The sequence below is a fragment of the Flavobacterium sp. genome, from assembly GCF_039595935.1.
Taxonomy (GTDB): Bacteria; Bacteroidota; Bacteroidia; order Flavobacteriales; family Flavobacteriaceae; genus Flavobacterium.
In genome coordinates this window covers 1,211,100-1,326,442 of record NZ_JBCNKR010000006.1, presented here as the reverse complement: position 1 = coordinate 1,326,442, position 115,343 = coordinate 1,211,100, and the positions used below count along the sequence as shown (strand labels likewise).

Here is a 115,343-nt window from a genome sequence, read left to right as displayed (position 1 = left end):
ATAACTGCCCAAACCAAAACTATTGCCGTAATACCATTTGTTGTGGCATAAATAGGAGGCAGAAACGAAAGCGGCTCTACATTAACTCCAAAATCTTTCAGTTTAATACCAAAAAGTATGGCTACCACCACTGGTATAATAATCGAAACCGCAACGATATATTTATTGTATTTTTTTTCTAATGAATTGTCTTCCATCTTATTCTCCTAATAATATTTTTATGTCTTCCTGAATGTCTCTAACTCCTTTTTTGTCTAAACCATCGTAGTAAATACTTGGGTTACCAAATTCATCTTTTCGGCAGCGAATGTTTCCATTTTTGTCAATTAAAGCAAATAATCCTGAATGTTCAAAACCTCCGCTTACTTTTGAATTTTCACCTGCATAAAGGTTAAATCCTTTATTTGATAAATCCATTATAGTATTTCTGTCGCCAGTTAAAAAGTTCCAGTTTGATGATTTTACTCCTAATAATTTAGCATGTTCTTTTAAAACCTGAGGCGTATCATGAGTTGGATCAATCGTAATCGATACAATTCCGAAGTTTGGATTTCCAAAAAAAGTTTTTTCAATTTCCAGCATGCTCAAATTCATCTTCGGACAAATTGAAGGACATGTCGTGAAGAAAAACTCTAAAACATACACTTTCCCTTTATAGGTTTCGTTTGAAATCTTAACATTATCCTGATTTGTTAATTCAAATTTCGGAGCTTTTCCAATCGTTAATAATTTCTCGTCTGTTTTAGAATTTTTAGAATCAACATTATCTAAACGATTTCCTTTTACAACATCTCCGTTTTTGATTCTATCAACAATTTTTGGTACTGCGTAAATTCCGAAAATCAAAATGACAAACGAAATCCCTATGTAAGATTTATTTTTGAACATTATAAATAATTTTAAAGTTGTTTTGTGGCATTGTGGTTCTTTTTAAGAGCTGCTCTGTACTCGTATAAAATGATTTTAAAATCATCCAGCATTTCATTGCTCAATTCAGATGGATGAAAAGTATCGTATCCTTCTTTGTACTCTTCTTTCTGATCTTTGTTTCCACCTTTACGGCCTCTTAAATTTCTTTCTTTATCAACAATAAAAACGTTTGATGTTCCGAGTTTATCGTTTAATTTTCCTTTTAAGTGAAGCTGATTATAAAATTTCTGAATTTCTTCCGGAGAAGCAAAAACGAAATTCCAGTTTTTAACGTCTGTAAATGGTTTAAGAGCATCAACAAGTTTTTGAGCTTCATTTTCTGTTCCAAGCGGACATAAAACTACAAATTGAAGATCTTCAAAACCATTATAGCGTTTGTAGATTTTTTCATTAAGATTGAAATAGTTTCCTCTGTTTTCCAGAATATTTGAACCGGAAAAACCAAGAACTGTGATTTTTTTATCAAGAGAAACTTTTTTGCCATTAAGAGATTTCCAATTTCCAAAGTCGGCAATTTTTGGAGTGATTACAGGGAGTTTTGTAAAACTATTTACGCCCGAAGCAAAAAACAAATAGGCAACAATTGGTAAAACAAAAAGCGCAAAAAGAACTATATTTTTTTTCATTGTTTTAACGGAAGATTTTGAGGTACAAAAATAAAAAAAGCTCCGTTAAACGGAGCTTCTTTTCGAATTAATATCATGTTAAAAATTCCATTTAATAGTAGAATCTTTAAAAACCCCATAAATATAGTGTCCTTCTGTTAACAAGATGAACAATAAATATAATACTAGGAAAATAACTGGTGATACAACAGACCATCTAAGGCTGCTTTTTTCACCTTCCATGTGCATGAATGCCCATACAATATAATAAGCTTTGAAAATTGTTAAGATATAGAATATCCAGTTTAACAAGTTCAAACCGATAAAATGTTTAAATTCTAAAAACCCTGGTTTATAAATACCTAAAATAACTTCTACTGTAGTTACTACTGATAGTAATCCAAAAACAAACCAGATTCTTTTTGTATTTGATACGTGCTCGTGTGACATAATAATTAAAATCTAAAATTAAACTAAGTAGAATACTGTAAATACAAATACCCAAACTAAATCTACGAAGTGCCAGTATAAACCAACTTTTTCTACCATTTCGTAGCTTCTTCTCTTTTCATAAGTTCCTAATAACACATTGAAGAAAATGATGATATTGATGATAACTCCTGAAAATACGTGGAAACCGTGGAATCCTGTAATGAAGAAGAAGAAATCAGCGAATAATTTACTACCGTATTCATTTCTAGTTAAGTTTGCTCCTTCTACTACATATTTTGCATCAGCTAAACGAGCTTCAGATTCTGCTCTTGTTAAAACTGTTTTTTTCTTTTCAGCTGTAAGTTTTTCAGTTCTGATTAATACATCAGGATGAGCTTTAAATCCTGCCTGAATTTCAGCAACAGTGTAAGTTGGCTGCGTTTCAGCATCTTCAACAAACCAAGTTCCGTGGCTTCTTGTTAATGCTTCTCTTTGTTCTGGTAATTTTACTGCGAAATCAGCAAGAGCAACTCTTGTTCCGTCAGCTTTAACAAACTGTAATAAACTTCCGCCTTTAGTTTCAACTGCACCATATTCTCCTTTAATGAAGTTTTTCCACTCCCAAGCCTGAGAACCAACGAAAATTAAACCTCCAATAATAGTTAAGAACATGTAAATAGCAACTTTTGTTTTCTTTAATTGGTGACCTGCATCAACAGCTAAAACCATTGTTACAGATGAGAAAATCAAGATAAAAGTCATTAAGGCTACATAATACATAGGAGCCGAAACACCATGCATAAAAGGAAAGTGAGTAAACACCTCGTCAGCCAATGGCCATGTTTCAATAAATTTAAATCTAGAAAAACCATAAGCACCTAAAAATCCAGAGAATGTTAAGGCATCTGATACGATAAAAAACCACATCATCATTTTACCATAACTTGCTCCTAATGGCTGAATATGCTCACCGCCTCCCCAAGTTTTTTCGTCGTTATTTGCAGTAGTAACTGTCGCTTCCATAAAAGATATTCGTTAAAAAGTTCCCAAATTTACGTTTTTTTCTTATTTAAAGAAATATAAAAATAAAAATAATAATACCCACAATAAATCCAAAAAGTGCCAATACATCGCACCTAGTTCTATACCAAGAGTTTGAGTCGGATTGTATTTTTGTTTAAAATGATTATAAATTATAATTAAAAGCGAAATTAATCCGCCTGCTAAGTGCAATAAGTGCATAAGCGCAATCACATAAAGGAAAGTTGTAGTAATTGAGCTACCTTGCCCTGTCATGTAATACCCGCTTTCGATGATTTGCCCGAAACCTCTAAACTGGAAAATCACAAATAGAACTCCTAAAGCAAATGTTCCTAAAAGAAATCCTGTAGTAGCGCTTCTGTTTCCTTTTTCAATTGCTTTTTTAGCCAGATAAAAAGTAACGCTGCAGCCAATAATAATTGCTGTACTAATATAAAATGCAGTCGGTATTTGAAAATTAGTCAACCAGTCTGCTCTTGATTTACTTACCACAAAGGCACTTGTAAGTCCGGCGAACATCATGGTCATACTTACCATTGCGAATAACAAAATCAATTTTGCTGATTTTGATTTTCTTACTTGTTCTTCACTTGCTTGAATTGTCATTTCCATAACTATCTTAAAAATTTATCTACTATAAATACTATCTGCAGTAAGGATATGTACGAAACACTTACCAGCATTAAGGTTCTGGCTGCTTTTGGTGTTCTTAATTTGTACAAACGTACAGCATAAAACAACATCCACAAACCTAATAAAAATACTAAAACTGCAGCGATTGGCGAAATAAACAACTGCCCTGTATATCCTAAAGCCGGCAACAGTGACGCTATTATAAGCCAAATCGTATACAAAATAATCTGCAAAGCGGTTTTTCTATCTTTATTCCCTGTAGGAAGCATAAAGATTCCTGCTTTTGCATAATCATCATATAAAAACCAGCCAATTGCCCAAAAATGCGGGAACTGCCAGAAAAACTGAATTAGAAATAAGGTTCCGGCTTCGATGCCAAACTCTCCTGTAGCTGCTACCCAGCCTAACATAAACGGAATTGCCCCCGGAAAAGCACCAACAAAAACAGACAATGGGGTTACCGTTTTAAGTGGCGTATAAATACTGGTGTATAAAAATATCGAAACCGCTGCAAACATTGCTGATTTTGCATTTATAGTATAAAGCAATGCAATCCCTGTAATTGTAAGCAGACTCGCCACTACTAATGCTGTAATTGGCGACATACGCCCTGAAGGTACGGGACGATTTTTTGTTCGATCCATTAAAGAATCAATATCTTTTTCGATTACCTGATTAAAGGCGTTTGAAGCCCCAACCATGCAATATCCTCCTATTGACAGAATAAGCAAAACACTCCATTTAAAAGGATGTTCATCATTAACACCTAATAAATATCCTGCTATAGAAGAAAACAAAACACTAATAGCCAAACCAGCTTTAGTTATCTCTTTGAAATCCAGAAATATTGATTTTATTGAAATTGTATTTTTAGCAGAGTTCAATACTGTAGTCTTTGTATATTTTTTTTGAGTGCTGCAAATGTACAAATTAGATTATAGAATTTGGAACTTTAAAATTAGATTTTTTTCAATAAAACCTTTACAGAATAAGAACTTACCAATCTTTAACACTATTATTTCGAAAAATCTTATTAAAAATCCTAGTAATCAAAATACCAGTTAAAGATATCAGAGCGCAATCCGATAGTAAACCAGGTTGTACTTTGCTTAAATGTTGTTGCCGTTTCCTGAGTTGGATCGAAATTTCTGTAAATAAAACTTCCAAATAGTTTTAAATTAGTTATCGGATTAACTAAATATCCTCCCTGAATATCGGCTATAAAAACATTGGTTTTATTCCCTTGTCCTACTTTTACTCCGGTATCATACGGACGCTTTTCGTCATAATCTTTATAAATATTTCCTCCGTAATTATAGCTGTTTTCGGCAGTATCAAAGTCTAAACCTCTTTTACCAACTGTAAATTTTGCATCGGCAAAAAGACGTCCTTTATGATAACGCCCAATTGCGATAAATTCATCAAAATTTCCTCCCCATTGATGACCAATACTCTGGTTATTATGCCCGTAATTGGTAATTGGGTCGCTATGAGAATACACATAAGGACGAACGTGATTGTATTCTAACTGCAAAAGCAAATCTTTTACATGAAAAGCGTTGTAATATTTAGCTCCGAATTGGTAACCAAATTTATTTTTCCAGCTTTTATCTCCTGATTTCATATCACCAATCGAAAATTCATCTAGTAAAAACTGAGCGTATAAGTTGACATTATTATTCCATTTATATTTACCTGTAGCTCCTAAAAGCGCATTTCCGCTTCGTGAAGATGAAGCAAATTCTACTGAACGATAAAAAATAATTGGATTCACAAAATTAACATCAAATCCTCTATTGTTAGTATCTGTCCAGACTACCGATTCAAAGAAACCCAAATTCAATTTATTTGAAACATTCCAGCTTAAGTAATGGTTTGCCATGTATTTACTTGCGTATGTTCTGTCAACTGTTACGTCAGGACGAACATCTTTCAGCCACATATAAGTATTGGTATATTTAATTTTCCAGAAGTTGGTATTGATTTTGAAATACGGATACGGACTTGCTCCATCACTTTCAAGCAAAGAGCGATAACCATCTCCTATAAAATTCCTTCCATAACCTAACTGAAAATCAAAAATATGGCTGGGAGCAAAAGTAATATTGGCTTCCGCTAAAGGAAAATCATATGCATCTGTTTTAAATTGTTTTGCAATTCCAATTCCCGGAATAATCGCCGGATTTCCTCCCGAAGGCTTCAATGTTTCTGCATAATCATTATAATAACCTGCAAATCGGCCCTGGCTTTCAAAAATAGTAGTGGTAAAGTTAACCTGTTTTCCCAATCCACCTCTAAAATTAAGCGCACGCGTGTTTACATAAGAATAAGAAGCATCAAGATCTGAAGCTTTTCCCATTTGTAAATCTAAAATTGGGTTTAATGCCAGCCAATAATCTTCTCCCTGAATCTGCACTAAATTTTCGTTCCATAGCTTTCTTCCCCACCAGCCAGAAACTTTTTTCTGGAGTGATTCATTTACCGCTTTTAAATTATAATATTTAGAAACCTCAGCATACGTATACGGTTTTGAAGCGGTGTGATTATTACTTCCAACCTGATTCATTGCTCCGTCAAACTGCGCATAATAACTATGAGAAAAAGGAATATTCAAATGACTTTCAAACTCGGGCATGTTGTATTTTTTATACAAAATACTATCAAGCTCCGTCATTGGTTTTTCAATTGGTTTTAAAATTTCTGATGTCGCCAAAGCTTCTGCAGCAATCTGATCTGCGCTTTTTAGAGGAATATCAATTGAAATGGTATATTTCGAATACGTTGGTTTTCCATTATAAGTAGAAGGTTTTATTTTCGGAAATTTTCCAAAAACGCGTTTTGCTTCTTCACCTAATGACTCATCAGCTGCATTTACATAAAGCACTTTAAATTCCCCATTTGCATCAACTTCAAAAAGTACTTTTACTTCACCTTTGTAATTGTTTTGTTTTAAATTTTCCGGAACATTAAAATTATCATATACAAAATTCTGAACTTCTCTATAAAAGCAGTTTTGTAAATTTTTAGACTGAAGATTTTCACAATGCGGAAAAACAGGAAATTGTTCTGCTGTAAAACCTTGTTTTATATTTGTTTCCTGAGAAAAAACAAACAAAGGAGTTAGTAAAATAACAAGAGATAAAAAAAACTTATTCACGTAGATTGAGGCTTTTATTTTAATATTGATTTGTGGTATTGTTTCCGTCTGCAATTGTTTTTGCCGCCGATGTTCCGATGCGCTTAACACCTAAACGAATCATTTGTATTGCATCTTCATACGATCTTACACCGCCAGCTGCTTTTACAGGCAAAGGTGATGCATTTTCGAGCATCATTATTATAGCAGGAATTGTGGCTCCGTTTGGCAGATTATTTTCTGTTTTATAAAAACCAGTCGATGATTTCACAAATACTGATGCGTAATCGTCTTCTTTAAAATTGGATATAACAACATTTTTTATCAAAGCACTAAGCTGGATAATTTCTTTATCTGTTAAAGCTGCGACTTCAATAATCCATTTTACGGTTTTATTATTGGCAAGACCAATTTGAGTTCCTATTAGGATTTCTTCTTTTATCAGCGAAGTATCGCCGTTTTTAAAAGCTTCATAATTACAAACAAAATCCAAATCATCTGCACCATTTTCGATCGCTTCATTTGCTTCTCTAATTTTAGATTCTAAATTGGAATCTCCTTTCGGAAAGTCAATTACTGTACCTACTAATACATTTGTATTTGACTTTAAAATCATTTCTTTGGCTAAACTAACATATTCAGGACGAATCATGATTAATTTAAAGTTTTCCTGAATCGCTTCTGAAATTGCATTTTTTACTATAACAATATTATCCTCTTCCGAAATTCCGGCTTGAGAAGCAGTTTTTAAATATGTTGAATCTAAGTATTGCTTAACATTCATAATATTGAAGTTAGATCGAATGGGGCAAAAATACACTTAAATTCATAAAAAATACTGTTTTAGGAAGTTTGATTTTAGGGCAATAAAAAACCCACCGAAGTGGGTAATTATATTCTTATATTTTGTCGATTTGTTTCTTAAAAGCAATTGCAGTAAAAATTCCTGCCGTTGCACCTAATGTATTTGCCAAAACATCGGTTACATCTGAAGCTCTTGTTGTGGTTAAAACACTTTGCAGAATTTCGATTGTTATCCCAAAGAAAACTGAAAAAATAAACGAAATCAGGTAAGCTTTATAATCATCCGCTTCTTTTCCTTTCAATTCTTTTTTAAAGAATAAAATCCAGGAAATTGTAAATCCAAAATGAAAGCAAAAATGCACAATCTTGTCTATACTAGGAACATTAACAACCGGAAGATTGCTTGAATTCATTAAACAAAAATAAGCAATGATTCCAGAGCAGATAATGGCCCAGATTAGCAATAATTGTTTAGGCACCGATCAATTGTTTGTAAGCTTCGTCAGACAACAAAGTATCTATTTCAGAAGGATTAGCAATTTTCACTTTAATCATCCATCCAGCTCCGTAAGGATCAGAATTTACTGTTTCAGGTGCGCTTTCTAAATCTTCATTAAAAGCAATAATTTCTCCAGTTAAAGGTAAAAACAAATCCGAAACTGTTTTTACAGCTTCTACTGTTCCAAAAACCTCATCTTTATCAAGTGTCTGATCTAAAGTTTCTACTTCAACATACACGATATCTCCTAACTCCTTTTGTGCGAAATGAGTAATTCCTACAGTTGCAACATCGCCTTCGATGCTAACCCATTCGTGATCTTTTGTGTACTTTAAATTTGCTGGTATGCTCATAATAGTATGTTTGAAAATTGATATTTTAATAATTCTGCAACAAATGTAATAATCTTCTAATAATATCTTGGTTAGAAACCTAAATTTAATTTCCGAAATTATAACGAAGTGTAAACCCTGATCTAATATTGGTTATTGGATATGATGTCGAAATAACCGCCTTTGAAAATGAATGATCGTAATAGAATATTGCCGTCAGGTTTTTACTAAACGCATAATCAGCAGTTAATTTTAATGACCAGATATTTTGCCCGGCTGCCAGCTGATTGTTATCATAATCTAAATAGCGAACCAATGTTTCATTATTTCTAAATGAAAAATCAGCTTTAATATTAATATCACTTTTTATAATTCCTGTTGGGTTGTCTGCCAGTCTTGATGAAAATATTACATCCTTAAAACGATATCCTAAACCAACAACATACTCCACTCCTTTAACTTCTGTTAGTAAATTGTTATCGAAACTCATCGACAATGCACGGTCTTTTTTAATTTCCGACAGTACTCTTAAAGAGCTTTTCAACTCAAAATCCATTCTGATTAATGGGCTGAACTGCTCTACAAGGTTAATGTTAGACATTACAATTGGGTTATAGAAATTGGTGTTAACATCCTGTACTTTTGGCGTATCGTTGTAATCAAAGTTAGATCTAAACTGGTTAATGGTATACGAAGCCCTATAATTATGCTGTAATGAAAAACGCTTGAATTTATCTTTGAAATATTTGTATCGCATTAAACCATTGTATTTAATACTCCAGTTTGGAATTGGGAAACTTCTAAAAATATCTGTCGACGAACTAGAAGCATCACTTCCTGTATATGCCGCTAAGAAAGCAGGCAATAAAACTGCCTGATTACTTTTAGTGTATCCTATTGGATAGCCTTGATTCGCAACATATATAGCATATTTTGGATCTGTTTCTGCCGGAATTGGATTTTGAGCATCTCCATATCTTGGAATCGCAGCTTCAGAACCATAACGCTGTTCTGCCAGACGGTTTGCTATTATTAAACGATTATTTCTAAAATCATCAAATGCCGGCGATTCTGTTTCGTTACTCGTTGAAAAAGCTGTTTTTATCAATACTGTAGAAATAGAGAACATTCCGTAAGTGTAAGGCGATAACGGAATATACTCATGTGTCGTTTGATCTACGCTATATTGCTCTGAAGTATTTTCAGAATACGAACGATCCATTGATAAATCAACTTTTAAATCCGGTAATAAATCAATATTGGCAGTTATTTTCAAAAGTTTGTTTGTAACCTGCGAGTAACTTTGATTGAAATCCTGATAGCTTGTCAGCCATCCATTTTTAGCCGCTTCATAACGCACGTCGTCCTGACTTCCAAAAATAAATCCTAATGTTGGTTTAGATGTACCTAAGAAACCAATACTTGGCGTATAACCCGGTAAAACGGTTCCACTGTTTTTAGTGTAATTAATCTGTACATTTTTTAAACTCGTTAATACACCAATCAAACCATCATAAAACGGACTGCTGCTTACAACAGGTTTTGCTGTGTTTACGATTTTCTCCCCTGGTTTTGGCGGTGCTGTCGGTTTAGGTTTTGCCTGTTTTTTTGCACCAGGCGTCAATCCCAAATACTTATAAAGTGTACCCATATTTAAGGTAGTTGTAAGTGTATTTGAATTTGCGTTTTGAATCGTATTTCCTAAATCATAAATAGTTCCGGTGTCAGGATCTTCATATTGAGAAAATGCTGTTGATGAACGCTGCCAGCTATAATCAGCCGTATACGAATAACTAGCTTTTACGAAACTGAAAATTGGAATTTTGTTAATTGGAATTTCATAATTCAGCACCAATTGCTGTGCATGCTGATTTGGAGTTCCAATATCCCAGTAATCATCCCAAATATTAAAATCTTCTTTTGGCGTATTATCGTCGTTTAAGAAGTTTCTAACAATATTATTTGATGTTGCGCTGTAATTCAGTTTTAAAGATTTGGTTAAATTGAAACCAAAACCATATTGATAATTGAAAGCAAAGTTTCTTCTGTAAAGCGGATCAAGTCCGATACTTCCTTCAGTTAACTCTACTTCTCTAAATTGCTGACGGTTACTTTGTCTTAAAATATTAGTATTAAAAGATATGTTCGAAGGCAGATAATTAAAGTTGATATCGCTAAGTAATTTCCAATATTCACTTTTCTTCATGAATTTTGTTTCCTTAAACGGAACAACTTCTTTCGGCTGAAATGTATAAGCATAGTTTACAGCTGTATTAGACTGCTCGTCTTCATAACTTTCTACCTCATAATCATGACGTTCAACCTGATTGTATGATTGAGAGAATGTAAAGTTTTCTACATCATAAACATGCGGTTTCTGTTCTGGCGCTCTGTCTTTTCTAACTCCAATAAAGTTGATACTTTTTCTTTTTGTGTAATCTACAGCACGAGTTCTGATATTGTCTTTTTCAGCTTCATCCGTAGTTTCTCTAAGCAACTGATCTAGTTTAATATCCTGATTAAATGGATCATATTCCGGCGTAATTACTTCTTCTCCAATTGCATAGTTAAACGGCAGGTTAATTCCCCACTTTTTCGGAAGCAATTTCCCTAAGTTTAAGTTCGTTACGATATTATACTGCTGAACATCTTCACGACTACGTTCGTTTGCACCTTGTTCTAAAGATCCAAAACCAATGGTGCTTTTTCTACCTGTAGCAGAAAGTGTTGCAAAATCGGCCATATTGGTATCCACATTTAATAATGCCGCCATACCGCCTTTGTTTTCCAAATCAGCTAAACGAAGCTCATTGAACCAAACCTCTCCCTTAATATCTTTATGATCTGCCCTGCTCTTAACTCCGACCATTAAGTTTCGAACCATTCCAAAATTCGGATTTCCTTTTATACCTAATGTTAATCTACTATCGCCGTCACCACCCTCAACCTCAGGATCATTATCCGGGTAATAAATTCCATTAACATCCCTTTTTGTGTTATTAGGATCAATTTTCATTCCTAATATTTTCATTTTTGTCAGTAAATCAAGAGCTAAATCAATATTATTTTCTTCCATCCAAACCAAATCTGGACTTATATTACAAGCTCCTCCTGAAGGAGTTACTTTTAAAGGGATTTCGATTTGATAAAAGTTTTGTGTAAAATCATTTCCAAAACGAATAAAACCTACCATTTCATCATTTTCGAGTGTATTTTCTCTCGGTAAAGACTCTGCGTGTAAAAACATTTTCAGTTTTTTATATTGACGCATATCAACACTTACGTTTTTGAAAGCAGCTCTTGAATCCTGATATTGTAACCCCGTACCTCCAATCCTTAAAGCCAATGACTGTTCGTTTTGATTGATAATGGTATTATTATTATACAATTGTTCTCTTCTAACTCCCGGAGGCATTACATAATTTACCGGGCATTTAGTCCCATTTTCCTGAATGTTTACTGCTGCTACATCAAATTCTACAGTAGAATCCTCTGGTTTTGGATGATTTACATCCAATGTTCCGGTATATCTTCTCCATTCACCTCTCACTAAATCTAAAGCTCCAAAACGAACTGTTGTCTGACTGCTAAATCCCGTCATAAACATACGCATGAAACGAATCGATCTAAAATCTGTAATATTTCCAATTGTATGTTGAGGCTGCGAAACTGGTATTTTAAACTGAATCCATCTTGCAGTTGTAGTTCCTCCATTTGGCAATTCTACAGGTGCAACATCTTCTGGCTCACGAATGTCTGTAATATAATTTTCTCCAACCTGCATTCCTGGTCTTATATCAATACTATATTCATAATAAGCATTAATTGTACTCATGGTATTATCACGATTGATATCTTCAACATCCGGAAGTGTTGTCGAACCACGATTAGGGTCGTCTATACTTACCGCAGAGTTTCCTTCAGTACCGTTATAATTTTTATAACGTTCTAAAACACCTCCATCAGTATTTAAGTAATATGTATAATCATCAGCCGCCGGATCCGATTCCCCAGCATAATTTGTATACACTTCTGCTTCTCTAGAACTTGGAAGACCATCTAAACCAACATCCTGATTTTTTCTGTTGTCTGCATTTGTATCAAAAGCATAAATTAAAGATTGTGATGCCGGAACGTCTCCCCAAAGCGGTCTTGGGTTTACCGTTATCTGGTCTGGTCCTAATCCGTTCTCGTATTGTTTTCTTCCATCTTTTAAAACGTCTTCTGATATTTCTCCTAAGTTAAAATAAATTTTACCTGTATTGTTTGCCGGAGATTCGCTATTACCAACATAAGGATCAAGAACCCAAAATTGAATATACTCAACGTTTCCTTGTTCAAAATTTGTTGAATTTAAAGCACGCATAATTCCACCAAAGTTTGTTGAAGGGTTTGATGTTGCAAAGCTTGGATTATTGTTATACGGCCCTCTTTCAGATGGATAATACGTTAAGTCTAATGTATTAACAACCTGAATTTGTCCTTGAGCAATATCCGTATTTGGATATAACTCTCGACTGTAAATTCTTCTTGTTGTGTTTAATGACAAATCATCGTTTGAGATTCCTGATGGTTTCGAAGAATAAAATACCGGGTCAATTGTGTACCAAGATAATTTTGCTCTTTTGTAACCGTAATCTAAGGTATTTGAATTTCCATTAAAAGTATTGTCTGTGTCCGAATTAATAAGCGGTGTTGAAGCCAAACTCCATGCATATGCTGAACGCATATCGATTGTTGACTGCGAACCTTCAAAATCATCTACATAAATCGTTGCTTCTCCTTCAAAATCACTTGCTTTTGGTGCATCTGGTCTTAAAAATGCAACCTCTCCGCGGATAGATAAATTCGAAGGAACATCAGTATCAATGTTTGGAAGCTTATTAGCTAATCTGGTTAAAAACGGAACTTCTGTTGAATAATTTCCATTGAACCCAAAAATAGTATTGTTAACAGATTCTTGTCCATAACTCGATTTTTGAGTAAATGGTCTTTCTGTCATTTTTAAATAAGTACCCCCAATTACAAATTTGTCTGAGAATTTATGTTCGATATTGAATCCCATAAATCTTCTGGTCTGCTGTCCGAAGATTGAATTGTTTTCTAACGAAACTTCGATTGGTGTATTTGATGCCTGAAGCGAAGGATCTAAAATTTGAACTCTTCCTAACTGATAATCGACACTATAATCTATACCTTCTACTAATCTTCTTCCGGCCGCTGTAACTACAACGGAACCTTGAGGCACATTAAATGCTCCAATTGGAATTCCGTTACTTCCTGATGATTTGTATTTTCCTCTTAATAAGAATTTGTTTTTATCACTGTCTTGTAATGCTCCCGATTGTGTATTTCGGTACATGTTTCTAAAAACATATCTCTGCTGGTTGGCATTATATGTTGATGGATCGTCATAATTTTCTCCGGGACTGCTTTGTAATTTCTTAAAGATAAGTTCTCCAAAAGGTTCTTTTCTGGTAAAAATGATTCGGCCATTTTGTACATCAACTGTTATTCCCGGAATATAATCGAAGAAACCATCTCCACCTGCCTGCGGATCATTGTTGTAATTTAAACGGTCTAAGTTGAATACATTTAATAAAGGCGTTTGCTCTACCTTCATATCTGCCGTTGGATTTGGCGGAAAAGTTGATCCCGGAACCGGCGTAATGTAATTTATTGGCGAAGGGTCTGTGTAGAGGATATTTAACCTGAAATCATCTTGTTTAATTTGATATGCCTGCGGAATTTGATAAACGTTTTTCATCATCAGGTTCCAAACCGGATTTTGAACATTTGTCAGGTTACTTTTCAGCATTTTCAAAACTAAACTCTGTGTAATAATGGACTGATTTGCATTATTATTTCCTGTAACAACAGTTCCGTCAACACCATCACTACCAAATTCTCCAACCTGATAGACCTTTCCTCCCATTGTATATTCAAAAGCAACGGCCAGAATTTCGTCATTTGCTAAACGCTGCTGCAAAGAGATATATCCTAATTGCGGATTAAAAGTATACTCCGCTGTTGTTAATTTTCGGGCATTTTCTAAAACAGAATAATCTGTTGCTTCACTGACATTTGTATTATTGAAACCCGATTTTGCAGTTACAATTTGTCTAATATTCGAATTTAAAAACGAACCCGCCTGACCAATTGTTGCAGGATCGTATTTGTTGTTATTATTACTTGTAGGGCTATCAACAGGGTTATTGAAGAATCCCGTAGTTGAGCTGATTACAACAACCTGATTATCTGGCACGCCCGATATTTGCGCCTCTCCTAAATCCTGAAGTGCAATAATATTTCTTAAGTTGTTATTATTTGTGGTTACACGATTTTGTTTATTGGTTACCCAAACTTCCAACCTTGTAATTTGTACACGGCTGTCTATAAATGGGTATTTTTCTAATGACGCATCATATTTGTTTCTAAAATATTGTGATAAGAAAAAGTGACGGTCATTATCGTAATCTAAAGCGTATAAGTCGAAGTTTTGTACTGTTCCTCCATTTTCAGCCACAACACTTTTGGTTTGTGATTTCTGTTCAGAGAAAACCCCGGTAATGGTTGTTCTTCCAAATTGCAGCTGTGTTTTTACACCAAATAAACTCTGTGCACCGCGAATTAACGTACTGTTAAGCGGCATACTTACGTTACCTACCTCTACTTTTTGAATAATATCATCTTCTGAAGGAGTATAGGCAAGTTTAAATAAATTTTGAAAAGCAAAGGTCGATTGTGTGTCGTAGTTAGCATTTACTTCCAGACGCGTTCCTACTTTTCCCATCAAACTCATACTGATACGCTGATCAAAATCGAATGTAAGACTTGATCTGTTTCGGGGTGAAAATGCGGGATTGTCCTGTTTTGTATAACGAAGACCTAAGTCCATTTCGACAGAACCAGTAGGTTTTACATCGATTGTATTACTTCCGAATACGCTTTCAAAAAGACTTGAATTAATGTAGTATCTAGGCAGTAAATCTTTTTTTGCCGCTTCGGCACCGTTTTTCTTTCCATCAATGGCGTCCGCTTTTTTTCTAAAATAATCTCTTCTTGATTCTTTTAGAACTAAATCTTCGTATTCTTTTGGAGTTAAAACCAATGGATAATCAATTGAAAAACCATCAACTGAATTGGTGTAAATATATCGATCTGTTATAGGATCGTATTTATATGCCGAAAGTACGCTTGGAGGATTTTCCAACTCAAGTTTCCCAACAGAGAATTGAGTTTTTGTTGTATCTTGAACCGCCGGATTTACTTGTGATCGTATAACATTACCACAAAATAAAACCAGTAAAAAAATACAAATTTTACGCATACAATTGGTTATAAAAAATTGGTTTTATAAGCTTTTTAAAGCCTTTTTAATGATCGTTTCTACAGTAGCTTCAGGATCTTCTTTAATAATCTTTTCGACTACTTTTTCTGAAGCTTTTCGAACAAATCCCAGAACTTCCAAAGCAGATAACGCTTCATCTCTGTTTGTATTGTTTTGGACTACAGAAACTTCATCCAAATCATACAATTTTAACACTTTTTCCTTCAAATCAAGTATTACTCTTTGTGCCGTTTTATTTCCAATACCTTTTATAGATTGAATTACACCAACATCTCCTGAGGCAATTGCATTAATAATTTGTTTTGGTTCTATTGAAGAAAGCATTGTTCGTGCGATGCCCGCTCCTATTCCTGAAACGGATAATAACATTCTAAATATTTCGCGTTCAGATTTTTCTACAAAACCATATAAAGTATGCGCATCTTCTTTGATTTGAAGATGCGTATACAATTTTATAAAATCAGCATTAGGAATTAATGAAAAAGTATGTAAAGAAATATTTACGTGGTATCCCACTCCACCGCAATCAATTACAACTTCTGTGGGATTTTTTTCAACTAATTTCCCCTGCAAATGTGCTATCATAGTAATATTAATAAGAATCAAATATAGTAAAAATGCAATAAAAATAAGACAATATTATTCGATCCTTATTTTTATTATACTATTGTGCTAATTTGTTCTTTTTTAATTCTTTCTCCTGAGCATCTATAACAGCTATTGCCGCCATATTTACCATTTCTTCAACGCTTGCTCCTAATTGAAAAATGTGGACCGGTTTTCCTAATCCCATCATAATTGGACCAATCGAAGCTGATTTATTCAACTCTTTCATTAACTTATAAGTAATGTTTGCCGACTCTAAGTTAGGGAATATAAGTGTATTAACTTTTTTTCCTGCTAGTTTAGAGAATGGGAATTTTTCCTGTAACATTTCAGAGTTTAATGCAAAATCTGCCTGAATCTCACCATCTACGACCATCTCAGGGTGATTTTTATGCAAATATGCTACTGCATCTCTTACTTTTGAAGCATTTTGGTGAGATGATGATCCGAAGTTTGAGTATGAAACCATTGCAATAACCGGTTCAATTCCGAACATTTTTGCTGTTTTTGCCGTCATTAAAGCAATATTTACTAAATCTTCTGATGATGGATTGATATTTATTGCTGTGTCAGATAAAAACATTGGTCCACGAGATGTCAGCATCATGTTTGCTGTTGCAACAAGTGAAGCTCCGTGTGCTTTTTCTACCAATTGTAACATTGGTTTTACAACGCTTGGATAACTTCTTGAATAACCTGTAACTAAAGCATCTGCTTCACCTTCGTTTACCATCATGGCTGCGAAATAGTTTCTTTCGCGCATGAATTTTTGAGCATCAAGTAATGAAACTCCTCTGCGCTCTCTTGTTTCCCAGTATGAATTTGCAAATCTGTTACGTCTTGCTTCTTCTTCGTTTGTTTTTGGATCAATAATTTCTAACTCGGCATCAAAACCTAATTCTTCTTTTAATTCCAGAATAGTTTCTCGGCTTCCTAATAAAACCGGAATACCAATTCCGTCTTCATGAACAATTTGAGCTGCTTTTAATACATTTAATTGATCTGCCTCTGCAAAAACAACTCTTTTAGGATCTAATTTAGCACGGTTAGTAATTAATCGTACCATTTTATTATCATTACCCATACGTTCGCGAAGCTTATCTTCATAAGCTGCCCAGTCTGTAATAGGATTTTTTGCAATTCCAGAATCCATTGCTGCTTTTGCAACTGCCGGCGCTACAACTGTAATCAATCGTGGATCGAATGGTTTTGGAATGATATATTCTTGTCCGAAACCTAATTTTGTTGCTCCGTACGCTACGTTAACCTGCTCAGGAACTGGTTCTTTTGCTAAAATAGCCAATGCTTTTACAGCAGCCATTTTCATTTCCTCATTAATTTTTGTAGCTCTTACATCTAGTGCTCCTCTAAAAATATATGGGAAACCTAAAACGTTGTTAACCTGATTAGGAAAATCAGAACGGCCTGTAGCCATAATAACATCTTTACGTGTTTCTGTTGCTAAATTATAATCGATTTCCGGATTTGGATTTGCCATTGCAAAAACAATCGGGTTGTCTTTCATCGTTAATAACATTTCAGGAGAAAGAATGTTTCCTGAAGATAATCCGATGAAAACATCAGCTCCTTTTACAGCTTCTGCTAATTCAATTTTAGGACCGTCAACTGCATATTTTAATTGTAATTCTGAAAGTGAAGTATTGTCTTTTGTTAAAAGTCCTTTACTGTTGTACATTAAAATGTTTTCAACTTTTACTCCTAACAAAACATATAAATCTGTACAAGCGATTGCCGCAGAACCTGCTCCGGAAACAACCATTTTTACATCTTCGGCCTTTTTTCCTGCTAATTCAAGTGCGTTGATTAAAGCTGCAGAAGAAATAATTGCTGTTCCGTGCTGATCGTCGTGCATTACCGGAATATCTAATTCTTCGATTAATCGTCTTTCGATTTCGAAAGATTCAGGTGCTTTGATATCTTCAAGGTTAATTCCTCCAAAAGTTGGAGCAATATTTTTTACTGTTTGGATAAACTCTTCGACATTTTTTGTGTCTACTTCGATATCAAAAACATCAATATCAGCAAATATTTTAAATAATAAACCTTTTCCTTCCATTACAGGTTTTCCGGCTTCAGGCCCAATGTCTCCTAAACCTAAAACAGCTGTACCATTTGAAATTACGGCAACTAAATTTCCTTTTGCTGTATATTTATAAACGTCTTCAACGTTTGCTGCGATTTCTAAACATGGTTCTGCAACTCCCGGTGAATAAGCCAGAGATAAGTCTCTTTGGGTTGCATATTTTTTTGTTGGAACTACCTGAATTTTTCCTGGAGTTGGCTCAGCGTGGTACTGTAATGCCTCTCTTTTTTTACTCTCTTTGTTCATTATTTTAGCTTTTATTCTAGCTTACAAAGATAGAAGTCTTAGTTTAAAATGGCGCTCTTTTAGTGCTTTCTTTTGTTAAAATATCAAAACCGAAAGCTCTAAAAAAAATAGCCTGAATTAAATCAGGCTATTTTAAAAAGCATTTTTATAGAAGTGTTTACTGTGATATGTAAGAGTTTAAGTGATGAATTGTGTCTTTTTGAATTTCGATAATAGCCTTTACAACATCGCTAATTGAAATTATTCCTACTACAATTCCGTTTTCTAAAACAGGCAGATGTCTGATTCTTTTTGAACTCATAAGTTCCATACAATCATCAATATTATTTGAAAGCTGAACTGTAAAAACATCGCTTTCCATAATTTCATGCACAAATGTTTCTTTTGAAGATTTGTCTTTTAAAACAATTTTTCGAGCATAATCTCTTTCAGACAAAATTCCTTTTAAATCAGTTCCGTCGATAATAAGTATGGCACCTATATTTTTTTCGCCCATTACTTTTAATGCTTCATAAACTGTTGTGGTTGAACGTACTGAAAAAACATTTTTCCCTTTTGCGTTTAGTATTTGATCTACAGTCATATCTGAAAAATTTTAGTTTTATAAAGTTATAACAAAAACAAATACAATTTGTAGCGAAATCGATTTTTTAAAACACAACTTGTTCATTTTAAACAAAATACATCATTTTTCGAGTTTTTAAAATTATATCTTAATGAAAGAAAACATTTACAGTCATTTTTTGTATAAAATTAGATTTTTTAACGTTTATCGATGGTTTACAATGTTTTGGTATAGTCCCTACGGGACAAAAATACGTGCCGATAAATTCTGAAGCTACCGATATTTAATTTCTACGAAATATCTTTTTCAAATTTTAACCTTTATAAAAACTCCGTTAGGAATTAAATATCAATAAAATCAAATTTTAATTTTTTTTTGAAATGCTCCGTTAGGAGTTACATATCGGTAGAAGAAGAAATTTCCATCCAAATAATATCCCGTAGGGATTATATAATAAGTCAGCGAAATGTTTATTGAAAAAAATCACAATCTCATCACATAACCAAAAAGCCCTTTTCAATCTAGAAAAGGGCTTTTATATATTAGGGATTACATACTCGTAATTATGAATTCACTTCGTCTGTTTTGCTGGTGTTCTTTTTCGGTACATTTTATACCATCGGCACATTTATTTACTAATTGTGTTTCTCCGTAACCTTTTGCTGTTAAGCGGCTTGGATCAATTCCTCTTTGCTCAAGCCAGTTTTTTGAAGACTGGGCTCTTTTATCTGATAAAATCTGATTGCTTTCTGTAGAAGAACGACTGTCGGTATGGGAACGAATATCAATTTTTATGGTTGGATATTGTTTCAGCATATCTACAATTTTTTGCAGTTTAGGTTCAGATTCTTTTTTAATTGTTGCTTTACCTAAATCGAAAAAGTTCATCGGAATGTTTAAAAGTTTTACCAAATCGGTTCCGATTGTAATGTTAACTTTAACTGGTTTGATCGAATTTCCTTTTATAACAACCGGCATTGCTTTTACTATTGGCTTTGGTTTCTTTTCTAAAACTATTGGAAGTGAAACTGAACCTGTTGCTTTTTTTAATGTTATAGAAACTTCTTTAGGCAGATAATCGTCTTTTGAAGTTCTGATAAAATATTTTTTTCCGCATTTTACATTCGGGAAAATATAATTTCCGTTTGAATCTGTTTTTGCTTCAACCGGAGCTTTTACTGCTTCATCGAACAAAATTAATGAAACGTCTGAAAGTACTTCGTTTGTTTCCATGTCGATAACGGCTCCTGACAATTGTTGTTCGCAAATTAACCTGCGATTTTCTGTAAATCTGTAAATATCATCTAGTCCGTGGCCGTTTACTCTGTTTGATGAGAAAAAACCGTTTCTGTTTTTGCTGTTTATCATAAACGCAAAATCATCTTGTTTGCTGTTTATAGGATCTCCCACGTTTTGGACTTCATCAAAAGAACCGTCTTTATTTATTTTTGAAACATAAACGTCTAATCCGCCTAAGCCAGGTCTTCCGTCAGAAGCAAAATAAATTTCATTTTCATCTGAAATAAAAGGGAAAGTTTCTCTTCCTTCTGTATTAATTTCAGGTCCTAAATTTTCTGGTTTTCCAAAAGTTCCGTCATCTGCTATACTTACTTTAAATATATCTGATAAACCATACGTTCCCGGCATGTCTGATGCAAAATATAATGTTTTTTCATCAGGACTTAAAGCCGGATGCGCTACACTATATTCGTCACTATTAAATGGCAGTTCCTGAACTTCTTTCCATTGATCGTCAATTAAAACTGCTTTATAAAGTTTTAAGAATGTAATGTTTTTTTCGTTCTTTCTTCTTTTACCGTTTACAGAGTTGTTTCTGGTAAAATACATCGTTCTTCCGTCTTTTGTAAAAACGGGAGTTGACTGATTGAAATTTACTTTTAAGTTTTGTTTGTGAAACAATATTGTTTTTCCAATGCTTCCATCCTGATTTAACTCTACGGTATATAAAGTTGAAATCGCTTTATTGGTCCATTTAAAGTTTTTCTTAATGATGGCACCAGTATCTCTTGCCGATGTAAATACTAATTTGTTATCTAAAATTGTACTTCCGTAATCTGAATCTTTTGTGTTAACTCCGGCATCAGCAATATCAAATCGGCCTGAATTGAATTTTATATCTTCTAAATAACTTTTGTTTTTTTGAAACAAAACGGCTCTTTTATCTAAAGGCGCCTTCTCGCTGAATTTTTCCAGAACTTTATCGGCTTTACTATAACTCCCTACTGATTTTAAGCATTGTGCATATTTATACAAATATTCAGCTTCCTGATTTTCATTAATGCTGAATAATTCCTGATAATATTGTAATGCTTCTTCTAACTCTCCTATGAAATAGTAGGAATTTCCAAGTCTTTGAAATATTCTTTCTTCTTTAACTCCTTTTTTTACTAATTTTTCATAAGCCTTTATAGCATCTGCATAAGCGTAGCTGTCGTATTTTTGATCTGCATTTTTTATATTGGCCGTTTGTGCATTTGCATTGAAGAAAAAGCAAAAAAACAAAAAGGAATAAACTAAATTTTTCATCTTCATATTTAAGTCAATTAAAAGAATCTTGGTGAAGTAAGTTTGTTGTAGTTATTGAAAAAGTCAAAACGAAGGAAAATTTCATGCGATCCTGAATTGTATTTCTGTAAACGAGTAGTTTCGTGATCGTAACCATATCCTATGTACATTCCTCTTGTAACCTGAAAACCTGCCATAGCACTTACTGAAGCGCTCCAGCGATAAGCAAGTCCCACAACAAATTTGTCATTAAACATAAAATTACCTGAAACGTCAACCTGTAAAGGCGCACCTTCAACCATTTTTGTTAATAAAGCTGGTTTGAATTTTATATACTCTAAACGATCTAAATTGAACACATATCCGGCCATGAAATAGTAGTTGATTTTTTCTTTGAAAATGGCTACATCATTATCATCATATCGGTTTGTTTCGATAAAATTTGGAACCGATAATCCCAAATAAGCACGATCTGAATGCCAGTAAACCCCTGCTCCGATATTTGGCGTAAACTTATTTCTTACATCCTGAAACATTTCATCATCCTGATTTTCATAGCTCAATTTACTTACATCAAGATTAAAAAGATTTGCTGTTGCTTTAATACCGAATGAAAGTTTAAATGATTCTGAAGTTGGAATACTATATGATAAATCTGCAGACAAAGTATTCTCGTTAGTTGGCCCAATTTTATCGTTTACCAACGAAACTCCTAATCCTAAATTACTATTATCTAAAGGTGTATTTACCGAAAAAGTACTTGTTACCGGCGCTCCATCTAATCCAATCCATTGTGTACGATATAACCCAAAAGCGCTCAAAACACCACGAGAACCTGCATATGCGGGGTTGATCTCAATAGTGTTATACATATATTGTGTGAATTGAGAGTCTTGCTGAGCCGAACACACAATTGTAAAAAACATGAAAATTAAGCCTAATTTTTTCATTTATAAGAATTTTAAAAACGGCCTAGCTTAACTAAGCCGTTTGTAATTTTTATTTATTAATATATAAATAACCTGATTTTTCGTGAGGATTAGAAGCGCTGTCTTTGTATTTAAGAATGTAGAAGTAAGTTCCTACCGGCAGTCCTTCTGATTGTTTCATAGTAGTACGTCCTTCTGAATATCCTTTAAATACTCTGTCTTCATTGTTATATCCAGATTTTTCGAATACTAAAACTCCCCAACGGTTGTAGATTTCTACTGTATTGTCCGGGTAACATTCAATTCCCTGAATGTAGAAACGTTCGTTTTTGCCATCACCATTTGGAGAGAAAGCTTTCTTAACGTCAATTATACAACCATTTAGTCCTATTACAGTAGGGTTATCTCCATTGATTCCATCATTATCAGAAAGATCTTCTACTACCACTCCTTTTGCACTGCTTCCTTTAACACTTGCCTGATTCGTAACTTTTCCGTTATTAATATCGGTTTGTGTTATTTTATAAAGTGCTGTGAAATTACTATTATTTGATTCTCCAACTGCTAAGTCAATAGCTTGTCCAGAAACAACCACTCCTGGCAGCGGATCTGTAATTGTAATTCCTTTTAATGGTACGTTTCCTGTATTGGTTACTGTAAACTCGTATGTAATTGTTTCTCCTGGATCAGCATTCTGATTCTTATTATCATCATTGAATACTGCAGTTTTAACAATCGCAATAGCCGGAACTTCAACAAAAACTGATAATGTTGCTGATGCACAATTTGTTGTCGTTGCTGCTTTTTCGCAAATTTGATATGTAATCTGATACGTTCCTCCCGGTGTATTTGGTTTTACATTTACAGTTCCATCAGCATTAAACTCAAAGTTTGTATTGCCAGATGTATTTGTAATTGTAACATCTACAGGGTTAACTGCTAATCCGTCTAATAAATCATTATCTAAAACGTTGATGAATTCAAGAGAACCATTAATTCCGTCGACTGCTATTTCACCGTCATTGTTTGCCACAATTGGTTTAGTTGGTGTTACGGGAATAACCGTATTCAATACATCAACAGTTACAACTGCCTGACTGCAATTAGATGAATTTAAAACATCACATATTTGATATGTCAATTGATAAGTTCCTGTTTGTGTACCAGGTTTTATATCAACAGTACCATCTGCATTTAGAATTAAATTAGCGTTAGCAAGTACTGTACTTAAAGTTACGTTAGCTGGGATAACTGCTGATCCGTTTTGTGTATCGTTTGTGAATACATTTATTCCAGTACTTGTTACTTTCGTTACATCAATTGGTCCCGCAAAATCGTTATTTGCTTTGATAACAAAAGTTGGACTTGCGTTACAACCTGCTGTTGCTGCTGGATAATTTACAATAACACTCACTGTTGGGTTTAATGAAAACTCCATTGTAACTGCAGGTCTTGTATTTTCGAATCCATCTGCACCTTGTGTCCATTGACCATTTGAATTTATCCATCCTGGCCAGTCAACGCCGTTTCCGTTTCCATCAACAACTGCACCTGGCCACAAGATATTACCGCTTAATGGTAAGTTAGTTTGTGTTGCTACCACATTGTTTGCACTATCAATCCATTTAATCGTTAATAGATTATTTGGAGTAAAGTTGTCCGGAACAACATTATAAGATACATAAGGTACATTATTAGAACAGTAGCTGTTTGCTGTTACTGTCATCGTTGGATCATCAACTGTTACTTTAACAGAAGCTGAACTACAATTTGTTGGATTCAGTTTTTCACAAATTTGATAAATCACTTCATATGTTCCTCTTGGCGCATTTGCTCCTAATGTAACTGTTCCGTCAGGATTTACTGTTAAGAATCCTGTTGGGTCTGGTGTAACTACTGAAAGATTCAAGTCGTTTGCAACAACTGGTAATCCGTTGTTTATATCATTATCAAAGATATTTACAATTGTTTGAGGATGATTTACTCCAACTACTGATCCTACTATATCATCAATCGCTTGCAATAAAGCGCCGCTAGTTACTACAACTTTTGAAATTACGGCATCACAGTTTGTTGGGTTGGTCACCTCACAGATTCTGTATTCAACATCGTAAATTCCAGCCGGTGTATTCGCTGCAACCGTTACTGTTCCGTCTGCATTAAGTGTTAATCCTGTTGGAACACTAATCGCCGTTAGAGTTACTTGTCCGGCACTTGTACCTATTACAACCGGATTTCCGTTTAAGGTATCGTTAGCTGTTAAGGCTGCTGTTGTACCGCCTGTGCTACCATTTATCGGAACCGTAGTTTCGGTTACTGCATCAATTACTGGTGTTGGTGCAGTACTATTGTCTACCACAACTTTTGATATCACTGAATCACAATTCGTTGGATTTGTAACCTCACAGATTCTGTATTCTACATCGTAAGTTCCTGCTGGCGTGTTCGCTGCAACGGTTACCGTTCCGTCTGCATTAAGCGTTAATCCTGCTGGAACGCTGATTCCTGTTAGTGTCACTTGTCCTGCTGATGTTCCAATAACTACAGGATTACCATTTAAAGTATCATTTGCTGTTAATGAAGCCGTTGTACCGCCTGTGCTTCCATTTATCGGAGCCGTAGTTTCGGTTACTGCATCAATTACTGGTGTTGGTGAGGTACTATTGTCTACCACAACTTTTGAGATCACTGAGTCACAATTAGTTGGATTTGTAACCTCACAGATTCTGTATTCAACATCGTAAGTTCCTGCTGGCGTGTTCGCTGCAACGGTTACTGTTCCGTCTGCATTAAGTGTTAATCCTGATGGAACACTCACTGCCGTTAATGTTACCTGTCCTGCTGATGTTCCAATAACTACAGGATTACCATTTAAAGTATCATTTGCTGTTAATGAAGCCGTTGTCCCTCCAAGGTTTCCATCGATTGCTGCTGTAGTTTCCGTAACCGCATCAATTATTGGTGTTGGTGTTGTTCCCCCAACCGTTACTGTCACTGTGTTTGAACTGCAGTTTGATGGGTTTAGTTTCTCACAGATCGTGTAAGTTAACTGGTAGCTTCCTGCCGGTGCATTGGCCCCTAATGTTAAGCTTCCGTCCGGGTTTAGAACTAAATATCCTGTCGGATCTGCCGTAGTAGTTGTCAGAGTTACATCTGACGGTACAAGCGCTGTTCCGTTTTTAGTATCGTTATCAAATACATTTACCGGAAGTGTCTGAGGTGTATTTCCTGCTGTTACTGATCCGATTGTGTCCGGGTTAGCAACCAGTACTCCAGCCGTAACCACAACTTTTGAAATCACTGTATCACAGTTCCCTGGATTGGTAACTTCACAGATTCTGTACTGAACATCATAAGTTCCTGCCGGTGTATTAGCCGCAACGGTTACTGTTCCGTTCGCATTCAGTGTTAATCCTGATGGAACGCTTACTGCTGTTAATGTTACCTGTCCTGCTGATGTTCCAATCACAACCGGGTTTCCGTTTAAAGTATCATTTGCTGTTAAAGCTGCTGTGGTACCGCCTGTGCTTCCGTTTACAGATGCTGTCGTTTCGGTTACTGCATCGATTACCGGTACGCCGACTGTTACAGTCACTGTGTTTGAACTGCAGTTTGATGGGTTTAGTTTCTCACAGATTGTGTAAGTTAACGTGTAAGTGCCTGCCGGTGCATTGGCCCCTAATGTTAAACTTCCGTCTGGGTTTAGAACTAAATATCCTGTCGGGTCAGTCGTAGTTGTCAGATTTACATCTGATGGTACAAGGGCTGTTCCGTTTTTAGTATCGTTATCAAATACATTTACAGGCAGTGTCTGAGGTGTATTTCCTGCTGTCACTGATCCGATTGTGTCCTGGTTAGCCACAAGTACTCCTGCTGTTACCACAACTTTTGAGATTACCGTATCACAGTTGCCTGGGTTAGTAACTTCACAGATTGTATATTCTACATCGTAAGTTCCTGCTGGTGTATTTGGTGCAACTGTAACGGTTCCATTAGCATTAAGTGTTAAGCCTGCTGGAACACTCACTGCTGTTAATGTTACCTGTCCTGCTGATGTTCCTATTACAACCGGATTTCCGTTTAAGGTATCATTTGCTGTTAAAGCTGCCGTTGTGCCGCCTGTGTTTCCGTTGATAGATGCTGTAGTTTCGGTTACTGCATCGATTACCGGTACGCCGACTGTTACTGTCACTGTGTTTGAACTGCAGTTTGATGGGTTTAGTTTCTCACAGATCGTGTAAGTTAACTGGTAGCTTCCTGCCGGTGCATTAGCTCCTATTGTTAAACTTCCATCCGGGTTTAGAACTAAATATCCTGTCGGGTCAGCCGTAGTAGTTGTCAGATTTACATCTGATGGTACAAGGGCTGTTCCGTTTTTAGTATCATTATCAAATACATTTACAGGTAATGTCCGAGGCGTGTTTCCTGCTGTTACTGATCCGATTGTGTCCGGATTAGCAACCAGTACTCCCGCTGTAACCACAACTTTTGAGATTACTGTATCACAGTTGCCTGGGTTAGTAACTTCACAGATTCTGTATTCTACATCATATGTTCCTGCCGGCGTGTTTGCCGCTACAGTTACCGTTCCGTCTGCATTTAATGTTAATCCTGATGGAACACTTACTGCCGTTAATGTTACCTGTCCTGCTGATGTGCCGATTACTACCGGGTTTCCGTTTAAAGTATCATTAGCTGTCAGGGCTGCTGTTGTGCCGCCTGTGTTTCCGTTTACTGAAGCTGTAGTTTCAGTTACTGCATCGATTACTGCTGATCCAACCACAACTTTTGAGATTACTGTATCACAGTTCCCTGGATTTGTAACCTCACAGATTGTATATTCTACATCGTAAGTTCCTGCTGGCGTGTTCGCTGCAACGGTTACTGTTCCGTTCGCATTTAATGTTAATCCTGCTGGAACGCTTACTGCTGTTAATGTCACTTGTCCTGCTGATGTTCCAATCACAACCGGGTTTCCGTTTAAAGTATCATTTGCTGTTAAAGCTGCTGTGGTACCGCCTGTGTTTCCGTTTACCGAAGCTGTAGTTTCGGTTACTGCATCGATTACCGGTACGCCGACTGTTACAGTCACTGTGTTTGAACTGCAGTTTGATGGGTTTAGTTTCTCACAGATTGTGTAAGTTAACGTGTAAGTGTCTGCTGGTGCATTAGCTCCTAATGTTAAGCTTCCGTCCGGGTTTAGAACTAAATATCCTGTCGGATCTGCTGTTGTGGTAGTCAGAGTTACATCTGATGGTACAAGGGCTGTTCCGTTTTTAGTATCGTTATCAAATACATTTACAGGCAGTGTCTGAGGTGTGTTTCCTGCTGTTACTGATCCGATTGTATCCGGGTTAGCAACCAGTACTCCTGCTGTAACCACAACTTTTGAGATTACTGTATCACAGTTCCCTGGATTGGTAACTTCACAGATGGTGTATTGAACATCGTAAGTGTCTGCTGGTGTATTTGGTGCAACTGTAACGGTTCCGTCCGCGTTCAATGTCAATCCTGCTGGAACGCTTACTGCCGTTAATGTTACCTGTCCTGCTGATGTTCCTATTACTACCGGGTTTCCGTTTAGGGTATCGTTTGCTGTCAGGGCTGCTGTTGTGCCGCCTGTGTTTCCGTTTACTGATGCCGTTGTTTCAGTTACTGCATCGATTACCGGTACGCCGACTGTTACTGTCACTGTGTTTGAACTGCAGTTTGATGGGTTTAGTTTCTCACAGATTGTGTAAGTTAACTGGTAGCTTCCTGCCGGTGCATTGGCTCCTAATGTTAAGCTTCCGTCCGGGTTTAAAACCAAATATCCTGTCGGATCTGCTGTTGTGGTAGTCAGAGTTACATCTGACGGTACAAGGGCTGTTCCGTTTTTAGTATCGTTATCAAATACATTTACAGGCAGTGTCTGAGGCGTGTTTCCTGCTGTTACTGATCCGATTGTGTCCGGATTAGCAACCAGTACTCCCGCTGTAACCACAACTTTTGAGATTACTGTATCACAGTTGCCTGGGTTAGTAACTTCACAGATTCTGTATTCTACATCATATGTTCCTGCCGGCGTGTTTGCCGCAACAGTTACTGTTGCGTCAGCATTTAATGTTAATCCTGCTGGAACGCTTACTGCTGTCAGGGTTACCTGTCCTGCTGATGTTCCTATTACAACCGGATTTCCGTTTAGGGTATCGTTTGCTGTCAGCGCTGCTGTTGTGCCGCCTGTGTTTCCGTTGACAGATGCTGTAGTTTCGGTTACTGCGTCGATTACCGGTACGCCGACTGTTACTGTCACTGTATTTGAACTGCAGTTTGATGGGTTTAGTTTCTCACAGATCGTGTAAGTTAACGTGTAAGTGCCTGCCGGTGCATTGGCCCCTAATGTTAAACTTCCGTCTGGGTTTAGAACTAAATATCCTGTCGGGTCAGTCGTAGTTGTCAGATTTACATCTGATGGTACAAGGGCTGTTCCGTTTTTAGTATCGTTATCAAATACATTTACAGGCAGTGTCTGAGGTGTATTTCCTGCTGTCACTGATCCGATTGTGTCCTGGTTAGCCACAAGTACTCCTGCTGTTACCACAACTTTTGAGATTACCGTATCACAGTTGCCTGGGTTAGTAACTTCACAGATTGTATATTCTACATCGTAAGTTCCTGCTGGTGTATTTGGTGCAACTGTAACGGTTCCATTAGCATTAAGTGTTAAGCCTGCTGGAACACTCACTGCTGTTAATGTTACCTGTCCTGCTGATGTTCCTATTACAACCGGATTTCCGTTTAAGGTATCATTTGCTGTCAGGGCTGCTGTTGTGCCGCCTGTGTTTCCGTTGATAGATGCTGTCGTTTCGGTTACGGCGTCGATTACTGTTGCTCCAACCACAACTTTTGAGATTACCGTATCACAGTTGCCTGGGTTTGTAACTTCACAGATTCTGTATTCTACATCGTAAGTTCCTGCCGGCGTGTTTGCAGCTACAGTTAATGTTCCGTTAGCATTTAATATTAATCCTGCTGGAACGCTTACTGCTGTCAGGGTTACCTGTCCTGCTGATGTTCCTATTACAACCGGATTTCCGTTTAGGGTATCGTTTGCTGTCAGCGCTGCTGTTGTGCCGCCTGTGTTTCCGTTTACTGATGCTGTCGTTTCAGTTACTGCATCGATTACCGGTACGCCGACTGTTACAGTCACTGTATTTGAACTGCAGTTTGATGGGTTTAGTTTCTCACAGATCGTGTAAGTTAACGTGTAAGTGCCTGCCGGTGCATTAGCTCCTAATGTTAAGCTTCCGTCCGGGTTTAGAACTAAATATCCTGTCGGATCTGCTGTAGTAGTTGTCAGAGTTACATCTGATGGTACAAGGGCTGTTCCGTTTTTAGTATCGTTATCAAATACATTTACCGGAAGTGTCTGAGGAGTGTTTCCTGCTGTTACTGATCCGATTGTGTCTGCATTAGCAACCAGTACTCCCGCTGTTACCACAACTTTTGAAATCACTGTATCACAGTTCCCTGGGTTTGTAACTTCACAGATTGTATATTCTATATCATAAGTTCCTGCTGGTGTGTTTGCCGCAACAGTTACTGTTCCGTTAGCATTTAATGTCAATCCTGCTGGAACGCTTACTGCTGTTAATGTTACCTGTCCTGCTGATGTGCCGATCACAACTGGATTTCCGTTTAGGGTATCGTTTGCTGTTAAGGCTGCTGTTGTACCGCCTGTATTTCCGTTTACTGATGTCGTTGTTTCAGTTACTGCATCGATTACTGCTGATCCAACCACAACTTTTGAAATCACTGTATCACAGTTCCCTGGGTTTGTAACTTCACAGATTGTGTACTGAACATCGTAAGTGCCTGCTGTTGTATTTGGTGCAACAGTTACCGTTCCGTCTGCGTTTAATGTTAAGCCTGTCGGAACACTTACTGCTGTCAGGGTTATTTGTCCTGCTGATGTTCCAATCACAACCGGGTTTCCGTTTAGGGTATCATTTGCTGTTAAAGCTGCCGTTGTGCCGCCTGTGTTTCCGTTGATAGATGCTGTAGTTTCGGTTACTGCATCGATTACCGGTACGCCGACTGTTACTGTCACTGTGTTTGAACTGCAGTTTGATGGGTTTAGTTTCTCACAGATCGTGTAAGTTAACTGGTAGCTTCCTGCCGGTGCATTAGCTCCTATTGTTAAACTTCCATCCGGGTTTAGAACTAAATATCCTGTCGGGTCAGCCGTAGTAGTTGTCAGATTTACATCTGATGGTACAAGGGCTGTTCCGTTTTTAGTATCATTATCAAATACATTTACAGGTAATGTCCGAGGCGTGTTTCCTGCTGTTACTGATCCGATTGTGTCCGGATTAGCAACCAGTACTCCCGCTGTAACCACAACTTTTGAGATTACTGTATCACAGTTGCCTGGGTTAGTAACTTCACAGATTCTGTATTCTACATCATATGTTCCTGCCGGCGTGTTTGCCGCTACAGTTACCGTTCCGTCTGCATTTAATGTTAATCCTGATGGAACACTTACTGCCGTTAATGTTACCTGTCCTGCTGATGTGCCGATTACTACCGGGTTTCCGTTTAAAGTATCATTAGCTGTCAGGGCTGCTGTTGTGCCGCCTGTGTTTCCGTTTACTGAAGCTGTAGTTTCAGTTACTGCATCGATTACTGCTGATCCAACCACAACTTTTGAGATTACTGTATCACAGTTCCCTGGATTTGTAACCTCACAGATTGTATATTCTACATCGTAAGTTCCTGCTGGCGTGTTCGCTGCAACGGTTACTGTTCCGTTCGCATTTAATGTTAATCCTGCTGGAACGCTTACTGCTGTTAATGTCACTTGTCCTGCTGATGTTCCAATCACAACTGGATTTCCGTTTAGGGTATCGTTTGCTGTTAAGGCTGCTGTTGTACCGCCTGTATTTCCGTTTACTGATGTCGTTGTTTCAGTTACTGCATCGATTACTGCTGATCCAACCACAACTTTTGAAATCACTGTATCACAGTTCCCTGGATTTGTAACTTCACAGATTGTATATTCTACATCGTAAGTTCCTGCTGTTGTATTCGCTGCCACTGTTACTGTTCCGTCTGCATTCAATGTTAATCCTGCCGGAACGCTTACTGCTGTTAATGTCACTTGTCCTGCTGATGTTCCAATCACAACCGGGTTTCCGTTTAGGGTATCATTTGCTATTAAAGCTGCCGTTGTGCCGCCTGTGTTTCCGTTGATAGATGCTGTAGTTTCGGTTACTGCATCGATTACTGCTGCTCCAACCACAACTTTTGAAATTACTGTATCACAGTTCCCTGGATTTGTAACTTCACAGATTGTGTACTGAACATCGTAAATTCCTGCTGTTGTATTCGCTGCCACTGTTACTGTTCCGTCTGCATTCAATGTTAATCCTGCCGGAACGCTTACTGCTGTTAATGTCACTTGTCCTGCTGATGTTCCAATCACAACCGGGTTTCCGTTTAGGGTATCATTTGCTATTAAAGCTGCCGTTGTACCGCCTGTGTTTCCGTTGATAGATGCTGTAGTTTCGGTTACTGCATCGATTACTGCTGCTCCAACCACAACTTTTGAAATTACTGTATCACAGTTCCCTGGATTTGTAACTTCACAGATTGTATATTCTACATCGTAAGTTCCTGCTGTTGTATTCGCTGCCACTGTTACTGTTCCGTCTGCATTCAATGTTAATCCTGCCGGAACGCTTACTGCTGTGAGTGTTACCTGTCCTGCTGAAGTTCCAATCACAACCGGGTTTCCGTTTAGGGTATCATTAGCTGTTAAAGCTGCCGTTGTGCCGCCTGTGTTTCCGTTGATAGATGCTGTAGTTTCGGTTACTGCATCGATTACTGCTGCTCCAACCACAACTTTTGAAATTACTGTATCACAGTTCCCTGGATTTGTAACTTCACAGATTGTGTACTGAACATCGTAAATTCCTGCAGGAGTATTCGCTGCCACTGTTACCGTTCCGTCTGCATTTAATGTCAATCCTGTTGGAACGCTTACTGCCGTTAATATTACCTGTCCTGCTGATGTTCCAATCACAACCGGGTTTCCGTTTAGGGTATCATTTGCTGTTAAAGCTGCTGTTGTGCCGCCTGTGTTTCCGTTGATAGATGCTGTAGTTTCAGTTACTGCATCGATTACTGGTGCTGTTATTACAACTGTTACATCAGCTGGATCACAAATACTTGGATTAGTTGATTTACAAATAGTATAAGTAATTACATATGTTCCTGCTGGTGTGTTTGGAGCAACATTTATAGTTCCATTCGAATTAAAAGTAATTCCCGTTGGTAAAGTCGTTGTTGTTAAAGTAACATCCGCTGGTAAAAAAGATGCTCCATTAATTTTATCATTTGCAAAAACTGTTGAAATTGATCCTCCAATCAATCCATTAATTGATGAAGGATTATCATCTTCAGCGCAAATATAATCTGAAACAACCGCTGCAGTTGAAGCTGCAGAAGTACATCCATTTGCTGTAGCCGTTACCGTATAGCTTCCTGCCGGTGCTGTAATGGTGTTTCCTGACTGGGTAACCCCTGCTGACGGGCTTACTGTATAAGTATTCGAAGCACTGTAGTTTGTAATTGTAAAACTTCCCGTTGCTGTTGAACATGTAGGCTGAGTAACAGTACCTAAAGTCGGAACTGCCGGTGTAGCTGGCTGAGAATTAACTACCGCTGCAGTTGAAGCTGCAGAAGTACATCCATTTGCTGTAGCCGTTACCGTATAACTTCCTGCCGGTGCTGTAATGGTATTTCCTGACTGGGTAACCCCTGTTGACGGGCTTACTGTATAGGTATTCGAAGCGCTGTAATTTGTAATTGTAAAACTTCCTGTTGCTGTTGAACATGTAGGTTGAGTAACAGTACCTAAAGTCGGAACTGCTGGTGTAGCTGGCTGAGAATTAACTACCGCTGCAGTTGAAGCTGCAGAAGTACATCCATTTGCTGTAGCCGTTACCGTATAACTTCCTGCCGGAGCTGTAATGGTATTTCCTGACTGGGTAACCCCTGTTGACGGGCTTACTGTATAGGTATTCGAAGCGCTGTAATTTGTAATTGTAAAACTTCCTGTTGCTGTTGAACATGTAGGCTGTGTAACAGTACCTAAAGTCGGAACTGCAGGTGTAGCCGGCTGTGAGTTAACAACCGCTGCTGTTGAAGCTGCAGAAGTACATCCGTTTGCTGTTGCTGTTACTGTATAACTTCCTGCCGGAGCTGTAATGGTGTTCCCTGATTGAGTAACCCCTGCTGATGGGTTTACTGTATAAGTATTCGAAGCACTGTAATTCGTAATTGTAAAACTTCCCGTTGCTGTTGAACATGTAGGCTGTGTAACTGTTCCTAAAGTTGGAACTGCCGGTGTAGCTGGCTGTGAATTAACAACCGCTGCTGTTGAAGCTGCAGAAGTACATCCGTTTGCTGTTGCTGTTACTGTATAACTTCCTGCCGGAGCTGTAATGGTGTTTCCTGATTGAGTAACCCCTGCTGATGGACTTACTGCATAAGTATTCGAAGCACTGTAATTGGTAATTATAAAACTTCCCGTTGCTGTTGAACATGTAGGCTGAGTAACAGTCCCTAAAGTCGGAACTGCCGGTGTAGCTGGCTGTGAATTAACAACCGCTGCTGTTGAAGCCGCCGATGTACATCCGTTAGCTGTAGCCGTTACAGTATAGCTTCCTGCCGGAGCAGTAATAGTGTTTCCTGATTGTGTAACACCTGCTGATGGGCTTACTGTATAAGTATTCGAAGCACTGTAATTGGTAATTGTAAAACTTCCCGTTGCTGTTGAACATGTAGGCTGTGTAACAGTACCTAAAGTTGGAACTGCAGGTGTAGCCGGCTGTGAATTAACAACCGCTGCTGTTGAAGCTGCAGAAGTACATCCGTTAGCTGTAGCTGTTACCGTATAACTTCCTGCCGGAGCTGTAATAGTGTTTCCTGAACGTGTAACTCCTGTTGATGGGCTTACCGTATATGTATTAGAAGCGCTGTAATTGGTAATTGTAAAACTTCCCGTTGCTGTTGAACATGTCGGCTGTGTAACTGTTCCTAAAGTCGGAACTGCCGGTGTAGCTGGCTGTGAATTAACAACCGCTGCTGTTGAAGCTGCAGAAGTACATCCGTTTGCCGTAGCGGTAACCGTATAACTTCCTGCCGGAGCTGTAATGGTGTTTCCTGACTGGGTAACCCCTGTTGAAGGGCTTACTGTATAAGTATTCGAAGCACTGTAGTTAGTAATTGTAAAACTTCCTGTCGCTGTTGAACATGTCGGCTGAGTAACAGTACCTAAAGTCGGAACTGCCGGTGTAGCTGGCTGAGAGTTAACAACCGCCGCTGTTGAAGCTGCAGAAGTACATCCATTTGCTGTAGCCGTTACAGTATAACTTCCTGCCGGAGCTGTAATGGTGTTTCCTGACTGGGTAACCCCTGTTGATGGGCTTACTGTATAAGTATTAGAAGCGCTGTAGTTTGTAATTGTAAAACTTCCCGTTGCTGTTGAACATGTAGGTTGAGTAACAGTACCTAAAGTCGGAACTGCTGGAATTGGATTTGTCGTTACTGATGTAGCTGCAGAAGCTGCACTTAAACATCCTGAAGCATTTCCTATTCTTACACTATAATTTCCTGAAGCTGATACAGTAATTGACTGTGTAGTAGCTCCTGTTGACCATACATAACTATTTCCGCCGCTTGAAGTTAAAGTAACACTTCCTCCTGAGCAAAATGTAGTTGGTCCATCTGCAGTAATGGTTGGCGCAGACGGTGTTGGGTTTACTGTTACTGATACTAATGTTCTTGCACTTTCACAACCACCAACAGTTTGGCTTACATAATAATTCCCAGATGTTAATGTTTCTGTTCCTGTGTAAAGTGTTCCACCAGTACTTGCATTGTACCATTTTAAATTAGTTCCTGTTGCTACTAAATCACTAACTTTTTTATTATCTGCAACACAAAAAGATTGTGAAGATGCTGTAGGAGCTGCTGTATTATTTACCGTAACGGCTACTAAAGTTCTTGTACTTTCGCAGCTGTTTAAAGTTTGGCTTACATAATAATTTCCTGATGTTAGAGTTTCAGTTCCTGTATAAAGTGTTCCGCCTGTACTTGCACTATACCATTTTTTGTTAGTTCCTGTTGCTACTAAATCACTAACTTTTTTAGCATCAATTGCACAGAAAGTTTGTGAAGATGCTGTTGGAGCCGCTGTATTATTTACAGTAACTGATACCGAAGTTCTAGGGCTTTCTCCACAACTATTAGTGCTTTGGCTTACATAATAGGTTCCTGTAACCAAAGTCTCTGTACCCGTATATAAAGTTCCGTTTGTCGATGCGTTGTACCATTTTAAGTTTGTTCCTGTCGCAACCAAGTCGCTTACTTTTTTAGCATCCGTTGCACAAAATGTCTGAGAAGATGCTGTTGGTGCTGCTGGAACTGTATTAATAGTAACCGCTACTAAAGTTCTTGCACTTTCTCCACAACTGTTTGCCGTTTGGCTTACATAATAGTTTCCAGTAGCTAAAACTTGATTTGTTGGAAGTGCTGAACCTCCTGAAGATACATTATACCATTGAAGATTAGTTCCTGTAGCTACTAAATCACTAACTCTTTTATTATCAGCTGCACAAAATGTCTGAGGAGATGATGCAACCGGAGCTGATGAAGTTGTATTTATTGTCACTGCTACCTGAGTTCTTGAACTTTCGCAGCTATTTACTGTCTGGCTAACATAGTAATTACCTGTTGCCAATACTTGAGACGCAGGAAGCGCTGATCCTCCACTTGCTCCGCTGTACCACTTCAAATTAGTTCCTGAGGCAACTAAATCACTAACTTTTTTATTTTCAGAAGAACAAAATGTCTGAGCAGAAGCCGCTGGAGCTGCCGGTGTAAAAGTTACTACTGTTACTGCTGAACTATTACTCGCGCAACCTGAACTATTAATGACTTTAACACTATAACTCCCTTCAGTATTAATTGTAATATTTCTTGTTGTTTCTCCTGTTGACCATAAATAAGTACCTCCTGTACCTGCATTACTTGATCTCAAAACTGTATTTCCGGCAGTTGTACAAGTAGCTGAGCCTGAATTAACGCTAATTGTAGGTGTACTTGGCTGTGCATTGATTGTTACAACAACTGGTTTAATAAACTGACATCCATCAGCAGAAACCGCTTTTATATAATACGTTCCCGAAGCAGTAACAGCACTTGGCGTTGTATAGGCTGTCGTTGCAGCTGCATCTGTCCAATATGAAAGTGTCATATTAGGCGTACTTCCTGCCGTAACTGCCGGAGCCGTTAAATCAATCGTAGCAGGTGCACAAACTGCAGCTGGATTAGTAATAATAAGATTTGATGATTTTGGTGTTACCGCAGCACTAGCTGAATTGTTTGCTGTATTGGTATCTATCGAAGCAGGTAATGATGCTGTATTAGTATAATTTCCTGATGCATTAATCGTTGCAACAATTTTTAATGTTTTAGAAGTTTGAGCATCTACATCTCCAATACTCCAAATACCTGTTGCCGAATCGTAAGCTCCAGCCGCTGTTGTCGAGCTTACAAAAGTATAACCTGAAGGAAGTACATCGTTTACAGAAACTCCTGAAATATTGTTTCCTCCTAAATTACTTACAGTAAGGGTAAATTCAACATTTGATCCAATACATGGTGAAGCATTATCTACTGTTTTAGTAATTCCTAAATCAGTACATAAAGTAACACTAACAGGTTTTGATTGAGTCTGAGCTCCACATGTTAAAGTTGATGCTACAGAATAAGCTCCTGTTTTTGTAGCTGTATAAGTTGCTGAATTAGCTCCTGCAATTGCCGTTCCATTAAAATACCACTGATAAGGTGCAAAACCAGCAGGTGTTGTTAATTCTGCTTTATTGTTAGTACAGCCTCCACCAGAAATATAAGTCATAGTAGGATCTTCTGGCTGAACGGCAAAATTAGAGAAAAATCCTGCCATTGAGAATCCTCCTCCTTGCTGTACAATCGAAACAGTTAATTTTGCAGCACTTGAAATAGAAAGAATATTTGGACTTCCTATTTGTGTATCTTCAAAATTAATGATGTACCAGCCTGTTGTTCCTAATTGATGACGCGCTGTAATACCACTTATCGTTTCAATATTTGTTCCGTTTACCATTACGGGATCAGTAGCACTTCTTAAAAGTATATATCCAAAATAAGGAAGTGAACCTGTACCGTAGTTTCTAAATTTTGCAGTTTCTATAAAGTTAGATCCTCCACATTCTGATACAGGTGCAATTGTCGAAATATCAACCTCACATGATTGAGCTGTCCCAGAGTATACCACAACTTTTTTATCTGCAAAAACACGAGATGCTGTAAAACTCGTGTTAGAAACCCCATTGCGGAAAGTATAAAAGCTTCCTGCTGTTGCTAATGTTACGTTAACTGTTCCTGTTAATGCTCCCGTTGTAGAGTAAGTATCTATTGTTAAAGCTGTATTGTCTTTTGTAGCAACAACTGTAGTCTGTTCTGCAGTATCGTTTCCTTTTCCTCTTTCAATAAAATATTCTGTTCCTAAAACTGCTTCCGGCGGAATCTGGTTAAAAGCTCCATCCCCACAACCATCTGGCGTATCTATAGCTGCTGAAGTATTCATTACAACAGGATTTGAAGATTCTACCAGTGTTCCTATAGCCGCTTTAAACAAATAACTTTGTCCTGAATTTAAAGTCGTTACAGTAGCATTATTAATTTTTACTGTTGTATTATCAGCAGTAGCCATAATGCTGTAAATAGGGCGCTGATCTCCAAAACCGCCAAAATTTCCTAAAGAACCGTCTCTGTAATAACCTACTCTAAATCTAATTCCAATACCGGCGTCTCCAAAACTGGTTAATGCCGCATTTCCTTTTATATCCTGATCACTTCCATCACCTCCTAAAGCATCAGAAGCAACATTTCGCAAGTTAATAGAAACCGGAGCGCTGGCATTAATTATTAATCCCGCTCCGTTTAAAATAGTATTTAAAGCAAAAGCTGGTGTATCTTTTGGCAGACCAGTAAATCTATAAACCGCCGGAGTGCCTTTTACTGCAGTTAAATTCGTTACCAGAGTACCATTACTTTTTGATAAAGTAATATTTACTGTAGTTGTTGAATTTGTAGCAATTACAATTTCATTTGCTTTATTAAAATATTGCCATGGAGCAGGCGCAATATAATGCTTCGTATAAAATTGAGCTGAAGCAGTATTACTGATCAATGAAAAAAGTAAAATAAGAAAACTTGATTTAAAGAATTTAAACCAATTAAAAGTAAAGTTACGCATAGACAGACTCCGTGTTAATTTGAGTAATAGAAATTATAGCGTCTGAATTCCAGATGTTGGTTTTCAGAATATTTAGCAGATACGAAAAATTAAAAAGATTGGATTTCTGATAATTGAAAAAACTTTTTTCAACATCGAAAAAATAGGATGGTGTGCAGACCATAAGTTTTTTAGGTTCAAGACACATAGTCGTCTTTAGATTAAATTAGTAGTTTTGGAGCAGCGAAAATATATAAAGACCTCAATACTAGCTACATTACTCGACCAACTACAAAGAAAAACGTTGAAATACACTTTTCTTTAAAATAACTTAACTTTAACAAGTCAATAAACATAATAATTCAGCAAGATTATTGCAGAAATTTCTTAATTTTTTAATGAAAATTTAATTTTTGAAGATTTTAGTAACAAAAACACAATATTGCCTTACAAATTCATTAAAGAAAAAATGTATTATTTTGTTATTAAAACACTGAAAAACAGATATTTAAAAACAAAACGATTTGGAATAAAAAATTCTTAAAAGTTGTAAGAAAACATTTTTGTCTGGACTTTATTTTAAGAAATTAATATTTCTTTTAAGTCCGTCAAATTTTGTTCTTTTTATAGGAGAATTTTTAAAAACTACTCGAAAAGTTTCTTCAGTAATTTCTGTCCAATCCTTTTTTGAAAAAGAAAGAAGTTCCGGATTGGGATTAAAAAGTGGTTCAGAATGCGGTTTAGAAAACCTATTCCATGGGCAGACATCCTGACATGTATCACAGCCAAACATCCATTCATCGAACTTTCCTTTCATATCATTCGGAATATTTTCTTTGAGTTCGATTGTATAATAAGAAATACATTTGCTGCCATCTACAATATAAGGTGCAAGAATTGCCTGTGTAGGACATGCATCTATACAGGCAGTACAAGAACCGCAATGGTCTGTTACCGCATGATCGTATTCTAAATCAAGGTCTAAAATAAGTTCGGCTATAAAATAAAAAGAGCCAACTTTTTGTGTTATTAAATTACTGTTTTTTCCAATCCAGCCTAAACCGCTTTTTGCAGCCCAGGCTTTGTCTAAAACGGGTGCCGAATCAACAAATGCACGGCCTGATACTTCACCGATATTTTCCTGAATCGAATGAAGAAACTCTTTTAATTTTTCTTTTATAACAAAATGATAATCCTGCCCGTAAGCATATTTAGAAATTTTAAAACTTTCCTCATTTTGAGTTTCAGACGGGTAATAATTAAGCAAAAGAGAGACAACACTTTTAGCATCATCAACTAATAAAGTGGGATCTAAACGCTTATCAAAATGGTTTTCCATATAAGCCATTTGACCGTTATGATTATTCTTTAACCATTTTTCAAGTCGAGGTGCTTCTTGTTCCAGAAAACCTGCTTTAGATATTCCGCAAGAAAGAAAACCTAGTCTTTTGGCTTCGGCTTTTATAAATTTTGAATATGTTTCTTTTGAATTGATACTCATCGTTTAGAAAATGAAACTTCAACATTAACAGGCTTTAAAGTAATTAATGGATTAAACTGGACACTTTCATTATCCGATTTAATAGTGTACTTTTTTACAATTTGTGAGATGGTTAAACACATTTCATAAATAGCAAACCCGGTTCCTATGCACATTCTTGGTCCGGCTCCAAAAGGATAAAAATACTGCATAGATTGCTTCTTTTGTTCTCCAAGAAATCGTTCCGGGATAAATTCATCAGGATTGTTCCAATATTTAGGATTACGATGTAATTCGTAAAAAGAAACTCCGATTAATGTTCCTTTTTTAATTTTAAAATTAACCAATAAATCATCTTCCAGATTTTGTCTGTCAGTAATCCAGGCCGGCGGGTATAAACGCATTGATTCATTCAAAACAGCGTTTATATAAGTCATTTTCTGAAGCTGTTCAATCACATTATCAGTTTGTGATTCAATTTCGACAATCTCATCCAATATCTTTTGCTGCACTTCAGGATTTCTGCCCAAAAGATGCAACGTAAAAGTTAAAGCATTAGCTGTTGTTTCGTGTCCGGCAATAAACAAAACTTTGATTTCATCGATCAACTGTTCCATTGACATACTTTCGCCAGTATCTTCATATCTGGTTTCCAAAAGCATATTCAGTAAATCATTTATTTCTTCTCCCGATGATTTTCTTTCTTCAATAATTTCCTGAATAATTTTATTATTCTCCTCTGCTAATTTAAGATGTTTCTTTACCTGTCCGGTCAATGAAAACCACCATGCTTTATGCGGAAGTCGGATTTCTTTAATTAAAAAATTCTGAACCTCTTCAATAATATATTTTATACGCTGAAATTTATTCTCTGCAGTTGACAATTGAAATAACGATTTTGCAACCACATTAAAAGTCAGATTACTCATGACAGGAAAAAGATCAATCGTCTTTTCTTCTACCAAATTATCTAATTCTAAAGCAATCGTTTTGCTCATATTTTCAACCAGCTGATTCATTTTTTGTTTATGAAATGCCGGCTGAATAAGTCTTCTTTGTTTCAACCAAAAATCACCATCACTGGTCAAAAGACCTTTTCCTAAATATTTAGAAAGATATACAGACTGAAATTTAGATTTGTAATATTTTTTTTGATTCTTAACTAAAATGTATTGTGCAATTTCATTATCTCTCGACAAAATAATGTGCTTAGAAAAACCTATTTTAATAGAAAAAGAATCTCCAAATTTCTCAAAATATCTTTTATGAAAAGGAATCGGATTTCTTCGAACACCTTCGGCGTCTTTCAAAAATCTAATTATCGATAATTTATGAGGGTAAGTATAGTTTATACGATTTAGCATTTTTAATAGAATTAAAACAATCCAATATTAACATTGGTGTTTATTTATTGTGCTGCACAATCCAATCAGTAATATCTTTTATATTCTGAATTTCGGTATCAGGCGTATTCATTCCAACATCATGTCCTTTACCTTCTCTTATTATGAGTTTTGCTTCTACTCCTTTTCTTTTTAATTCAGCATAAAGGTTTTGAGATTGGCTTACATTCACCAAATTATCAGCATTACCATGAATAAGTATTGTTGGTATATTCGAAATGTTATTAAACGGACTTATTTTAATTAATGCAGAATTAGTTCCTTTTGCTTCAATTTTGGCTCCCGATAGTTTTTCAATAATATCCAGATGTCCATTATTTTTCATGAATTCTAATGCTTCAGGAGAATCCAGTCTTGAAGGTGCGCAAAGTGCCGTAATGGACTTCATATTCTTTTTAGTAAATCCGTATAATAATGATAAATGAGCTCCGGCACTAATTCCGACAATATGATATCCATTTTTAGCATATCCATATTTGCCAGAAAGATTAGAAACATAACTAACGGCCTTATCGATATCATCTAATAAATCTTTAGCCGAAATTTTATCTGTTACATAACGATAATCTACATTGGCCACAATAAAGCCTTGATTGCATATATCCTGAGCATGTTTGCTTGTGTATTCAAGTCCGCCCATTGACCATGCACCTCCATGCAGAAGGATAACAACCGGTAAATTTTTTAAATCTTTATTTGGAGTATACAAATCAAGAATTTGCTGCGGTGATTTTCCGTAACTAAAATGAGAAATCTTTTGAGTTTGTCCAAATGCGCTTAAAGAACCAAATAGCAAAAATAAAATGAAATATCTCATGGTATAACTTTAGAATAATCCTCCTTGAATATTGGTATTTATCTTCCCTAAATGCTTATATGCTTTCTCAGTAACTTCACGCCCTCGAGGAGTACGCATGATAAATCCCTCCTGAATTAAAAAAGGCTCATAAACTTCTTCGATAGTTTCGCTGCTCTCAGACACGGCTGTTGCCAAAGTTGAAAGACCAACAGGACCGCCTTTAAATTTATTAATAATAGTCAGCAATATCTTATTATCCATTTCATCTAAACCATGAGCATCCACATTCAATGCTTTTAAGGCATAACGCGAAATTTCAAGATCAATAGTTCCGTTACCTTTAATTTGAGCAAAGTCTCTAACTCTGCGCAATAATGCATTTGCAATACGCGGTGTACCACGACTTCTACCTGCAATTTCAATTGCCGCTTCTAAGTCAATTGGCATTTTTAATATTGAAGCACTTCTTTCAACAATTGTCGTTAAAAGTTCTGTAGAATAATATTGCAAACGTGATGAAATTCCGAAACGAGCACGCATTGGTGCTGTCAATAATCCCGAACGTGTAGTAGCACCAACTAATGTAAACGGATTCAAATTGATTTGTACAGTTCTGGCATTAGGGCCAGATTCTATCATAATATCAATTTTAAAATCTTCCATTGCCGAATATAAATACTCTTCGACAATTGGGCTCAAACGATGAATTTCGTCAATAAACAAAACATCTCTCTCATCAAGATTAGTTAATAATCCGGCAAGATCGCCTGGTTTGTCTAAAACAGGTCCAGAAGTAATTTTAATTCCTACTTGTAATTCATTCGCCAGAATATTAGCCAAGGTTGTTTTACCAAGTCCGGGAGGGCCATGAAATAAAGCATGATCTAAAGCCTCACCTCGCTGATTTGCGGCGGCAACAAAAACTTTTAAATTTTCTAAAACCTGGTCCTGACCGGCAAAATCATCAAATGACAGCGGACGCAATCTTTTTTCAAGATCTAATTCTTCTGAGTTATATCCTTTTGTAGTAGGATCAAGATTTTCATTCATCTTACAAAGATATAGAAAGTAATTAGTTTGATAAAATAGTAAAACTGAAGGATTAAAACTTTAACTAAACAAAAAAGACTGTCATTTCTGACAGTCTTTTTTAATATTTTTTAGTGGTGTAAAACTTCTTCACCTTCTTTCATTGGTACATTTTGAGGAACAAAATCTACATCATGATTTGGGTTACTGTAGTCATACGGCCAACGGTATACATGAGGAATTTCTCCTGGCCAGTTTCCGTGAATATGCTCAACTGGAGTAGTCCACTCTAAAGTTGTAGATTTCCATGGATTTTGAACCGCTTTCTTACCGTAGAAAATACTACTAAAGAAGTTGTATAAGAATACTAACTGGAATGCACCTCCTACAAGAGCGAATGTTGTAATTAAAACATTCACATTTTGTAAATCGTCAAATAATGGGAAGTTAGTATTTGTATAGTAACGTCTTGGTAAACCAGCTAATCCAATAAAGTGCATTGGGAAGAAAACTCCGTAAGCACATACTGCTGTTACCCAGAAGTGAATATAACCTAAGTTTTTGTTTAACATTCTTCCGTACATTTTAGGGAACCAGTGGTAAATACCAGCAAACATTCCGTAAAGTGCAGAGATACCCATTACTAAGTGAAAGTGAGCAATTACGAAGTAAGTATCGTGAACGTTAATATCTAAAGTACTATCTCCTAAAATGATTCCTGTTAAACCTCCAGTAATGAAAGTAGAAACCATTCCAATAGAGAATAACATTGCAGGGTTGAATTGTAAGTTACCTTTCCAAAGAGTCGTAATCCAGTTAAAAGCTTTTACAGCAGATGGAATTGCGATCAATAAAGTAGTAAATGTAAATACAGATCCTAAGAAAGGATTCATACCTGAAATAAACATGTGGTGACCCCAAACGATCGTAGATAAAAATGCAATAGCAAGAACTGACATAATCATCGCTCTATAACCAAAGATTGGTTTACGAGCGTTTGTAGACATAATTTCAGAAACAAGACCCATCGCTGGTAAAATTACGATGTAAACCTCAGGGTGACCTAAGAACCAGAATAAGTGCTCAAATAAAACCGGAGATCCACCTTGATAGTGTAAAACTTCTCCAGCAATATAAATATCAGACAAGAAGAATGAAGTTCCAAAACTTCTATCAAAAATCAATAATAAAGCTGCTGATAATAATACCGGGAATGAAATAACACCAATAATAGCTGTTACGAAAAATGTCCAGATAGTAAGAGGAAGTCTTGTCATAGACATTCCTTTAGTTCTTAAGTTAATAACTGTTACAATGTAGTTTAATGATCCCATTAATGAAGATGCAATAAAGATAGCCATTGAAACTAACCATAAAGTCATACCTGCACCAGAACCTGGAATAGCTTGTGGTAAAGCACTTAATGGAGGGTAAATTGTCCAACCTGCAGAAGCTGGTCCAGCTTCAACAAATAAAGAACATAACATTACTACAGCTGATAAGAAGAACAACCAGTATGAAATCATATTCATAAATCCAGATGCCATATCTCGTGCTCCAATTTGAAGAGGAATAAGTAAGTTACTAAAAGTTCCACTCAAACCTGCCGTCAATACAAAGAATACCATTATGGTTCCGTGAATTGTAACTAAAGCTAGATAAATATCATTAGCCATTACACCATTTGGTGCAAATTTATCTCCTAATAAAACATTAAATATTTTAAAAGACTCTTCTGGCCACGCTAATTGCATTCTGAAAAGCAAGGACATTGCAATACCAATAACTCCCATAACAATACCAGTAATCAAGTATTGTTTAGCAATCATTTTGTGATCAATACTAAAAATATATTTAGTAATGAACGTGTCTTTATGATGATGTTCGTGCTCGTGATCGTGTCCGTGATCGTGACCGTGCGCTTCTGCTGACATATATTTGTACTTTAAATTTTCTTAATTATATTATTTCATAGCAACTTTAGCTACAGCTGCTTTTACAGTATCAATAACCGCTTTTACAGTATCTGTTACTTTAGCAGTTGTATCTGTTGTAGTAGCTTTTGCTTCTTCAGCTGGTTTCTCAGCAGCCGCCGCCGCTTTGATATCTTCAGTTAAAGTTGTTTTTTCACTTAACCATTTTTTATATTCTTCCGGAGTATCAACTACAACTTTCATTTGCATGTTATAATGAGAAGCTCCACAGATTTTATTACATAATAATAAGAAATCAAATGTATAAGGATCTAAAGCCGTACCACCTTTTGCAACTAACTCTACACTTTTTTCTGCTCTAAGTTTGTTGATGTGTGCTACTTTTTCTTTCATAAAATCTAACTCTCTGTACTCAGCAGTAGTGTAAGTTGGAACGAAAGCAAATTCTGTAACCATCCCTGGAACACAGTTCATCTGCGCTCTAAAGTGAGGCATATAAGCTGAGTGTAAAACGTCTTGAGAACGCATTTTGAAGTGAACCTTTTTCCCTTTAGGAATATGTAATTCAGAAACTACAATATCATCTGCAGAATTTGGATCAGACATATCAACACCTAAAGTGTTAACACCTTCAATCAAACGAACGTTAGCTTTACCTAAAGTATTATCAGCTCCACCATATCTTGCAGTCCATTTGAACTGTTGTGCGTATAATTCGATTTCAATTACATCTTCATCTTTATCAACAAACATGATGTTATTCCAAGCATATAATCCATAAAGAATTAAACATGCTAAAACTACAGAAGGAATGATACTCCAAATTGCTTCTAATTTATTACTATCAGCAAAGAATAATGCTTTTTTATCTTTATTCCCTTTATATTTAAAAGAAAACCAGTATAATAAACCTTGAGTAATAACCTGAACTGTAAAAATTAAAACCCAAGTAATATTCATTAAATTATCTACTAAACCACCGTGCTCTGAAGCAGGAGTATGAAGTGCCAAATTACCCCATTTTAGTAAACCATAAATAGTAAATATATAAATGAAAGCTAAAAAGCCAAACATAATATATCCCTGAATGTTATTGTCATTATCTGATGCAACCTGAGAATCGTCCGAAGCAGATCCTACTTGAGTAAGATCAAATATCTTGGTCAATTGCCACAATGCAACTGCTAATAAAACTAAAACTATAATTACCAACAAACTTGTCATCTGTTTACTTCTTTAAATATTAATAATGAAAATGTTTACTTTCTTCAATGAAAGGATTTCTTTTTGCAAGCAAAGGAGATTTAGTTAATGCAGTAAATACAACAAATATAAATAAACCTAAGAAGAAAAGAATAGAAGCAATTTCAGGAACTCCAATAAACCACTTATCTCCAACTGTACCTGGCATAATCATATTAAAGAAATCAACATAGTGACCTAATAATATTACGATACCTGCCATAACAACAACCCAGCTTAGACGTTTGAAATCTGTATTAATTAATATTAATAATGGGAAAACAAAATTCATAACAACAGCACCAAAGAAAGGTAAGTTATATAATTGGATTCTTGTTACAAAGTAAGTTACCTCTTCTGGAATATTAGCATACCAGATCAACATGAATTGAGAGAACCATAAATAAGTCCAAAAAACACTAATACCAAACATGAATTTAGCTAAATCGTGAATGTGGCTTGTATTTACGTACTCTAAATATCCTTTAGATTTTAAGTATAAAGTAACTAATGCAATAGTTGTGATACCGCTTACAAAGAAAGAAGCAAATACATACCATGCGAATAAAGTACTGAACCAGTGTGGATCAAATGACATAATCCAATCCCAAGCCATGATAGACTCAGAAACGATAAAGAATACTAAGAAACCAGCAGATAACTTAAAGTTCTTTTTGTAGTTTAGATCATCGTTAGCTTCATCTTGAGCTAAACAGTTTTTTCTAGAGAAATAACGATATAAATTCCATCCTGCTAAAAAGATAGCAGCTCTTACAATCCAGAAAGGAAAATTTAAATATCCTGATTTTCCAGCAATAATTTCATCATAATTAGGGCTTTTAGGATCTGTAACACCTTCACCTAACCATACAAAAATATGATTAAAGTGCAATCCACATAAAACTAAAATGATAAAAAAGATAATAGAACCTGCAGGTAAATAAGCTGTTATTCCTTGCATAACTCTAAATAAAACCGGAGACCAACCTGCCTGAGCAACTTGTTGAATAGCATAAAAAGCTAAAACTCCCATTGAAAGCAGTAAAAAGAAAATACATGCTACATATAAAGCAGACCAAGGTTTGTTCTGTAATTGGTGTAAAACATGATTTAAATGTTCTGTGTGCTCATCAGCTGCACCAACTTTAGCATGCTCTCCTCCTTTATGTTCTTCATGCGAAGCTTCAGCAGCTTCATGGTGTCCTGCTTCTTTATGAGAAGTCTCTGCAGACTCCGCATGAGCAGCACCATGTTCTCCATGAGCCTCAGCAGCTAGTATTTTTTCAACTTCTTGAATATCTTTAGGTGCACTTAAAAAACCATACCCAATTCCTAATAGTCCCAAAACCATTAAGATGATAGAAAAAGTTTTTAATTTACTTGAAAATGTATACATATCTATTACGATCAGTTTGTTCAACAATTATAATTGGCTTCTTAGTTTTAGAACATAGTCAGCAACTAACCAACGTTCATGGGCACTTAATTGATTTGCATGTGAACCCATTGCATTCAAACCATAAGTTTCAACATGAAATATACTTCCTTCAGTAATATCTCTGTCTTTATAGTTAGGTACTCCAAGAAATTTTTCTCTTTCAACCAATTTACCTTTACCGTTACCAGTTGCACCATGGCAGCTGATACAATAAATTTCGAAAAGTTCTTTACCTTTTCCAGAATTTCTCTCTTCTTCAGTCAAAGGAGATTTTAAATTAGCTTTTGCTAATTCATAACCTGCCGTTGAATTTTCATATTCATAAGGTTCAAAACCTCTATTAATAGTTCCTGCAACAGGAAGTTGTCCTTCTTTCCCTCCTTTAAATATTGCTGCTTCTGTATATGGCTCATAAGCTACAGACTCATACATATTTGGAAAATACTGATAGTTTGGTGCCGAATTATTGTGGCAAGATGAAACTAAAATAGTTATACCAACTAAAAGTGTTATTTTATATATCCTTTTCATAGCTACAATTAATTCTTTTCAATTACTTTAACTTCTACAGCTCCTGTACCTTCGAAAAAAGAAACAAGTTCTGCTTCGTTATTATTTACAGCAACTTCCATTAAGAAATGGTCATCTGTTGTTCTCACATCAGGATTTTCAGCTTCTTTAAATGGCCATAATCTACTTCTCATATAGAAAGTAATTACCATTAAGTGAGCAGCAAAAAATACTGTCATCTCAAACATAATCGGCACAAAAGATGGCATGTTCTGGATGAAACTAAAACTTGGTTTACCTCCAATATCCTGCGGCCAGTCATGAATCATGATGTATCCCATCATTGTTGTTGCAACAGAAATACCAACACATCCATATAGGAAAGCACAAATTGCTAATCTTGTTGGTGCTAAACCCATGGCTTTATCCAATCCGTGAACTGGGAATGGAGTAAAAACCTCTTCAATATGATGATGAGCAGCTCTAGTTTTCTTTACTGCATCCATCAAAATATCATCGTCATTATAAATGGCGTATATTACTTTATTACTCATGATGTGAATCTTTATTTGCTCTTTCTCTAACGTAATTATCTCCTGTTCCTTTCAAAATTGTTTTAACCTCTGCCTGAGCAATTACAGGGAATGTTCTAGAGTATAATAAAAACAATACGAAGAAGAAACCAATTGTTCCAATGAAAATTCCAATATCAACAAATGTTGGTGAGAACATTGTCCAAGAAGATGGAAGGTAATCTCTATGTAAAGAAGTAACAATAATTACGAATCTTTCAAACCACATTCCGATGTTTACTACAATCGAAATAATAAATGAAAACATGATACTTGTTCTTAATTTCTTGAACCACATAAATTGTGGAGAGAAAACGTTACAAGTCATCATTGACCAATATGCCCACCAGTAAGGGCCAGTAGCTCTGTTTAAGAATGCATATTGCTCATATTCTACACCTGAATACCAAGCTACGAATAACTCAGTGATATAAGCCACACCAACGATAGAACCAGTAATCATGATAATGATATTCATTAACTCGATATGCTGTAATGTGATGTATGCTTCAAGGTTAGAAACTTTTCTCATAACGATAAGCAGGGTATTTACCATCGCGAATCCTGAGAATACCGCTCCAGCAACGAAGTATGGAGGAAAAATTGTTGTATGCCATCCTGGAATTACAGAAGTAGCAAAGTCCATAGATACAATTGTATGTACAGAAAGTACAAGAGGCGTTGCTAAACCAGCTAATACTAAAGATACTTCTTCAAAACGCTGCCAGTCTTTTGCTCTACCGCTCCATCCAAAACTTAAGATAGAATAAACTCTTTTATTAAATGGAGTTATAGCTCTATCACGAAGCATTGCAAAGTCAGGCAATAAACCAGTCCACCAGAAAACTAATGATACTGAAAGATACGTTGAAATTGCGAATACGTCCCAAAGTAAAGGTGAGTTAAAGTTTACCCAAAGAGATCCAAATTGGTTTGGAATAGGTAATACCCAGTATGCTAACCATGGACGACCCATGTGAATAATTGGGAATAAACCAGCCTGAACTACCGAGAAGATTGTCATAGCTTCCGCAGAACGGTTAATAGCCATTCTCCAACGTTGACGGAAAAGTAATAATACCGCAGAAATTAATGTTCCGGCGTGACCAATACCTACCCACCAAACGAAGTTAGTGATATCCCAAGCCCAACCTACTGTTTTATTTAATCCCCATGTTCCGATACCGGTAGATACGGTGTAAATTATACAACCTAACCCCCAAAGGAAGGCTACTAATGCGATTGTAAATACAATCCACCATTGTTTATTTGCAGGTCCTTCAACAGGTGCTGCCACATCTACAGTTACATCGTGATATGATTTATCACCTATAACTAAAGGTTTTCTAATGGGTGCTTCGTAATGAGACGACATAATCCTTTATATTGTTTCTTAATTAATAATTTTACTAAGTATTTCTAACTTTAACATGGTAAACCACATTAGGTTTTGTACCTACATGCTCTAATAAGTGGTATGATCTTTCGTCAGCAGCTAATTTAGCAACTTTACTTTCTTTATCATTTACATCACCAAATATCATTGCTCCTGAAGAACAAGCACTAGAACAAGCTGTTTGGAATTCACCATCTCTTACTGGACGGCCTTCGTTTTTAGCTTTTAATTTAGTAGCTTGTGTCATTTGGATACACATAGAACATTTCTCCATAACACCACGAGAACGTACGTTAACGTCTGGATTAAGAACCATACGGCCTAAATCATCGTTCATATGATAATCGAACTCGCTGTTTTTGTTATATAAGAACCAGTTAAAACGACGTACTTTATACGGACAGTTGTTTGCACAGTAACGAGTACCAACACATCTGTTGTAAGCCATATGGTTTTGACCTTCACGACCGTGAGAAGTTGCCGCAACAGGACAAACAGTTTCACAAGGTGCGTGGTTACAGTGCTGACACATTACAGGCTGGAATGCCACTTGTGGGTTATCTCCAGCTTTTTCCATTTCATTAAAAGTAGATAATGAACTAGATAAACCAGCAATATTTTCTTTTCTTTCGTTATCACCTTCAAAAGTGCTTTCAGAAGAATAGTATCTATCGATACGTAACCAGTGCATATCACGGCTTCTTCTTACCTCTGCTTTACCAACAACTGGTACGTTGTTTTCAGCGTGACAAGCAATTACGCAGGCACCACATCCTGTACAAGCATTTAAGTCAATTGAAAGATTAAAATGGTGTCCAGTAGTACGATCAAATGATTCCCATAAATCAACAGTAGTAGCTTTTACTTCCTGGTGATCTAAAGATACCATTGGTTGCGGATTCCAATGTTCAGCATTTTCTTTATTAAATACATCTAGAGTAGTTTCTTTAATAATATCTCCTCTACCCATTAATGTTTTTTGTCCTTGAACACAAGCAAACTCATGCTCTCCATTTGCCGCAGCAATGGTAATAGACTGAACACTATTGAAATTAGTATATAAAGCGTAAGCATTTAAACCTACCTGCATTTCTTCTTTTAGACCTTCTTTACGTCCATAACCTACAGCAAAACCAACTGTACCTACAGCTTGACCTGGCTGAACAATTACCGGAACGTTTTCTATTTTCTTACCGTCAGCAGTAGTAATAGTAGCATAACTACCATTTAAACCTCCGTTTGCTACAATTCTGTTTGATAAATTGTATTTCTGAGCATCTGCATTCGAAACAGTAATATAGTTATCCCAAGAAACTCTTGTGATTGGATCTGGAAACTCTTGTAACCAAGGGTTGTTTGCATGTTGTCCATCTCCCATACCTGTTTTAGTATACAATACTAACTCAAGACCAGAAGCTGGTTTTGATTTTGAAAGTACATTTGCTGCACCAGCAAAGTCAAATGATCCTCCAGCTAAAGCTGTTGAACCGATTACAAAAACACCATCATGTAAAACTTTATTCCATGTAGTACCAGCAATAATAGCGGCTGAATTAGCTTTTAAGTAATCATAGAATTTTCCAGGAATTCCATTTAATGATAATAAAACATCTTGAAATTGTTTTGTATCAAAAATTGGACGAATAGTAGGCTGTGTTAAGCTATAAGTTCCTTTTGTAATTACTACATCTCCCCAAGACTCTAGGTAATGAGGTGCTGCAGCAGCAATATTTGATATAGCAGCAGTTTCATCTTCTCTTAAAGAGAAAGCAACTGATTTTTTAACTTTTTTCAATCCTGATACAAATGAAGCTGAATCAGCTAAAGTGTAAACTGGATTAACTCCACTCATAATTAAAGTATGAACACTTCCTGCATTCATATCTTTTATTAATTGAGCTACAACTGCATTAGATCCTTTTCTAATTTGTCTTGTTCCTGCAGTACTGAAAGCTTCACTAGCTAATGCCTGGTTAATAGCTAAAACTAATAACTGCGCATTTTTATCTTCAATTCCAGATACCAAGATTCCTTTAGAACCTGCAGCTTTTAATTGTTGAGCTGCTTTTACAACTTCTGCTTTAAATTTAGCATCTAAAGAAACAGGAACAGAAGCACCAACAATAATGTTATATATTTGAACTAAAGCTTGTTTTTGATCAGCTGTAGTCATAGGAACACGCTTATCAGCAGCTGCTCCAGATAATGTCATATTTGATTCAAACTGGAAATGACGAGACATTTTTCCATTTTGAGGAATACGTCCTTTTGCATATCCGGCATCATATCCACCACCTTGCCAGTCTCCTAAGAAATCAGCACCAACAGATACAATTAAAGAAGCTTTAGAAAAATCATAATCAGCCAAAACTCTTTCACCATATACAGTTTCAAACGCATCTAATGCATCTGATGAAGAAACTGCATCATATACAACGTGTTTAGCATTTGGGTTTTTAGCAATGAACTCAGCTATTAATCTCTCAGTAGATGGGCTTGCTAATGTATTAGTTAATAATACCACCTGACCACCTTTAGCTTTCGCATCAGCTAAGCTTGATTTAATTTCTAAATCAACAGTTGCCCAGCTAGTTTTTTTACCGTCTTTCAATGGTCCTTTCAAACGGTTACTATCATATAACCCTAAAATAGACGCATGAATTCTTGCATTGGCAGAAAAATTAGCACCAGCAATGGTATTGTTTTCAATTTTAATTGGACGACCCTCACGAGTTTTTACCAAAAGGTTTGCAAAATCAAAACCATCAAAAACAGTAGTTGCATAATAATCTGCAACACCAGGAATGATTTGCTCTGGTTGTAATACATAAGGGATAGACTTGTGCACAGGACCTTCGCAGGCAGCAAGTGTTACCGCTGCAGTACTAAATCCTACGTACTTTAAAAAGTCACGACGTGAAGTTCCAGATGAAGCTAACGCATCTGCATTCCCTAGAAATTCTTCTGTAGGAATCTCTTCAACGAATTCGTTATTTCTAAGCGCCTCAACAATAGAGCTATTTTCTAGCTCCTCAACACTTTTCCAGTATTTTTTGTTTGATGACATTGTATATATATATTAAAATCTTAATAATTCGATTAATAGTGGCATTTACCGCATTCTAAACCTCCCATTTGCGCTGCAGTTAATTTCTCTACACCGTATTTTTTAGAAAGTTCAGCATGAATTTTATCATAGTATGCATTTCCTTCCATCTTAACATCAGTCTTTCTGTGGCAGTCCACACACCATCCCATTGTTAATTTAGAGTATTGCTTCATGATTTCAAATTCTTGCACAGGACCGTGACATGTTTGACACTCAACTCCTGCAACAGAAACGTGTTGAGAGTGGTTGAAGTAAACAAAATCAGGAAGATTATGAATACGAACCCATTTTACCGGTTTTGTTTTTCCAGTATAAGCCTGTTTAGCCTTATCCCATCCAACAGCATCGTATAATTTTTGAATTTCTCCATCGTAAAATGCTTTACTATATTCAGCAGTAGCAGTAGTTTCAGCAACTTCAGAAATATTTTTATGACAGTTCATACAAACATTTAAAGAAGGAATACCAGCTGTTTTACTTACACGTGCAGCAGAGTGACAATATTTACAATTGATTTCGTTGTCACCAGCGTGAATTTTATGAGAGTAATGGATTGGCTGAATTGGCTCATAGTTTTGATCTACACCAACCTGCATTAAGTATCCATACACAAAGTAACCACTAGCTAAAAGTAAAAATATAGCAGTAACTAAAACCAAAAACTGGTTTTTAGCAAAAGCTTTCCAAATTGGAGTTCTGCTTTCTTTCGGAGCAACCTCTATTCCATTATTAGCAGCAACTTTAGTCAATACTTTGTTCACCATGAACAACATAACAACCAAAATAGCCATTACAACAGCAAGAGCCCCTAAAATAACATTATTAGAAATTGCACCATCTTGAACCTGAGTCCCAGGAGGCGTAGCAGCCCCTCCAACAGCAGGAGTTGGTGTCTTTTTCTCTTCAGAAGTGTAAGCGATAATATTATCAATATCTGCTTCAGATAACTGAGGAAAAGAAGTCATAACTGACTTATTATTCTCTTCAAAAAGTTTTACAGCAACAGGATCACCTGATTTAATTACCTCAGAGCTGTTATGAACCCACTTGTAAATCCAAGCCATGTCATGTTTTGCAGCAACTCCTCTAAGAGCCGGACCTGTTGATTTAGCATCTAATTTGTGACATGCAGCACAATTTGCATTAAAAAGTTCTTTCCCTTTTACCGGATCACCACCACCAGATGCAGCAGCAGGCGCCGCAGCAGCTTCAGGTGCCGCAGGAGCTGCAGCAGGATCTTGAGCAAATGAAGTTAGGGAGAAAATTAACGTTAGCGATAAACTAAGTAATAATTTTCTTGAGATCGAATTATGGTTACCCACCTTTTTCATATAGTATAATAATTATCTACTAATTTTTGGTATGATTTTTTCTGTACTAAATCAGACAAAAATTAATACCTTCTTTTAAAACTTGCACAAAAATACGACTTATGAACTATTCTCAAAACCTTAAAATAGTCTTAAATATCAATTTATATCAATTCTAAATAATATTAAAATTTTACTTCCAAACTTTAAATAGTATTTTTGCATAAAAACCATCACATTATGAGAATTTTAACCTCTTCAAAAAACGTTTTCTTAACATTCACAATGTTGACATTAGCATACAATATTCATGCTCAAAGCCAAAATTTAACATTAAATCAGGACCCAAAATTTGAGCAGTTATTAAACGACAAACGCAAATTTAACACAGCAATAAGTACAAACGATTCTTATCGAATTCAAATTTTTAGCGGCAAAAGCGAAGATGCAAAAAAGACGTTGTCTGACTTTAAAAGAGAATACACAAACATAGACGGAACCATCATCTTTAATACCCCAAATTATAAAGTCATAGTTGGAAATTTCAAAACAAGAATTGAAGCTGAAAGAAATTTAGCTGACATTAGAAAAAAATACAAAAGTGTGTTTTTATTAAAACCCGGAAAATAATATCTGAAATACAAATGACAAAAAAAAGCGGGAATATCTTTCCCGCTTTTTTTTGATTAAAATACACTCTCAAACCCTTTTAATCAACTTCTTTTTCTTACAAAAAAAGCTTCAATTTTCATTGAAGCCTTATATTATAATCAAAAACTAATTGACCACTTTAATACCGCCAGCCAAAAAACGTATTTCTTCTTTTGGCGTATTGATTGCATCTATTTCTGCTTTTGTTTTTTTAGCATCTTTAGCATAATGTTTCAGCTCATCAACAGAGGTGATCTTCTTTTCAGCTGTGCCTTCTAAAACCACATTTTTACCTTTCAAAGCTGTCGGAACAAAAAATGCATAATCTTTCATTTTTACAAAGAAAGAAGAACCATTTTCGGTTTTAAGAGTTATCCAGCAGCCTCTTTTTTCACAAACATTTGTCACCTGTCCTTTTACAAGAATCCCTTCTTCTTTTTTCGCATCTTTTAATTTATCCTCCAGCATTTCTACAGAAATCGCTTTGGATACTGAAGCTGACGAAACATCTTCACCATAAAAATCCCCCACTAAACCTTTACCTTCAGGCGGAGCTGGTTTTTCTACTGCCTCCTGAGAGAATGAAAATGTAGAAACACCTATCAATAAAATAACCGAGTACACTATTCGTTTCATAGCAATTAAATTTAATTACATCAAAAATAACATTTAAACTCTAAAAGTTGGTCAAAATTTATTTCAATTCTAAATCAAACCAGGATCAATAAATTTACTAAAATAAAAAAGTCCCAATTTTCATTGGGACTTTAAATATGAATTATTGAATATTATTTCAATTTCTTTTTAATTGCTACTTCGTGGTAAGCTTCAATCACATCATTGATTTCAATGTCATTAAAACCTTTAATCTGAATACCACAGTCATAACCTTTCGTTACTTCTTTAACATCATCTTTGAAACGTTTTAAAGCAACTAGTTCTCCTGTATGGACTACCACTCCATCTCTAATAACTCTAATTTTAGAAGTTCTCAAGATTTTACCATCAGTTACCATACATCCTGCAATTGAACCAACTTTAGAAATTTTGAAGATCTCACGAATCTCAGCAGTTCCTAAAACTTCTTCTTTCATCTCTGGAGCAAGCATTCCTTCCATCGCATCTTTCAAGTCATCGATTGCCGCATAAATGATAGAGTAGTAACGGATATCGATTTCTTCTTTCTCTGCAAGCTGTCTTGCATTTCCTGCCGGACGAACATTAAATCCAATAATGATCGCATCAGATGCAGATGCTAAGTTAACATCGGTTTCAGTAATAGCACCAACTCCTTTATGTATAATGTTGATTTGAACTTCTTCTGTAGAAAGTTTAGAGAACGAATCTGATAATGCTTCAACAGAACCATCCACGTCTCCTTTAAGGATAACGTTTAATTCTTTAAACTGTCCAAGAGCAATACGACGTCCAATCTCATCAAGCGTAATATGTCTTTGAGTACGAACTGACTGTTCACGCATCAATTGAGAACGTTTAGATGCAATTTGTTTTGCCTCTTTTTCATCTTCAAATACGTTAAATTTATCTCCTGCAGTTGGCGCTCCGTCTAAACCTAGAACAGAAACCGGAGTTGAAGGTCCAGCAGTTAAAACTGTATGTCCTCTTTCATCGTGCATTGCTTTAACTTTACCATGATGTTTACCGGCAAGCATATAATCCCCAATTTTCAAAGTACCTTGTTGTACTAAAATTGTAGACACATATCCTTTTCCTTTATCTAGATAAGCCTCAACAACAGTTCCCTGAGCTGCTTTGTTAGGATTTGATTTTAAATCTAAAATCTCAGCTTCTAATAAAACTTTCTCTAATAATTCTTTAACTCCTGTTCCAACTTTTGCAGAAATATCATGTGACTGAATTTTTCCACCCCAATCTTCAACAAGTAAATTCATACCAGCCAAACGCTCTTTGATTTTATCAACATTCGCATTTGGTTTATCAATTTTATTGATTGCAAATATAATTGGCACTCCCGCCGCTTGTGCGTGAGAAATTGCTTCTTTTGTTTGTGGCATGATGTCATCATCCGCCGCTACCACAATAATAGCGATATCGGTAACCTGAGCTCCACGTGCACGCATAGCTGTAAATGCCTCGTGACCCGGAGTATCTAAAAATGCAATTTTTTGTCCGTTATCTAAAGTAACTCCATATGCTCCAATGTGCTGTGTAATACCTCCAGATTCACCAGCGATAACATTTTCTTTACGAATATAATCCAGTAAAGATGTTTTACCGTGGTCAACGTGACCCATTACTGTTACAATTGGCGCTCTTGTTACTAAATCTTCTTCTCTATCTTCAACAACCTCAATTGCTTCTTCGATATCAACAGTGATAAATTCTACATCATAACCAAACTCATCAGCAACAATTGTTAATGTCTCAGCATCTAAACGCTGGTTCATTGTTACCATGATACCAAGTGACATACAAGTTCCAATTACTTTTGTAATCGGCACATCCATCATGATGGCGATTTCGCCTACAGTAACGAATTCTGTAACTTTAATAGTTTTACTTCCTTCATCAAGAGCTCTTTGTTCATCATCAGATTTCTGACGGTGTGTTTCTCTTTTATCTCTTCTATATTTAGCCGCTTTAGATTTTCCTCCTTTACCTTGAAGTTTTTCAAGAGTTTCTCTAATTTGGTTTTTTACTTCTTCTTCGGTAGGCTCAACTTTTGCTACAATCGCCGGACGGTTTCCTTTTACAAAACCTGGTCTTGCGCTTCTGTTAGCATTAAATCCTCCACCTTGATTATTTTGCCCAGGCTTATTAGGATTTTGATTACCTCCTCCTTGAGGATTATTTCCTGTTGCTGGTTTTACTGCACCTGGTGTACCTGGCTTAGGAGCAATTCTTTTACGCTTATTTTTATTAGCGTTATTATTATTTCCTCCTGCTCCCGGAACTCCTGGTTTGTTTTGATTATTTTTAGGATCTTCCTTCTTTTTCTTAGGCTTGTTAAATTGAGACAAGTCAATTGTTTGTCCTGTAAGAGTAGTTCCAGATAATTTTTGATATTGAGTAGTAATAGTTTCTTCTGCAGTTGTAGGATCTGTTGAAATAATAGGTTCCTGTGCTGTTTTAGAATTCTCTGCTTTTACTTCTTTTCTCTCTGTAATAATAGGTTTTTCTATCTTTTTCTCATCAGAAACAACAGGAGCAGACTGCTCAGACTGTACCGTTTCTTTTTGTACAGGTTTTTCTGTTTGAGACGGAGTAACAGATTTAGGTTCTTCCGTTTTAACCGGCTCCTCTGCAGCAGCTGGCTTTTTCGGATTCAAATCAATTTTACCAACTTGAACAGGTCCAGTTACAACAGCTCTCGCTTTGATGATTTCTTGTTGTTTCTGACGCTCTTCTTCTTGTCTGCGTTTGTCCTCAATTTCTTTCTCGCGTTCAACACGCAATGCTTCTTTTTCTTTTCTTTTTTCTTCTCCTACTTCTTTAGAAGCTTCCTTATTCCCCTTATCGCCCGCAAATTGGCTTTGCAGGATATTAAATTCACTGTCAGAAATTTTAGCATTTGGATTTGCATCAATAGCAATTCCCTTATCTTTTAGATAATCAACAGCTCTTTCTAACGAGATATTTAATTCCCTTAAAACCTTGTTTATTCTTATTACTCTCTCTTCAGACATATAACCTTTTTATTATTACCTTTTTCGTTGTGTTGTTAGAGTCAGATATTAGTTATCAAACTCTTCTTTTAGTATCTTAATAACATCAAGAATTGTTTCCTCTTCCAGATCTGTTCTTCTTACTAAATCTTCTACATCTTGTTTTAAAATACTTCTTGCAGTATCTAAACCAATTTTTGCAAACTCTTCGATAACCCAGTCTTCGATTTCATCTGAAAACTCTGTTAATTCAACATCGTCATCGTCTTCGCCGTTTGCAGCGTCGCCTTCTCTAATTACATCTAATTCATATCCTGTTAACTGGCCGGCCAATTTAATATTATGCCCTCCTCTACCAATTGCTTTAGAAACTTCTTCTAATTTCAAGAAAACTTCAGCTCTTTTATTTTCTTCATCAATTTTAATTGACGAAACTTTTGCAGGGCTTAATGCTCTTGTAATGAACAATTGAATATTATTTGTGTAATTGATAACATCAATATTTTCGTTTCCTAATTCACGAACGATTCCGTGAATACGAGATCCTTTCATACCTACACAAGCTCCAACCGGATCAATTCTGTCATCGTAAGAGTCTACAGCAACTTTTGCTTTTTCTCCCGGAATACGAACTACATTTTTAACTGTAATTAAACCATCGAAAACTTCCGGAATTTCCTGCTCAAATAATTTCTCCAAAAACTTCTCAGAAGTTCTGGACATAATAATTTGAGGTTTGTTTCCTTTTAATTCAACGCTTTCAATAATTCCACGTACATTATCTCCTTTACGGAAAAAATCTGATGGAATTTGTTTTTCTTTTGGAAGTACAATTTCGTTTCCTTCATCATCTACTAAGATAACAACTCTTGGGCGAACATGGTGCACTTCGGCAGTATAAATATCACCAATAATATCTTTAAATTGTTTATAAAGATTTGTATTATCGTGTTCGTGAATTTTTGATATTAAGTTTTGGCGTAAAGCTAAAATAGCTCTTCTTCCTAAATCAATCAATTTAACTTCTTCAGAAACTTCTTCTCCAATTTCAAAATCCGCTTCAATTTTTCTAGCTTCAGTCAAAGTAATTTCTTCGTTCTCAAAATCCAGATCTTCGTCAGCAACGATAACTCTTCTTCTCCAAATCTCCATATCTCCTTTATCAGGATTTATAATGATATCGAAATTATCATCAGAACCGTATTTTTTCTTTAATGCATTTCTAAACACGTCCTCCAAAATTGCCATAAGCGTTACACGATCAATAAGTTTATTATCTTTAAACTCTGAGAATGAATCGATTAATGCTAAATTTTCCATGCGAATTCTTTAATTAAAATGTTACTGTAACAACTGCCTCTTTAATTTCTGTATAAGGGATCTGTTGTTCTTTTTGAACTGTTTCTTTTCCTTTTCCTACTTTTTTCGGTTCTCTTGCCTTCCAAGACAAAATTATAAAAACATCGTTAGCTTCTACTAATTCTGCTTCAATTTTTTCATTATTTGTAGTAACAATCAGCGTTCTACCAATATTTTTCTTGTATTGTCTTACCAATTTCAAAGGAGACCCTACTCCAACTGATGCTACTTCAAGCGAAAAATCCTGCTCTTCACGATCCAGATTATTCTCGATTGCACGACTAACATCAATACAATCCTGAAGCATTACTCCATTGTCTCCATCTAAACCAACGCTAATTTTAAAAGAATCCGAAATAGAAAGATCAATCAAAAAGATCGATGGCTTTTCCAGAAGAGCTTCTGTAATTAATTCGTTTACTTTTTCTTTAAATGTCATAATTTTATAAAAAGAGGGGACACTTAGTCCCCTCATTATTTAGATTTTAATAAATAACGGTGCAAATATAGTGATTTTTTTATAAATCAAATAAATAGATTGCCCTAAAAATATTTCTTATCTTTATAGTAGCATTCAAGAAAACAAATATTCTAATAATTTAACTCAAAAATTATGAAACGAATTTTAGTACCTACTGACTTTTCAGAACATGCTGAAGATGCCTTAAAAGTTGCCGCGAAAATAGCCAAAAAAAACGATTCTGAAATCATCATTTTACACATGCTGGAATTGCCTCATCAAACAAATGACGCGATATTTGGAGGCGTAAGCATTCCTGAAACTATGCTTTTTATGAAAAAAGCCAACGAAACCCTGGACAAAGTCTCAAACAGCTCTTTTTTAGATGGAATTCCGATAACCGAAATTGTAAAAATGGACAAACCCATACACGGAATTACTCAGGTTAGCAAGGAATATGATGTTGATTTAATTATAATGGGATCGCACGGATCTTCGGGAATTGAAGAATTATTAATTGGCTCGAATACTGAAAAAGTAGTACGAAATTCAGAAATTCCAGTTCTGGTCATCAAAAAAGAGATTCCAAATTTCAACATCTCAAAGATTGTTTTTGCCTCTGATTTTTCAGAAGAAACCAAAAAACCCTTTGGAAAACTCCTGAATTTCATAAAATTCTTCGACGCAAAAATTCATTTGGTTTCAATTTGTACACCAAACAGCTTTAAACCAACACATGTAGCAGAAAAAGCCATAAAAGAATTTGTTTCAGAATTTAATCTAACCAATTATTCGACACATATTTACAATGACACTAATATCGAAAAAGGTATTATAAATTTCTCAAATAGTATTGACGCAGATATTATTGGTATGTGTACACACGGAAGAACCGGATTTGCTCATTTCTTTAACGGAAGCATTAGTGAAGGATTGGTAAATCATGCTGTTAGACCTGTAATTACACTTAAAATTTAAACAAATAAAGTTTATTAATTAATCTTCACAAAAAAATACTTTTCAACATAAAGTTTTTTTTATACTCAACAACCAACAATTTATTTAAATAAAAAGAAGATGAGAAATACCTTCCTCATCTTCTTTTTTTTTTTATACAATAATCTATTTAAGGGATTTCGATATTATTTCTTCAATCTCCCCCTCCTCCTATCAAATCTATTAATTCTTGCAATGTCAAACCATCGACCACATCACCGAATAGCTCTCTAGCTCTAGCCAGAAGATCTTCATACAAACCTCCACCTCGCACTTGAATCATTTCAGAAGACTCCAGCTCTGTAAAATTCATTTCTTTTAAATTATCCATAACTTCAATGTTTTTAGAATTATTATTATTTAGTTAAAAACAAAAAATATACTGCAGCATTTTTTTACAATTTCAAATTTATGTAAAATACTGATACACAGGTGTTAAAAAATAAGACAATTACTACTTTAAGCAAAAAAAACTGCTTGACAACAAAAAATGAATTAATATAAAAAGGAAGAAAAAAAACTCAACCCACAAAAGAAACACACACTCTCTCGTAAATTTATTCCATAAAAAAAAGCCTCCCATTTCCGAGAGGCTTTTCTGTTGGTCTACTAGGACTCGAACCTAGAAAGACGGCACCAAAAACCGTAGTGTTACCATTACACCATAGACCAGCAGTGCGGTTAAGCGGGTGCAAAATTAGAACTTTATTTTGTTTATGCAAATTTTACAGAAAACTTTTTTGTATAAAAAAAAGCCTCTCATTTCTGAGAGGCTTTTCTGTTGGTCTACTAGGACTCGAACCTAGAAAGACGGCACCAAAAACCGTAGTGTTACCATTACACCATAGACCAGCAGTGCGATTAAGCGAGTGCAAATTTAAGCCTTTATTTAGTTTTTACAAACTTTTTAAACAAAAAAATCATTTTTTTAAGCTTTTTTTATTTCACTCCCAATTCTCATTTTCAAAAACTCCTTATACACAACACATTACTCTTTATGTACAGTTTTATAGAATTTTTTGTTAATGCTCGTTTCTTTACATAAAAAAACATTTTCTTTGTAGAATAGAAAAACATACAAAATTTAACACCTAAATATGGCACAATTCAATTTCAATAAATGGAATACAATTATTGGTTGGTTTGCATTTGCAATCGCTTTAATTACCTATACATTAACAGTCGAACCTACAATGAGCTTTTGGGATTGTGGCGAGTACATTGCTACAGCAGCTAAATTAGAAGTAGGCCACCCGCCGGGAGCTCCTCTTTTCCAAATGATGGGTGCGTTTTTTGCCATGTTTGCTATCGATGCACAGCATGTTGCTTTAATGGTAAATATGATGTCTGTTTTTTCTAGCGCATTTACAATTTTATTTATGTTTTGGTCTTCTTCTATGATTTTAAAGAAAATCGTAGCCCGCTTTGCAGAAATTGACCAAAACAATTCAATTGTTATTTTAGGAAGTTCTTTTGTTGGAGCACTAGCCTATACTTTCTCAGACAGTTTCTGGTTTAATGCTGTCGAAGCAGAAGTGTATGCGATGGCTTCTCTTTTAATTGCATTATTATTTTGGCTGGGATTACGCTGGGAGCAGGATATGGACAAACCAAAAGGAAACAAATGGCTGCTGATTATCTCATTAGTTGTTGGGCTTTCGTTTGGGGTTCACTTCATGGCTTTGTTAACTATACCTTCTATTGGTTTTCTATATTACTTTAAACATTACGAAAAAGTAACTCTTAAAAATTTCATTATTGCCAATGTTGTAGTAATAGGGATTTTATTATTTATTTTCAAGTTACTTTTGCCTTTAACAATGGCTTTCTTTGGTAAAACCGAAATATTCATGGTAAACAGCATGGGATTACCTTTTAATTCGGGAACTATTTTCGTGATTTTACTTTTAATCGCTTTCTTCTATTTCGGATTAAAATTTACAAAACAAAAAGGGTTAATTTTTTATAACACAATCATTCTTTGCATTTTATTTATTTTAATTGGATTTTCAACCTGGTTAATGTTACCAGTACGTGCAAATGCCAACACGGTAATCAACGAAAACAAACCATCTGATGCTGCCGAAGTTTTAGCGTATTACAATCGTGAGCAATACGGTGTAAACCCATTGTTTTACGGACCTCAGTATACCGAAGTTTTTGCTGGTTTAGATGCTAATACTCCCTATTTAGACAAAAAACCTAACTACGAAAGAGATTATAAAACTGGTAAATACATCATTACCAATAATTATAAAAACGCAGAACAAAATACGGATGACAATCAAAAAACGATTCTGCCAAGAATGTGGAGTACCGAAACCGGACACATTCAAAACTATATCAGTTTTACAAATCCGCCAAAATTCCGAATCAATCCAAACTATAATTATGAAGATGATTTAGGAAAATACGGAATTGACCCTAGCCAATTAACAGAAGAAGAATACAATAAAGCCATAGGTCAGCTTCGTAATGAAGTTGAAAAAACGGTTTCTGAATTCAGAAATGCTTATGCTCAAAAACAAATTGACAACGAAGGCTACGTTAAATTCTTAAAAAGTTATGGTGATTATTTAATTATCGAAAAACCAACTACAGCAGACAACTTCAGTTTTATGTTTGAGTACCAATTTGGGTACATGTACTGGAGATATTTGATGTGGAATTTCGTTGGACGTCAAAGTGATGTTCAGGGTAAATATGACAACTTAGACGGCAACTGGATCAGTGGTATTAAGGCTCTTGATTCTATGCATTTAGGTTCTCAGGATAATTTACCTTCTGATGTTTTAAACAACAAAGGAAGAAATGTTTATTATTTCCTTCCATTCATTTTAGGTTTAATTGGTTTGATGTATCACGCCAATAAAGATCTTAAAAGCTTTTATGTTCTTTTAGCTTTATTCCTTTTTACCGGAATTGCTTTAAAAATCTATTTGAACGAAAGACCTTTTGAGCCTCGTGAGAGAGATTATGCACTTGTTGGATCATTCTATGTATTTGCCATCTGGATAGGTTTTGGGGTTTATTCTTTATATGAAACTATCAAGAATTATATAGCACCAAAAATTGCCGGACCCGTTATTATTGCAGCAAGCTTATTAGCTGCGCCGGTTTTAATGGCTTCTCAAAACTGGGATGATCATGACAGATCAAACAGATATACTGCGGTTGCAATGGCAAAAGCATATTTAAGTTCTTGCGATAAAGACGCTATTTTATTTACTATTGGAGATAATGACACATTCCCGCTTTGGTACGCTCAGGAAATTGAGCATTACAGAACCGACGTTAAAATCGTAAATACAAGCTTATTTATGACAGATTGGTATATTGACCAAATGAAAGCTAAAGCATATGAGTCTAATCCTTTACCAATATCTTTCACACACGATCAATATGTTGGGGATAATTTAGATTATGTTGCTCATATTCCTAAAATAGAGACTCGCTGGAACATCAAAGATTTCCTTGATTTCATTAAAAATCCAAAATCAACGGTAGGTTTGCAAAATGGACAGACGATTCATTTTTATCCAACTGATAAAATTAGATTGACGGTTGATAAAAACACCATCATTAAAAACAAAGTTGTAAATCCTAAATACAATGATTCAATTGTTCCGTACATGGATATTGATATTAAAGGAAATGCGCTTTACAAAAACAGGCTGATGATGCTTGACATTTTAGCAAACAACAACTGGAAACGTCCTATTTATTTTAGCGGAGGTGCTTTTGACGATGAAGATTACTTATGGCTGAAAGATTACCTGCAGTTAGATGGTATGGTTTATAAATTAGTTCCTATTAGAAATGTGCCTTCTAAAGACGGCGGACCTATGGATATGGGACAAATTGATGCTGATAAAATGTATGATATCGTTATGAAATGGGATTGGGGTAACAGCGAAAGTGAAAAAATTTATCACGATCCTGAAACCAGAAGAAATAGTATTACATATCGTACCAACTTATCTCGTTTAATGAACGAACTTATTGCCGAAGGTAAAATTGATAAAGCTAAAAACGTAATCAATTTAGCCATGACAAAAATGCCTTTGGATAAATTTGGTTATTATTCTTTAGTTGAGCCTTTTGCTGATGGATATTACAAAGTTGAAGAAACTGCCAAAGCACATGATTTATTAGACAAACTGGTTAATAAATACAGAGAAAATCTGGATTACTACAAAACATTAAGTTCTTCTGATCAAACAGATCTGGCAATGGATATTATTACGGATATTGAACGCTACAGAAGCTTATTGCATGTAATGAAAGGAAATAAAGACAAAGCTTTTTATGACAACCACAAAAAAGTATTCAATACGTATGTAAATATTTTTGAACGTTTTGGACGTGAAAAAGAATAATATACGAAAAATATATTGATTAAAAAAATGCAGTGCTTCTTGATAAAAAGCGCTGCATTTTTTATTTTTACTTGTATAAAATAAACTTAGAAATGAGCTTCTATTGGGTAAAAACTAATTCATTTATTAAAAAGGTATTTTCAAAATATTGCTGGGATATTCCAAACAATGAAAAGAAAATATACTTAACCTTTGATGACGGCCCTACTCCAGAAATAACCGACTGGGTTTTATCTGAATTAAAGAAGTTTGACGCAAAAGCTACCTTTTTCTGTATTGGAAAAAACATTAAAGCCAATTTGGCTTTATTCGAAAAATTAATCAAAGATGGTCACTCTATTGGAAACCATACAATGAATCATGTAAATGGATGGAAAATCCATACTGATGATTATATCGAAAATGTAAACAACTGCGCTAAGGTTTTAGAAGAAGAAATAAAACCTAATAATCTAATCTTTCGTCCGCCTTACGGAAAAATTAAAAAAGCACAATCTAAAATCCTTCGCAAGCTTGGCTACAAAATAATAATGTGGGATGTGTTAAGTGCAGATTTTGATCAAAGTATAACACCTCAAAAATGTCTTGAAAATGTTACGAAAAATGTAAAATCAGGAAGCGTAATTGTATTTCATGACAGCATAAAAGCATCGCCAAATTTAAAATTTGCCCTGCCTAAAACACTACATTTTTTAAAAGAGAATGGATATAAATTTGATATTATTCATTAAGAATTTTTAAATAATATCTTTTCGGAAGTTTTTTATACGTCGAATTGATCCTGCACAATTCCGATAAGTGTATTTGCATCAAGTTCTCCAGATTGTCTCCAGATCATTTGTCCTTCCTTGTATATCATTAAAGTCGGAAGTCCTTTAATTCTTAATGCTTCAGCCAGTTCCTGATTTTTATCAACATCAATTTTAATCACCTTCGCTTTGTCTCCAAGCGCAGCCGCAACATCCTTAATTACCGGATGCATCAATACTGATGATTCGTTCCAGTCTGTGTAAAAATCAATTAACACCGGAACCTGAGCATTTATTAGTTCTCCAAATTTTGACATAAAACCAAAAATTTAATTCTTTTAATCTATTAAAAAGAGATAATTAATACAAATGTAGCATTTTTAACGAATTAAGCCACATTATTGCCCTTTTTTAGTTCAATAACCGTTATTTCAGGCATAATACCAACTCTTCCCGGATAAGCATGAAAACCAAATCCTCTGTTAACATATACATATTTTCCGGCCTCTTCATAAAGCCCTGCCCATTGTTTATAAATGTATTGCGCCAGACTCCATTTAAAATACCCCGGAATTTCAATTCCGAACTGCATTCCGTGTGTATGGCCGGCTAACGTAAGATGAAAGTTTTTAGGATGGCCTTTAATTTGAGCATCCCAATGACTTGGATCATGACTCATCAAAACCTTAAAATCCTCCTTTTGAAGATTCTCTGATGCTTTATTCAAATCACCCACTTTTTTAAAATTTACACCCCAGTTTTCAACTCCAACCAAAGCAATTTTATCAGCTCCTTTTTGAATATATCGGTTTTCATTTAATAAAAGGTCAAAACCTATTTTACCGTAAAGTCCTTTAATTTCAGAAAAGTTTTCCTCTTTTTCTTTTTCAGAAGGCCAGGTTACATATTCTCCATAATCATGATTCCCTAAAACAGCAAATTTTCCGTATCTGTAATTTTTTATTCTTTTGAAAGTTTCCAGCCACGGGTGCATTTCCTTTGCATGAGTATTTACGATATCTCCCGTAAACAGAATCATGTCGGTTTCCTGCTGATTAATTAAATCAATGGCGTAATTAATTTTATCGGGATTATCAAAACTTCCGCTGTGAACATCTGAAATCTGAGTTATTTTAAATCCGTCAAATTCATCAGGAAGATCTGGAAAAAATATGGTTTGCTTAAATACTTTGAAATTATATTTACCTTCGAAAATTCCGTAAATAAGCGATAAAAAAGGTACGGCTGCAAGCCCTAAAGCCAGCTGACTGACAAACTTTCGCCTGTTTGGCATCATTTCCTGACGCGGTGTATTGTACATGAAATAATTCAGGATACTGGCACCAATTCTAAAAATATCTTCACCAAACATTACCAATGTAAGCACAATTTTTGGCACATAAACCAAAAGCATTAATCCCATTGTAAACATGGTTTGCTTGGTCTGCCCAACAGACCGGTCAAATTGTGTAAAAGAATAAATGATAAAAATTAAAAGCAGTACACTTATAACTTGGTAAGCTATCAAAACCCATCTTAATTTGATTAAAGTTCGAAAAGCCTGATAGGAATAGAACTCAATAAATAAAAAAAGAGCACAAAGAATTACAAAACGAAGGATCATTATTTACAATTTTAAGCAAAGTAACAAAGAATGAAAATTTTATCGCTTTTTATTATCAAAAATTTAACTCAAATAATAGCAAAAGCTGATAGATTTCTCTACCAGCTTTTGCAGCCAAATTATTTAAAACCTTTATTCTACAACAAAGTCTATTAACCCAACGCTGTATTATTTTTGAGCTTTTGCCGATTCTGGCTTAGCTTCTGCTTTTTTAGTTTTTTTGTCTGCTTTTTTTTCTTTTTTAACCGCTTTTGCTTCTTTTGTCTGAGTTTCTTTAGCTGGAGTTGTTTGAGCATTTACCATTGCTGTAGTTCCTAAAACTGCTACTGCTAATAAAATTAATTTTTTCATGACTCTAAATTTTATGGTTTGTATTTCATTATTTATACCTCAAAGATAGAATCACTAAATGAAGACAAAATGAAGATTGAACCAATCTGAAAAAATTAACTTTTAATTGTGTTTTGGCTGCTCAGGAAATACCAAAACAAAAGTAGTTCCTTCGTTTATAAGAGAATTAACTTGGATTTCTATATGATGAAAAGCCGCAATACTCTTAGCAATAGCAAGACCCAAGCCCTGTCCTTCCTGATCTGAGGTTACTCTGGCAAATCGATTAAAAATATTTTCGATTTGAGATTCACTTAAACCAATACCAAAATCTTGTATGGAAATTGTGTACCGATTGTCTGAAAATGAATCTGAAACTATAATTTTTCCATCTGGCTTATTATACTTTATTGCGTTGGTAACCAGATTATAAATCAAAATATGTATTAAAGTTTTATTTCCTCTAAAGACAAACTCTTCATTCATTTTATTAACAAACTCAATTCCTTTATCATCTATACGATCCTGCAAATCTTCCTGCAGATCGTTTATAATTTCCTGAAAATTAATACTTTCATTTGCTTCATATTGATTGTTTTCGATTCTGGAAATCAGCAGTAAATTATTGATAATTTTTTTGAGCATATCCAGCGTTTTGAGCGAGCCGGCAATTTTATCTACAGCAGTATCATCCAAAGAATCATTTTGAAGTAAATTCTCCAGTTTGTTTTTCAATAAAGCAATCGGCGTTAAAAGCTCATGTGAAACATTCGAGATAAATTGCTTTTCTTTCTTAAAAAGTTCTGCAATACGATCCATCATTTGGTTTAAAACCAAATCTAATTCTCTAAAATCTCTCGATTTTGCATTTATTGGCGTGTGATCGAAAAGTTCAGGTTCATTAACCCGTCTTATTTTAGTATCAATAATTTTATAAAATGGTTTTAATAAATATTCGATATAAAAAGTATCAGCCAAAAAAGTAACCAAAAGAATAATCACCAAAACAATGATTATAAAAAGTTTTATAATAAAAGTAAGATCTTTTACTTCGCTTAAACTGCTCCCAATTTCCAGCTGATAATCCTGATTTTCATAAGTAAAATGATGCTGCAGAATTCGATATTCGTTTTCTTCACCTTCAATAATTCGGTACTCATTACTAAAGGAAGTTTTCTTTTGATGTGGTTTTACAGCAGCTCTCGAAAGCACCAAAAATTCGCTGTGAAGTGTAGAAAACTGCGAATATGTTTCGGTTGAATCGCCTTCATTTTCAATAAAATCATTAATCTCATTTTGGTTTAAATGATCTATGAATTTCTTTTTCTTCTCAATTAAACCATTATTTATATGTCTGTAAACAACATTCTCGACCAAAATAGGAAGCATCAGCCATATAATCAAAATCACCAACAATCTTGTTAGTGCATTAAATATAGCTAATTGGTGTTTTATTTTCACAAAAATCTATTTATTCATTAATACGATAACCCACATTTCGAACCGTTTCAAACCAATCGATAGAAGTATGTTTGTCTAATTTTTTTCGAAGATTTCGAACGTGTACATCAATAAAATTAGAATCTGAATTGACTTCGAGAATATCGCCCCAAATATGTTCTGTCAATTGCAATCTCGTGATAACTCTGTTTTTATTTAAAACCAGATACTGAAAAATATCAAACTCCTTTTTGGTTAAACTAACCGGAATTTCATTAAAACTTACTTTATAATCCTGAAGCTGAAGCAAAAAACCGTGAATACTTAAATTATTTAATGTAAAACCATGAATACGTCGAATTACGGCAAATAATCTCGCCGCCAGTTCTGTTAAAGCAAAAGGTTTTGTGAGATAATCATCTGCACCCAAATGCAGTCCGTTAATTCTGTCATCCAGTTCGCCACGGGCAGTAAGCACAATTACCGCTATTTTTGATTTTGTTTTTCGAACAGCCTGCAAAACTTCAAAACCATCTCCATCCGGCAATCCAAGATCCAGCAGCATGGCATCGTAATCATTTCCCGAAAACTCTTCGAGAGCATCAGCACAATTATTTGCAATTTTGCATATATAACCCGTATTGCACAAAAAGTCGTAAACCTCTACAGCAAGTTCTTTATTATCTTCAACAATCAAAACATTCATAAATCAAAGCATTTAAGCACAACTAAAATTAAGCAATTATCAAAAATTCCGCTGCGCATTATTAAAAAATTAACGAATAAAAAAAGCTGACAAATTTCTTCATCAGCTTCTTCAATCGCATTCATCATAATCATTATTCCTGTTTTGCCTCCGTTACAATGCTTCGAAAACAAAACAAGAGCAATTCTTATTTTTTCACGTTTGCAGTTTCTTCTTTTGGAGCTTCAGCTTTTGATTTTTTGTTTCCTTTGTGATGATGTTTTGTTGCTTTTACCTCTTTTGCCGGTGCTGTCTGCGCTGGAGTTGTTTGAGCATTTACCATTGCACTTGTTCCTAAAACTGCTACTGCTAATAAAATTAATTTTTTCATGATTTCTAAATTTTAAGATTATTTACCTTTTATTCTAAATTATTTTTTCACTTCTTTTTTTACCTTTGCTGTTTCAGCTTTAGGCGCTTCAGTTTTTACTGATTTTGTTTTTTTATCAACTTTGCTTTTTGGCTGTTTTACTGCTTTTACTTCTTTTGCAGGAGCTGTTTTACCTTCTTTTGCAGGAAATGCATGAACCATTGCACTTGTTCCTAAAACTGCTGTCAATACCATCAATAAATTTCTCATGATTTCTAGATTTTAAAATTAAATACCTTTTATTTTACAGTTCAAAATTACCTTCGTAACATGAAGAGAAAATGAAGAAATCCCTGAATAAAAAAAATTAACTTGATATTAACGCTTTGCAGGTTTTTCTACCATATAAGTTATATAAGTTCATTTAATATATAGGACGGAACTAATCGTTATATATTAAAAATGCGGAAACGCACTGCAGTGCGCCTCTACGTATGCATCTCTACTAAAATGAACTTATATAAGGTATATGGTGGAAAAAAAATCTTATTAGTCTGATTTTTGAGAACCCAATTGTTTATTTTTACAGACTAATATTTTTAATATGTCAACTCAAAAACGCCTTTTTCTTCTAGATGCATACGCACTAATTTTTCGTGGTTATTATGCTTTTATTAAAAACCCGAGAATCAACTCAAAAGGAATGGATACATCTGCAATTATGGGTTTTATGAACTCACTTTTGGATGTTATTAAAAGAGAAAAACCTGATCATTTAGCCGTTGCTTTTGATAAAGAAGGAAGCCACGCTAGAACAGAAATGTTTGCCGAATATAAAGCTAACCGCGACGAAACTCCCGAAGCTATTAAAATTGCTGTTCCTTATATTCAGGAATTATTAAAAGCGATGCATATTCCAATTATTGAACTTGCAGGTTGTGAAGCCGACGATTTAATTGGAACCATTGCCAAACAAGCCGAAAAACAAAACTATAAGGTTTACATGGTAACACCTGATAAGGATTTTGCGCAATTGGTTTCTGAAAATATATTTATGTACAAACCTGCCCGAATGGGTAACGGAATCGAAATTTGGGGAGTTCCGGAGGTTTTGGCAAAGTTTGAAGTCGAAAGACCAGAACAGGTTATCGATTTTCTTGGAATGATGGGTGACGCCGTAGATAATATTCCGGGATTACCGGGAGTTGGCGAAGTAACGGCTAAAAAATTCCTGAAAGAATTTGGTTCAATGGAAAATCTTTTGGCTAATACTGATAAGCTGAAAGGCAAAATGAAAGAAAACATCGAAGCCAATAAAGACAAAGGTATTTTATCTAAAAAACTAGCGGCTATTATGTGTGACTGCGATGTCGTTTTTAATGAAGATGATTACGAACTTTCTCGTCCGGATATTGAAAAAACCGATGCTATTTTTCAGGAATTGGAATTTAGAAGAATGGCAGAACAATTTGATAATTTGTTTAAAGTTGGCGCAGTAAATGAAGCAGGCTCAACTCCGGCTCAGGATGCCAAATTATACAAAAAACCACAGCCCAAAAACGAAGACCAATTTGATCTTTTTGGCGGAGGCGGCACCACTCTTGATGAAAGTGCCGAAGCTGCAAGAAATTCATTTTATAATACTTTAGAAAATACTGAACATTCTTATCAGACCGTTCAGGGTGATTTAGGAATTAAATTGCTTTTACAAAATCTGCAAAAGCAGACCGCTGTTTGTTTTGACACAGAAACAACCGGAATTGACGCTTTGCATGCAGAACTTGTTGGAATGTCTTTCTCTTACGAAAAAGGAAAAGCATTTTACGTTCCGTTCCCGGAAAGTCAGGAAGAAGCAAAAGCTTTAGTAGACAAATTTGTTCCGTTTTTTGAAAACGAAAACATTGAAAAAATAGGACAAAATTTAAAATACGATTTAAAAATACTTTCTAATTATGGCGTTACGGTAAAAGGAAAACTTTTTGATACGATGATTGCACATTATCTCATCAATCCGGATATGCGACACAATATGGATATTTTGGCAGAAACCTATTTGAAATATTCTCCAAAATCAATTGAAACTTTAATTGGAAAAAAGGAAAAAATCAGCTTTCGATGCGCGATGTTCCTTTAGAAGATATTAAAGAATATGCTGCCGAAGATGCTGATGTTACTCTGCAATTAAAAGAAATCTTTACAACCGAATTAGATAAAACTGAAACTAAAAAGCTTTTTGATGAAATCGAAATTCCGTTAGTAAGCGTTTTGGCTGATATGGAAACAGAAGGGATTCGTCTGGATGTTGATTTCTTAAAAGAAATGTCTAAAGAAATGGATGTTGAAATCAAGTCTTTAGAACAAAAAATATACGAAACTGCAGGAGAGAAATTTAATCTTGCTTCTCCTAAACAATTAGGAGACATTTTATTTGATAAACTTAAAATTGGCGGAGCAAAGCAAAAGAAAACCAAAACGGGTCAATATGCAACCGGAGAAGAGGTTTTGACGTATTTAGCAAACGACAATCCAATTGTAAAAGATATTTTAGACTGGCGTCAAATGGTAAAATTACAAAGTACTTATATTTTGGCTTTACCGGAACAGGTCGATAAAAAAACGTTGCGCGTACATACCGATTATATGCAGACGGTTGCCGCAACGGGACGTTTAAGTTCAAATAATCCGAACCTGCAAAACATTCCAATTCGTACAGAAAGAGGCCGTCAGATTCGTAAAGCTTTTGTGGCACGTGATGAAGATTATACTTTAATCTCTGCCGATTACTCTCAAATTGAATTGCGAATTATTGCTGCTTTGAGCGGTGAAGAAAATATGATTAAAGCGTTCCAAGATGGAGAAGACATCCACAGAGCTACTGCTGCAAAAGTATTTAATGTTGCTTTAGACGAAGTTTCCCGCGAACAAAGAAGCAACGCTAAAACCGTAAACTTCGGAATTATCTACGGTGTTTCTGCTTTTGGATTAAGTAATCAGACTTCATTATCAAGAAGCGAAAGTGCCGCATTAATCGACGCTTATTACAAAACATATCCTCGCCTTAAATCTTATATCTCAGAACAAGTAGAATTTGCAAGAGAAAAAGGCTATGTGCAAACTATTTTAGGCCGTCGTCGTTATTTAAAAGATATCAACTCTGCAAATGCTGTAGTGAGAAGTGCTGCTGAACGAAATGCTGTAAATGCACCAATTCAGGGAAGTGCTGCCGATGTAATTAAAATCGCAATGATTAACATTCACAAAAAACTAAGAGACGAAAACTGGAAATCTAAAATGTTGCTTCAGGTACATGATGAGCTTGTGTTCGATGTTCACAAAGATGAACTCGAAAAAATCCAGCCAATGATTAAACATGAAATGGAAAATGCATTTAAAATGTCGGTTCCGTTAGAAGTAGAACTTGGAATGGGTAAAGACTGGTTAGAAGCGCATTAATCGATATTAGATTTCAGATTGTAGATTTTAGATTTTTTGAGCCAATGATAAAAAAGACTTTCATATTTCTTTGCATATTTTATTGTGCTTTTTCGTTTTGTCAAAATCAGACTTACTATTTAGAAGGAACTTTGGCAAAAAGTAAAATCTATATGAAAATTGACGTTTATAAATCAAACGGCGAAACAGATTTAGATGCTGTTTATTTTTATCAAAATTCATTAAAAGACATCAAATTAGAAGGAAAATTCAAAGACGCTAATAATTTCACTTTTTATTTTAAACCCGGAGATGCCGTCAGCGAAAAATTTTATTTAAAAAAGTCAAATAATAATTTCGATGGATTTTGGTATGATGCAAAAGAAAAACAATTGCCAGTTCATTTGGTCCCTGTAAATTTTGCCAATTACAAGTCTAATCTAAAACTTCAATTTGAGGATGATAAACTCAATTTTGTAAAGTTTAAATTTCTAGAATTTAAAAAAATTAAAACAGCAACTTACAACAACAAAGAGTTTGTATGGTATTCTGAAAAGCATTGTGATTCTGATTTTTTTAGACTGGGAAATAATTTTTCAGATCAAAATAAAAACACAGTCAATCCAATTTTAGAAGAAATTCATGTTCAAAAAACATTAATGCAATTAAGCTGTTCCTCAAGTTTCGAATACAGCAATGGGAAAGGTGTAGAAACAACAGCAACTATAAATTTTCTAAATACTAATTTACTGGGCTTTGAAACTTTTGATTCCTGGGATTGTGGAGGTGCACATCCTGATTTTGGAAGCAGCGGTTTTCTAATTGATTTAAATAATGGAAAAGAATATGAAATTGATGATATTCTGGCATTTGACAAAAGTGTGACAAGCGACAAAAAGAATAATTTTGATGCTTTTTCTAAATACAGAAGCGACTATTTTTCTCCAAAATTATTAGAACTTATTACCTCAATAGAACATTTTAAGAAACCCGATACGGAAGACGACTGCGATTATACCGATATTGAAAATTGGGATTTTGTTTCATGGAGTTATACAGAAAAAGGAATAACGTTTACACCTTACTTTCCAAGAGTAAACCGTGCTTGTGAAGAACCTTTTCTGGTTCCGTTTGAGAAATTGAAAAAGTATAAAAATCCAAAATTTCCCTATTCGTTATAAAATAAAAAACCCATCATTACGATGGGTTTTTTATTTATCAAACTTTTCTGGTTGACTCTCTTTCTTTCAGTTTTGTTTTGATTACGATAGTTTCGTAATCAGAAGTTTCTCCTTCTGGTTCTTCAAGCCTTTGGATTAATCTTTTAGCAGCAACTTCACCAATTTCAATTCCGTGTTGACTTACAGTAGTTAAACTTGGAGACAAACGTCTTGAAGCTAAAATTCCGTCTGCAAAACCAATTATCGAAATATCTTCCGGAACTCTGTATCCTTTTTTCAAACTTACTCTTAAAGCTGCTACTGAATCATTTTCATCCAGAGCAAAAATTCCGTCTATTTTATTATCAAAAATAGCATCAATTTTAGCTTTCATATCATCTTCAGAATCGGTACGAAGAATAATCTTTTCGTTTACCGGAATATTATTGTCTTTTAGAGCTTTTAAATATCCGTCTGCTCTTAATTTACCAACACTTAAATTATCTACAGAAGAAATCAAAGCAATGTTTTTACATCCTAAATTAATCAGGTGCTGGGTTGAGTTTAAAGCCGAATCAAAATCATCTACTACAACTTTATCACAATCTACTTCATCAGCAATTCGGTCAAACATTACTATTGGAGTTCCGTCATTTATTATTTCCGAGAAATGATTATAGTCTTGTAATTTTTGAGCCTCCTCCGAAACTGAAAGGATAAACCCATCTATAGTTCCGTTACTCAACATTTCAAGTGTATGAATTTCTTTTTCTAAAGACTCATTAGAAATACACGTAATTACATTGTACCCTTTTTTATCCGCTACTTTTTCGATTCCGCTAAAAACCTTAGCAAAAAAAGAGTTTAATATATTAGGTATAATTACACCAATCGTTTTAGTCTTACGATTCTTTAAATTCAGACCAATAACGTTAGGTTTATAATTTTTGAGTTTGGCATACTCTTTAATTTTCACCTTCGTCTGCTCACTAATTTCCGGGCTGTCATTCAATGCCTTAGACACTGTTGACACAGAAACACCAAGTTCCTTCGCAATTTGTTTTAGAGTTGCTTTAGCTTTCATCTAATAAAAGTTTATGTAATTAATACAAATATAGTAGAATTACCGAAAATAAAACAAAAAACACCTACCACTATTTGAAATTATAGGATCTATTCGAAATAATTCTAAAAAAGAAGAATTTTCTGAAACCGCATCTCTAAAAATTTCGTTAATAATCTTAATACAATGTTATTAACTTAATAAAAGCCTATTATGAAAAACGAAGTTAAAATTCAGGAAGTAAACCCTTCGCTGGATAGCAGAAGGAGCTTTCTTAAGCTCAGTGGATTAACGCTAGTTACAGCAGGTTTGGTTTTAGCTGGCTGCAGCGACAATGATAATGACGATGATATGGACGATACTTCCCTGCCGGGAGTCAGAAACGGTGTTTTTGATTTAGGTTCAGGAGATTTTGGTGTTCTTACTTATGCGTATGCCTTAGAGCAGTTAGAAGCAGATTTTTACACCAAAGTTGTAAATGCCTCAAATTTTAATACAGTCTTTAATGATACTGAACGTCAGGTTTTGACTGACTTATATCATCATGAAGTAATTCACAGGGATTTTTTTAAAGCCGCTTTAACAGGTGCGCTTCCAGATCCAGGTTCACAATTACTTCCCTCTTTAGCCTTTAGTTATGGTTCTTTAAATTTCAACAGCCGTACCGAAGTTTTAGCTACTGCAAAAGCACTTGAAGACACTGGTGTTGCCGCCTATAACGGAGCTGGCCGACTTATAAAAACTGCAGATTACTTATTATTAGCAGGGAAAATTGTTTCTGTAGAAGCCAGACATGCTGCTGCAATTCGAAGTTTGATTAATCCAAATTCTAAAGATTTTGCCGGAGATGACATCGTAAGCACTTCAACTGGATTAGATGCTGCAAAAGATCCTTCAAAAATCCTACCAGTTGCAGCAGGATTTATTACGACAAAATTCACTGCCAAATATTTACCTTAATCTTAACCAGCTAAAAATTAGAAATTATGAATATTTTAAAATTTATAGAAACCTTTACTGATGACAGCTTAATGAAAAGTACTGGTTCAAGAAGAGACAGTTTTACACAGTTTGGAAATATTGGAAAAAATCTGGCACTGGCATCAATCCCTTTTGGATTATCAGCTATAGCAAATAAAGCGCTTGCACAAGACATAACTCCAACTCCGGCGACACCAATTGGAGCTTTGCAGTTTGCATTGACTCTTGAATATCTTGAAAACGAATTTTATGCAATGGCATTAGACTCTGGAGTAATTCCTGCATCAGAAAATGGGGGGCGCGATTTAAAAGTTTTCCAACAAATATCTGCACACGAATCAGATCACGTTTCGTTTTTAATTGCCGGATTGGGTGGTACAATGAGCGCTAACTTTGTTCCAAAACCAACTTTTGATTTTACTGTTGGCGGAGCATTTGATCCATTTAATGATTACCCAACCTTTCTGGCTTTGGCACAAGCTTTTGAAGATACAGGCGTAAGAGCTTATAAAGGTCAGGCTGCCAATTTAATATCTACACCGGATTTACTAACAGCAGCATTACAAATCCACTCAGTTGAAGCCCGACATGCTTCTGAAGTTAGAAGACTACGAGGTTTAAAAGGCTGGATCTCTAATGCTGAAAGAGGTGCCGGAATGCCCGCCGCAACTCAGGCTGTTTATGATGGCGAAGGTGTAACGATGCAGGCAGGATTTAATACTGCAACAGCATTTGGTGCTGCAGCAGGATCAGAAGCTTATGATGAGCCTCTTACGACACAACAAGTAGTCGATATTGCTAATCTATTTATAGTATAACTGAAAAAAAATAAAAATAATAACGCACCTTTGCAGCAAAATGCAGAGGTGCTTTTTTTATGGTTTTAAAAATAAAAACTGACAGCCTGATTTTCAGTATTTAAAATATTCTTTTCAGGTATTTGGTTTTAAAATAATTAATTGTACTTTTGCATCCCCTTTATTGGGGATGGAATGTTTAATTAAAATAATATTATGGACGCATTAAGCTACAAGACAATTTCAGCTAGCAAAGCCACTGTAACTAAAGAGTGGATTGTTGTTGATGCAGAAGGTCATAACTTAGGACGTCTTGCTTCAAAGGTTGCGATGATCTTAAGAGGTAAGTACAAGCCAAGTTACACACCGCACGTTGACTGTGGAGATAACGTAATTGTTATCAACTCAGAAAAAATTAACCTTACAGGTACAAAAATGAATGACAAAATTTACATGCGTCATACAGGTTACCCAGGAGGACAAAGAACTTTAACTGCTAAAGTATTACAAGCTAAAAATCCAGCTGCATTAGTAGAAAAAGCTGTAAAAGGTATGTTACCTAAAAACAAATTAGGTGCTGAACTTTTTAGAAATCTAAATGTTGTTGTAGGATCTGAGCACACTCACGGAGCTCAAAAACCTAGAACTGTTAACCTAAATGATCTTAAGTAATGGGAGTTATTCACAAAATCGGTAGAAGAAAAACCGCTGTTGCACGTGTATACGTTTCTGAAGGAACTGGAAACATCACTGTAAACAAAAAAGAATTCGCAACTTACTTTCCAACTGCAACTTTACAGTACAAAGTTTTACAACCATTGTCTATGACAGAAAACGTAAACAACTTTGATGTAAAAGTAAACGTTTACGGAGGTGGTACAACTGGTCAGGCAGAAGCTGTAAGAATGGCATTAGCACGCGTAATGTGTGAAGTTAACGCTGAAAACAGAGGAATCCTTAAACCAGAAGGTTTATTAACAAGAGACCCAAGAATGGTTGAACGTAAGAAATTCGGTCAGAAGAAAGCTCGTAAGAGATTCCAGTTCTCTAAACGTTAATATTACCTGTCTTGTTCAGATGGGGCAAGACATTATCAATTATTTATTGAAATTAAAAAACACAGTTATTGTTGCTCTCCTATCGAGGTAGGATATAGTTTAGCATCTAAATGTATGAAGCCAGAGAAATCGCCATTCACACATTGCTAATCAACAGAACGTAAACTAGTACAAAAATGGCAAACAAAATAGAAGTAAAAGAATTACTAGAAGCAGGTGTTCACTTCGGACACATGACTAGAAAATGGGATCCAAACATGGCTCCTTACATTTATATGGAGCGTAATGGTATTCACATTATCAATCTATATAAAACTGCAGCTAAAATTGAAGAAGCTAACGAAGCTTTGAAAAAAATCGCTGCATCAGGTAGAAAAATCTTATTCGTAGCTACCAAAAAACAAGCAAAAGACATCGTTGCTGATAAAGCAAAAGCTGCAAACATGCCTTACATCACTGAAAGATGGCCAGGTGGTATGTTGACTAACTTCGTAACTATCAGAAAGGCAGTTAAAAAAATGTCTTCTATCGATAAAATGAAGAAAGATGGTACTTTCAACACTTTATCTAAAAAAGAGCGTTTACAAGTTGATCGTCTTCGTGCTAAATTAGAGAAAAACTTAGGTTCAATTGCTGATATGTCTAGACTACCTGCAGCATTGTTCGTAGTAGATATCAAAGCTGAACACATCGCAATAAAAGAAGCTCAAAAATTAAACATTCCAGTTTTCGCAATGGTTGATACGAATTCTGACCCAAGAGAGGTTGATTACGTGATTCCTGCAAATGATGACGCTTCTAAATCAATTGACAAAATTTTATCTTTAGTGACTACTGCAGTAATCGAAGGTCTTTCTGACAGAGGTGCTGAGAAAGAAGTTGAAGCTGCTGAAGAAGCTCCTGCTGTTGAAGCTGAAGCTGCTCCTGCAACTGAAACTGAAGAATAAATCAAAATTTAAATTCCAAATTTTAAATTCCAAAATCCAAATACAAAATTAAAAACGTTATGTTGATAATTTATTAAAATTGGAGTTTGGGATTTAAAAGATGGAATTTTTTACTTTTAACATTAAAAATTCAAAATATTATGTCAACAATTACTGCTGCAGACGTAAATAAATTAAGACAATCTACAGGTGCCGGAATGATGGACTGTAAAAAAGCTTTAGTTGAAGCTGAAGGAGATTTCGACAAAGCGATACAAATCCTTAGAGAAAAAGGACAAAAAGTTGCTGCTAACCGTTCTGACCGTGAGTCTGCTGAAGGAGCTGCTGTTTCTTTTATCAATGCTGACAACACTAAAGGAGCTATCATCACTTTAAACTGCGAAACTGACTTCGTAGGTAAAAACGAAGCTTTCGTTGCTTTAGCTAAAGATTTAGTAGAAAGAGCTATCAACTTCTCTACAAAAGAAGAATTATTAGCTTCTGATTTCAACGGAATCACTGTTGCTGAGAAATTAATCGAGCAAACTGGTGTTATCGGTGAAAAAATCGAAATCGGTGGTTTTGAAATTTTAGAAGGTGCTTACGTTGGATCTTATGTTCACGTTAATAAAATTGCTGCTTTAACTGCAATTTCTGCTCCAGTTGCAAACGCTGAAGCTTTAACAAAAGACATCTCTATGCAAGTTGCTTCTATGGGAGCTGATACTTTATCTTACAAAGATTTTGATCCTGCTTTCGTTGAATCTGAACTTGCTGCTCGTATTGCTGTAATCGAAAAAGACAATGAAGAAGCAAAACGTTTAGGAAAAACTTTGAAAAATGTTCCTAAATACATCTCTTTCTCTCAATTAACTCCTGAAGTTATCAAACAAGCTGAAGAAGATGCTAAAGCTGAATTAAAAGCTGAAGGTAAACCAGAGCAAATCTGGGACAAAATCCTTCCAGGAAAAGTTCAACGTTTCATTTCTGACAACACTACTTTAGATCAGGAAAAAGCTTTACTTGATCAAAACTTCATCAAAGATGATAGTAAAAAAGTTGGTGATTACGTAAAAGGATTCAATGTTGAAATTACAGGTTTCAAAAGAGTTACTTTAGGTTAATATATTATTTTTTCAATATTAAAAAGCCCGAATATGTATTTATTCGGGCTTTTTTTATTCTTATTAGTTTTCGACTGGAAAATTTCTCGCACGCATCAAAGCATCTGATTTTGGAGCATGTCCCCTAAAATCTTCATACATTTTTTCATTATCTACAGTATTTCCAACGCTTAAAACTGTTTTTAAAAGACGTTCGGCAACTTTTTTATCATAAGGTCCGTTTCCTTCTAAAAATGCTTCATAAGCATCTGCATTAATCACATCTGCCCATAAATAACTGTAATATCCAGCAGCATAACCATCACTAGAAAAAATATGCGCAAATTGTGGAATTCTATGTCGCATTACGATTTCTGAAGGCATATTGATTTCTTCTAAAACCTGCTTTTCAAATTTATGCGGATTAATTGTTTCTGTTGTTAAATGCAGTTTCATATCTACAAAAGAACTCGAAATGGTTTCAACAGTTGCAAAACCTTCATTAAAATTAGCAGCTTTATCTATTCTTTCGACTAATGACTGCGACAAAGGCTGATTGGTTTTATAATGCAGTGCAAACTTGTTTAACACCTCCGGAGTGGCAAGCCAGTGTTCCAGTAATTGTGACGGAAATTCTACATAATCTCTTGCCACCGAAGTTCCCGAAAGACTTGGGTAAGTAACATTAGAACACAAACCATGAAGCGCATGCCCAAACTCGTGAAATAAGGTCGTAGCATCATCCCACGAAATTAAAACCGGTTCATCAGCATTCCCTTTGATAAAATTGCAATTATTAGAAACGATTGGAAGGACGTTTCCGTTTATTTTCTGTTGATCTCTGTGCGAATTCATCCATGCCCCAGAGCGTTTCCCAACGCGTGCGTATGGATCAAAATACCACAAACCAATAGGTTTCCCTGTATTTTTATTACTAACTTCCCAAACCCGAACATCCTGATGATAAACCGGAACATCAAATAATTGCTTGAAATCTAAATCAAACAACTCACCTGCTGTCCAGAACATTCCTTCTCGAAGATTTTCCAGCTGTAAATATTGTTTTATTTCATTCTGGTCCAGATCATATTTGGCTTTTCGAACTTTTTCGGCATAGTAACGGTAATCCCAAGGCTGAATTTTAAAATTTTCACCCTCCTGCTCTACCATTTCCTGCATAGCTTTTACATCATTTTTTACTTTTTCTACGGCAGGTTTCCAAACCGACTCCATTAAATCTAATGTTCTCTGCGGATCTTTCGCCATTTTGTTAGACAAACTCCACTCGGCAAAATTCTTAAATCCCAATATTTTTGCCTTTTCCGCTCTTAATTGCAAGATAGAAACAAGTGTGCTATTCGTATCATTTTCATTTCCATTATCCCCTCTTTTTACAAAAATATCGAAAGCTTTTTCTCTTAAATTTCTCTTATTAGAAAAAGTCAAAAAAGGTTCAATCGAAGACCTTGTATTTCCTATACATGCCAAAACTGAAAGATTTCTTTCTTTGGCTTCAGCAATTGCAGCGTTTTTAAATTCTTCCGGCAAACCATCTAAATCCTCTTCTGTTTTTAATTCTAAATACTGTCCGTTTTCTTCAGCCAGTAATTTTTGACTGAAAAGCGTAAAAAGCCCAGCTAGCTGCTGATTGATTCCTGCAACCCTCTTTTTTTCTTCTTCTTTTAATTCTGCTCCCTCGCGAACAAAATCTGTGTAATAAAGCCAGAGAACACGCTGCTGCTCATCGGTTAACTTTTTACTTTCGCCAGATTTGTATAATTTTTCAATTCTCAAAAACAACTTTTCGTTTTGATATAACTGATCACTGATTTCGGCTAGTTTTGGCGACATTTCTGTGTCTACAGCATTAAACTCTGCACCGCTTAAATTCGATCTGTAAATTCCATAAACGGCATGAATGCGATCTAATTTCTCACCTGAAAGTTCTAAAGCTTTAATTGTATTGTCAAAAGTAGGTTCTGCAGGATTATTTGCTATAACCTGAATCTCATCTAGTTTTTCCTGAATAGCAAATTCAATCGCTGGCTTAAAATCAGAAATTCTATATTTTGTAAAATCCGGAACTCCTCCATAAGGTCCTGACCATTCCAGAAGCAGCGGATTATCTAAATCAATTTGTTTTTTCATAATAAAGTATATTAATTTCTATCGGGTTTTTCAACAACGACTGAATCCCAAAATTAACCAATCAAAAGCAAACTTCAAATCAACAACTATCTATTTCGATGATTTGAAGAAATAGCTTAAATTTGAAACATCATTAACCAAAATAAGATGTTTAAAACCCGAAAAGAAATTGTTTTTGTAATCCTGGCAGGAATATTTATAACGAATGCCGTTGTGGCTGAGCTTATTGGAGGAAAATTAATCCAGATTGGACCTTTTGTAATGAGTATAGGAATTTTGCCCTGGCCCATTGTTTTTCTAACCACAGATTTAATCAACGAATATTTTGGTGAAAAAGGCGTAAAAAAACTTTCGTTTATTACAGCATGCTTAATTGCATACGCTTTCCTGATTTTATTTATGGCCATTGTAATACCCGCCGCAAAAGGAATCAGCCCGGTTAATGACCAACAGTTTGAGGCTGTTTTTGGGCAAAGTATGTGGATTATCGTAGGAAGTATAATTGCTTTTATGGTTTCGCAGTTAATTGATGTTAGTGTTTTTTGGTTTTTCAGAAACCGCACCGGACATAAAAAAATATGGCTGAGAACAACCGGATCTACTGTTATATCACAATTGTTTGATTCTTTTATAGTTTTGGGAATTGCATTCTGGCTTCCCGGAAAAATTGATTTTAAAACTTTTATTTCTTCCGGTTTAGTTGGATATACTTTTAAATTATCAATTGCTATTGTACTTACGCCTGCGATTTATTTAGGTCATCATTTAATTAAAAAATATTTAGACGAGGATCCTGCTAATAAATCATCCTAAATTAATCTTTGACTAATGGAACCAATAAGATGCGGCTGGTGTGCTGCCAGCGATTTATATAAAAAGTATCATGACGAAGAATGGGGTAAACCTGTTTACGACGATCCCACTATTTTTGAATTTTTAATTTTAGAAACCTTTCAGGCCGGACTGAGCTGGATTACGATTTTAAACAAAAGAGAAAACTTCAGAGCGGCTTTTGATAATTTTGATTATAAAAAAATGGCCAATTATTCTGAAAACAAAATCGAAGAACTGATGCAAAACACCGGCATTATCCGGAATAGCTTAAAAATTAAATCTGCTGTTACAAACGCTCAGGCCTTTATGAAAGTTCAGGAAGAATTTGGAACTTTCTCTGATTATATCTGGAATTTCACAGGAGGAAAACCTATTATCAACAATCCAAAAACTTTAAAAGACGTTCCGGCGACAACGCCAATTTCTGATGCAATTAGCAAAGATTTAAAAAAACGAGGTTTCAAATTTGTCGGTTCAACCGTTATATACGCTCACATGCAGGCCACCGGAATGGTCAACGATCATATCGAAGACTGCTTTACGCGAAAAAAATAGTTTCCAGTCACAGTCCTAGTTTTCAGTGCTAGTTTTCAGTTTTTTTTAACTTGAAACCTGAAACTTTAAACTTTCAAACTAAATTTTATTACATTTGCTTCACACTTTAGGGGTGTCTGCAACATGCAGGCTGAGATTTTACCCTCTGAACCTGATCTAGTTCATACTAGCGTAGGGAAAAGTAAGATGACTTCTTAAGCGCATTTCTATGCGTGAATTGCAGCCATTCCTAATGTGTATCTATACACTAAACTTGAAAAGGAATGGAACTAAAAATCAATCAACAAACTAAAAAATTCAATGCTGAATCGCTAAGCGTTCAATCATTGCTCGATCTCGAAATTCCGCACAAGCAAAACGGAATCGCCGTTGCTGTCAACAATACCGTTGTTCCAAAAACTAAATGGAACGAATTCTTTGTACAAGAAACCGACGAAATTTTGATTATTTCTGCTACACAGGGAGGATAGAATTTAAATTCCAAAAAATAAATTCCAAATTGCCAATCATGCGTAGACGCACAGCAGTACGTCTCTACGATTCACATTTTACATTTTACAAATCACATTTTACAATATACAAGCTATGACAACCGAAGAACAAATATCCAGAACTCCATTTCCAAATTCTAAAAAGGTTTATATCGATGGAGAAATTCATCCTATAAAAGTAGCCATGCGCGAAATTACTTTAAGTGATACCAAACTTTCGAATGGTGGAATTGAGAAGAATCCTCCCGTAACGGTTTATGACACTTCTGGCCCTTACACCGATCCAAATATCGAAATTGATATTAGAAAAGGATTACCACGCTTACGCGAAAGTTGGATTTTAGACCGAAATGATGTTGAAATTTTAGATGAAATCACTTCAGATTATGGTCAAAGCCGATTGAAAGACGAAAGTTTAAATCATCTTCGTTTTGAATATTTACATCAGCCAAAACGTGCTAAAAAGGGCGCCAACGTAACACAATTATATTACGCTAAACAAGGCATTATTACTCCAGAAATGGAATATATATCTATTCGTGAAAATCAGCGAATTGAACTTTTAAACGAACAAACCAAAGCAATGCAATGCCAGCACAGCGGAAATAGCTTTGGCGCGAATACTCCGAAAAATAAAATTACACCGGAATTCGTACGTTCTGAAGTTGCTGCAGGACGAGCAATAATTCCAAACAACATTAATCACCCAGAAAGCGAACCGATGATTGTGGGTCGTAATTTCCTGGTAAAAATAAATGCTAATATCGGAAACAGCGCTGTGACTTCGAGCATTGAAGAAGAAGTTGAAAAAGCAGTTTGGGCTTGTCGCTGGGGAGCTGATACCATAATGGATTTGTCTACAGGAAAAAACATCCATGAAACCAGAGAATGGATTATTAGAAATTCTCCTGTTCCAATCGGGACTGTTCCGATTTATCAGGCATTAGAAAAAGTAAAAGGAATTGCCGAAGATTTGACTTGGGAAATTTTCCGTGATACATTAATCGAACAAGCAGAACAAGGTGTTTCTTATTTTACAATTCATGCTGGAGTTTTACTTCGTTACATTCATTTAACTGCAAATCGCGTAACAGGAATTGTTTCGCGAGGTGGATCGATTATGGCTAAATGGTGTTTATTTCATCATAAAGAAAACTTTTTATACACTCATTTTGAGGAAATCTGCGAAATCATGAAACAATATGATGTGGCCTTTTCTCTTGGAGATGGTTTACGTCCAGGGTCTATTGCAGACGCGAATGATGCTGCACAATTTGCCGAATTAGAAACTTTAGGCGAATTGACAAAAATTGCCTGGAAACACGACGTTCAGGTTTTTATTGAAGGTCCTGGACACGTGCCAATGCACATGATTAAAGAAAACATGGACAAACAATTGGAACATTGTCATGAAGCACCTTTTTATACTTTAGGCCCTTTAACTACTGATATTGCGCCGGGTTATGACCATATTACTTCGGCGATTGGCGCCGCAATGATTGGCTGGTACGGCTGTGCAATGTTGTGTTATGTTACGCCAAAAGAACACCTTGGTTTACCAAATAAAAAAGATGTAAAAGACGGCGTGATCACCTATAAAATTTCAGCTCATGCTGCCGATTTGGCAAAAGGTCATCCAGGAGCGCAATATCGTGATAATGCGTTGAGTAAAGCCCGCTTTGAATTCCGTTGGGAAGATCAATTTAATTTGGCTTTAGATCCTGATACAGCAAGAGAATTTCACGATGAAACACTTCCTGCTGATGGCGCAAAAGTGGCGCATTTCTGCTCGATGTGCGGGCCAAAATTCTGTTCTATGAAAATATCTCAGGAAATCAGGGATGTCGCGGCGGCTGAAAAAGGAATGCAGGAGAAATCAGAAGAGTTTATCGAACAAGGGAAAGAGATTTATATATAGTGAAATGAGATTTGTAAAATGTGAGATGTATAATTTTCACATTTTACATCTCACAAAAAACATTTTATAAATTATGATTGTGATTACAAATCCTTCCCAAGTTAAAAATGAAATAAATATTCTTCATTCTTTATTTGAAGAAGGATTGTCTTTGCTTCATATTCGGAAACCTGATTTTTCAGAAGCAGAAATGGCTCAGTTTATTGATCAGATAAAACTAGAATTTCGAAACAAACTGGTTTTGCACAATCACCTTCATTTAGCAGAAAATTTGGGCATTGACCGATTTCATTTTTCTGAAAAAGAGAGAAAAAATAATCCTGCAAAGTTTTCAAAACCTTATAGGTTTAAATACGAATCAATTTCTACATCAACACATTCTATTGAAGATTTTAACTCGATAGAAGATGAATTTGATTATGCATTCTTAAGTCCGGTTTTTAAAAGTATTTCAAAAGAAAATTATCATCCCAAAAATGATCTGTTTCAAGCAGTAAAATTCAGAACAAATTATAAAACAAAAATGGTCGCTTTGGGCGGAATTGATTCAAATAATATTCAAAAAACACTTGAAAATGGTTTTGATGATGCCGCTCTTTTAGGAACAATTTGGAACAATGAAAATCCATTAAAAGAATTCAAATTATGTCAGCAAATCGCCCTTTCGTACTTACAATAGCAGGTTTAGACCCGTCTGGTGGTGCCGGTATTTTGTCCGACATCAAAACATTTGAACAGCATAAAGTCACTGGTTTTGCTATTTCAACAGCAAATACAATTCAAACCGAAAATCAATTTTATGAAATTCAGTGGACAGATTTGAGTTTTGTTATTCGTTCTATCGAAACGTTATTTCTAAACTATAAAATCAGTGCAATAAAAATTGGAATTGTTTCTTCTTTACATGATTTAAACCGAATTATTTCGACCATAAAACTGCTTTCCCCGTCAACAAAAATTGTTTGGGATCCGGTTTTGAAATCGACAACTCAATTTGATTTTTTAAATATTGAAACTCATTCAGATCTAAATAAAATACTCCCAAAAATCGATTTAATTACTCCCAATTATCATGAAGCAGAAATATTATTTCCTGGTTTTATTTCTAAAGAAAACGAATTTTCAACTAACATTCTGCTGAAAGGCGGACATAACGAAAAGGCTTTGGGAACAGATCGTTTATTTCTAAAAAATGAAATTTTAGAGCTCCTGCCTTCTGATAAAAAATGCTTTGAAAAACATGGTTCAGGCTGTGTACTTTCGTCTGCAATTGCTTCCAATTTAGCTTTAAATCAAACGATAAAAGAAGCCTGCAAAAATGCTAAAACTTATATCGAAAATTACCTGAGTTCAACTTCAACTTTAATCGGACATCATTATGTATAGTAAACTTCAATATATCTCGCAGGGCGAAACAATCGAAAAACAACTGCACAATATTCATCAGGCACTTGACTCCGGATGTAATTGGGTGCAAATGCGATTTAAAAACCAAACCACAAAAGACACTTTTGCTTTAGCCGAAGTCGTAAAACCTTTATGCGAAAAATATACTGCAAATTTTATTGTAAATGACGACATATACCTCGCCAGGCAAATAGATGCTGATGGCGTTCATTTAGGCTTAACTGATACTAAAATTGATGAAGCCAGAGCTTTTTTAGGTACATCAAAAGTTATTGGCGGAACTGCAAATACATTCGAAGACATTGAAAATCATGTAAAAAATGGCTGTGATTATATTGGTTTAGGACCTTTTCGCTTTACAACGACAAAAGAAAAATTAAGTCCAATTTTAGGCTTATCAGGGTATTTTAATATTCTTCAAAAAATTAAAAAAAATAAAATCGAGATTCCGGTTTATGCTATCGGCGGTATTACTTTAAAAGATGTTAGTCCGTTAATGGAAACCGGAATTCACGGAATTGCACTTTCTGGTATCATCACCGAAAGCGATGAAAGAGAAAAATTAATTCAACAATTAAACGAAAAATTATATGCAGACATCATTGTTTAATATTGGCGATAAGAGCTTTAAATCCCGATTATTTCTCGGAACGGGAAAATTTGGTTCGAATGAAGAAATGGAACAGGCAATTTTAGCTTCTGAAAGCGAATTGGTTACGGTCGCACTTAAACGCATTGATCTTGAAACAGATACTGAAGCTATTTTATCTCATTTAAAACATCCTAACTTAAATTTATTGCCCAATACATCTGGAGCAAGAAATGCTAAAGAAGCTGTTTTTGCAGCGCAGCTGGCTCGAGAAGCATTAGAAACCAATTGGGTAAAATTAGAAATTCATCCTGATCCAAAATATTTAATGCCCGATCCGATTGAAACTTTAAAAGCAACAGAAGAGTTGGCAAAATTAGGTTTTATTGTACTTCCTTACATTCACGCCGATCCTGTTTTGTGCAAGCATTTAGAAAGTGCAGGAACATCTGCAGTTATGCCTTTAGGTTCTCCAATAGGAAGCAATAAAGGTTTGAAAACAATTGATTTTTTAGAAATTATAATTGAACAAAGTAATGTTCCGGTTATTGTTGATGCGGGAATCGGAGCGCCTTCTGATGCGGCAAAAGCTATGGAAATTGGTGCGGATGCTGTTTTAGTGAATACCGCAATAGCTGTTGCGGGAAATCCGAAATTAATGGCCGAAGCTTTTAAAGAAACTGTAATGGCAGGAAGAAAGGCTTTTGAAGCCAAAGTTGCAAATCAACAAAATCATGCTTCGGCTTCTAGTCCCTTGACTTCATTTCTTTATGAATAAAGTTTTATTTCACGCAGATTTTGCAGATTTAGGCAGATTAAAATTGATTTTAATTTATTCTTTATCTGTAAAATTTCGTGAAAACGATTTATGCAAAAAAAGAAAGAAAATTCTTTAATTTTGAAATTTAATTAAAACTCAAAATTAATGACTGAAAATGAAATATCGTATATAGTTCGAGGAGCTATTTTATAAAGTATATAATAATTTAGGGCCTGGATTATTTGAGTCTGTTTATGAAAGTGCATTGTTTTATGAGCTAGAAAAATTAGAACTAAAGGTTAAAAAGCAAGTAGAAATTATTATTAATTATGAAGAAATAATATTAGATGCTGCTTTTAGGCTTGATTTGTTAGTTGAAGATAAAGTTATAATTGAACTAAAATCTGTTGAAGAATTAGCACCAATACATTATAAACAAATTGCAACCTATCTCCGACTAACTAATATAAAATTAGGTTTACTTGTGAACTTTAATACCCTTAACATCTTAAATGATATAAAAAGAGTTGCAAATAAAATATAAATAAAGAATAAAGAATATCAACAAATAAAAATCAATTTTAATCTGCCTAAATCTGCAAAATCTGCGTGAAATAAAAACAATCTAAATGAAAACATTCAAATCAATTTTTGAGCAATATAATTGGGATACTATTCAATCCAAAATATACCAAACCACATCAAAAGATGTCGAGAGAACTTTAGCAAAAACCAAATACAATCTCGATGATTTTTTGATTTTGATTTCGCCTATTGCACAAAATTATTTAGAACAAATGGCACAAAAATGCCATGAAATCACCAAAAAACGTTTCGGGAAAACTATCCAGATGTATGCACCGCTTTATTTAAGCAATGAATGTCAAAACATCTGTACATATTGCGGATTTAGTCTTGACAATAAAATCAAACGAAAAACCTTGACTGATGCAGAAATAAAACTAGAAGTTGAAGCTTTAAAAAATACTGGTTTTGATCATGTTTTATTGGTTACAGGCGAAGCGAATTATACTGTAAATATTAATTATTTCCTGAATGCTATTAATTTAATTAAAAACGATTTTTCTATTATTTCAGTTGAAGTTCAGCCACTTTCTAGAGAAGATTACGAACGTTTGCATAACGCCGGAGTATATTCGGTTTTAGTTTATCAGGAAACATACCATCAGGAAGTTTACAAAAAATATCATACCAAAGGTAAAAAATCAAACTTTGATTATCGATTGGAAACTCCCGACAGAATTGGCTCAGCGGGAATTCATAAAATTGGTTTGGGGGTTTTACTAGGTTTAGAAGACTGGCGAACCGACAGTTTTTTCAACGCTTTGCATTTAGATTATCTTCAGAAAAAATACTGGCAGACAAAATATTCCGTTTCATTTCCGCGTCTTCGCCCGGCTGAAGGTATTATTGAACCCAATTTTATTATGGATGATAAAGATCTAACACAGCTTATTTGTGCTTATCGTATATGGAATGAAGATTTAGAAATTTCTATTTCAACGAGAGAGAATGAAAAATTCAGAAACAATATTATTCCAATTGGCGTTACGAGTATGAGTGCCGGTTCTAAAACAAATCCGGGCGGTTATGTCGTAGATCCGCAGTCTTTGGAACAATTCGAAATCAGCGATGAACGCTCTGCAGATGAAATTTCAAAAATCATAAAAAATGCAGGCTATGAACCTGTTTGGAAAGATTGGAGCAAAAGCTTTATTTCAGATTTTAGAGTTTAGATTTCAGATTTTTTTATCTGCTTTTCCTCAATCTAAAATTATAAACTCCAGATCAAATCTAAAATCAACAATCTAAAATCTAAAATTCCAGAAATGAGTATCATAAAAGAATTCCTTCGCTATAACAGACAAACTATTCTTCCGGAAATTGGTGATGAAGGACAGGAAAAACTAAAAAAAGCCCGCGTTTTAGTTATTGGAGCAGGCGGTTTGGGCTGCCCTATTTTACAATACATCGCAACTGCAGGAGTTGGTTTTATTGGAATCATGGATTTTGACACTATTGAAATTCATAATCTTCACAGACAGATTTTGTATACTGAAAATGAAATAGGAAAACAAAAATCGATTGTAGCAAAAGAAGTCGTTTCAAAACTAAATCCGCTTATTGAAGCTGTTGCCATCAATGAAAAACTAACTGTTGAAAATGCTTCAAAGATTATTCAGCAATACGACATTATTGTAGATGGCTCTGATAATTTTTCTACACGTTATTTAGTAAATGATACTTGTGTTGCGCTTCAAAAACCTTTAGTTTACGGAAGCATATTAAAATTTGAAGGACAAATAGCGGTTTTTAATCATAACGGAAGTAAAAACCTTAGAGATTTGTTTCCAGAAATGCCAGACCCCAAAGATGTTCCGAATTGTAATTTGAATGGTGTTTTAGGAACTCTGCCAGGAATAATTGGAAATATGATGGCACACGAAACGCTTAAATTAATTTTAGAATTGCCTACTCTTAAAAACGAATTAATTCTTTACAATACGCTAAACTGGAATTTTACAAAACTTAATTTCTAAAAAACAAGCGTATCTCCAACCTTAATGTTTCCAGAATTTAAACTCACGATATTAGTTCCAAACAAAACCGAATTGTCTACGTTTCTGTATGTACTCAGCGTTTTTAGAGGTTCTTTTTTTAAGCGGCCGTTTTCAGGATCATTATTAACCATAACGCATCTTCCACAAGGTTTTACGTTTTTAAACTGGACTCCTCCTATTTCAAAAGTCTTAAAATCATCTTCTTCATGAGGATTTTTGGTACTTACGACAATGTTTGGACGAAATCTTTTTATGGTAATTTTTTCATCCAATTTATCATTCAAAAAATCCAGGCTTTTCGAGCCAATTAATAAATAAGGATAACCATCTGCCAGGCTTACATTGAAAGTTTCTTTCAATCTTGAACTTTCATGTTTACGGTCTCCGTTTTTTATAATTTTAACCAGTTTACATTCAAAACCTAAATGTTCAGTGAACCATTTTGAAGTTTCTTGATTTACCTCAACAACTTCACTTTTATCATCCCAAACATTTACTTTTATTGGGTTTTCCAAATGTTCATCGATAGAAAATTCATGTTTTTGATCCTGAAAAGTTATGCTGATTTTTCCATCTGAGATTTGCGGATAAAACTGACTCATCATGCGATGTTCTCTTTGGGTGAGCATTTGGTTTTCAGCATCAATGAGCATCCATCTGCGATCATTTTCAAATCCCATTTCTTCTGCAAAAGCAGATTGACAGCTGATTCCTGCCAGACTTTTTATCGGGTAAATATAAATTTCCTTTACAACGTAAACTGTGCTCATTTTATTTACTTTTTAAAATAGACATAAACTCATCACGGTCAATTTCACGACAGCCCAAACTATCTAAATGTGGATTGTAAACCTGGCAATCTAATAATTTATAGTTCTCTTTTTTTAAATGATTTACCAAATGTATAAACCCTGCTTTTGATGCATTTGATACTTTAGAAAACATACTTTCTCCACAAAAAACATGTCCCAAATCGACGCCATATAACCCTCCTACCAAAACCTCATCCTGCCAAACCTCAACTGATTTTGCAATTCCCTGATTGTGGAGTTCGCAATACGATTCGATCATTTCGTCAGAAATCCATGTTCCGTCCTGACCATCGCGCAGTATTTGCTGGCAATTTAAAATTACATCTTTAAAACGGGTATTGAAAGTAACTGTAAAAATATTTCGATTGAGAATATTACGCATGCTTTTCGAAACATTTAATTCGTCAAGAAATAAAACCATACGAGGATCCGGCGCCCACCAAAGAATAGATTCGCCTTCGTTAAACCATGGAAAAATTCCGTTGTTGTAAGCTAATTTCAGCCTTTCCGGACTCAAATCACCTCCAACTGCCAAAATACCTTCGTCATCGGCTTCTGTTACTGGCGGAAAATATAAATTATCGAATATAAAATACATCGTAAATAATCATTTTTTGAAATTCCAAATTCCAAAATTTCTCAATCTTGGAGAATCTTTGTCAAAGTTTTAAACTTTGACAAAAATATGTTTTGCTGCAAGGACAAACTTTATGCCTGAGCTTAAGACAAAAAATTCCAAATCCCAAATCAAATAAATGAATTGGAATTTGGAATTTATAATTTGAATTTTAAACTCTTAGAACGGTAAATCGTCTGGTTCGTCTTCGTTTAAATTTGTAGCTGGAGCAAAAGCTTCTGCTGCCGGCACTGAAGGCGTCTGAGCAGGTCCTTCCGGAGCTAATCTTTCGATTCTCCAACCTTGAATACTATTAAAATATCTTGTTTCTCCTTGCGGATTAACCCATTCTCTTCCTCTTAAATTGATAGAAACTTTTACTGCCTCTCCTTGTTTATAGCTGCTCAATAAATCGCATTTATCTTGTGTAAATTCGATTAAAATGTGCTGCGGATACTGCTCATCTGTAGTTACTACTAATTCTCTTTTTTTGAATGAAGCACTAACTTGCTGCTCAGGATTAACGACTTTTACTTTTCCTATAACTTCCATCTTCGTCTATAATTAATTATTTGTTTCTATTCTTATTTTTTAGCTAAAAGCACTTTCCAGGCCGATTCGACATCATCTTTATTGAGATATTTTTTGGCCTCTAAGTGGATTTTTTCCTGATCATCTGAGCTTAAAACTCCTTTTACAGAAAAATTTTCTTTCACAAATATACTAACTTCTTCTGTTGTAGGCAAGGCTTCGATATTACCTAATTTGCCTAAATCATTTCCATCAAAAACATTGCTTTCTTTGGCAAAATTTGGAATTGCATCTACTCCAACGCCTAAAGTTGTCAGTGGTTTTGGCACTTCAAAAAGTCCTTCCTTTGATCTTGAATACCAATTTGCCCCTAATCTCGAAACTAAATCTATTTTGTGTTGATCGATCGCTCCATTTTCATCCAAAATAGCTTCGTGAATGTGTATTTTTACAACTTCACACAAAATTAAATTTCCTGCTCCGCCTTCTGTTCCTAACGGAATAATCTGCGTTACTTTGCATTCAAACTGTACAGGAGATTCCTTTACCCGATACGGTTTTACAAAATCTGACGGAACCTGGGTTAAACCGGCTTTTATAAATTCATTTACTCCTTCGCCATATTCTGTACTTGCCAATGAAGTCTGCTGTACGATATCATAATTAACAACATTAATTACAACTTCTTTTGTGGCTTCGGCATTAATCAAAGTATGTTTTACCGTATTGTCGCGAACACGTCTTGAGGGTGAAAAAACCAAAATTGGCGGATTAGCACTAAAAACATTAAAGAAGCTGAAAGGTGATAAATTTGGAATTCCTTTTTCGCTGATTGTACTTGCAAATGCTATCGGTCTTGGGCCGACTGCACTTTGAAGATAACCCTGCAGTTTTGCTGTTGCTATCTCTTTTGGATTGATGCTAATCATAATTTTTCTGTTTAACCGAACCTCATTTCGGTCATACAAAAATATAGAAATCGCTGAATTCAGGAAATAGTTTTAGAAGATTAAAACAAAAAATCTTTTATAACGGCTTAAAATATAAAATGTGTTTATTTCGTTATATTTATACCTCAAAAATTAATTTATGCGTTTTTCTGAAAGTAGAAATACATCTCGCTGGGTCATAATTCTTATTTCCTTTTCTATCATTACTTTGATTCTTTGGAATACTTATACTTTTTTCCAAATTTTCAAAAATGAACAGCGTTTAAAAATGAATCTTTGGGCAAATGCACAAAAGAAAATCGTCAATTCAGATGAAAATACTGATCTGGATTTACCTCTTGAAATTATAAACAACAATACTTCTGTTCCGGTAATGCTTGTGATGTATGACAAAATTATAAATTCTGTAAATGTTCCGGATCATATTATTAATGACAAAAAAGAATCAATTGCTTTTTTAAACAATTTGAAAAGTGAAAATGATCCGATTATAATTGAATATGCTCCGGGAAAATTTCAACAAATGTATTACGGAAATTCGGCTTTGCTTAATAAGCTTAAATACTATCCTGTTGCTTTATTGCTGATTATATTTTTGTGTGGTGCTTTGATTTATAATTTTTACAAAAGCACCAAAATGGCAACCCAAAATAAATTGTGGGCCGGAATGGCAAAGGAAACAGCACATCAAATCGGAACTCCTTTATCTTCGTTAATCGGCTGGGTCGAAATTTTAAAAACAGAAGAAATTGATCCCTCTATAACTTTAGAAATTGAAAAAGATATAGAACGATTGCAGACTATTACAGATCGTTTCTCTAAAATTGGTTCTGTTCCTGTTTTAGAACCTCATAACATTGTTACTGAAACTCTGAATACTTACGAATATCTGCAATCTCGTTTTTCTAAACAGGTTACTTTTTCGTATAAAATTCCAGAACAGCTTGTTTTTGCTTTAATTAATCCTACGCTTCACAGCTGGACTATCGAAAATTTAGTCAAAAATGCGATTGACGCCATGAAAGGAAAAGGAAGCTTAGAACTTCAGATTGAGCAGGATTCGCATCATGTAAAAATAAATGTGAAGGATTCCGGAAGCGGCATTTCTAAAAAACAATTTAAAACTATTTTTGAACCCGGCTTTACAACCAAAAAACGCGGCTGGGGATTGGGACTTTCTTTAACGAAACGAATTGTCGAAGAGTACCACAACGGAAATATTAAGGTTCTTCATTCTGAAATTGGAAAAGGAACTACTTTTCAAATCAGCTATAAAATTGTTGATCCTGCTTAAAATTTCTGCATAAAAAAACACCAACTCAAGTTTTGAATTGGTGTTTTTATTTTTTTTATCTCTTAAAGATTAGACTGAATATCTTTTGCTAAAGATTCAAATTCTTCTTTTGTCAATGAAACTTTGTTTTGAAAACGCATTTCATCCATGTGGTTTAAAGGAATCAAATGTACATGTGCATGAGGAACTTCAAGACCTACAACTGCAATTCCGATTCTTTTGCAAGGAACTGTTTTTTCAAGAGCTGCAGCAATCTTTTTTGAGAATTTCATCAAACCCAGATACAGTTCTTCATCCATATCAAAAATCTTATCGATTTCTTGTTTCGGAATACAAAGCGTGTGTCCCTTAGCGTTTGGATTTACATCTAAAAATGCTAAAAAATTCTCATCTTCAGCAATTTTATATGCCGGAATTTCTCCGTTTACTATTTTAGTAAATATTGAACTCATGATTTATTCGTTTATTTGTTTAATCGTTTAATCGATTTAACGGTTAAACAATTAACCGATTAAACTATAGAAAATTTACTCTCTTGTTATTTCAAGAATTTCAAATTTTAAAGTTCCGTTAGGTACTGTAATTTCTGCAACTTCACCAACAGATTTTCCTAGTAATCCTTTACCAATAGGAGATGTTACCGAAATTTTTCCAGTTTTCAAATCGGCTTCACTTTCTGCAACAAGTGTATATTTCATTTCCATTCCGTTGCTTTGGTTTTTAATCTTTACATTAGAAAGAACCAAAACTTTAGAAACATCTAATTGCGATTCGTCAATTAATCTTGCGTTTGCATAAACCTCTTCAAGTTTAGCAATTCTCATTTCTAATAAACCCTGCGCTTCTTTTGCAGCATCATATTCGGCATTTTCAGACAAATCGCCTTTATCTCTTGCGTCTGCTATATCTTGAGATGCCTTTGGACGCATTACACTCTTTAAATGCTCCAATTCATCTTTTAACTTTTTTAACCCTTCAGCGGTGTAATAAGATACTTTACTCATAACTTCATCGTTTACATAAATAGAAAAAATCCCATCGGGACGGGATTTTGTATTACAAATATACTATTATTTTTAATAGTACATAATTATATGTTAATCATATAAAAATCAAATCTAAATAAATTATTTTTGTTTAACTAATTCTTATTAAAATAATGAAAAAATTCTGGCTCTTAATCCTCGTAGTTTCTGTTTTTTTCTCTTGTGGAGACGGTGAACGCAGTAATAACAATCCTTACATTCCTAATTACAATGTTAATTTGTCTGTAGATATGAATCTGCCGGCTTATTCTAATTTAAAATTTGTAAGTAACGGCGTTATTGTTCCTAATTACGGAGCTAAGGGAATTATTATTTTTAATGCAGGAAACACCTATAATGCTTATGATGCTGCCTGCCCAAATCAGGAAATAAGCTCTTGCGTGGCAATGACTGTTGATGGTATAAATGCGGTTTGTTCTTGCGATAAAACTTCTTATAGTTTATTTACCGGACTGGGAAATAAAGAATATCCTTTAAAACAATATCGAGTACAAGTAACCGGAACTGTGATTCACGTTTACAATTAAAATAAAAAAGCCTGAAAGTTTAAATTTTCAGGCTTTTTTATTTTAGAATTTTAATGTTAATCCGGCTAAGAAATTAATTCCTGCCTGCGGATAATAGTATGGATAAATATCCCACATAGCTCCGTTTGAAACATATTTTTTATCCAGAATATTATTTACCAAACCAGTTATCATAATTGATTTGAAAATCGATTTTGGTTTAATTTCAAAAGAAACATTCAAATCGTTTACAAAATAATCAGCCAGTTTTGCTTCTGGCAATTCGATATTGTTCATGTATTGTTCGCCAACATATTTCTGTAATAATGAAATATGTAAACTCTTAATTGGGCTGTACACGATTATATTTCCTGCAATAACTTCCGGAGAATATGCAATTTTTGTTGTTCCGTAGTTTTGTCCTTCACCAGCCAGATCAACATTTTTATTACTGCTTAATGTAAAGTTTGGTCGAAGTATGAGTTTTTCTGAAAGCGAAATCGTCGCATCAACTTCAAACCCTAAACGGTAACTTTTATCAGTATTAGAACGAATTGGTGCACCAACATCATCTAATCTTCCCGTTAAAATAAGCTGGTCTTTATAGCCCATGTAATAGAAGTTAGAATTCAATTGAAATTTCTCTGAATTAAATCTCCAGCCTAATTCAAAATCATTTAATTTTTCAGGTTTTACATTTCCGCCTTCATAATCGGTTCTGTTTGGCTCACGATTCGCACGGGCGTACGAGAAATAAAGTGTGTTTTTTTGATTGATTTCGAAGTTTAAACCCGCTTTTGGATTAAAGAAATTAAACGTATCGTCTACCAAACCTGTTTCCGGACTGTTTGCTTTATATTCGACTCTTCTGTATTGTAAATCTCCGTAGAAACTCAATTTCTCGGTTAACTGATAATTTGCTTTTGCGAAAATATTCCCATCTGTTTTGGTTGAAAAATCATCGTAATAATGATCTCCCAGTTCAGATTGTGATGCATATCTTGCCCAAATTACTTTTCCGTAATGATCGCCTTCGTATTTATTCCAGCCTCCACCGAAAATCACATCTAGTTTTTCTTCTTTATATTTTAAAGAAAAAGTGGTTCCGTAGAAATCATTATCTAACCATTTCTGACGGACTAAATCAGTTGTAGTAATCGCTCCAACCGGATTTAAATTATAATCGGCCATATCGGCATCTTCTTTATAATTTTCGTAGTATCCTTTTCCTTTTGTATAATGAAAAGCTAAATTAGAACTCCATTTATCAGACCATGATTCACTCCAGTGTAACTGATAATGATCTTGCTGATAATTATCTGTTTCATTATCGTAAAAACGTACATTTCCTGCTTCGTCTGTGTACATCCCGGCAGAATTAAAAGTACGGTCTGAATTTAGAGTTTCTGCATCAATTCCGTTCCATGATTGGTATGTTTTTTCGGTTCCGCCAAAAACCAAAGCTTTGATTAAAGTCGTTTTTCCAACATAAGTTCCTTGTAAAAAATACGATTTCAAATCTGAGCTGGCACGATCCACATAACCATCAGATTTAATTGTTGAAAGACGTCCTGCCAATTCAAAATGATCATTTAGCAAACCAGTACTAAATTTTACTGTTTCTTTTTGAGAATTAAAACTTCCAAATGAACCTGAAACTTCTCCAGTTGGTTTAGACGCATAACTATCAGTAAGCATATTTAAACTTGCTCCAAAAGCACCAGAACCATTTGTGGAAGTTCCTACTCCGCGTTGTAATTGCAGACTTTCTACTGATGAAGCAAAATCAGGCATATTTACCCAAAAAGTTCCCTGACTTTCAGCGTCATTATATGGAATTCCGTTTATGGTAACGTTTACCCTTGTAGCATCGCTTCCGCGGACTCTGATTCCGGTATAACCAATTCCGCCTCCAGCATCAGAAGTTGTTACTACTGATGGCAGATAGTTCATTAAAACCGGAATATCCTGACCGAGATTTCTGTATTTAATTTCTTTTTTATCCATATTACTAAAAGTAACCGGAGTTTTAGATGTAACACGAACCGCAGAAACTAAAACATCATCAAGTTGATTTACTTTAGTTGAATCCTGTTCTTGCGCAATAGAGACTAGTGTGAAGAAGAAAGAAGAAAGAAGAAAGAAATTGGATTTGTTACTCAGCTTTGCAACTTTGTAACTTTGTAACTTTGTAACTTTAAAAAGTGTTTTCATTCGTAAAAAATTACGAATAAAAGGGGGAATTATTCTTTTGTTAAATTAATAAATGTGTTTCACGACAAAGTAAAGTGTGCACGCTCGAAATTGTCGTTTTTTCCCTTAGCAACATTACTCGCTCAGGTTCTTTGGGTATGATCTCAGCTCGTTATTTAGAGCACCCCTTTGAGACAGTGCAAAGGTAATGTTAAAAAATTTAAAACTCCAAAAAAGAAATTCCAAATTCCAAAATCAATTCAGAGAAGATCTGTTTTTGGAATTTGGAATTTAAAAATTGAAATTTAATCTATATTTGGTTTTCTCCTCGATTGTTTTAAATCAGAAATATTCTTTTTGTCTTTAATTCTTTTTTTAATTACAGATTTTGGAACTTTTGTTGCTTTTCTGACTTTCGAAACGTATAATCCTTTTTTAATGATTTCTAAAAATCTTTTAGTAACAATTTCTTTGTTTTTAAGCTGACTACGGTCTTCGTCACAATTTAAAATTAGAATATTTTCAGAAGTTAAACGAGCAGAAATATTACTTTGCAATAAGAGTTTTTCTTCTTCAGATAAAGCCTGCGATGCGTTTAAATCAAAAGTTAAAACGACTTTCGACGAAACTTTATTTACATTTTGTCCTCCAGCTCCGCTACTTCTAACCGCTTTAAAACTTAACTCTGATATGATTTTCTCTACATCCATTATTGAGGCTGATGCGCCGGTTTTAATAAATCATTTACCGTTTTTACCGGATTGAAAGTAATCAACGGAACGGCAACAAAAACAGTTAACCAGTTAGACATTGATCCGTTCCATAATCCCGGAAGTTCATAGCTTTTTACTGGTCTGCCTTCAACACTTTTTTCTACAATAAAACCTGATTTTTGATCTACAAATTGTTTTAAATCAAACTTTTCTCCCTTGTAATTTTTAATTCCGCAAACTAAATCAACCGGATTAAAATGGGTCGCTTCTTCTAATATCTGAACTTGATTTTTATTTGTTAAATCAACCTGTGAGGTTTCTACAATCTGCAGAGAAATTTCACCTTTTTCATTCATTACCCAAAACGGTCCTCCGCCTGGTTCTCCTTCATTTTTCACCATTCCACAAACTCGAATTGGTCGATCCAGAAGCTCTTTAATTTTTACAATTTTATTTTCAAAAGTAAATTTATTAAAGTCTTTAGTGAGTTTAACGTTCAGTTTTTGCATTAAAAACTCCACAATTTCTGCAAGATTATTTTCTTTTATCTGCTGCTTTTCAATAGCATTTAAATAATGAAATACTTTTTGCTGTACTTCGATTAAAATTCCGCCTAAAGCTTTCTTGTATAACGTGATTTTATCAATGTGATTTTGAATTACATTGTCTATATTTTTTATAAAAATAATATCTGATTCCAGATTGTTTAAATTTTCAATTAAAGCACCGTGTCCGCCTGGTCTAAAAACCAAATTGCCATTTGTACTTCTAACAATATTGTTTTTTGTATCTACATTGATTGAATCTGTACTTTTATTTTGATAAGAATATCCTATATTAATTTTAGTTCCGGATTCTTCTTCAATTTTTTCTTTTACCTCATCAATTGCCTTTTCAAATAATTCCTGATGAATTTCTGAAACGGTAAAATGCAGATTTGAAACTTTTTTTGATGTCGCATAATGCACACATTCATTCAAATGTTCCTCAATAGGATTTGCAATATGTGTTTTATATAAATGGAAAGGTAAAACCGCTTTTGGTTTGTTTGCTGAATTATAATAATCCTGAGATAATAATAATTTTATAAAATAATAGTTCTTGTAATCTCTTTCGAGAGCATCAAAATCAGGATATATTTCTTTTAGCTTTTCATAAACTGTTTCAAAAAAAGGAAACTTATCCATGCCGATAATAAAAATGGCAAGTTCTTTATCATTTTTTCTGTTGATATAAGCATTTATAGTTTCTTTTTCTATGTCAAAATCATTTAAAAAAGCAGTCAGAAACTTGAACATTCTGGTTGCCGCACCAGAAGCAGGAACAAATTTTTTGATTTTTAATTCTTCTTTCTGATTATCAAAAAATGATGCTTTTTCTTGAAAATCAGCCTCAGATAAACTTAAAATTCCGTTGTTGATTGTTGCCGGACTTATTAAATTACTTTTTGCAATTCCGTTTTTAAATATTTCTAATTGTTTTACAATATTTTCAAACGGAATACCATGATTATAGATTTCTACAAAATCCTCAGACGATAATCCTTTTTCTTTTAAAACTGCCAAAGCATCAACAATCATTGTAGCTTTTGCCAAACGGCTTTCTTTATCTCCTGAAAGTGTTATGAAAGGCTTTTTAGTATCTATTAAAGTTTGTTTGAAGACAGAAAATACGGTTTCTCTTCCTTCTGGAGTATCTCTAATATCATCTTTTTCCCAGGGAACATCAATATCCGTTAGAAAAAACAAATCATAATTATGTTCTAATGCCGCTTCGTTTAAAAGCGGATCGCAAAAACCGTAATATACTTCAGAGAAAACTTTGGTTACCATTAAATTGGTATCGCAAAATAAATATTTATTGGCTTGGGCGAGTTTCTCATTTTCTAATGCAGTTTGCCCGTAAGCAATAGGCATCATATCATCGGCAGTACAAATATGCTGATTTTCCTCCCATTTTTGCTGTAGATAGTCGCGTGCAAATTCCGGAACCCATTCGGTTTCATAATATTCTGCAAGCTGTTTTGCTAAAGTTGTTTTACCTGTACTTTCAGGGCCAAATAAAGCAATTTTTATGATGGTTGTTTTTTGCTGTCTAAGATTTTTCTCCATTCTAAATAAGCTGAAATAGCTAAAATTGTAAAAATTAAATATTGAAGTGACAGCATCCCTAAGCCTCTATAAGCATAAAGCGGCACTACAATAATATCACCGATAATCCAAAGTGTCCAGTTTTCGATTTTTTTCCTTGCCATGTACCACATTCCTGCAAAAAAGATCCCAGACGATATCATATCGACATAATTGTCATTGTGTATTTTGTAATCGAAATATTTATAAATCCCGAAAACTACGAAAATGGTTACGAAAAACAATAAAACTCCAATTATTTTTTCATTAAAAGTTGTGCGGGTAATTGGCAGATTATCTTCTACCGTTCCTCCTTTTGCCCATACATACCAGCCATAAATACTCATAATTGAGAAATATCCATTGATAATCATATCGCCAATATAACCTGCAATGTATAAAAGATATACAGAAATTACTGTTGCAATTAAACCAGTTGGATACACCCAAATATTTTCTTTTTTAGCCAGCCAAACACTTAAAATACCAAAAACAAATACCAGAAACTCCAAAGCAATATGCCATAAGGGAGTATTTTTATAACTATTAAGAAAAAAGTCAATCATATTTGTGGTATTTACGGGCTTTTAAAAATTTTATGAATCAAAAAAATGGCTGTCATTTTCAAAAGCAGTTCCAATAACTACTAAATCTGCACCGGCATTGTAAGCACTTTTAATTCCGTGCAAATCTACAATTCCTCCCCCAACAATTACAGGAATTTCTATGTTTTGAGCAATTAACGATATCATTTCCAGCGGAACTGGCTTTTTTGCCCCGCTTCCGGCTTCCAGATAAATTAATTTGTTTCCGAGCATTTCGCCAGCTTGAGCGGTTGCAAGGGCCAAATCGAAATTTTCACGATTAAGCGGTTCCGTTTTACTAACTCGGGCAACTGCAGTTTCATTGCCGCTTTCAATTAAAATATATCCTGTTGAAATTACTTCGAGATTTGTTTTCTTTAAAATTGGCGCTGCCTGTACCTGATATTCAATTAAATAATCCGGATTTCGACCTGATAATAGCGACAAAAATAAAATACCGTCGGCTTTTGATGAAATTTGAGAAGGATCTCCTGGAAACAAAATGACCGGTAAATTGGTTTTTTGTTTTAATTCCGTAATCAATTCTTCTAAAATATTATTCTGAACAATACTTCCTCCAACAAAAATATGCGTAGCAGGCGACTGATTGATTTTTTCAATTAATCGTCCTAAATTTTCTAAAAGAATTTTATCGGGATCTAAAAGAATAGCCAATAGTTTTTGACCCTTTTTTTTAGCATCTAAAATTTGTTGGTGAATCGTGAGTATTTTTTGCTCCATAACGGCTGTAAAAGTAAAAAGTTTTTAACGTAGAAGAACTATTTTGAATAAATTATATTTGTAAAGTCTTTGTTAATAATCAAACGAACAAATTATGATTGCCTCTGAATTATTAGAAAAATATGGTGCCTTAAAAAAGTCTTTTGAAAAAGGTGAAATTATTTTTGAAGAAGGAAATCTGCCTACGCATTATTATCAGATAATTTCGGGCGAAATTAAAATGAGTAATTACAATGATGACGGACGCGAATTTATTCAGGGAATATTTTATAAAGGACAGTCTTTTGGTGAACCGCCATTATTCTTAAACCAAAAATATCCGGCCAATTCAATTGCGGTTGAAGACAGCGAAGTTCTTCTTCTTCCAAAACTGAATTTCATGAAATTGCTCGAAGAAAATGCCTCAATAAGCATCAAAATAATAGAAAATCTTGCACAGCGTTTGTATTATAAATCGGTAATGGCGGCAGAGATTTCTACGCATGAACCTGAACATCGTGTTTTAAAATTAATCGACCACGGAATTGCTTATTTTAATTTTAAAAAAGACCAAAACGGATTCTTAATTAATTTTACGAGACAACAAATTGGCGATTTAACGGGTTTACGGGTCGAAACGGTTATTAGAGCCATAAAAGCTTTGGAAAAAAAAGGCGAATTGAAGATAATTAATCGAAAAGTATATAGATAAAAAAGTTCTTGTTTTATGATTTTAATCATAAAATGCAGTTGAAATGTGGATGTACCTTTGTCATATAAAAATCTGAATATCATGACACTATATCAAACAACATTCGACATTTTCAATAGAAATTATATGGGCTCAGCTGCAATGGCTGTAATTGGACAAAGCTGTTTAGGCGGCGCTGCAGCAATGTACGTTTTATCAAACGGAACTTCTATTACGCAAATGATTCAGCTGGCAATTATTGTTTTGGCTTGTATCTTTGTAAACACTTCAATTTTGGCACAAATGAAACATAAAGTAGTTTTTAATCTTTTAATTTTAAGCTCAGTTTTAAGTGTAGTATTTATTCTTTTAAACACCCTTTTTCTGTGAAAAAACAAATAGAAAATAGAGATGATATTACTTTTTTAGTAAATCAGTTCTATGCTAAAATAAGAGCCGATAAAGAAATCGGCTTTTATTTTAATGAAATGATTACCGATTGGGATGCTCATTTGGAAAAACTGACTGATTTCTGGGAAACCAATTTATTTGCAGTTCGCAAATACAAAGGAAATCCACATGCTGTACACAATGAAGTTGATGCTCATTTTGGTGAAAACATAACAGCGAATGAGTTTGGAATCTGGCTGAATCATTGGGCTCAGACGTTAGATGAATATTTTGAAGGCGAAAATGTAGAAACTTTAAAAAGACGAGCCCGAAAAATGAGTACGTTTTTATATATGAGTATGTTTCAGCACAGACAAAAGGAAAGTGAGGTATAAAACTGAAAACTGTCACTGAGACTTTTAACTAAAAACTATTTCTCAAAAGCATAAACTAAAGTAAAAGTTCCCTCAAAATTATCTGATTTGATTTCTTCATAATGAACATCAAATTCTTTTGTAAGATCATTAAAATGAAGGCTTGCTTGTGTATAAGGTTCATCTAAAGAAAAATCTTCAACCCAAATATGATCTTTAAAACTGATTCCTTTTTCGTTTCTTATTTTAAAGATCGCTTCTTTTGCTCCCCAAATAACGGTAAGTTTTTTAATGTATTCTTCTGTGAATTTTGGTTCTAAGTAACCGCATTCGTGATCTGTGAATTTATCGGCTATTTTTTGAATTTTTTCGCGCTGTAATTCCATATCAATTCCTACCGTTTCGTGACTTATTATTATTGCCGCAAAATGATACGAATGCGTAATTGAAATATAATTGTGACAATCAAAATAAGGTTTTCCAAATTCATCATAATGCAGATCTTTATCTGTAAAACCCATTTCCTGAATCAGCATTCGAACACTTAAAAAAGCACGCTGATGCATTTGAGATTTCATTCCGTCCAGTCTTTTTTGTGTTTTTTCTTTCAACACAACTTTACTCAATAATTCTTCGAGAGATTCTGTTATCTCCCAAATTAAAATTTTAGTAGTTTCATTGAATTGTATGGTCTGAAATAGAGGCATTACTTTTTAATTGTAAATGATGAATGGTTAATTGTGAATTTTTAAAACACATAAGTGATATAGGAAAATATAACTGTTGGTTCAAATAATGTACTAGTAAATATAAGCAATTAGCCGCAAAGGTAATAGTTAAGAATCTTTTTTAAATAAACTTATATGACTTACATGGTTTAAAAAAGTTTTACAAACTAACATTCTAAAGATTAAGAAATTAAAGATTTCACAAATCTTACAGAAATTAGTAAAATTCAAAAGCTATTCCTTAAATTTGCAAAAATTTTACAATACAAATATACTATAAATGAGTACAACGACTACGCCTTATGTGGCTTTCAAAGTAAAAGACATTTCTCTAGCGGCTTGGGGAAGAAAAGAAATTGAACTAGCTGAAGCTGAAATGCCAGGTTTAATGGCGCTTCGTGCTGAATATAAAGACGAACAACCTCTTAAAGGTGCTCGTATTGCTGGATGTTTACACATGACGATTCAAACTGCTGTTTTAATCGAGACTTTAATTGCTCTTGGTGCTGAAGTTACTTGGTCTTCTTGTAACATTTTCTCTACTCAGGATCAGGCTGCTGCTGCTATTGCCGCTGCCGGAATTTCTGTTTATGCCTGGAAAGGTTTAAATGAAGAAGAATTTGACTGGTGTATTGAGCAGACTTTATTCTTTGGTGAAGACAGAAAACCATTAAACATGATTCTTGATGATGGTGGAGATTTAACTAACATGGTTATTGATCGTTACCCAGAATTAGTTCCTGGAATTAAAGGTCTTTCTGAAGAAACTACAACTGGTGTTCACAGACTTTACGAAAGAGTAAAAGCTGGAACTTTACCAATGCCTGCTATCAACATTAACGATTCTGTTACTAAATCTAAATTTGATAACAAATATGGTTGTAAAGAATCTGCTGTAGATGCTATTCGTCGTGCAACTGACTTAATGTTAGCCGGAAAAAGAGTAATTGTTTGCGGATATGGTGACGTAGGAAAAGGTACTGCTGCTTCTTTCAGAGGAGCTGGTTCTATTGTAACAGTTACTGAAATTGATCCAATTTGTGCTTTACAAGCTGCAATGGACGGTTACGAAGTTAAAAAATTAGATACTGTAATTGCTAATGCTGACATCATCATTACTACTACAGGAAATAAAGATATCGTTGTGGGAAGTCACTTCGAAAAAATGAAAGACAAAACTGTTGTTTGTAACATCGGTCACTTCGATAACGAAATCGACATGGCTTGGTTAAACAAAAACCACGGTGCTTCTAAAATCGAAATCAAACCTCAGGTTGACAAATATACTATCGCTGGAAAAGATATCATCATCTTGGCTGAAGGTCGTTTAGTAAACCTTGGTTGTGCTACAGGTCACCCAAGTTTTGTAATGAGTAACTCATTTACAAACCAGACTTTAGCTCAAATCGAATTATGGAACAACAGTGCAGCTTACAAAAATGAAGTTTACATGCTACCTAAACATTTAGATGAAAAAGTTGCTGCTTTACACTTAGCTAAATTAGGTGTTGAACTTGAAGTTTTAAGAGAAGATCAGGCCGCTTATATTGGTGTTGAAGTCCAAGGTCCATTTAAACCTGAGTACTACAGATACTAATTAAATTTTAGATTAAAGATTTCTGATTTTAGATTTCTTCGATTACATATTCAAACCCGACAGATTTTTAAAATTTGTCGGGTTTTGTTTTTTATTGTCATTAAAAGAAATAAAATTAATAAGATATTTTTAAATAATCGGTTTATATTTGAATATCCAAAACTAATCTTACACCAAAACTTATGAAATCCTATTGTCTTTTAACAGTATTAATATTGCTGCCCATTTTAGCTTTTTCTCAATATACTAACAACCATCAGCTAGAACAAAGTAGATATTTTGACAGGCAAAGGACAGCATATAATCAAAAACTATCAAACGATATTGCTAAGTCTGATCGAGATTGGGCGACACGTGTGCGAATGAATCAATTAATGAATAAAAATGCTGTAGCAGATAAAAAAATCATCAGTGAAGAAAATAACAAAAAGAAACTTGATGAAAAAACAGCAAAGATAGAAACCGATTTAAAAATACAAAAAGAGAAATTAGCTACACTTGAAAACTCAGACAACAACCAAGAAAATAGCATCAAAAAAAATATAGAGAAAACTAAAGAACAAATAAGCAAAACCGAAGAAAAACTTAGTAAAGCAAAAAGTGAGTTGGAAACAAGCTCTAAAAAACTTGATGATCTAAAAAAAGAAAAGGAAATCTCTCTGACAAAACAAGCAGATCTAGAAAAAAAGGAAAAAGAAGAAGCAGAAAGAAAGAAAAAGCAAGAAGAAATAAATCAAGCTCTTTTAAAAAGCCTAAATCAAAATAAGTAGTTTTACATATTCAAACCCGACAGGTTTTAAAAACCTGTCGGGTTTTGTTTTTTATTAAATTTAGACTATTTGCTTTTCAAAAACGTTGTGTTTATATTTAAAGTAAAATTTTCTTTGATGAAACGTCTTCTATATATCTGTATATTTCTATTTCTGAATTTCTCAGCGGTTGCGCAAAGCAATGATATTTGGATTGCTTTTTGGAACAAAGACACTACAAAAATTGGTTTCAAGGATAAAAATGGGAATATCAAAATAGAACCAAAATTTTCAGGTTTTACAACGGCACGGAAATTCGAAAATATTATCGCTGTTACAGAAGAAAAAAATGGGAAATGGGAAAGTTATTATTTAACCAAATCCGGAAAAATAGTTGGACAAGACAGCTTATACGTTTTTGATAATGGTCCAGATTGTGAAAACGAAGGTTTTATAAGATTTACAGATCGCAAAACAGATAAAATGGGAATGTTTAATGCTGAAGGAAAAATTGTAATTCCTGCAGAATACAGCAATTTAACCAAAGCCAAAAACGGAATGTTTATTGGATTAAAAGATGCTAAAAAAGAAATTAGTGACGAACATTTTTTCTGGAAAGGTGGAAAAGAATTCTTAGTTGATATTAATAACAAGATCTTAATTGAAAATTTCCCTTACAATGATGATCTAAATTTCTATTCATTAGAAAAATCAAAAGAACCAAGCAAAGATCCCATAAGAGATAGTTTTCTTGGAATTGATGGGCAATATTATTCATTTATAAATTTTGATAAAGAATTCAAATATTGGCTAAAAAACACTTTGCTAAAAGATTTGTCCAAGAACAATTTAGAAAAACATTCTTTTGATAAAATTACTTACTGGAAAGAACCAGACGGCTGGATAAATGCATCTAAAACTAAATTTATCAATCAAAATTACACTTATCTAAAATTAAAACTTCAGGAACTCAAAAATCCAAAAACAGATTATTTTGTTTCTTCTGACGGATTAAATCAGTTTATTTTTGAAACAGATGATTATGAAATGTATTTTAATAATTGCAACGAATCTAAAGATTGGATTTATCCAACCATGGATGTAGTAATTAATCCAAAAAACAAAATCGAAAACGGACAAGATCATCTTGAATTTTTAAGGACTGAAAATGGCTATAAATTGATAAGCGTTTCTGCAAGAAAAGATAATCTGAAATAATCCTTTTTACAAGTAGAGAAATAAAGCTTTTATTTAAGTTTTAATCTTTGCATAAATCCCAGCTCTCTTTGTGGTTAAAAAAACAAAGCAAGTTTCGGATTTTATACCAGCCAAAACCAATCGATCTTTGCCTTATAAAATTGAATGAAAATGAACACACAGGAAAACATCAATTACAATCGTATTGCAGACGCAATAGATTATATTAAGGCAAACTTTAAAGATCAGCCAAATCTTGATGAAGTTGCCGAAAGAGTACATTTGAGTCCATTTCACTTTCAGAGACTTTTTAGTGATTGGGCAGGAACAAGTCCGAAGAAATTTTTGCAGTATACCAGTTTAGAACATGCCAAGAAATTATTAAAAGAAAATCAGGCTACTATTTCTGAAACGGCATACGAAACCGGACTTTCCGGAACCAGCAGATTACATGATTTATTTGTAAACATTGAAGGAATGACACCTGCAGAATATAAAAACGGCGGAAAAAACCTTTCTATAAATTATAGTTTTGCCGAAAGTCCGTTTGGAAATATTATTGTCGCTTCAACCCAAAAAGGCGTTTGTTTTATGGCTTTCGCCGAAGATGAAGCTATCGGGTTTCAGGATTTAAAAAATAAATTCCCAAATGCCGCTTTTTCCCGAAAACTGGATTTAGCACAACAAAATGCATTGTTTATTTTTCAGAATGACTGGAGCAAATTATCTGAAATTAAACTGCATTTAAAAGGAACTGATTTTCAGTTGAAAGTTTGGGAAACACTTTTAAAAATCCCAATGGGACAACTTTCTACATACGGAACGATTGCACAACAAATCGAAAAACCAAATGCATCCAGAGCCGTTGGAACTGCAATTGGAAGCAATCCTGTAGCATTCCTTATTCCGTGCCATCGTGTTATTCAATCTTCTGGAATATTTGGTGGTTATATGTGGGGAAATACCCGAAAAACAGCAATTATTGGCTGGGAAGGCGCGCAGGTAAACCCACAATTATAATTTATGTACAACGTATATCCGTAGAGACGCACTGCAGTGCGTCTAACGTTCCGTAATCATTGTTGCCGACAATCTTTGCGTAGACGCACTACAGTGCGTCTCTACGATACTTTGTCTAAAGTTCAATCTTTACTTAAATATTTATGCAAAATATACAATCTAAAATTGCTTCTCAAAACTGGGAAAGCATCACCGAATCTATGCATGAAAATGGATTCGCAATAATTCCAAAAATACTTAATAACGAACAATGTGAAGATTTAAAATTCGAATATGATAATCCGAATTTATACCGAAAAACGGTTGTTATGGAACGTTACCGATTTGGTTTAGGCGAATATAAATATTTTAACTATCCTCTGCCCGATTTAATTCAAAACATTCGTTCTTCGATTTATCCTAAACTGGCACCAATTGGAAATGCCTGGATGAAAGTTCTTAATATTAATACCGTTTTTCCGGAAAAACATGAAGATTTATTAAAACAATGCCATGACAACAATCAGCTTAAAGCCACTGTTTTAATTTTAAAATATGGCGAAAGCGGTTTCAACACTTTACATCAGGATTTATATGGTGATGTTTATTTTCCCATTCAAATTGTACTTTTTCTGAATGAACCGGATAAGGATTTTACGGGCGGCGAATTTGTTTTGACACAGCAAACTCCAAGAACACAGTCAAAAGCTATTGTTTTAAAACCAAATAAGGGAGATATTTTAGTTTTTACGACGAATTTCAGACCTGTAAAAGGCACAAAAGGTTATTATCGCGTGAATATGAAACATGGTGTAAGTGAAATTCATTCGGGTGAAAGATATACGCTGGGAATTATTTTTCATGATGCATTAAATTAAGGTACAAAGGAAGGTTCAAAGGTTTAAAACAACGCATATTTGTAGAGACGCACCGCAGTGCGTCTACGCATAGTTGTTTATACTCTCGCAGATTTTGCAGATCTAAACAGATTTTAATCATTATAATCCATTAATCTGTGGCAGATAAATGTCCAATCTTTGCGTAGACGCACTGCGGTGCGTCTCTACAATGAAAAATATCTACAAAAAATGATACAACATCTTGAAATTTCAGATTCTGATCTTCGAAATAAAATTAAAAATGCGGAGATTTGTTTCGGCGGAAACCAAAAATTGAAAATCTACGGGACTTTAAAATGTTCTTCGGGAAAAAGAATGAAACGTGAAAACCGGGTTTTCTTTTCTTCTGAAAATGAAGCTGTAGAAAATAGTTTTAGACCTTGCGGGCATTGTATGAAAACCGAATATTTAAAATGGAAAAATGGACTTATTTAATCCTCAAATTGACGAAAACACCAATCTGCTTCCGAAAGACGGAACTGTAAATTATTACGGAAAATTGTTTTCGAAAACAGAAGCTGATTCTTACCGTGATACTTTGTTAAATACAATTGAATGGAAAAATGACGAAGCGGTTATTTTTGGAAAATTGATTTTAACCAAACGAAAAGTAGCTTGGTACGGCGATCAGGAATTTGAATATACGTATTCTAATACAACGAAAAAAGCGCTTCCGTGGACTAAAGAACTTTTAGAATTAAAGAAAATTATTGAAGAGAAAACTGGAGAAACTTTCAATTCATGCCTGCTCAATTTATATCATTCCGGCGAAGAAGGAATGGCCTGGCACAGCGATGCCGAAAAAGATTTAAAAAAGAATGGCGCTATAGGTTCAGTAAGTTTTGGAGCCGAACGTAAATTTGCTTTTAAACATAAAGAGTCCAAGGAAAAAGTAGATTTAATTTTAGAGCATGGCAGTTTGTTGGTAATGAAAGACGAAACACAAACTTACTGGCTGCATCGACTTCCACCAACAAAAACTACTCAAAAACCAAGAGTAAATTTGACTTTTAGAACTATTGTAGAGTAATCGAAAAGTAAATCCGACAGGTTTTAAAAACCTGTCGGATTTGTAATTTATCATTTTTTTGGTGCAACATTTTGATAAGAAAGCTTTAAGGCATCTTCAAACATTTCTGGTCTTACTCTTTCTAATTCTACAATTGTCCAGCCTTGTTTTCCCCATTTATTAGGGATTGGATAAAAAATCTTCTCGCTTGATGCACAAAAAACAGATTGATCTATTTCAGTTAATTTTAAAACGGCGTGATTGTTTTTTTCGTCAAAAGTGGCAAATATTTTTTTGTTCACACGAAAAGAGGTTTTCTCAAAATGTGGCTCTTCTGCTGCATTTGGAAACGACAAAGATAACTTTCTAAAATTTTCAAAACTAACCATAATCGCAAATTTAAAATTAAATTTTACCAACCTTGATATAATCCATTTTTAAGGACTTCATCATATTTTTCTTTATCAAAAGAATATAAGTTTGGAGCTTTGTGTGCCACGTTGCTTTTCTTTTCGTCTAACTTAGTAAGAATTCCAATGTTTGTGATTTTACGCAAAAAATTTCTGCGATCCAGTTTTTTGTCCAAAATGGTTTCGTATAATTTTTGAAGCTCGGGAATGGTAAATTTTTCCGGCAGCAAATTATATCCTATTGGCATTAAATTCAATTCGACTCTCAAAGTATCTAACGCTTTGTCTAAAATTTCTCTGTGATCCAGTATTAATTCAGGAACTTCTTTATGATCAATCCATTCTACAATTTCATTTCTATTAAGCGGATTTGGCAGAATCTTAGAAAAATCAACCAGTGCATAATATCCAATTGTTACGAAAC

The 115,343-nt window shown here is 34.8% G+C and carries 91 protein-coding genes, 2 tRNA genes, 2 pseudogenes and 1 riboswitch (2 of these 96 cut by a window edge); of the genes and pseudogenes, 35 read left to right on the top strand and 60 right to left on the bottom strand.

Annotation, left to right across the window (positions count from 1 at the left end; genetic code table 11):
* The 30 genes from ABDW27_RS15505 to ABDW27_RS15360 all read right to left on the bottom strand — a co-directional run.
* Positions 1 to 197, bottom strand: partial view of a DUF420 domain-containing protein gene (locus ABDW27_RS15505; RefSeq protein ID WP_343696727.1) — the 5' end (the start) only. The gene continues 346 nt to the left of window position 1, outside the view; the window shows 197 of its 543 coding nt (coding positions 1-197); it begins with the start codon at positions 195 to 197; its stop codon lies beyond the left edge, outside the window.
* Between the two features lies 1 nt (position 198).
* A complete protein-coding gene (locus ABDW27_RS15500; protein WP_343696726.1) occupies positions 199 to 888 on the bottom strand; it encodes an SCO family protein in 690 nt (229 codons plus the stop codon).
* Between the two features lie 11 nt (positions 889 to 899).
* Positions 900 to 1,556 carry a hypothetical protein gene (locus ABDW27_RS15495; protein WP_343696725.1) on the bottom strand — a complete coding sequence of 219 codons (657 nt, stop codon included), beginning with the start codon at positions 1,554 to 1,556 and terminating at the stop codon, positions 900 to 902.
* Between the two features lie 78 nt (positions 1,557 to 1,634).
* A complete protein-coding gene (locus ABDW27_RS15490; protein WP_343696724.1) occupies positions 1,635 to 1,985 on the bottom strand; it encodes a cytochrome C oxidase subunit IV family protein in 351 nt (116 codons plus the stop codon).
* Positions 1,986 to 2,003: 18 nt separating this feature from the next.
* A complete protein-coding gene (locus ABDW27_RS15485) occupies positions 2,004 to 2,990 on the bottom strand; it encodes a cytochrome c oxidase subunit 3 (protein ID WP_343696723.1) in 987 nt (328 codons plus the stop codon).
* Between the two features lie 42 nt (positions 2,991 to 3,032).
* Positions 3,033 to 3,620 carry a cytochrome c oxidase subunit 3 gene (locus ABDW27_RS15480; RefSeq protein WP_343696722.1) on the bottom strand — a complete coding sequence of 196 codons (588 nt, stop codon included), beginning with the start codon at positions 3,618 to 3,620 and terminating at the stop codon, positions 3,033 to 3,035.
* Positions 3,621 to 3,622: 2 nt separating this feature from the next.
* Complete coding sequence (cyoE, locus tag ABDW27_RS15475) at positions 3,623 to 4,525, bottom strand: heme o synthase (protein ID WP_343696721.1); 903 nt, start codon at positions 4,523 to 4,525, stop codon at positions 3,623 to 3,625.
* A 158-nt stretch (positions 4,526 to 4,683) separates the two neighbouring features.
* The gene (locus tag ABDW27_RS15470) at positions 4,684 to 6,798 is read right to left on the bottom strand and encodes an energy transducer TonB (protein WP_343696720.1); all 2,115 of its coding nucleotides are present in this window, start codon (positions 6,796 to 6,798) and stop codon (positions 4,684 to 4,686) included.
* 19 nt (positions 6,799 to 6,817) lie between these two features.
* The gene (gene deoC, locus ABDW27_RS15465; protein WP_343696719.1) at positions 6,818 to 7,561 is read right to left on the bottom strand and encodes a deoxyribose-phosphate aldolase; all 744 of its coding nucleotides are present in this window, start codon (positions 7,559 to 7,561) and stop codon (positions 6,818 to 6,820) included.
* A gap of 115 nt (positions 7,562 to 7,676) precedes the next feature.
* Complete coding sequence (locus ABDW27_RS15460; protein WP_343696718.1) at positions 7,677 to 7,994, bottom strand: VanZ family protein; 318 nt, start codon at positions 7,992 to 7,994, stop codon at positions 7,677 to 7,679.
* Positions 7,995 to 8,052: 58 nt separating this feature from the next.
* Complete coding sequence (gene gcvH / locus ABDW27_RS15455) at positions 8,053 to 8,433, bottom strand: glycine cleavage system protein GcvH (RefSeq protein WP_343696717.1); 381 nt, start codon at positions 8,431 to 8,433, stop codon at positions 8,053 to 8,055.
* Positions 8,434 to 8,518: 85 nt separating this feature from the next.
* Positions 8,519 to 15,742, bottom strand: coding sequence for a cell surface protein SprA (gene sprA / locus ABDW27_RS15450; RefSeq protein WP_343696716.1), 7,224 nt, complete (start codon positions 15,740 to 15,742; stop codon positions 8,519 to 8,521).
* A gap of 24 nt (positions 15,743 to 15,766) precedes the next feature.
* Positions 15,767 to 16,348 carry a Holliday junction branch migration protein RuvA gene (gene ruvA, locus ABDW27_RS15445; RefSeq protein ID WP_343696715.1) on the bottom strand — a complete coding sequence of 194 codons (582 nt, stop codon included), beginning with the start codon at positions 16,346 to 16,348 and terminating at the stop codon, positions 15,767 to 15,769.
* A 79-nt stretch (positions 16,349 to 16,427) separates the two neighbouring features.
* Positions 16,428 to 18,719: an NADP-dependent malic enzyme gene (locus tag ABDW27_RS15440; protein WP_343696714.1), complete on the bottom strand. Its 2,292-nt coding sequence runs from the start codon at positions 18,717 to 18,719 to the stop codon at positions 16,428 to 16,430.
* Between the two features lie 157 nt (positions 18,720 to 18,876).
* Positions 18,877 to 19,302: a CBS domain-containing protein gene (locus ABDW27_RS15435; RefSeq protein ID WP_343696713.1), complete on the bottom strand. Its 426-nt coding sequence runs from the start codon at positions 19,300 to 19,302 to the stop codon at positions 18,877 to 18,879.
* Positions 19,303 to 19,833: 531 nt separating this feature from the next.
* A complete protein-coding gene (locus ABDW27_RS15430; RefSeq protein WP_343696712.1) occupies positions 19,834 to 21,837 on the bottom strand; it encodes an OmpA family protein in 2,004 nt (667 codons plus the stop codon).
* 11 nt (positions 21,838 to 21,848) lie between these two features.
* Entirely contained in the window at positions 21,849 to 22,760 is a 912-nt protein-coding gene (locus tag ABDW27_RS15425) for a type IX secretion system membrane protein PorP/SprF (RefSeq protein WP_343696711.1), read from the bottom strand.
* 49 nt (positions 22,761 to 22,809) lie between these two features.
* Entirely contained in the window at positions 22,810 to 39,021 is a 16,212-nt protein-coding gene (locus ABDW27_RS15420) for a gliding motility-associated C-terminal domain-containing protein (RefSeq protein ID WP_343696710.1), read from the bottom strand.
* 619 nt (positions 39,022 to 39,640) lie between these two features.
* Complete coding sequence (gene queG, locus ABDW27_RS15415; RefSeq protein ID WP_343696709.1) at positions 39,641 to 40,567, bottom strand: tRNA epoxyqueuosine(34) reductase QueG; 927 nt, start codon at positions 40,565 to 40,567, stop codon at positions 39,641 to 39,643.
* Complete coding sequence (locus tag ABDW27_RS15410) at positions 40,564 to 41,910, bottom strand: cytochrome P450 (RefSeq protein ID WP_343696708.1); 1,347 nt, start codon at positions 41,908 to 41,910, stop codon at positions 40,564 to 40,566. The genes queG and ABDW27_RS15410 overlap by 4 nt, the downstream gene beginning before the upstream one ends.
* Positions 41,911 to 41,950: 40 nt before the next feature.
* Positions 41,951 to 42,766, bottom strand: a complete 816-nt coding sequence (locus tag ABDW27_RS15405) for an alpha/beta hydrolase (RefSeq protein ID WP_343696707.1) — start codon at positions 42,764 to 42,766, stop codon at positions 41,951 to 41,953.
* A 9-nt stretch (positions 42,767 to 42,775) separates the two neighbouring features.
* The gene (ruvB, locus tag ABDW27_RS15400) at positions 42,776 to 43,798 is read right to left on the bottom strand and encodes a Holliday junction branch migration DNA helicase RuvB (protein ID WP_343696706.1); all 1,023 of its coding nucleotides are present in this window, start codon (positions 43,796 to 43,798) and stop codon (positions 42,776 to 42,778) included.
* A gap of 110 nt (positions 43,799 to 43,908) precedes the next feature.
* Positions 43,909 to 45,711, bottom strand: coding sequence for a cbb3-type cytochrome c oxidase subunit I (locus ABDW27_RS15395; RefSeq protein ID WP_343696705.1), 1,803 nt, complete (start codon positions 45,709 to 45,711; stop codon positions 43,909 to 43,911).
* A gap of 30 nt (positions 45,712 to 45,741) precedes the next feature.
* Positions 45,742 to 46,935, bottom strand: a complete 1,194-nt coding sequence (locus tag ABDW27_RS15390; protein WP_343696704.1) for a cytochrome c oxidase subunit II — start codon at positions 46,933 to 46,935, stop codon at positions 45,742 to 45,744.
* Between the two features lie 19 nt (positions 46,936 to 46,954).
* Entirely contained in the window at positions 46,955 to 48,349 is a 1,395-nt protein-coding gene (locus tag ABDW27_RS15385) for a quinol:cytochrome C oxidoreductase (protein ID WP_343696703.1), read from the bottom strand.
* Between the two features lie 27 nt (positions 48,350 to 48,376).
* A complete protein-coding gene (locus ABDW27_RS15380) occupies positions 48,377 to 48,922 on the bottom strand; it encodes a c-type cytochrome (protein WP_343696702.1) in 546 nt (181 codons plus the stop codon).
* Between the two features lie 8 nt (positions 48,923 to 48,930).
* Positions 48,931 to 49,455 (bottom strand): DUF3341 domain-containing protein, encoded by a 525-nt coding sequence (locus tag ABDW27_RS15375; RefSeq protein WP_343696701.1) that lies wholly within the window; start codon positions 49,453 to 49,455, stop codon positions 48,931 to 48,933.
* Positions 49,448 to 50,848 carry an NrfD/PsrC family molybdoenzyme membrane anchor subunit gene (gene nrfD, locus ABDW27_RS15370; protein WP_343696700.1) on the bottom strand — a complete coding sequence of 467 codons (1,401 nt, stop codon included), beginning with the start codon at positions 50,846 to 50,848 and terminating at the stop codon, positions 49,448 to 49,450. The genes ABDW27_RS15375 and nrfD overlap by 8 nt, the downstream gene beginning before the upstream one ends.
* 34 nt (positions 50,849 to 50,882) lie before the next feature.
* On the bottom strand, positions 50,883 to 53,936 hold the full coding sequence (locus ABDW27_RS15365; RefSeq protein ID WP_343696699.1) for a TAT-variant-translocated molybdopterin oxidoreductase: 3,054 nt from the start codon (positions 53,934 to 53,936) through the stop codon (positions 50,883 to 50,885).
* Between the two features lie 32 nt (positions 53,937 to 53,968).
* Positions 53,969 to 55,309: a c-type cytochrome gene (locus tag ABDW27_RS15360; protein ID WP_343696698.1), complete on the bottom strand. Its 1,341-nt coding sequence runs from the start codon at positions 55,307 to 55,309 to the stop codon at positions 53,969 to 53,971.
* Between the two features lie 219 nt (positions 55,310 to 55,528).
* On the opposite strand from ABDW27_RS15360, the gene ABDW27_RS15355 reads away from it, so the two are divergent.
* On the top strand, positions 55,529 to 55,918 hold the full coding sequence (locus tag ABDW27_RS15355) for an SPOR domain-containing protein (RefSeq protein WP_343696697.1): 390 nt from the start codon (positions 55,529 to 55,531) through the stop codon (positions 55,916 to 55,918).
* A gap of 147 nt (positions 55,919 to 56,065) precedes the next feature.
* On the opposite strand, the gene ABDW27_RS15350 is transcribed toward ABDW27_RS15355, so the two are convergent.
* From ABDW27_RS15350 to rimP, 4 genes are all read right to left on the bottom strand, one after another.
* On the bottom strand, positions 56,066 to 56,575 hold the full coding sequence (locus ABDW27_RS15350) for a DUF4920 domain-containing protein (protein ID WP_343696696.1): 510 nt from the start codon (positions 56,573 to 56,575) through the stop codon (positions 56,066 to 56,068).
* A 152-nt stretch (positions 56,576 to 56,727) separates the two neighbouring features.
* Positions 56,728 to 59,607: a translation initiation factor IF-2 gene (gene infB / locus ABDW27_RS15345; protein WP_343696695.1), complete on the bottom strand. Its 2,880-nt coding sequence runs from the start codon at positions 59,605 to 59,607 to the stop codon at positions 56,728 to 56,730.
* 48 nt (positions 59,608 to 59,655) lie between these two features.
* The gene (nusA, locus tag ABDW27_RS15340; RefSeq protein WP_343696694.1) at positions 59,656 to 60,906 is read right to left on the bottom strand and encodes a transcription termination factor NusA; all 1,251 of its coding nucleotides are present in this window, start codon (positions 60,904 to 60,906) and stop codon (positions 59,656 to 59,658) included.
* Between the two features lie 13 nt (positions 60,907 to 60,919).
* Positions 60,920 to 61,384, bottom strand: coding sequence for a ribosome assembly cofactor RimP (gene rimP, locus ABDW27_RS15335; RefSeq protein WP_343696693.1), 465 nt, complete (start codon positions 61,382 to 61,384; stop codon positions 60,920 to 60,922).
* 174 nt (positions 61,385 to 61,558) lie between these two features.
* On the opposite strand from rimP, the gene ABDW27_RS15330 reads away from it, so the two are divergent.
* Positions 61,559 to 62,383, top strand: a complete 825-nt coding sequence (locus ABDW27_RS15330) for a universal stress protein (protein WP_343696692.1) — start codon at positions 61,559 to 61,561, stop codon at positions 62,381 to 62,383.
* Positions 62,384 to 62,555: 172 nt separating this feature from the next.
* Here the strand turns inward: ABDW27_RS15330 and ABDW27_RS15325 are convergent, their stop codons facing one another.
* The 3 genes from ABDW27_RS15325 to ABDW27_RS15315 all read right to left on the bottom strand — a co-directional run bounded on the left by ABDW27_RS15325 (position 62,556) and on the right by ABDW27_RS15315 (position 63,253).
* A complete protein-coding gene (locus ABDW27_RS15325; protein ID WP_343696691.1) occupies positions 62,556 to 62,732 on the bottom strand; it encodes a hypothetical protein in 177 nt (58 codons plus the stop codon).
* Positions 62,733 to 63,002: 270 nt separating this feature from the next.
* A tRNA-Gln gene (locus ABDW27_RS15320) sits at positions 63,003 to 63,073 on the bottom strand.
* Between the two features lie 109 nt (positions 63,074 to 63,182).
* Positions 63,183 to 63,253: transfer RNA gene (locus ABDW27_RS15315), tRNA-Gln, on the bottom strand.
* A gap of 245 nt (positions 63,254 to 63,498) precedes the next feature.
* On the opposite strand from ABDW27_RS15315, the gene ABDW27_RS15310 reads away from it, so the two are divergent.
* Together ABDW27_RS15310 and ABDW27_RS15305 are read left to right on the top strand one after the other, a co-directional pair.
* Positions 63,499 to 66,780: a DUF2723 domain-containing protein gene (locus ABDW27_RS15310; protein WP_343696690.1), complete on the top strand. Its 3,282-nt coding sequence runs from the start codon at positions 63,499 to 63,501 to the stop codon at positions 66,778 to 66,780.
* 92 nt (positions 66,781 to 66,872) lie between these two features.
* Entirely contained in the window at positions 66,873 to 67,511 is a 639-nt protein-coding gene (locus ABDW27_RS15305) for a polysaccharide deacetylase family protein (protein WP_343696689.1), read from the top strand.
* Between the two features lie 32 nt (positions 67,512 to 67,543).
* On the opposite strand, the gene ABDW27_RS15300 is transcribed toward ABDW27_RS15305, so the two are convergent.
* The 7 genes from ABDW27_RS15300 to ABDW27_RS15270 form a co-directional block, all read right to left on the bottom strand.
* Positions 67,544 to 67,846: a thioredoxin family protein gene (locus ABDW27_RS15300; protein WP_053474396.1), complete on the bottom strand. Its 303-nt coding sequence runs from the start codon at positions 67,844 to 67,846 to the stop codon at positions 67,544 to 67,546.
* A 71-nt stretch (positions 67,847 to 67,917) separates the two neighbouring features.
* The gene (locus ABDW27_RS15295; RefSeq protein WP_343696688.1) at positions 67,918 to 69,153 is read right to left on the bottom strand and encodes a metallophosphoesterase; all 1,236 of its coding nucleotides are present in this window, start codon (positions 69,151 to 69,153) and stop codon (positions 67,918 to 67,920) included.
* A 168-nt stretch (positions 69,154 to 69,321) separates the two neighbouring features.
* On the bottom strand, positions 69,322 to 69,504 hold the full coding sequence (locus ABDW27_RS15290) for a hypothetical protein (protein ID WP_343696687.1): 183 nt from the start codon (positions 69,502 to 69,504) through the stop codon (positions 69,322 to 69,324).
* A gap of 102 nt (positions 69,505 to 69,606) precedes the next feature.
* Complete coding sequence (locus tag ABDW27_RS15285; RefSeq protein WP_343696686.1) at positions 69,607 to 70,944, bottom strand: HAMP domain-containing sensor histidine kinase; 1,338 nt, start codon at positions 70,942 to 70,944, stop codon at positions 69,607 to 69,609.
* Positions 70,945 to 70,954: 10 nt separating this feature from the next.
* Positions 70,955 to 71,629 carry a response regulator transcription factor gene (locus ABDW27_RS15280; RefSeq protein WP_343696685.1) on the bottom strand — a complete coding sequence of 225 codons (675 nt, stop codon included), beginning with the start codon at positions 71,627 to 71,629 and terminating at the stop codon, positions 70,955 to 70,957.
* 187 nt (positions 71,630 to 71,816) lie between these two features.
* Positions 71,817 to 71,999, bottom strand: coding sequence for a hypothetical protein (locus ABDW27_RS15275; protein WP_343696684.1), 183 nt, complete (start codon positions 71,997 to 71,999; stop codon positions 71,817 to 71,819).
* Between the two features lie 39 nt (positions 72,000 to 72,038).
* Positions 72,039 to 72,248, bottom strand: coding sequence for a hypothetical protein (locus ABDW27_RS15270; RefSeq protein ID WP_343696683.1), 210 nt, complete (start codon positions 72,246 to 72,248; stop codon positions 72,039 to 72,041).
* 334 nt (positions 72,249 to 72,582) lie between these two features.
* Between ABDW27_RS15270 and polA the strand changes: the two are divergent.
* Positions 72,583 to 75,431 (top strand): annotated as a pseudogene (gene polA / locus ABDW27_RS15265) (DNA polymerase I).
* A 152-nt stretch (positions 75,432 to 75,583) separates the two neighbouring features.
* Positions 75,584 to 76,591, top strand: a complete 1,008-nt coding sequence (locus ABDW27_RS15260) for a hypothetical protein (protein ID WP_343696682.1) — start codon at positions 75,584 to 75,586, stop codon at positions 76,589 to 76,591.
* Between the two features lie 37 nt (positions 76,592 to 76,628).
* Here ABDW27_RS15260 and ABDW27_RS15255 read toward each other — a convergent pair whose 3' ends face one another.
* The gene (locus tag ABDW27_RS15255) at positions 76,629 to 77,654 is read right to left on the bottom strand and encodes a LacI family DNA-binding transcriptional regulator (RefSeq protein WP_343696681.1); all 1,026 of its coding nucleotides are present in this window, start codon (positions 77,652 to 77,654) and stop codon (positions 76,629 to 76,631) included.
* A 192-nt stretch (positions 77,655 to 77,846) separates the two neighbouring features.
* On the opposite strand from ABDW27_RS15255, the gene ABDW27_RS15250 reads away from it, so the two are divergent.
* The 6 genes from ABDW27_RS15250 (at position 77,847) to tsf (ending at position 82,519) form a co-directional block, all read left to right on the top strand.
* The gene (locus ABDW27_RS15250; protein WP_343696680.1) at positions 77,847 to 78,593 is read left to right on the top strand and encodes a ferritin-like domain-containing protein; all 747 of its coding nucleotides are present in this window, start codon (positions 77,847 to 77,849) and stop codon (positions 78,591 to 78,593) included.
* Between the two features lie 26 nt (positions 78,594 to 78,619).
* Positions 78,620 to 79,432, top strand: a complete 813-nt coding sequence (locus ABDW27_RS15245) for a ferritin-like domain-containing protein (RefSeq protein WP_343696679.1) — start codon at positions 78,620 to 78,622, stop codon at positions 79,430 to 79,432.
* Between the two features lie 195 nt (positions 79,433 to 79,627).
* Positions 79,628 to 80,083, top strand: a complete 456-nt coding sequence (gene rplM / locus ABDW27_RS15240; RefSeq protein WP_343696678.1) for a 50S ribosomal protein L13 — start codon at positions 79,628 to 79,630, stop codon at positions 80,081 to 80,083.
* Positions 80,083 to 80,469: a 30S ribosomal protein S9 gene (gene rpsI, locus ABDW27_RS15235; RefSeq protein ID WP_012023687.1), complete on the top strand. Its 387-nt coding sequence runs from the start codon at positions 80,083 to 80,085 to the stop codon at positions 80,467 to 80,469. Before rplM ends, rpsI begins: the two co-directional genes overlap by 1 nt.
* A 176-nt stretch (positions 80,470 to 80,645) precedes the next feature.
* Positions 80,646 to 81,416 carry a 30S ribosomal protein S2 gene (gene rpsB / locus ABDW27_RS15230; protein WP_008466790.1) on the top strand — a complete coding sequence of 257 codons (771 nt, stop codon included), beginning with the start codon at positions 80,646 to 80,648 and terminating at the stop codon, positions 81,414 to 81,416.
* Positions 81,417 to 81,556: 140 nt separating this feature from the next.
* Entirely contained in the window at positions 81,557 to 82,519 is a 963-nt protein-coding gene (gene tsf / locus ABDW27_RS15225; protein ID WP_073413567.1) for a translation elongation factor Ts, read from the top strand.
* 63 nt (positions 82,520 to 82,582) lie between these two features.
* Here tsf and ABDW27_RS15220 read toward each other — a convergent pair whose 3' ends face one another.
* Positions 82,583 to 84,646, bottom strand: coding sequence for a M3 family metallopeptidase (locus ABDW27_RS15220; protein ID WP_343696677.1), 2,064 nt, complete (start codon positions 84,644 to 84,646; stop codon positions 82,583 to 82,585).
* Between the two features lie 147 nt (positions 84,647 to 84,793).
* Here ABDW27_RS15220 and ABDW27_RS15215 point away from each other — a divergent pair, with 147 nt between their 5' ends.
* From ABDW27_RS15215 to ABDW27_RS15165, 11 genes and pseudogenes are all read left to right on the top strand, one after another.
* The gene (locus tag ABDW27_RS15215; protein WP_343696676.1) at positions 84,794 to 85,459 is read left to right on the top strand and encodes a queuosine precursor transporter; all 666 of its coding nucleotides are present in this window, start codon (positions 84,794 to 84,796) and stop codon (positions 85,457 to 85,459) included.
* Positions 85,460 to 85,474: 15 nt separating this feature from the next.
* Positions 85,475 to 86,035 carry a DNA-3-methyladenine glycosylase I gene (locus ABDW27_RS15210; RefSeq protein ID WP_343696675.1) on the top strand — a complete coding sequence of 187 codons (561 nt, stop codon included), beginning with the start codon at positions 85,475 to 85,477 and terminating at the stop codon, positions 86,033 to 86,035.
* Positions 86,036 to 86,133: 98 nt separating this feature from the next.
* A riboswitch (TPP riboswitch) is annotated at positions 86,134 to 86,230 on the top strand.
* 68 nt (positions 86,231 to 86,298) lie between these two features.
* Positions 86,299 to 86,505: a sulfur carrier protein ThiS gene (gene thiS, locus ABDW27_RS15205; protein WP_073412727.1), complete on the top strand. Its 207-nt coding sequence runs from the start codon at positions 86,299 to 86,301 to the stop codon at positions 86,503 to 86,505.
* A gap of 115 nt (positions 86,506 to 86,620) precedes the next feature.
* Positions 86,621 to 88,444: a phosphomethylpyrimidine synthase ThiC gene (gene thiC, locus ABDW27_RS15200; RefSeq protein ID WP_343696674.1), complete on the top strand. Its 1,824-nt coding sequence runs from the start codon at positions 86,621 to 86,623 to the stop codon at positions 88,442 to 88,444.
* A 73-nt stretch (positions 88,445 to 88,517) separates the two neighbouring features.
* Entirely contained in the window at positions 88,518 to 89,123 is a 606-nt protein-coding gene (locus tag ABDW27_RS15195) for a thiamine phosphate synthase (protein WP_343696673.1), read from the top strand.
* Positions 89,090 to 89,830: a hydroxymethylpyrimidine/phosphomethylpyrimidine kinase gene (locus tag ABDW27_RS15190; protein WP_343696672.1), complete on the top strand. Its 741-nt coding sequence runs from the start codon at positions 89,090 to 89,092 to the stop codon at positions 89,828 to 89,830. The genes ABDW27_RS15195 and ABDW27_RS15190 overlap by 34 nt, the downstream gene beginning before the upstream one ends.
* Positions 89,823 to 90,461, top strand: coding sequence for a thiamine phosphate synthase (locus ABDW27_RS15185; protein WP_343696671.1), 639 nt, complete (start codon positions 89,823 to 89,825; stop codon positions 90,459 to 90,461). Before ABDW27_RS15190 ends, ABDW27_RS15185 begins: the two co-directional genes overlap by 8 nt.
* Positions 90,442 to 91,218, top strand: coding sequence for a thiazole synthase (locus ABDW27_RS15180; protein WP_343696670.1), 777 nt, complete (start codon positions 90,442 to 90,444; stop codon positions 91,216 to 91,218). Before ABDW27_RS15185 ends, ABDW27_RS15180 begins: the two co-directional genes overlap by 20 nt.
* A gap of 244 nt (positions 91,219 to 91,462) precedes the next feature.
* Positions 91,463 to 91,744 (top strand): annotated as a pseudogene (locus ABDW27_RS15175) (GxxExxY protein); the annotation flags it as partial.
* A gap of 85 nt (positions 91,745 to 91,829) precedes the next feature.
* Positions 91,830 to 92,957 carry a 2-iminoacetate synthase ThiH gene (gene thiH / locus ABDW27_RS15170; RefSeq protein ID WP_343696669.1) on the top strand — a complete coding sequence of 376 codons (1,128 nt, stop codon included), beginning with the start codon at positions 91,830 to 91,832 and terminating at the stop codon, positions 92,955 to 92,957.
* 93 nt (positions 92,958 to 93,050) lie between these two features.
* Positions 93,051 to 93,761, top strand: coding sequence for a HesA/MoeB/ThiF family protein (locus tag ABDW27_RS15165; RefSeq protein WP_343696668.1), 711 nt, complete (start codon positions 93,051 to 93,053; stop codon positions 93,759 to 93,761).
* On the opposite strand, the gene ABDW27_RS15160 is transcribed toward ABDW27_RS15165, so the two are convergent.
* The 4 genes from ABDW27_RS15160 to ABDW27_RS15145 form a co-directional block, all read right to left on the bottom strand.
* Positions 93,758 to 94,552, bottom strand: a complete 795-nt coding sequence (locus tag ABDW27_RS15160) for an MOSC N-terminal beta barrel domain-containing protein (RefSeq protein ID WP_343696667.1) — start codon at positions 94,550 to 94,552, stop codon at positions 93,758 to 93,760. The two genes, ABDW27_RS15165 and ABDW27_RS15160, sit on opposite strands and share 4 nt — an antisense overlap.
* 1 nt (position 94,553) lies before the next feature.
* Entirely contained in the window at positions 94,554 to 95,192 is a 639-nt protein-coding gene (aat, locus tag ABDW27_RS15155; RefSeq protein ID WP_343696666.1) for a leucyl/phenylalanyl-tRNA--protein transferase, read from the bottom strand.
* Between the two features lie 198 nt (positions 95,193 to 95,390).
* Positions 95,391 to 95,762 (bottom strand): DUF3127 domain-containing protein, encoded by a 372-nt coding sequence (locus ABDW27_RS15150; RefSeq protein WP_057121274.1) that lies wholly within the window; start codon positions 95,760 to 95,762, stop codon positions 95,391 to 95,393.
* Between the two features lie 32 nt (positions 95,763 to 95,794).
* Positions 95,795 to 96,670 carry a flavin reductase family protein gene (locus ABDW27_RS15145; RefSeq protein ID WP_343696665.1) on the bottom strand — a complete coding sequence of 292 codons (876 nt, stop codon included), beginning with the start codon at positions 96,668 to 96,670 and terminating at the stop codon, positions 95,795 to 95,797.
* Positions 96,671 to 96,830: 160 nt separating this feature from the next.
* Between ABDW27_RS15145 and ABDW27_RS15140 the strand changes: the two genes are divergently transcribed.
* Positions 96,831 to 97,985, top strand: a complete 1,155-nt coding sequence (locus tag ABDW27_RS15140) for a HAMP domain-containing sensor histidine kinase (protein WP_343696664.1) — start codon at positions 96,831 to 96,833, stop codon at positions 97,983 to 97,985.
* A 62-nt stretch (positions 97,986 to 98,047) separates the two neighbouring features.
* On the opposite strand, the gene ABDW27_RS15135 is transcribed toward ABDW27_RS15140, so the two are convergent.
* A complete protein-coding gene (locus tag ABDW27_RS15135; RefSeq protein ID WP_343696663.1) occupies positions 98,048 to 98,437 on the bottom strand; it encodes an HIT family protein in 390 nt (129 codons plus the stop codon).
* 75 nt (positions 98,438 to 98,512) lie between these two features.
* On the bottom strand, positions 98,513 to 98,989 hold the full coding sequence (gene greA / locus ABDW27_RS15130) for a transcription elongation factor GreA (protein ID WP_073412755.1): 477 nt from the start codon (positions 98,987 to 98,989) through the stop codon (positions 98,513 to 98,515).
* A 155-nt stretch (positions 98,990 to 99,144) separates the two neighbouring features.
* Here greA and ABDW27_RS15125 point away from each other — a divergent pair, with 155 nt between their 5' ends.
* A complete protein-coding gene (locus tag ABDW27_RS15125) occupies positions 99,145 to 99,558 on the top strand; it encodes a hypothetical protein (protein WP_343696662.1) in 414 nt (137 codons plus the stop codon).
* A 42-nt stretch (positions 99,559 to 99,600) separates the two neighbouring features.
* Here ABDW27_RS15125 and ABDW27_RS15120 read toward each other — a convergent pair whose 3' ends face one another.
* From ABDW27_RS15120 to ABDW27_RS15100, 5 genes are all read right to left on the bottom strand, one after another.
* The gene (locus tag ABDW27_RS15120; RefSeq protein ID WP_343696661.1) at positions 99,601 to 101,751 is read right to left on the bottom strand and encodes a TonB-dependent receptor; all 2,151 of its coding nucleotides are present in this window, start codon (positions 101,749 to 101,751) and stop codon (positions 99,601 to 99,603) included.
* A 284-nt stretch (positions 101,752 to 102,035) separates the two neighbouring features.
* A complete protein-coding gene (gene arfB, locus ABDW27_RS15115) occupies positions 102,036 to 102,440 on the bottom strand; it encodes an alternative ribosome rescue aminoacyl-tRNA hydrolase ArfB (RefSeq protein ID WP_343696660.1) in 405 nt (134 codons plus the stop codon).
* Positions 102,440 to 104,554 (bottom strand): DUF4301 family protein, encoded by a 2,115-nt coding sequence (locus ABDW27_RS15110; RefSeq protein ID WP_343696659.1) that lies wholly within the window; start codon positions 104,552 to 104,554, stop codon positions 102,440 to 102,442. The genes arfB and ABDW27_RS15110 overlap by 1 nt, the downstream gene beginning before the upstream one ends.
* Complete coding sequence (gene pnuC / locus ABDW27_RS15105; protein WP_343696658.1) at positions 104,515 to 105,138, bottom strand: nicotinamide riboside transporter PnuC; 624 nt, start codon at positions 105,136 to 105,138, stop codon at positions 104,515 to 104,517. Before pnuC ends, ABDW27_RS15110 begins: the two co-directional genes overlap by 40 nt.
* 30 nt (positions 105,139 to 105,168) lie before the next feature.
* Entirely contained in the window at positions 105,169 to 105,897 is a 729-nt protein-coding gene (locus ABDW27_RS15100) for a geranylgeranylglyceryl/heptaprenylglyceryl phosphate synthase (RefSeq protein WP_343696657.1), read from the bottom strand.
* A gap of 94 nt (positions 105,898 to 105,991) precedes the next feature.
* Between ABDW27_RS15100 and ABDW27_RS15095 the strand changes: the two genes are divergently transcribed.
* The 3 genes from ABDW27_RS15095 (at position 105,992) to ABDW27_RS15085 (ending at position 107,352) form a co-directional block, all read left to right on the top strand.
* A complete protein-coding gene (locus ABDW27_RS15095; RefSeq protein ID WP_343696656.1) occupies positions 105,992 to 106,588 on the top strand; it encodes a Crp/Fnr family transcriptional regulator in 597 nt (198 codons plus the stop codon).
* Positions 106,589 to 106,669: 81 nt separating this feature from the next.
* Positions 106,670 to 106,957: a hypothetical protein gene (locus ABDW27_RS15090; RefSeq protein WP_343696655.1), complete on the top strand. Its 288-nt coding sequence runs from the start codon at positions 106,670 to 106,672 to the stop codon at positions 106,955 to 106,957.
* Entirely contained in the window at positions 106,954 to 107,352 is a 399-nt protein-coding gene (locus tag ABDW27_RS15085; protein ID WP_343696654.1) for a group III truncated hemoglobin, read from the top strand. The genes ABDW27_RS15090 and ABDW27_RS15085 overlap by 4 nt, the downstream gene beginning before the upstream one ends.
* A 35-nt stretch (positions 107,353 to 107,387) precedes the next feature.
* Here ABDW27_RS15085 and ABDW27_RS15080 read toward each other — a convergent pair whose 3' ends face one another.
* On the bottom strand, positions 107,388 to 108,038 hold the full coding sequence (locus ABDW27_RS15080; protein WP_343696653.1) for a 4'-phosphopantetheinyl transferase superfamily protein: 651 nt from the start codon (positions 108,036 to 108,038) through the stop codon (positions 107,388 to 107,390).
* A gap of 301 nt (positions 108,039 to 108,339) precedes the next feature.
* On the opposite strand from ABDW27_RS15080, the gene ahcY reads away from it, so the two are divergent.
* The 7 genes from ahcY (at position 108,340) to ABDW27_RS15045 (ending at position 114,530) form a co-directional block, all read left to right on the top strand.
* Positions 108,340 to 109,656, top strand: a complete 1,317-nt coding sequence (gene ahcY / locus ABDW27_RS15075; protein WP_073412778.1) for an adenosylhomocysteinase — start codon at positions 108,340 to 108,342, stop codon at positions 109,654 to 109,656.
* 182 nt (positions 109,657 to 109,838) lie between these two features.
* On the top strand, positions 109,839 to 110,426 hold the full coding sequence (locus tag ABDW27_RS15070) for a hypothetical protein (RefSeq protein WP_343696652.1): 588 nt from the start codon (positions 109,839 to 109,841) through the stop codon (positions 110,424 to 110,426).
* 117 nt (positions 110,427 to 110,543) lie between these two features.
* Positions 110,544 to 111,623, top strand: a complete 1,080-nt coding sequence (locus ABDW27_RS15065) for a hypothetical protein (protein WP_343696651.1) — start codon at positions 110,544 to 110,546, stop codon at positions 111,621 to 111,623.
* Between the two features lie 150 nt (positions 111,624 to 111,773).
* Entirely contained in the window at positions 111,774 to 112,622 is an 849-nt protein-coding gene (locus ABDW27_RS15060) for a methylated-DNA--[protein]-cysteine S-methyltransferase (protein WP_343698138.1), read from the top strand.
* A 143-nt stretch (positions 112,623 to 112,765) separates the two neighbouring features.
* Entirely contained in the window at positions 112,766 to 113,479 is a 714-nt protein-coding gene (locus ABDW27_RS15055) for a 2OG-Fe(II) oxygenase (protein ID WP_343696650.1), read from the top strand.
* Positions 113,480 to 113,689: 210 nt separating this feature from the next.
* Positions 113,690 to 113,935, top strand: a complete 246-nt coding sequence (locus tag ABDW27_RS15050; RefSeq protein ID WP_343696649.1) for an Ada metal-binding domain-containing protein — start codon at positions 113,690 to 113,692, stop codon at positions 113,933 to 113,935.
* Positions 113,922 to 114,530, top strand: a complete 609-nt coding sequence (locus ABDW27_RS15045) for an alpha-ketoglutarate-dependent dioxygenase AlkB (RefSeq protein WP_343696648.1) — start codon at positions 113,922 to 113,924, stop codon at positions 114,528 to 114,530. The genes ABDW27_RS15050 and ABDW27_RS15045 overlap by 14 nt, the downstream gene beginning before the upstream one ends.
* A 50-nt stretch (positions 114,531 to 114,580) precedes the next feature.
* Here ABDW27_RS15045 and ABDW27_RS15040 read toward each other — a convergent pair whose 3' ends face one another.
* Both ABDW27_RS15040 and ABDW27_RS15035 read right to left on the bottom strand, forming a co-directional pair.
* On the bottom strand, positions 114,581 to 114,898 hold the full coding sequence (locus tag ABDW27_RS15040; protein ID WP_343696647.1) for an MmcQ/YjbR family DNA-binding protein: 318 nt from the start codon (positions 114,896 to 114,898) through the stop codon (positions 114,581 to 114,583).
* Positions 114,899 to 114,921: 23 nt separating this feature from the next.
* Positions 114,922 to 115,343 carry the 3' portion of an NUDIX domain-containing protein gene (locus ABDW27_RS15035; RefSeq protein ID WP_343696646.1) on the bottom strand. It continues 334 nt past the right edge of the window, so 422 of the gene's 756 nt are visible here — the last part of the coding sequence; its start codon lies beyond the right edge, outside the window — the gene reads right to left on this strand; it ends in the stop codon at positions 114,922 to 114,924.

Bases quoted from the DNA above. Each gene is read 5' to 3' on its own strand.
- ABDW27_RS15500 (WP_343696726.1), bottom strand. From the start codon at position 888: ATGTTCAAAAATAAATCTTACATAGGGATTTCGTTTGTCATTTTGATT.
- ABDW27_RS15495 (WP_343696725.1), bottom strand. From the start codon at position 1,556: ATGAAAAAAAATATAGTTCTTTTTGCGCTTTTTGTTTTACCAATTGTT.
- ABDW27_RS15490 (WP_343696724.1), bottom strand. From the start codon at position 1,985: ATGTCACACGAGCACGTATCAAATACAAAAAGAATCTGGTTTGTTTTT.
- ABDW27_RS15485 (WP_343696723.1), bottom strand. From the start codon at position 2,990: ATGGAAGCGACAGTTACTACTGCAAATAACGACGAAAAAACTTGGGGA.
- ABDW27_RS15480 (WP_343696722.1), bottom strand. From the start codon at position 3,620: ATGGAAATGACAATTCAAGCAAGTGAAGAACAAGTAAGAAAATCAAAA.
- deoC (WP_343696719.1), bottom strand. From the start codon at position 7,561: ATGAATGTTAAGCAATACTTAGATTCAACATATTTAAAAACTGCTTCT.
- ABDW27_RS15460 (WP_343696718.1), bottom strand. From the start codon at position 7,994: ATGAATTCAAGCAATCTTCCGGTTGTTAATGTTCCTAGTATAGACAAG.
- gcvH (WP_343696717.1), bottom strand. From the start codon at position 8,433: ATGAGCATACCAGCAAATTTAAAGTACACAAAAGATCACGAATGGGTT.
- sprA (WP_343696716.1), bottom strand. From the start codon at position 15,742: ATGCGTAAAATTTGTATTTTTTTACTGGTTTTATTTTGTGGTAATGTT.
- ruvA (WP_343696715.1), bottom strand. From the start codon at position 16,348: ATGATAGCACATTTGCAGGGGAAATTAGTTGAAAAAAATCCCACAGAA.
- ABDW27_RS15440 (WP_343696714.1), bottom strand. From the start codon at position 18,719: ATGAACAAAGAGAGTAAAAAAAGAGAGGCATTACAGTACCACGCTGAG.
- ABDW27_RS15435 (WP_343696713.1), bottom strand. From the start codon at position 19,302: ATGACTGTAGATCAAATACTAAACGCAAAAGGGAAAAATGTTTTTTCA.
- ABDW27_RS15430 (WP_343696712.1), bottom strand. From the start codon at position 21,837: ATGAAGATGAAAAATTTAGTTTATTCCTTTTTGTTTTTTTGCTTTTTC.
- ABDW27_RS15425 (WP_343696711.1), bottom strand. From the start codon at position 22,760: ATGAAAAAATTAGGCTTAATTTTCATGTTTTTTACAATTGTGTGTTCG.
- queG (WP_343696709.1), bottom strand. From the start codon at position 40,567: ATGAGTATCAATTCAAAAGAAACATATTCAAAATTTATAAAAGCCGAA.
- ABDW27_RS15410 (WP_343696708.1), bottom strand. From the start codon at position 41,910: ATGCTAAATCGTATAAACTATACTTACCCTCATAAATTATCGATAATT.
- ABDW27_RS15405 (WP_343696707.1), bottom strand. From the start codon at position 42,766: ATGAGATATTTCATTTTATTTTTGCTATTTGGTTCTTTAAGCGCATTT.
- ruvB (WP_343696706.1), bottom strand. From the start codon at position 43,798: ATGAATGAAAATCTTGATCCTACTACAAAAGGATATAACTCAGAAGAA.
- ABDW27_RS15395 (WP_343696705.1), bottom strand. From the start codon at position 45,711: ATGTCAGCAGAAGCGCACGGTCACGATCACGGACACGATCACGAGCAC.
- ABDW27_RS15390 (WP_343696704.1), bottom strand. From the start codon at position 46,935: ATGACAAGTTTGTTGGTAATTATAGTTTTAGTTTTATTAGCAGTTGCA.
- ABDW27_RS15385 (WP_343696703.1), bottom strand. From the start codon at position 48,349: ATGTATACATTTTCAAGTAAATTAAAAACTTTTTCTATCATCTTAATG.
- ABDW27_RS15380 (WP_343696702.1), bottom strand. From the start codon at position 48,922: ATGAAAAGGATATATAAAATAACACTTTTAGTTGGTATAACTATTTTA.
- ABDW27_RS15375 (WP_343696701.1), bottom strand. From the start codon at position 49,455: ATGAGTAATAAAGTAATATACGCCATTTATAATGACGATGATATTTTG.
- nrfD (WP_343696700.1), bottom strand. From the start codon at position 50,848: ATGTCGTCTCATTACGAAGCACCCATTAGAAAACCTTTAGTTATAGGT.
- ABDW27_RS15365 (WP_343696699.1), bottom strand. From the start codon at position 53,936: ATGTCATCAAACAAAAAATACTGGAAAAGTGTTGAGGAGCTAGAAAAT.
- ABDW27_RS15360 (WP_343696698.1), bottom strand. From the start codon at position 55,309: ATGAAAAAGGTGGGTAACCATAATTCGATCTCAAGAAAATTATTACTT.
- ABDW27_RS15355 (WP_343696697.1), top strand. From the start codon at position 55,529: ATGAGAATTTTAACCTCTTCAAAAAACGTTTTCTTAACATTCACAATG.
- ABDW27_RS15350 (WP_343696696.1), bottom strand. From the start codon at position 56,575: ATGAAACGAATAGTGTACTCGGTTATTTTATTGATAGGTGTTTCTACA.
- infB (WP_343696695.1), bottom strand. From the start codon at position 59,607: ATGTCTGAAGAGAGAGTAATAAGAATAAACAAGGTTTTAAGGGAATTA.
- nusA (WP_343696694.1), bottom strand. From the start codon at position 60,906: ATGGAAAATTTAGCATTAATCGATTCATTCTCAGAGTTTAAAGATAAT.
- rimP (WP_343696693.1), bottom strand. From the start codon at position 61,384: ATGACATTTAAAGAAAAAGTAAACGAATTAATTACAGAAGCTCTTCTG.
- ABDW27_RS15330 (WP_343696692.1), top strand. From the start codon at position 61,559: ATGAAACGAATTTTAGTACCTACTGACTTTTCAGAACATGCTGAAGAT.
- ABDW27_RS15325 (WP_343696691.1), bottom strand. From the start codon at position 62,732: ATGGATAATTTAAAAGAAATGAATTTTACAGAGCTGGAGTCTTCTGAA.
- ABDW27_RS15310 (WP_343696690.1), top strand. From the start codon at position 63,499: ATGGCACAATTCAATTTCAATAAATGGAATACAATTATTGGTTGGTTT.
- ABDW27_RS15305 (WP_343696689.1), top strand. From the start codon at position 66,873: ATGAGCTTCTATTGGGTAAAAACTAATTCATTTATTAAAAAGGTATTT.
- ABDW27_RS15300 (WP_053474396.1), bottom strand. From the start codon at position 67,846: ATGTCAAAATTTGGAGAACTAATAAATGCTCAGGTTCCGGTGTTAATT.
- ABDW27_RS15295 (WP_343696688.1), bottom strand. From the start codon at position 69,153: ATGATCCTTCGTTTTGTAATTCTTTGTGCTCTTTTTTTATTTATTGAG.
- ABDW27_RS15290 (WP_343696687.1), bottom strand. From the start codon at position 69,504: ATGAAAAAATTAATTTTATTAGCAGTAGCAGTTTTAGGAACTACAGCA.
- ABDW27_RS15280 (WP_343696685.1), bottom strand. From the start codon at position 71,629: ATGAATGTTTTGATTGTTGAAGATAATAAAGAACTTGCTGTAGAGGTT.
- ABDW27_RS15275 (WP_343696684.1), bottom strand. From the start codon at position 71,999: ATGAAAAAATTAATTTTATTAGCAGTAGCAGTTTTAGGAACAAGTGCA.
- ABDW27_RS15270 (WP_343696683.1), bottom strand. From the start codon at position 72,248: ATGAGAAATTTATTGATGGTATTGACAGCAGTTTTAGGAACAAGTGCA.
- ABDW27_RS15260 (WP_343696682.1), top strand. From the start codon at position 75,584: ATGAAAATTGACGTTTATAAATCAAACGGCGAAACAGATTTAGATGCT.
- ABDW27_RS15255 (WP_343696681.1), bottom strand. From the start codon at position 77,654: ATGAAAGCTAAAGCAACTCTAAAACAAATTGCGAAGGAACTTGGTGTT.
- ABDW27_RS15250 (WP_343696680.1), top strand. From the start codon at position 77,847: ATGAAAAACGAAGTTAAAATTCAGGAAGTAAACCCTTCGCTGGATAGC.
- ABDW27_RS15245 (WP_343696679.1), top strand. From the start codon at position 78,620: ATGAATATTTTAAAATTTATAGAAACCTTTACTGATGACAGCTTAATG.
- rplM (WP_343696678.1), top strand. From the start codon at position 79,628: ATGGACGCATTAAGCTACAAGACAATTTCAGCTAGCAAAGCCACTGTA.
- rpsI (WP_012023687.1), top strand. From the start codon at position 80,083: ATGGGAGTTATTCACAAAATCGGTAGAAGAAAAACCGCTGTTGCACGT.
- rpsB (WP_008466790.1), top strand. From the start codon at position 80,646: ATGGCAAACAAAATAGAAGTAAAAGAATTACTAGAAGCAGGTGTTCAC.
- tsf (WP_073413567.1), top strand. From the start codon at position 81,557: ATGTCAACAATTACTGCTGCAGACGTAAATAAATTAAGACAATCTACA.
- ABDW27_RS15220 (WP_343696677.1), bottom strand. From the start codon at position 84,646: ATGAAAAAACAAATTGATTTAGATAATCCGCTGCTTCTGGAATGGTCA.
- ABDW27_RS15215 (WP_343696676.1), top strand. From the start codon at position 84,794: ATGTTTAAAACCCGAAAAGAAATTGTTTTTGTAATCCTGGCAGGAATA.
- ABDW27_RS15210 (WP_343696675.1), top strand. From the start codon at position 85,475: ATGGAACCAATAAGATGCGGCTGGTGTGCTGCCAGCGATTTATATAAA.
- thiS (WP_073412727.1), top strand. From the start codon at position 86,299: ATGGAACTAAAAATCAATCAACAAACTAAAAAATTCAATGCTGAATCG.
- thiC (WP_343696674.1), top strand. From the start codon at position 86,621: ATGACAACCGAAGAACAAATATCCAGAACTCCATTTCCAAATTCTAAA.
- ABDW27_RS15195 (WP_343696673.1), top strand. From the start codon at position 88,518: ATGATTGTGATTACAAATCCTTCCCAAGTTAAAAATGAAATAAATATT.
- ABDW27_RS15190 (WP_343696672.1), top strand. From the start codon at position 89,090: ATGTCAGCAAATCGCCCTTTCGTACTTACAATAGCAGGTTTAGACCCG.
- ABDW27_RS15185 (WP_343696671.1), top strand. From the start codon at position 89,823: ATGTATAGTAAACTTCAATATATCTCGCAGGGCGAAACAATCGAAAAA.
- ABDW27_RS15180 (WP_343696670.1), top strand. From the start codon at position 90,442: ATGCAGACATCATTGTTTAATATTGGCGATAAGAGCTTTAAATCCCGA.
- thiH (WP_343696669.1), top strand. From the start codon at position 91,830: ATGAAAACATTCAAATCAATTTTTGAGCAATATAATTGGGATACTATT.
- ABDW27_RS15165 (WP_343696668.1), top strand. From the start codon at position 93,051: ATGAGTATCATAAAAGAATTCCTTCGCTATAACAGACAAACTATTCTT.
- ABDW27_RS15160 (WP_343696667.1), bottom strand. From the start codon at position 94,552: ATGAGCACAGTTTACGTTGTAAAGGAAATTTATATTTACCCGATAAAA.
- aat (WP_343696666.1), bottom strand. From the start codon at position 95,192: ATGTATTTTATATTCGATAATTTATATTTTCCGCCAGTAACAGAAGCC.
- ABDW27_RS15150 (WP_057121274.1), bottom strand. From the start codon at position 95,762: ATGGAAGTTATAGGAAAAGTAAAAGTCGTTAATCCTGAGCAGCAAGTT.
- ABDW27_RS15145 (WP_343696665.1), bottom strand. From the start codon at position 96,670: ATGATTAGCATCAATCCAAAAGAGATAGCAACAGCAAAACTGCAGGGT.
- ABDW27_RS15140 (WP_343696664.1), top strand. From the start codon at position 96,831: ATGCGTTTTTCTGAAAGTAGAAATACATCTCGCTGGGTCATAATTCTT.
- ABDW27_RS15135 (WP_343696663.1), bottom strand. From the start codon at position 98,437: ATGAGTTCAATATTTACTAAAATAGTAAACGGAGAAATTCCGGCATAT.
- greA (WP_073412755.1), bottom strand. From the start codon at position 98,989: ATGAGTAAAGTATCTTATTACACCGCTGAAGGGTTAAAAAAGTTAAAA.
- ABDW27_RS15125 (WP_343696662.1), top strand. From the start codon at position 99,145: ATGAAAAAATTCTGGCTCTTAATCCTCGTAGTTTCTGTTTTTTTCTCT.
- ABDW27_RS15120 (WP_343696661.1), bottom strand. From the start codon at position 101,751: ATGAAAACACTTTTTAAAGTTACAAAGTTACAAAGTTACAAAGTTGCA.
- arfB (WP_343696660.1), bottom strand. From the start codon at position 102,440: ATGGATGTAGAGAAAATCATATCAGAGTTAAGTTTTAAAGCGGTTAGA.
- ABDW27_RS15110 (WP_343696659.1), bottom strand. From the start codon at position 104,554: ATGGAGAAAAATCTTAGACAGCAAAAAACAACCATCATAAAAATTGCT.
- pnuC (WP_343696658.1), bottom strand. From the start codon at position 105,138: ATGATTGACTTTTTTCTTAATAGTTATAAAAATACTCCCTTATGGCAT.
- ABDW27_RS15100 (WP_343696657.1), bottom strand. From the start codon at position 105,897: ATGGAGCAAAAAATACTCACGATTCACCAACAAATTTTAGATGCTAAA.
- ABDW27_RS15095 (WP_343696656.1), top strand. From the start codon at position 105,992: ATGATTGCCTCTGAATTATTAGAAAAATATGGTGCCTTAAAAAAGTCT.
- ABDW27_RS15090 (WP_343696655.1), top strand. From the start codon at position 106,670: ATGACACTATATCAAACAACATTCGACATTTTCAATAGAAATTATATG.
- ABDW27_RS15080 (WP_343696653.1), bottom strand. From the start codon at position 108,038: ATGCCTCTATTTCAGACCATACAATTCAATGAAACTACTAAAATTTTA.
- ahcY (WP_073412778.1), top strand. From the start codon at position 108,340: ATGAGTACAACGACTACGCCTTATGTGGCTTTCAAAGTAAAAGACATT.
- ABDW27_RS15070 (WP_343696652.1), top strand. From the start codon at position 109,839: ATGAAATCCTATTGTCTTTTAACAGTATTAATATTGCTGCCCATTTTA.
- ABDW27_RS15065 (WP_343696651.1), top strand. From the start codon at position 110,544: ATGAAACGTCTTCTATATATCTGTATATTTCTATTTCTGAATTTCTCA.
- ABDW27_RS15060 (WP_343698138.1), top strand. From the start codon at position 111,774: ATGAACACACAGGAAAACATCAATTACAATCGTATTGCAGACGCAATA.
- ABDW27_RS15055 (WP_343696650.1), top strand. From the start codon at position 112,766: ATGCAAAATATACAATCTAAAATTGCTTCTCAAAACTGGGAAAGCATC.
- ABDW27_RS15050 (WP_343696649.1), top strand. From the start codon at position 113,690: ATGATACAACATCTTGAAATTTCAGATTCTGATCTTCGAAATAAAATT.
- ABDW27_RS15045 (WP_343696648.1), top strand. From the start codon at position 113,922: ATGGACTTATTTAATCCTCAAATTGACGAAAACACCAATCTGCTTCCG.
- ABDW27_RS15040 (WP_343696647.1), bottom strand. From the start codon at position 114,898: ATGGTTAGTTTTGAAAATTTTAGAAAGTTATCTTTGTCGTTTCCAAAT.